We start from the raw sequence: 115,343 nt of genomic DNA on the forward strand, positions 1-115,343 counted from the left end.
ACCGCGCCTATATCGAGGTGATGAGCGCGGGCGATGCACGCGGCCGGGTTTTTACCTTTCCGATTCCCACCTACAACATCACTGCAGATTTTCCCTGGCACAGCGACAACGCAGAGCGCCTGTTTGCCATGACAGCCCGCTATGGCCTGCCCTACTTCCAAAACTTTATCAATTCAGACCTGAGCCCGAATATGGTGCGCTCCATGTGCTGCCGCTTGCAGTTGGATTTGCGCGAATTACTCAAACGCGGTAACGGTCTGTTCGGTTCCGCAGAACAGACGGGCTCTCTCGGCGTAGTAACGATCAATTGTGCACGTCTCGGCTATCTGTACCGCGGCGATTGGGATGCCCTGGTCACCCGCCTGGATCGGCTGCTGGAACTGGCGCGGGATTCACTTGAGGTCAAGCGCAAAATTATCCAGCGGCACATGGATGCAGGACTGTTTCCCTATACCCTCCGCTACCTGGGTACTCTGCGCAATCATTTTTCCACCATCGGGGTAAATGGCATCAACGAGATGCTGCGCAATTTCAGTGGTGACCGCGAGAACATTGCCACTGAAACAGGAACCCATCTGGCCGAAGGACTGCTGGACCATATCCGCACACGCATGACAGAATTCCAGGAACAGACAGGCCATCTCTACAACCTTGAGGCGACGCCAGCCGAGGGCACCACCTATCGATTTGCCCGTGAGGATCGCAAGCGATTCGCAGACATCATCCAGGCCGGCAGTAAAGAAGCGCCCTACTATACCAACTCATCACAACTGCCCGTGGGCTTTACCGACGATCCTTTCGAAGCCCTGGCCCGGCAGGAGTCCCTGCAGTCCCGGTATACGGGCGGTACCGTATTGCACCTGTATCTGGGCGAGCAGTTGCCAGATAGTGACAGTTGCCGCCGGCTGTTACAGCGCGCACTTCAGCACTATCGCCTGCCCTACATCACGGTAACCCCCAGCTTTTCCATCTGCCCGGTGCATGGTTACCTTAGCGGCGAGCACGAATTTTGCCCCCGCTGTGACGAGGCGCTGCTCGCAAATAAGCAACGCTCCTGCAGCAATTCACACTTGACTACCAAGGAGACATGCCATGCATAAACAAGCCCCAGTATTAAAAGAGAAAGACCGCACCCGCTGCGAGGTCTGGAGCCGTGTGATGGGCTATCACCGTCCGGTCTCATTCTGGAACCCCGGCAAACAATCCGAACACCGGGAGCGCCGTTTCTTTGTAGCCAACAGCAAACCGGGCTCGGTGTAAAATCATGAATGCGCACCTGCGAGTCGGCGGCTTTACGCCGTTTACCGCCATCGATTATCCCGGCGAATTGGCTGCAGTGGTCTTTTGCCAGGGCTGCCCCTGGCGCTGCCGCTACTGCCACAACGGCCATCTGCTGCCCGCCCGTGCTCCTAGTACCCACGGCTGGGAACAGGTTGTGAACTTTCTTGCCGACCGTCGCGGGTTACTGGATGCGGTGGTATTTTCCGGCGGCGAGCCCACAGCTCAGGAAGCCCTGGAGGGTGCCGTAACCGAGGTGCGCAAACTGGGATTCAAGGTGGGCCTGCATACCGCCGGTATCTACCCGCGCCGCCTGCGCCGCCTGATCCCCCGATTGGATTGGGTCGGCCTTGATATCAAGGCCCTGCCGGAAAATTACCCGGCTATTTCCGGTGTGGCTCGCAGTGGAGCTGCACCCTGGCAAAGTGCAAAACTCCTGGCAGAGGCCGGCATTCCCCTGCAGGTACGCCTGACCCACCACCCCCGGCTCACAAGCCACAGCGAACTGGACCAGATCCGTCAAAAATTGCGGCTACTCGGGATTCCCCACCTGGAAATACAACCCTGCAACAGCGCACAGGCTTTAGATGAAACGCTTCGATTGTCATTGTAAATTCAGGCAAGGGTTAAGAGATGCACATAATACATGGATACCTATCGCTAACCCAACAACGCACCTCTGCATACGGAGTACTTCTCCCCAGTAGGGTCCGAGCCTACGGCCAGATTAATATCATCACTGATACCAGCCCCGTCACTGTCAACCGTAGCGACCTCTGTACTGGAAACAGAAAAGTTAATATCTGGTATCGACAAGTCCAATGCCCGCTTAATACATTTTGGATAGCCCGCAATTATTGACACCTGACGGCTGGCACCTTTTCCATATAGATTTAAACTCCGCCCAAGGTTAACGTTAACTTGTAGACTAGCAGGCGGCACTCGGTCATCACTCTGGCAAAAATTCCCAGCCGAGATTGTCTCGTTTTCCACCACAGACAAATTATTTGTCTGCGCAGTAACCTTCCTGTCATTTTATTATTTACTGACAATAAAGTGCAAACTCGTGCAAATTGAGTTTGCCTGATTCAAAATATCATCAAGCAAGTTCAGCCAAAGCCAGGCTGCCAAGCCGTGAAGGCAGCGCAAGCAATTATAAAAAATCTCGATATATGCCCCGATAGCTACTTGTCCTTACGCCCAGGCGACAAAGCAACGGGGTAGCACTAATTTATTTTTCAGCGTATCCCCGAAGCCCACGAGAGGCACCTCGCCCAAATTCCCCTTTCGCGACATTAAAGACATCACACCAAATCCTTTTGAAAAATCACGGTAAGATTGCGCAGAATATTGACATTCCCAATCTGTGTGCTGAAGTTGATGAAATTTCCACGGTTTATGGCCAGGCACGCTTGAGGTGGTTTATAATTCCTGCGCCCGATAATTTACTATAATGGGAAATATAAATGATTAGAAAAATGTATCAAATTTCTGCAATTCAAGCAGTACTTTTATTAACATTATCAGGCTGTGGAAGCGATAATAATTCGTCTTCTCCTGCTCCTGGCTCCGTTGTTTTTGATACTCCACCAACTGTGAATAATGTCACTATAGATGGAGCAAAGCAATGGATTCCGATATCTGGAAAACAATTGGGCAGCGATCCAGATGGTGATGCTTTAACGTATAGTTTTTCAGAAAAAAATGAGATTATTAATCCTGTTGATGGCGTTTATACATTTAGTCATGGTCAATTATCATTAATTGGTGATCAATTTGAATATACTTCGATCTCAGGACAAGCCGCCTCTATTGCTTATACTGTAACAGCAAATGATGCTTCAGCTTCTGCAACCATTAAGATCACGAATGTTGCAAATGACCCTTTAGCTTATCAACAATGGAGCCTGCGCAATACAGGCCAAAAAGCTTATGCACTATTTGTAGAGAATGAAACCGAAGAACTTGTTGCTGGCGAAGACATGAATGTTGCAGCTGCTTATGCTCAAGGTGTCACAGGTGCCGGTGTGACAGCGGTTGTTGTAGATTCAGGCTTAGAAATTCGCCATGAAGACTTGATAGGTAATGTATTACCAAATCGCTCTATCAATTTAAACGCATCAGCAATTGACAGAACAGACCCAACGAGCACTTCTAATAGTGGTGATCATGGTACTAGTGTGGCTGGCTTAATCGCAGCTAAAGGCTGGAACAATATAGGTAGCCGTGGTGTAGCCCCAGACACAGGGCTAATCGGTATGAACTATTTAGGTGTAGATAAAATAGCACAAACAGAGCTATTGATTCATGGATTTCCTGGAAGTGGTATTTCTGCAGATGAAGAAATTTCAGCATTTAACCGTAGTTATGGTCATACCACCCCTGCATTTTATACTTACTCAGCTTTAGATGAAGCTATTGAATCTTACCCGAATCTGATGCTTCGAGGTGGCAAAGGTGCCTTGAGCATGAAGTCTAGTGGCAATGCTTTTGGGGGCAGCGGTCGCGACAACCGTGAAGGTTCTTTATGTGCTGATAATGGTGCTAATCAGTTAGGCCTAACATGTTATAACTCAGCGTTCCAGACTAGTCACGCTCACCCATATTACTTGAATGTTGCAGCGGTGAACGCTAACGGTAAACATACAAGTTATTCAACAGCTGGCGCAAGCATAATGGTATCTGCTCCTGCTGGTGAATTTGGTGTTTCTGCTCCTGCCATGGTAACAACTGATCAAATGACTTGTATTAATGGTACTTCTGGCTTTAATAGTAGACAGATAGACATATATGGCGAAGAACTTGCAGCCTTCATATTTTCATTCAACTACCCAGGCCATCCAGAGAATGTGGGTTGTAACTATATTTCAACCTTCAATGGTACGTCTTCTGCTGCGCCGAATGCATCCGGTGTTGTGTCTCTAATCTTATCAGCAAACCCAGAGTTGACCTGGCGTGATGTTCGACACATTTTAGCTTCGACAAGCACTATGAATGACCCTGAAAACGAAAAGGTTGAACTGCCAATTGGAGAGGGCTCTTTTGTTGCTCATGCTGGCTGGATTGAAAACGCAGCTGGTTATCACTTTAATAACCTTTATGGCTTTGGTCGAGTTGATGCAGGTGCAGCTGTTGCCATGGCTTTAAATTACTCAGAGAGCCTTGGCGAGCAAATTATCACCGAATGGCAAGGCCTGGGCTCAACTGCTGGTGAAGCCGCCTTGGAGGCGATTATTCCAGACAATAATGCAACTGGTGTGAGTCAGGAAATCGAAGTTACAGAAGATATTATTATTGAAGCTATGCAGTTCGAGTTTGATATTCGCAATGATCATATGGGCTTCATTTTAAATGACAGTCTATTAACCTCAGCTGGTAACGACTTAGCGCTTGAAGTCATTTCTCCTTCAGGCACCAGAAGTGTTTTACTTTCTTCCAAGCAGGCAGCAATAGCACCTTCTCAAAACTTTACTGATGGACCTAGCCTTGGTTACATCATGGATGGTGTCGTAGTTCTTTCCAATGCATTTTATGGTGAAAATGCTAAAGGATCTTGGACTATCAGAGCATTAGATACTGGTGAAACTAACATCGAATTCTCACGCACGAATAACTTTTCTGGGGCGACAGGCCTGATAAATAATCCTGTAGAGAGTGTTCTGGAAGGTGTATCACTAAGAACATTCGGACGTGCAGCTCAATAAGAAGGGTAATACAATGAAGCTTAATACATTAATGATCTTAACTGCCGCACTGTATTTATCAGGGATGGCGCAGGCTAGTGCTGTTGACAACATGGAAAAGAATGATATAAAGGTCAAGCCGCTAGGAACGATATCCGGCGCAAGAGCGAGCTCTGCTGAGTTTGGTATCTTTAGGGTTGAGCGATCAATGGCCAGTGTCCCATCATCGATTGCTGCACCAGAGCAGGTTGTTGCAATAAAAGGTGAAATGGCCATAGTGAATATCAATGCTGATGCAGCAACAGACATTGTTGCTAAAGGTACAATAGTACGAAATACACTTACCGATGAACTAACAACTTTAACTGGTAATATCACAGTTTTATTAGGTAAAAATGTCAGCGCGTCAGAAGTAGCATCAGTTGCTGGCATGGAAGTATTATCGGAATTTCCCGGCACTGACATTGCCATCTTGAAAGTTAGAGAAAGCAATGACTTGTTAAAAGCTTTGAATGCGATACAACATTCGGGCTTAACGCTTGAAAGTCGAGTTGAAGTTACAGAGACTATGAACAAAGCGCAATAGCTAAAACTTACCTAAATTAGCAAGTTTTATCTGAGACAGACAAAGGGCATCACCTTATAACTGATGCCCTTTTTATGGTAGAGTTCAGAATTCTGAACACTACCAATAGTTTTATCTCACATCATCCATATCACACGCCATTCTTCTTCAGAATATACGTAAGCGCTCAATTAACACCTCCCTTTGATTCACTCGTCAGGTCTGCTTCCATTGTGATCAGTGATCAGCCCCACCAAGGTGGTCCAGTTTAAATGTTAGTGCATAGCGGGCCATGGCTCTTTCTCCACGGTGGTTTCCGGGGCCGGTGGGCGGTAGCCCAAGGCACTGTGTGCCCGCTTGGTATTGTAGTGCTTCCGCCCCCCTCAATAATAAATTCCGCCTCTTGTAATGTATAGAATATTTCACCGTTCAGAAGCTCGTCTCTGAGCCGGGCGTTGAAGCTTTCACAGTACCCATTCTCCCAGGGTGAGCCCCGCTCTATGTAAGCCACCTTTGCGCCAACAGATGTGATCCAGTCCCTGACCGCCTGTGCCATGAATTCCGGGCCAATGTCTGGCCGGATGAAGGCGGGAACACCACGTAAAATGAACAGGTCTGTTAATACATTAATCACTTTGCTCTGAAGATTCCATAGCAACAGAGCTTCAATCTTCCCAACGGTCTGCGCTCACGGTAAGTCGGTGTAAACCCGGAGAGTAGAGAGAATTTGACTGGCCTTGCAGATGGGGTTACTTGATCGCTTACGATGAAAAGGTACTCGCAAGTCATTGATATCCATATGCAACCGGACAATGCGTAGCTGCGAACAGCGCGTTTGCCCCTTTGCTGCCACGCACCTCGCCGTTTGCAGAGCAGAGCACCATGACAGTGTCTCGAGAAGCAACTAAGGTAACCTTATAAGTGGCAGCTGCCTGGAAACCCGAACCCCGGTACTTTGCCCAATGGTATCCCTTGCTGTATGATTTACTGTCAATGAAACACGCCCCATCCAGATTCCGCACCAGACTGGCCTCGCTGGCGACCCTGCTCCTGCTGATGTTACAGGTGCAGGCTGTTTTGGCCTGTGAAATGATGGATCGCCCGGCATCTGGGGCCGTCTGCTGCTGTGATCATACGGCCGCGGACTCCGAGCCCCCGATGGATTGCTGCGAGTATGAAGCTCAGGTTTCCCTCAAGACACCTCTGGATGGTCACCAGGCAGCCCTGACCACAGCGCCCCTGACACCTGAACTGCCGCAGTTTGCGCCGCCGCCAACTTACCAGTGGCCGCAGATTCTTGCCCCACCAGCGCCAACCAGAGCCACCGGCCTCCTCTCTCACCTCCCCTACCCTGGCAACCGCACCTGGCTCGATACCCTGCGCCTGCGTATTTGATCGCTCCCGTTCTCTGACTCCCCCTGTCCGCACCACCGTTTGAGTGTGCGGGCTTTCAGAATCATTGTCCGAGGAGCGAATCTTGACTGCCAATAACCCCATTGCTGCCCTCAGCAGGCAAAAAACCACGATCGTCCGGCACACTGGCGAACGAGCTCTCTCCAGCCAGGGAGGAAAACCATGAATCGCCTTAACCGTATTGGCTACCTGGCCCTGGGACTTATGTTTGCGGCGGCGACAGGGGCTTTTTTCTGGAAAGGCCACTTTCCACAATCGGCAAACAGGGCGGCGGATTTTATTCAAACCGGCCCATTCCAGGTTGCAGTGTCCATCGATCCCCTCAAACCCCGCGCAGGCAGAAACCAACTGCGTGTCGAAGTGCGGGATTCACAGGGCAATCCGGTAGCCGGTGCCCAGGTGCGCGCTGTGGCAGAAATGCCCGCCATGGGCGCCATGCCGGCGATGCGGGCCCAGGCAGCCTTCAGCGAAACAGCCCCTGGTATTTTTCAGGGCGAGATGGAACTGGCGATGGTGGGTTCCTGGCCAATGGTGGTAGATGTGGCTACCGGCCACGATCAGCATGTGGATCTCTCCTTCGACATGAGTACCAACCGCAAGGGGCTGCAACTGAAGTCGGCACCACGGGCTTCCGATGCCGCCTATTACACCTGTGCCATGCACCCTTCGGTCAAATCCGCTGATCCTGGGGCCTGCCCAATTTGCGGTATGGATTTACAGCCGGTGCGTCACGACGAGTTAAACAGCAACAGCCTTGTAGTGGAAAGTGCCAGGCGCCAGGCCATTGGTATCAAAACCGGCATCGTGGAACGCAAACCCTTCTCATTGCCAGTGCATCTGCACGGCCAGGTGACCTATGATGAAACCCGCTTACGCGATATCAGCCTTCGTTTCGATGGCTGGATCGGCGATCTGGATGCGGACTTCGTAGGCAAACAGGTCAACCGCGGTGATGTACTGTTTACTGTATACAGCCCGGAACTGCTGGCAGTGCAGGATGAGTACCTGAAAGCTCGTCGCCGGGGGGACGCCCTCGAACAGGCAGCGCGCAGGCGTCTACTGCTGTGGGGGCTTTCCGCAACACAAATTGACTGGCTGGCAGAACAGCAGAAAGCGCAAGACTATATACCGATCTTTGCCCCCGCCAGCGGGGTGATTATCGAGAAAAATATCGTTGCCGGCTCCTCCTTTGAAAAAGGGAAGAACCTGCTGCGAATTGCCGATTTGAGCCGGATATGGATCGAAGCTCACGCCTATGAAGATCAGCTCCCCCTTCTGCAAGTCGGTATGCCTGCCAGGGTGCGCCTCACCAATGTTCAGCACCGGGACATACCCGCCACACTTACCCAGATAGACCCCTTCCTCAACCACAGCAACCGCAGCGCACGCCTGCGTGTGTCGCTACCCAATACCACTGGCGAGCTGCGCCCCGGTGTGTTTGCAGACATCCTGCTCAGTGCCGAGTTGGGCAACCAACTGGTGGTTCCGCGGGATGCCGTGCTGATATCCGGCAACAAACGCATTGTGTTTCGCGATCTGGGTGAAGGCCGCCTGGAGCCGGTTCAAGTTCGCACAGGTTATGGGGACAGCAACCAGATAGTGATCCGCTCCGGCCTGCTGGCCGGGGACAGGATAATCACTTCCGGCGTTTTTCTGATCGCTGCGGAAAGCCGTCTGAAGTCGGGGGCGCAACAATGGTAACTTCCCAACCGAAAGGACTGATTGCGCGCATTATCAGCCTCTGTGCCAGCAAACCCGGCATTACCCTGGTCCTTGCGGCTATAGCTGCACTGGCAGGCTACCGTGCACTGATAAACGTCCCTCTGGATGCCATCCCAGACTTGTCCGATGCCCAGGTTATCGTGATGACAGAATGGCCCGGTCGCAGCCCTGACCTGGTGGAGGACCAGATCACCTACCCCCTCTCCTCTGCGTTGCTGGGGCTCCCCAAAGTTAAATCTGTGCGAGGCCAGAGCTTCCTCGGACTCAGTTTTGTCTATGCCATTTTTGAAGACGGCACCGATATATACTGGGCTCGGTCGCGGGTTCTGGAGTACCTGAACCAAGCGACAGCTCAATTGCCTGAGAATGTACAACCCACCCTGGGCCCGGATGCCACCGGTGTGGGATGGGTATTCCAATACGCCCTGGTGGATCGCAGCGGCAAGAACGACCTGCAAGAACTGCGCGCCCTGCAGGATTTCAAGCTGCGTTACTGGCTTACCTCGGTTGCTGGGGTTGCCGAAGTGGCCTCCATTGGCGGCTTCGAGAAGGAATACCAGGTGCAAATCGACCCCTACCGCCTGGGGATGTTCAATATTCCCCTGGGTAAAGTGGTCGAAGCCATCCGCCGCAGCAATAACGATACCGGCGGGCGCGTGCTGGAAATTGCCGGCCACGAACACATGGTGCGCGGTCGCGGTTATATCCAAAGCGTCAGGGATCTTGAGCAGGTTGTCATCGGAGTCAATGCGGAAAAGATTCCCGTGACCCTCAACCAAATTGCCGACATCAGCCTGGGGCCGGCCATGCAGCGCGGTATTGCCGAACTGGATGGCGAAGGGCAGACCGTGGGCGGTATTGTCATTATGCGCTACGGAGAAAATGCCCTCAAAGTGATCGAACGGGTCAAACAGCGTATCGAGGAAGTCAGCGCCGGCCTGCCCGAGGGTGTGGAACTGGTCGTGACCTATGATCGCTCAGACCTGATCAACAGCGCCATCGACAACCTCAAACACACCCTGCTGGAGGAAATGCTGGTGGTCGCAGCGGTAATCGCGCTGTTCCTGCTGCATGTGCGCTCCGCACTGGTGGCGGTCATTACCCTACCCATTGCTGTACTGCTGGCTTTTATCCCCCTTTCCATCCAGGGGCTGACTGCCAATATTATGTCCCTGGGCGGTATCGCTGTGGCTATCGGTGCCATGGTGGATGCGGCTGTGGTGATGGTGGATAACATTCACAAACAGCTCGTGGCAAACAGCGGCAAAGCGCTCTCTGCTGGCGAGCGCAGAGACTTGATCATCGGCGCGATGCAGGCAGTGGGTCCGAGCATTTTCTTCTCTCTGGTGATTATCACGGTTTCCTTCCTGCCAGTATTCGCACTGGAAGCCACCGAGGGCCGTTTATTCAAACCCCTCGCCTTCACCAAAACCTATAGCATGGCCTTCGCCGCACTGCTCGCCATCACCCTGATCCCGGCCCTGGCGGTGTTATTGATCCGCGGTAAATTCCGCAGCACAGAAAACCCGGTGACGCGGGTGCTGGTGAAAACCCTGCAACCGGTGGTTCACTATTGTATCCGCCGGCGCAAAGTGGTCTCCGTCTTGTCGCTGCTGGCTCTGGTCTCAATGGCCTACCCCATCAGCAGGCTCGAGAGTGAATTTATGCCGCCATTGAATGAAGGCAGCATTCTCTATATGCCCACAGCCCTGCCCGGCATGTCTGTAACCGAGGCGGGCAAAGTGCTGCAGCAGATGGATACCGAACTGAAGCGGTTCCCCGAAGTGGAGCGAGTATTCGGCAAAATTGGTCGCTCCAACAGTGCAACTGATCCGGCGCCGCTCTCCATGGTGGAAACCGTGATCAGCCTGAAACCAAAGAGCCAATGGCGTCCCGATCTTAGCTGGGACGACCTGCTCGCGGAAATGGATGAAAAACTGCGTTTCCCCGGTATGCCCAATATCTGGTGGATGCCAATCCAAACACGTACGGAAATGCTGGCGACCGGTATTCGCAGCCAACTCGGTATCAAGGTATTCGGCGATAGCCTGGAGGAAATTGAACAGACCACCCTGGCCATTGAGGCCGCCCTGCGCACCGATGATCGCACCGCAAAGGCAACCCGCAGCGTCTTCGCCGAACGGCTTACCGGTGGTTACTTTCTGGACTTTGATATTGATCGCACAAGGGCCTCTCGTCACGGCCTCAATGTCCAGGACATCGAGGATGTCATTTCGGCTGCCGCCGGCGGACTCGCCACTACCCAGACCATTGAAGGGCGCGAACGCTACGATGTCCTGGTGCGCTACGCCCGCGACTACCGGGATACCCCGGAGCAGCTGGAACAGATATTGGTACCAGCATCGGACGGTGCCCAGATACCACTGAATCAATTGGCAAATCTCCACTATCGTACAGGCCCGCCGATGATTCGCAACGAGGATGGACAGCTTGTGGGGTTGGTATTTGTCGATCTGAAAAGCGGGGTCGCTGTTGCTGACTATGTGAGCCGCGCACGGCAAGTGGTTGCGGACCAGATCTCTCTCATACCCGGCCAGCGCATTGCCTGGGCCGGCCAATACCAGTATCTGGAACGTGCGAAATCCCGTCTGCAATGGCTGGTACCACTGACTCTACTAGCCATCTGTTTCCTGCTTTATCTACATCGCGGACGCCTGGCTGACACACTCTTTGTACTTACAGCCATGCCCATGGCCCTGATCGGTGCCTTCTGGCTGTTGTACCTGCTGGAGTACAAACTCAGCGTCGCTGTGTGGGTTGGCATGATTGCCATGGCGGGGCTCGCAGCAGAAATGGGATTGTTGATGTTGCACTACCTGTCTGCCACAAACAGTGTACTGACTGGTCCCGTGCCCGGCCCTGTGGATGCCACAAGACACGTAGCTCAAGCTGCAGCCAGCCGTATCCGACCGATGCTGATGACCAGTCTTACCCTGCTAATTTCTTTGATACCAATCATGATCTCCGATGGTACTGGCGCAGATGTTATGAAACGTATTGCCACACCCATGGTCGGGGGCACGGTAAGCACACTGGTGTTTGTACTGTTGGTGATGCCAGGGGTATTTTTCCAATGGCAGAGTAGAATCCCCCGTCGGTAAGTTAATGATACCCTCTAAAATTTCCCAACTGGATCTGGTTACCTTATGGCTATAGAGTACCCCAAAGGCAAGCATTATATTGATGCCCTTCAATTGAACCGGCAACCCGATAGACTTTTGACTATTCGGCAAATGGCGCTGCGCATTCAGGGGCAAAGCGCGTAGCCACTCCCAGAGCCTGCATCGTCTTGATTGTGATTCACGGATTTCAAGTGGAGTCCAGATACTTCAACTGTGAGCTTTAGATTATCAGTTTTGGCAGCCAGAGAAAGTCTGGGCATGATTCAGGCTACTCATATTGTGGGGGCTACCCGAGCCTATCTACACGCTTATTTAGGATCTTTTAGTAATTTTTATTACGCTTTAATTTGATAACGACTTTTTAAGTGTATTTTTTTATAAATTGAAATTACCTGTTAAAGAATGATTACTCCGACCTTCTGCCCCACCAGAGGGACACTTTTCGGCCCCCTGTGCGCTCCTCTAGCGGTAGCTGACTGTTTGCTGGCAATACGCAAGCACCTGTAAGCTTCCGTGTTGTCCAATCGATAACTTGTTAGATTTCCAGCCAACACATGATGCTTGCTAGGTTACTCACTCTTTCATTGCTACTGATTACACTCTCCCAAAGCACTCTGAGCTATGAGCTGCTGTATACCGTAAGGATTGCGCCCGATACAAAGCTGGCACATGTCAGTATTGAATTAAGCGGCGAACAACTGCCTAGCACACTCACCCTCAACCTGAGTTCGGGTCGCTATAAGAACCTGTCAAGCAGACAACCGTTGGAGATTGAGGAGAACAGGGCTATCTGGCATCCTACCGGACTCAAGGCAACACTCAGCTACAGCTTTATCATCGATAACCAAAGAAACAACGGCAGTTATGACTCGCGGATTACCGAAGACTGGGCAATACTCCGTAGCGACAAGCTGATTCCCCCCATATCAACAAGCGGTAAGGGCCATGCCAACGCCCGATTGCAGCTGCAACTACCCAAGCACTGGTCTGCCGCCCTCCCCTATCCGAAGATTGACAAATACCTGTACCAGCTATCGGACCCAACACGCCGTTTTGTGCGCCCCAAAGGCTGGATGATCGTAGGAAAAATCGCCAGCCGTCAAGACTGGATCGCCGATACCTCCACTTGGGTTTCCGGCCCTTTGGGAGAAAACATTCATCGCCAGGATGCGCTCGCGTTTCTCAATTGGAATCTGCCGGAAATCAAGAAAATCTTTCCTTTATTTCCCGATCGCTTGTTGATCGTAACGGCCCGTGACCCCATGTGGCGTGGAGGGCTTTCCGGCCCTCGCTCCCTGTTTATGCATGCAGACCGACCATTGATCAGTGCAAACCGCACCAGCAGCATGATCCATGAACTGATCCATGTAGCCACAGGTATCCACGGTGACAGCCAGAGTGATTGGATTGTCGAAGGCCTGGCTGAATTTTACTCTCTGGAAATTCTGCGCCGCTCCGGGGGAATCAGTGAAACCCGCTACCAGGAAGCGATGGATAATCTGATGAAATGGGGGGAAAAAGCACCAACCCTGCTGGTGAAACGCTCCTCCGGCCCAGTAACCGCCCGTGCTACGGGAGTAATTATGGCGCTGGATAAAGAAATTTGTGCCGCTAGTGGCGGGAAAGCAAGTATTGATGATGTGGCCCGGGCACTGGCCCGCACCAGGGGAGAAGTAACCCTTGATCGCTTCAGAGCACTGTCGGAAAAAGCAGCTGGACGGCCAGTGGAGACACTGGCAATTGGCAATCTCACCGACAAGGGACCTTGATTCGCTAAAAAACACCAAGAACCCACAAAAAAAAGCCCTGACGACGGGGGGGAGAGCGTCAGGGCCAAGACCATTAGGAGTGAAACTTGGAGGATTTCATCCTTGCTACACATCGGGCAATTACCATATGGTGCGCCCTTCTGACGTTACTAAACACGTTTTGGGGGAGACGTGTTAGCCAGATAAAAACAGTATCGGACACCACTGGAAGATTGCCAGCAAGCTAAACCACAAATCTAGAACAAATAGAAATAGGTTTATTGGCAACATCGCTAAAAGTTATTATGTCAATTAACCTAACGCATTATGGCGATTTTACTGACTTTTACTCAATTTTTTTCAAGTAGATATAAACAAGGCTTGACTAAGCAGGGATAGTCCCTAGAATAGCCTCCCTCATACAGTCACGTGTATGTAACTATAAGAAAACGCTAGGATTTTTCTATTTTATCCGATAAAATCCGGCGCGTTTGGATTCCGTATCTGGCGGAGTAATAGGCTAGGTGGCAGAGTGGTCATGCAGCGGACTGCAACTCCGTGTACGCCGGTTCGATTCCGACCCTAGCCTCCATTTTCATTGAGGTAAACTTTATGGAAAAAGTGCTGAGCGAAAGGCTAAAGCCCCTCGCAGAGTACCTTTTCTCTCGGTTACCAACACCGATGAGTTCGAGTGATTCAGGAATCCACAACCAATCTTTTTGAATCAATGCGTTCAGCTTTCTGTGATAACTTTCGGTACATCCACACACCAGATGACACCTATCTGGCCCGAGTGGTGAAATTGGTATACACAAGGGACTTAAAATCCCTCGGCTGTAATGGCCATGCCGGTTCGACTCCGGCCTCGGGCACCAATAAAATCAAGCACTTAGCGAGAAATTTCTAAACCCTCTCCAATGAGGTGGAGGAAAATCTCGCCAAAGTGTCAACAAAGTGTCAACGCACGCTTCACCCCCCCTGCCCTCTGATCAGTTCTCATACAAAATTGCTCGCACCCGCTGGAAAACCCCGTGGTTACTGGCTTTTAGCCATTTTGACCTGTGAAAAATCTCTTCAATTCTCTTCATTTTTCTTCAATTTGTGAAATCCCGAAAATCGCTACAGCCCACGGCTGGCGGGGGTTTGCGGTGTTTTCCAATTTCACTGGCTAAGGAAAAGCGCAAAACCGGCAGGCGTGGGGAGGAGTGATCGCTGGCCCTTTTATCTGATCAAAAAATATACAAAACAATGCATGCCAGCTGATTAAGTGCCTGAATTATCTTGAGTTTGTCGCTTCCAAGGCAAAATGGGGTAGCACTGTTGGCTTTGCTATGTGATGAAGAGAATTGAAAACCCAGGATGGTAATTTAAGGGCAGGATCTGGCAGCTTTGTGGGCCGAACAATAGCGAGGGTTGTTTTGCGGGTTTCAAGTCAGGAAAGGTCCTGCTGCTCACCAGAGTATTCCGTAGAGGTCGCTCTTACCACCGGCCTCACCGTCAGAGGATGCCCGGCATACTCGATATGCGGGTGCAGGTAGGGCTCAAAGGGGGCAGTGTCCTCTCCTCCACTCAACCAGTTGGCCACAAAATCCTTGTCCGCAGGTGCGATCATGGGAAGGGATTTGTCGTGGTATTGCCTGGTCTTCGGGTGTGCCCCGAGGGTAATAATGGCGCAACTCAGTAGATTGCCCCAGGTCTTGTACAGGCCGCAGAAGAAAAAAGGCTGGCCGTAGCTGAACTCCACCGGGTTCTTACCGTGCTGGCTTTCCACCCAGGCGGTGGCGGGGATCAGGCAGCGGGATTTGCGGTACTCGGGGCGCTTGCCCAGCTTCTGCCAGTTGCTGTTGATCGACCAGTACTTGCGGTGCGGCTTCCAATTGTCGCCGTCACGCTCCAGATACAGGTGCCAGATTGCGGTTTCCACTTCCGGCTCCCCATGCCGGGCGGTGACAATGGAAACCTCCTGGGTGGGCCGTCTGCGGCGGCCATACAGCATGCGCTTCGGATGGTGTACTCCGTACTCCTTCAGGAAGCGCTCCATGCCGGCGTGATTGGCCACGTCGAATACACTACACATCGATATCGCCTCTCCTGTCACTTTCATGGTTTCCGAACTCTTTCGCCAACCGAGTACTTTTCATAACAGCCCTGCGAAGCTCCAATCCCTCCGTGATGGCTGCACGCAGATTGCAGCCTACAGCAGCAGAATAGGTTCCGTGGTAATCCAGGTAATTCAAAAGCCGTATCTGATACATTGGCTGGCAGTCATGAATCGAAGGCTGGCGGCTGATTTCAATCGGCTCACCATCGATGATTATAGTCTTGGGTTGCATACCTATCCCTTACAGCAGACTGTATACTTATACAGTATATGCATGCAGATCAACGCTTTGTCAAGCTGCCTACACCCCCCTGCAATTAGCAATAGCGCACCGTGAATTAGCGGTATGCTTTAATCAAGGTGTAAATAAGTCTCAGGGTATTAAGTAGGGCCGTGACTACCCAATTAAAACTTGCGACAATGGAGTGACAACTACTTGCCTAGTTTTATAGGGCGCTAACAGCAGTGAAGATATAGAAAATTCTCAGCCTGTTGCTGGAAACTGCGTTACACAAAAAAGGACTGCCAAGCATGCAAAGATCGCATCAGCTAGCTGAAGAAAAATATACCAACCTGAGAAAAATTGCTTATGAATTAACGATGGAGGAACTACCGTACCAGGATAGTGATTCTATCAGACTGGCTGAAATTTGTACAAAAGCAATTACTGCTTTTAATGCCTCTCCTGATTACCACCAGAGAATGGTAACTTGGGACTGGAATTTTGGCGTAAGGAGCTATCGCAATCGATACCCCAATCGATTTGAACTTGCGATATGGTTTGAAAAGACACTCTGTGGACTCTCCATAGGGCGCCCAACGTATCATGGTTCAGGTGTCAGGCTGGACTTTATCGAAAGAAATCCAGTGCGGAACAATCCACTTGTGGGTAGAATCACGCCTATCTCAGTTACGGCTTACGAAGTTTATGCAAGGTTGATTGATGCGAAACAGTTAAGAATTATGTTTCCTGAAAAAGAGCTTATCAATTATTACTCATCACTAGATTTTGTGTATATTCCAGGTACTGGAACCACACAAAACCCAAGTTATCTATATAAAGATTTGGTAGGTGACACAGCATGGTAAACAAGGCAAAAATTGATCAGGTCAAGGCTGAACTCAAGAAAAACAAGCTGAAAGATAAAATGTTCATAGAAAATGAACCACAAAAATCTGGCTGTCCAGAAAAAGCCATTAAACCCACTACGAACAAGGAATTAAATAATGGAAAAGGAAAAGGCCAAGGAAAAAGCCAAAGACAAAGTTAAATCTTACTTAAAAAAATCAGCCATAAAAACCAAGCCACACGTAATGCCACCCAACCCTCAGGGTAAAGGACGTAGTTAAAATAACATCCCATTAGCCCATGACTGAGTGGAGTGGTTACGGTGCTTTTCAACTTCACTGGGTAAAGGAAATCCTAAAATCGACAGTTGTGAGGTGGAATAATCAGCAGCCTTTTAATTACACGAAGAATAAACAGTCAGATTTTAATGGAAGCAATAACAACCATTTTTAAAAAGATCTGTCGTAAATATTCATTTTGCATGCCTGTGTGATAGTTCAGAAGTGAAGAATGAAAATGAAGAAATTTTGTACCATTTCAACACTTCCCAAGCATCGAGCTTGCTTATGGATCATCCTATCTATCAGAGTCTGAAAGCAACATTTTTATTCACCAGCAGTCAAAAAAACTAATTAAAATATTTTTAGGGCTCACAGAGTAATCAATCACCGCTAGAATACTCGAAAATTAATCGGTTGCTATATCACCTACTAATTTTTCCGCCAATTGCGGGAAAGCAAGTCATCAACATGATTTTTTCTATAGTTTTGGGCCTAGAATTCTGCGAATATAGAGCAAGATGACATATAGGAATCTCACGTGAATTAACTGTTATTCAAACAAGGAGCAATAACAATTGACAGTAACTGAATTATACTCAAAAAGACAGAAGAGACTTCATGGAGAAGTAGTCGACGTTTATACATATGACAATATTCCCAAATCACTCCGAATACAAATCATTTATATTTGGCGGGATACACTAGGCAAGATAGGTAAATCTTTAGGCCGAAACGAAGACCACGCATACAAGATTATCGTGAGCACACTTTGCAGAGAATTTGGCTTATTTCAACTTTCTCATGTTAACAAATATAAATATCGAGAATATACATCTGAGCTAGAAAATTTTTTCCTAGAAGAAAATAAAACAGATAGGGTGCTAGATGCGATAGAGATTAGTTTCAAAATTATTGACAAAAAAACCAGAGGCTATCAATATCTTGGAAGACGTGATGCATCTGAACGTGCTGACAGGGCAATCAATGAATTAAACTCTAGATTCAAAGAGCATGGAATTGGATTCCAGTTTGAGAATGGAGAAATCATCCGAATTGATTCGGAGCTTATGCATACTGAAGCTGTTAAGCCAGCGATAAGGCTTTTAAATAGCAAACAATACGAAGGTGCTCAGCAAGAATTTCTAAGCGCCTACGATCACTATCGTCACGGGAAACACAAGGAGTCACTTAACGACTGCTTGAAGGCCTTTGAAAGCACAATGAAAGCCATATGTGAAAAACAAAACTGGCCATACCAGAGTAATGATACTGCCAAATCACTTATTAAAATATGTTTTGAGAGAGAGCTGGTGCCTACATTCTGGCAGCAACAGCTTAATTCTCTTCGAAGTATATTAGAAAGCAGTATACCCACTGGCAGAAATAGGCTTAGTGCCCATGGGCAAGGTAGCAATCCAACTTCAATTCCAGATCACTTAGTTGGATATATGCTTCATATGACAGCATCGACTTTAGTTTTCTTAACAAAGGCCGAGCAAGAGCTTGCAAATAAAGCCAACCAGCAGGTCAAAAAATGATCAGGAAATTTACCTTTAGTAATTTTGTACTTAAGTTATCAACAGAAATTTTCGCTTATTTGTACAACAAAATTTATTAGACAGTAACGTATTGTTACTAGAGTTTGAGTTTCAAAGATGTGAAAGTACGGCATGGGCTACAGAACTTAGGAACAACGTGGTGGCTTTTGAAAACTTAATGATCATTAGTATATCGAACCCGCAGAAGTGGCTTAAGTACAAATACATGAAGCAATTGATAGGGTCTGCTCTAACAAGCAAAACAGTAACAACATTCAGTTTGGGTGTGGCAAAACTCGTCCCAATTTATTTGCTTATGCCTTCATCCCATCAAGCTTGTTTTTTATTGTCTCGGTATCCGCACTAGCAGAGTTATAAGTGCCGGCACTTTCCGGGGCCTGGGTCTTGCCACTGCCGGGCGTGACACCCAAGTGGGTATGGGTAGCCAGATCATCGGCCAGGGTTTTGACCACGCCCATCAGGTCGCTCAGCAGCTGCAGCACATTGTCGGCGGTGTTACCCAGCCAGAGGGTGCCACCCGGCTCCACCTTGATCACCTGTTTGAGTTTGGCGATGCGCTCGGCAATATTGCCCACGCGCTCTTTCAGATCCCGCCCCGCAGTCACATTGATATCACTGGCGGTGGTGAGATTGAGATTATCCAGCGCAGACAGATTGGCACTGCCACCAGACAGTAGCCGCAATGCACCCAGGGCTTCAATCAGTTTTATCCCTGCCACCGCTTCCATGGAATGCTGGCGTACCTGGCGGTGTTCATTGTCGCAGTCTGTATGCAGTGCGGCCGCTTCGGTTGTTTTCTGCAGCGCCCGCTCGCGGATCTCGCCGTGGGTTTCCCGGTGCCAGGTTGCCTGGGCATCCACCTTTTGCCGCACGGTGTCGCTCTGCTGCCAGACCAAGTCCTCGCGATCCAGTGCCGGCACACCCAGGCCCCGGCACAGCACCGTGCGGATAAACGGCTGGTCCGGGCGGCCATAGGCAAAGGCCAGCTCCACCAGGGTGCCCGGTTGCGGAAAACCAAAGGTCCCGCGCTCATTGCCGGCAAAGTGCAGCGGCAGCGGCACGCTGCGAAAAACGGGGATCTGCTGGTCCGCCTTGCCTTCGCTGTTCAGCAGTTGCACATCCACCCCGTAGCGTGGCCGAAACGCTTCCGCCAGCTCCGGCTGCTCGGTGGGATCGCTGATGGCCACTATGCGGGCCAGCAGCGGCAGATGCAGGCCGCTTTTCAGTTCCGGGTAGACGCGCTCCATCAGCCGTTTTATCTGTGCTTCCACGGGTCCGCGCTCCAGGTCAGGTTCATAAAATTACCGGCCAGCGCAACCCCGGTGACATAGTGATTATTGAGCAACACTCCGGGGCGCAGCCAGGGGATACAGGCCACACGGGCGCGGTTGGCAATGCCAAAATTTGTGGCGAAGCCCGCGGGCAGTGGCAGTGACCGGCCGGCCCAGTGGCTGTGGCTCCAGCTGCCCACAAACACCTGGCCATCGCCCTGCTGCTGCCATAACAATTGCGGGATGCCAAACACCCGCGCCAACTGATCCATCAGCCAGTAGCCGCTGCCGGCACTGTAAAAGGCCGGGGCCTTGATCTGGGTATAAGCACCGGTGCCGATCACAAAGCGCAGCCCGGTCACCGCAGACACCAGCCCCAGCACGGCGGCCAGGGTGACATAGCGCTGGGCCAGGGGTACCTGTTGCGCCAGCGCGGCGCTCAGCTCGCGGCAGTGCAGTTTCTGGCGGGTGTTGTCCACTCCGGTGCAATGCACCACATAGCCGGTAAAAAACCGCTGCAGGCGTTGGGGGTTGTAGCCCAGGTCCAGCTGCACCAGGCCCTGCAGCGGTCGGCGGCTGCGCACGGTAAAGGCCGCGCGCCCAGGGGTAAACAGATCCAGGCGCACATCGTCGTCCACCAGTGCCAGGGGCTCGCCGCTGACGGTGAGATGTTTATGCAGTCGCACCGCTCGGCTCCCCGCTGTCTGGCTCCGGTGCCAGGGCATCGTCGGCCCATTTCAGCACCTGTTCAAAGCCGGTATAGGTTTCTCCCTCCGCTGGGATTGCTGCACCGGTTGGCGCAACCGGTTCGCCGTCGCTGCTCTGGGGCGCGGCGGTTTGGGTCTGCTGGCGCTGCTCCACTTTTTCCGGCACGGATAAATATTCAGACAGGGTAAAGGTCACCCGCCAGGCGTGTTTGCCGGGTATCTCCCGCGCAGTGAAACTTTCATTGAATTGCACCTGGCGAATATTCATGGCGCGCGCGGTATCGTCCACAATATCGAACACGGTGAGTTTGCCCTTGTCATCCACGGATTCCGCCTGGCGCAGCAGCCCGTTCAGGTCCTCCCTGCGCGCAAAGGCAATCACCAGGGAAACGCTCAGGGATTTGGCCTTGATGCCGTTCTGGGCGCGGTCGGTGCTGCTGGTGTTGCCGCCGAGGGATTCGGTTTCGATACGCAGTACCCCGTTCACCACCAGCTCCGAACCGGGCACGGTAAAGGCGTTGAGTCTCATAATCCGAACAGCTCCTGTAAGGGCGCGAGGGCGCCAACCGGAGCGGCAAACAACAGGGCCGCGCTGAATACATGATCGTGATCGAAGGGATGCGCCGCCTGGATTTGCCCGGCGATCTGGCGGGGACTGCCGCTGGCGTACAGGCAATGGGTCGTGCCGCGCCCATTGAGGTCGGCCACCAGGGTTTCAGTAGCTGCGCGCACCGCGTCCAGGTGCTGTTGTTTTTTCTCGGCCAGGGTGTGCAGCTCTGCCAGCGGGTCGGTATTTTCCAGAGCATAGCCCATGGCACTGGCGATCTCTGCACCGATTACCTGTGCCACGCTGCGGGTGGTATGCAGTTGTGTCAGTCGGCGCGGCTGCCAGTGGCCCCCAGGGGCGCGCCGGGCAGTTGGGACTTTTCCGATTCCAGGCGCAGCAGCTGCTGCGCGCGCCTTTCGGCCTGGCACAATTCCGGCAGGGGCAACCACTGACACAGGGTGTGTAAACCGGTGGCGAAGGTGCCCAGGGTCTGCGCCGCCAACAGCACCGCAACGGCCTCCAACTCGCCGACCGGCTTGTGGCGGTCCCAGGCATCCCCCAGCTTGGCCGCCAGCGCCCGCTGGGCGTTGGGGGCGGACAAATGCCGGCTGTAGCTGTGGCCCTGGCCCACGCCCTCCTGGTAGGGATGCACCACCAGCAGGTGCAGGTCCGCACCGAACAGTGCCCGCAGGGTATTTTCGAGCGCAGCACTGCCCGCCGCCGTTGCCGCGGTGGGGTTTTTGACAAAAGCCGCTTCCACACTGTGCAGCCGCGACCGGGCTTCGTCGATTTCACTTCGCCCCTGTGACAGTGCAGCCGCGACAATCCCGTCGCGCAGGGCTTTGGCCGCGGGGGGAAATTGGATCGCCGGGTGTTGCCAGGGCATGCCGGTTTACCCGGTGGTCTGCTGCCAGGGCGCAGTGCGCTGGAAGCTGGCCACGCGCACACCGAAAATAAAGACATGGGTGCAGCCGCGTATAATGGTGCCCTGTTCCTCGGGGAGGATTTCCACCGTGTGTAAAACATTGGTGGTGGCCACCGGGGTAAACAGGTGGCGCGGCTCAATATGCCAGCGCAAAAACTCCGCGACTTTGTTTTTCATGGCAAATGCCTCCCGCGCCTTACAGCGCTTTCAGTTGCTGAATAAATGGTTTGGCGGTGTCCATATAATTTTCGCCCTCGGCCAGGGCAGCCACGGCGGCAGTGCCGCGCAGGCGCAAATCGCGAATGGCATCCAGCCGCTGTGCCCAGCGTTCGGCGGCGGCCAGAATCTGCTCCGCCGCCTGTTGCGGACTTACCCCATGCACTTCGGCGTGGGTGCGCACCACCTGGGGCACAGCGCCGGAAAACCCCGTCTCCGCGTAGCGCTGCGCCTGGGCCTGCACACGGCTGTATTCGTCTGTCATACCATAACCAATGGTGCTGGCACGCTGGCGCGCCTTGCCGGCGGTGTTGTTAATCACATCGATGGCGAATTGGCGGCTGTGGAAAAACGCCTGCTGTTGCGCTGCCTCCCGCGCCTCCCGGTCCTTTTCCGCGTGCCAGCGCTCAATAATCGGCTGAAAGGGGGTCAGGGTATCGATGGGTTCGTGACTGCCATCGCGGTACTCGATTTCCCCGCTGGCCTGCCCGTCTTGATCCTGCCACTGCACCGCCCAGATACACTCGTCGATCAAACCGGTCAGATCGAAGGCAAAGGAGCGGCCATCGATCACCACCGTATCGTCGCCCGCATCGCCGTTGATAATGGATACACGCATCGGGTTTTCTCCTAGGCCACGCGAATAATCGCCGCCGCGGCAAAGTAACGCTGGCGCACGTCCACCGAGTGGCTGTGGCTGCCGCCTGAATGAATCGACACACTGTGGCTGTGCCCGCCCGCACTCCTGGTGGAAAAATCGTGGCTATGAGTACCGCCGCTACTCACTGTCACGCTGTGCTTGTGATGGCCCACGCCGGCGACACTGACGCTGTGGCTGTGGGCACCGGTGCTACTGCTGCTGGCACTGTGGCTGTGCGCACCACCACCGCCTTCGTTTTTGCCGGTCACGGTTAATCCGTCGCGATCGTTGGGGTCATAGTCCGGTCCGTAGTTGGAAAATTCATAACCGGGAAAACGCAACATCCTGACCCCGTTGATACTGTGCCCGTGGGCCGGAATTCTGGAAGTGGACAGGGTGTGGTTGGCAACGGAAATCGTGTGCGCGTGATTGCCGGCGCTGCTGCTGGAAGCGCTGTGCGAATGGCCGCCCGCATCGGCCGTGGAGGCCCCGTGGGCGTGGCTGCCGGCGCTGTCGGTTTCCCCGCTGTGGGTGTGACTGCCGGCGCTGCCGGTAGAGGCGCCGTGGCTGTGGCTGCCGCTACTGCCGCTGGTCCTGGTGTCGCTGCCACCGGTATCGCCGGGCTGGTATTCCCCGCCCGCACACACAAACACCCGGTCAATGGCATTGGGCCTGCCGTTCTGGCCATCACAGAGCGCCCAGCCCTCGGGAATCCCGGCAAGGGTGCCATGCCAGAAAATCACCGCATTGGGCGGTAACAAATAATTCAGGGCGGCCCATAACTGTTTCGGGGAGACATAGCGGGTGTCATCGGTTTTTGCCAGCACTTCGCTTTGGGTCGCGCGCTCCACAATACCCGCGCGGGTGGTGGTGGCGGTGGTGGTTTTATCCAGCTTGCTGTTTTGCAGCGCGCGGCCCTTAGCTGCACTTAAAGGGCGCCGGGTACTGGTGGAAGTCAGGCTGTCGACCACCGTATCGCCGAGCCCCTTGGGGGTTATTGCGCGGGCGGTATCGGCGGCCGCCTGGGTTTCCGCGCTGGTGGCCAGCTCCACAATGCCCGCACGGGTGGTGGTGGCGGTGGTGGTTTTATCCAGTTTGCTCTGTTGCAGCGCACGGCCCTTGGCCGCACTTAAAGGGCGACGGGTGCTGCTGGAATCCAGGTCGTCAACCACGGTATCGCCGAGTGCCTTGGGCGTGATCGCGCGGGCCGTATCGGAGGCCGACTGGGTTTCCGCACTGGTGGCCAACTCCACAATGCCTTTTTGGGATGGACTGGCCACCTGATCTTGGGGGACGTAAATATTGGTGCGGCTCAATAAATAGTGAACCAGCCCGAGAGCACCCACCTCGTACACGGTGCGCCGGTCCACCGGCGCACCGGTGGATTGGATAGTGGCGATTTCTTCCACATAGTGTTGCACCCCTGCAGTGTCCACATAATCCGCGGGCGCGCCCTGGTAAACTGTCACAACGGCGGACACCTGATCCACCTGCTTTTGCAAAGAAACGTCCAGACAAACTTCCTTGGGCATCGCGCTCGGCTGCGCAACCGTGCGCGGCTGCGCATTCACAATACGGATGCCCTCGACATAACCAATACCTGGCAATAACTGATAACTGCCGGCATCCTCCACCAGTTTCCAGCCATCACCAAAGTAGCTGGCGCGCCCGTAAATATCCCGGTTGCTCTCTCTCTCGCGCACATCCATGGCATTGAGCCAGGCACTCAGATCGATCTGCCAGGTTTCCGCGGGCACCGCAATGCCGGTGGCGGTTTGCGCATCGGCAAACTGCAGAAGGAAATTGCGCGTGATATGGTTGCCCTGTACCCCGTTCGCCGTCGCGGTTTTTCGGGTGCGTGGCAAATAGGCCACCGCCACCAGGGTGCCGTCGCTGGCCAGCAGGCCCAGCCAGTTAAAGTGGAAATCCCCCACGCTGGTATCCATCGCCAGGGAATACACCACTTTGTCCGGTGTCAGGTAGCCTGTCTGGGATGCCACCGCCTCAAACACAATCGCGTTTGCCGCCGGCATGACCTCGGCCAGATCCACCGCCTGGTCGGGGTCCAGGCCGTTGATATCCGCCAGTACAAAGCGGGTAATCTCCACCGCTTCGCTGGCGCCGGTCTTGGCAGCGATATACGCCGCTCCCGAGTTAATAATGGCGGGCATGGTCGTTCCCTACAGTGAAGCCGATAAAAACCCGTTGTCGTGGCCGCAGTGGGCGCTGCGCAGTTGAATGGGCAGCGGTGTTAAAACCTCGAATTCATAGCGGCGACAGATACGGCCGTATTTGCGTAAAATAATCTGCAGCAGTTCCGGGTTATCCGCCATTTGCCGGTCCGACAGGTGCAGTTTGATCACATCCCAGTCCCGCTCCGGCAGCCGCTCTTCAATTTCCACATAACCAATCAGCAGGCGTTCAAAGATGCGCTTTAGTCCGGCCACGCTGCCCGCGTCGCGGGCATTCACAAATGCATAGCGCACCCGCAGGCGGTACAAGCCCATGGACTCGCCATCGAAGCGTTGCACCCCGCGCTGCCAGGCCAGCAAATCCAGCGCGCCGGGGGTGCAGGTCAGCGGGTCCAGCTGGCGCACCGGCCAGTACAGCCAGGTTTCCACCTGTTCCCAGAAGTGCTGGCAGGCGCGGCGCAGTTTCGACAGCTGCGGCCCGGACAGCCAAAACGGCAATTTCAAGCGGATCATGACAGCGTCACCGACAGGCTTTGCAGGCGCGGCAGGTTCATCTCGCTGACAATATATTCCAGGTTGAAATTCACCCCGCGAACCAATTCAAATTGTCTGTGCAGCTCACCGCCGAGCAGGGAAAAGGAAAAGCGGCTCCAGGGTTGCACCAGGGTCGGCTGGTAATCCCGGTTTTCACGGAAGGCGGCGCGGATAAAATGCGCCACGTCCGCCTCTAACTCCGCCCGTGTATCCCCGCTCAGGCCATCGAGGGTGTACACCGTCACGGCAACCGTGTGCTGGGTTTCCGGCATGGGGAAAATTTTCAGGTCGTCGCCGTGGCCGTGATTGCCCTCGTCGGTGATCTTGCGCTGGATACGCTGAATAAATGCCGCGTCCGGATTGCCGATGGCGAACATCACATAGGCGTCGGCGGTGCCGGGGCCGCGCGGGGCATCGCTGTCAAAAAAAATATGCTCATCGTCCACCCCGTCGAAACCGGCAATCAATGCGCGGTAGACCGCGTCCGTATGCCACTGGTTGACCGCCATAAACTGGGTGCGAATGCGCTTGCGCAACGCCTCCGGATCTTCGTCATCGGTGCCCGGATGGGTCAGCCAGTCGGATAAATTGGTCACCGCGATAATGCCCGGCAGCAGCACCGGCAACACCGAGTAGTAACCGGCGGCCAGGTTATAGGCACTGCCCGCCGCTTCCGCCTCTACCGGCGCCAGTACGGTTGCCTGCCCATCGGGGAAAATGGCCTCTGCGGTGGTGCGCAGGGTGTAGACGCGGCCATTGATATTCGCGCTCTGCACCGCGGTATCCACCGCTACCGAAAGCGCACCGGAGCTGTCCGCACGGGTAAACTGCACCAGGCCCTGTGCTTTGGTTTTTACCTTCGGCACCAGGTTGACCCCATCCGCCAACAGGGCGAGGAAAGGTCCGCTGGCGGTTTTCACATACATCTGCGGCATCACCCGGTTGATCAGGGCCTGAATCAGCCAGATCACCGGCTGGGTAATTAATATCGTGACCATGCGCCACCAGGGCGATATCTCCCGTTGATTCGTGAAGGCGACATTTTCCGCCTGCACGGCTTTTTCAAATTCCGCGCGCACGGCCGCCTCGGTGGTGGGCAGCCCGCCTTCTTTTAAAAGATCCGTAAACAACTGCTGCTCGCTCACAGGGTAAACTCCAGGTGTTGGTATTCCAGCGTGGTGGCGCGCACTAAAATTGTTTCCTTGTCCAGGCGCGTCAGCACCGCACTGCCGGGCTCGATGCGGGTGTCGCTCTCCACCAGGTTTTCCAGACGCGACAGGTTGATGGCCCAGGTATCGCGCTGGCGCTCTCCCACCAGGGCCACAAGCAGGCCGCTCTCGCGGATCAGGTGCTGGATATCCTGGGCAATCGATGCGCGGTCACTGATACCCAGGGGCACGCCGACACCATCGAGGGCGATATCGTTGTTGATAATCAGCAAGTCCTGATATTTTTTATGTTGCGGGGATTGCGTCATCAGCCCGCCGCCATTTCCAGTTCATCCACAAAATTAGTGCCGCTCACCGGCTGATACAGATTCACGTTCTCGATATGGGTACCGCTGCGGGAGTGCGTTTGAAAATGCTGGGCAATCCCCCCCGCGGGTACCGCGCTGGGTCGCTGTTGCGGCAGGCCCGGCAGCGGGCCGGGGCGCTCTACCCGGATCTGCTGCAGCTCCGCCATCTTGCGATCCACAACCTCGCCGCCCGGTGTTTGCGGGAGTGTGATATTCGCCCCGTTACGGCCAAAGCCCGGTAAAAAGCGCAGTTTGTTGTGCAGCCAGTCCAGCCCGTCGCCGAAGGCGGAAAAGGGATTCAGTGTTGCCAGCCAGGATTTAAACGCGCTAAACCAGGCCGGTATTTTTTCCAGCTGCCGCAGTAACAGCCCGGCCACATTGACACCCGCCAGCAGTGGCGCGAATAGCAGACGTAGAAAAGCGCTGTCCTCCATGGCACTGCGCAGGGTTGCCCACTTGCCCATCAGCCAGTCCAGTGCCCGCCCTGGCGCGCCGAAAATATCCTGCGTGCCGAGCCAGGCGGAAAACTGCCCGAACCACGTCGGCAACCGCATCAGGCTGCGGATCACCAGGGAGGTCATATCCACACCCGCCAGCAACGGCGCAAACAGCAGGCGCAGAAAGGCGTTGTCCTCGATCACACTGCGCAGCCGGCCCCACTTGTCCATCACCCCCTGGATAAACTGCAGGGCAGCGCTTTTTACCGTATCCCAGTGGCGCACCAGCAGCACCAGGCCGGCGATCAGTGCCACTACCCCCACCACCACCCAGGTAATGGGATTGGCCCAGAGCGCGGCGGAAAACAAGAGTGTGGCTTTGCCGGCGATACGCAGGGCATTGCCGAGAAAACCCAGACTGGCGGCGGCGCCTTTGCTGGCCAAACCCCAGGCCGCCAACAATTGTGGTTTAAAGGCCAGGTGATAGAGCAGCACCGCCACCCGCCCGGCCTTGAGGGCGTTGTTGTAGAGCCACTGGACGCCGGCTGCGGTTTTGGTGACGGCAGTCCACAAAAATTGAACCCCCGTCAGGCCGGCAAGGGTGAGCCGCAGCATGCCCCCCACAGCCGCGAGGGCAAGTAAACTGGCCATCAGCCCCGCAATATAACTAGTCACGGTGCCAATCAGTTTGGTCAGATGCGGGAACCGCTCGCTCCACAGCATCATTTTTTCGTTGGCGGCGCTTAGCGTTGCCACCAATGGGGTGATCACCGGCAGCATGGCCTTGCCCAGCAGGGTCATCAAGGCGCGGCTGCTGGCCTGCCACTGCTGAAACACATCGACGGTTTCCGCCGCCATCCGTTGTGCCACCGCCATACCACGCACCTGGTCGAACTGGTCCAGGTAACCGGGCAGCTTCTCAAGACCGGTACCCATCGCTTCGACAAACCGCACCGCTTCCTGTCCGCCGAAGTTTTTTTCCAGAAAGGCACCGCGCTCCAAAGCGCTCATGCCCAGAGTCAACTTGTTGATCTTCGCCAGCAGTAGGTCCGGTGCCAAAAGTCCCTCGGCAGTCTCGAATTTCACGCCCAGCTTTTCCTGGGCTTTACTCAAACCGGAAATAAACGCCTTTGCGGCAGTGCCGCCTTCCGAAGCGCTCATCTGCCCCTGCAGCATACCGGCCACCGCCATCTGCTCCGCCATGCTCCAGCCCTTGTTGGTGGCGGTGGCCCCCAGGCTTTCGAAAAACCTCGCCATTTTCTGCCCATCGGTGCGAAACACCTTCACCGCCAGGGCCGTCTGCCCTGCCAGTTGCTCCGCCCATGTGTGACGCCCGATATGGTCGGCGGTTTTCTGGAAAATGTTGTACATGCCGCCCATATAGCTGGTGATATCGCTTACATTGGCCTTGGTCCCCCTGGCCAGCACCGCCGCCACTTGGGTAAATTTCGCAATTTCATTGTCCCGCAAAGTGGATATGGCGCTTTTGATGTCGTAGGAGGAGGCCACAAAGGCGGTGGCACTTTCGCCGTAGCGGGCGGAAAACGCCAGCGCGGTCCGTTCCAGATCTTGCAGCGCACTTGCTGCCACGCCCAGGGTACGCACCCCGGCCAGCGCCCGCTCCATTTCAATCGCCGGCCCCAACAAACCGGACATGGCCCGCTGCAGCGCCCAGCCGCCGGCGGCGGCACCTGCCAGCAAGGCGCCACCTGCGGTCGCGTGCCGCGTCACCCTGTGCAACTGCGCATCCAGCTTGCCGAGCGGTCCACTGGCCTTATCGATCAGGCCAATACGAAACATCAGTTTTTCTAGTCTGGTGCTCATCAGTGTCTCCAGGCCCTGCCAATCCCGTTGGCAACAGTCGCTTCAAAATTGTTCCAGTAGTCCCGCTCCAGGAAAAACGCCGTAGCCAGGGTGTCCTCATCCAAAGGCGCCCCCGGCAGCCACTTGTGCGCATAGGCACACAGGCGGCTGTAACCGTTCTGTTCGAGGGCGTCTGCCAGCGCTAGGACTTTTTTACCACCACATCCAGGTCGGGGGTGTACTCCTCCACCAATGCACTACCCAGGGCCACCTCGGCACCGGGTTGCGCCGCCAGCAGGGCCAGCAGTTTGTCCTTGTGGGCCGCCTCCACCGTGGCCACCAGAAAGTTGTGCATGGGGCCGGTCTTGTTGTTGGGATTAAGCCGGTTGATCAGCTTGTTGTAATCCTCCCGGCACACCTGAAAAGTGAATTCATTGTCGCAGGCACTGAGGGTGATGTTTTTCTGGTTGTGGTTGGTTTTTGCAGCCATGGTGTTCTCCTTCCTACAGGGTTGATCCATTGTTTAAGGTTTAACTTTTGATACCGAGGGCCGCTTTAAAGCCGACCCACAACATGCCGGCGATTCCCACCAGGAAAATGCCCAGCAGAATACGCCGGGTCCAGACCGTCACTTGCTCCGACGCCTTGCGCTGTGTTCTCAGGTGGGCGAAGTCTTTCTGTGTCTCATGTACGTCAACCGTATCCACACCCAGCTTTTCCAGCAGGTCTTTCACCGTCTTCCGCTCCGCCTCCTGTGCCGCCTGCCGGGCCGCCTCCTGCGCTGTCTCTCGGGCCACCTTGTGTATCAGCGCTTCCATTTGCTGTTCGCTCAGGTTCATGATGACGGTGGCCTTTTGCCGAACATCCGTTGCCCCGCCCAGGTTTCCACCGCCGTGCGCAACATGCGCCGGAAACCGAAAGTGTCGATATACACCGCCCCCAGGCCCCACCAGTAAAATTCCGGTGTGGCTTTTAAAGCACTAAATCCGGCCTGCACGGCACGCTGTAAATCGCCGCGCTGGTAGTGCGTGGCCATCACCAGTTCAAAAAGCGGTGCGGCAAATAACAGCACCATCGGCAAGGTGGTGAGCAGCAATAAATAATCGTCTTTCCAGCCCCGCTGCCCGGCGCTCTCCAGGTCCATGGCCGCGGCGTGATCGTCGCCACTCTGGGCGCGGGCAATGCGGGCATTGTTGGCGGCTTTTTTTAATGCCAGTTCCCCCCGGCGCTGCTCCGCTTTGACCTCGCGCCGGTGTTTAAAAAAATCCAGCAAACCACCCAGCACAAATTTTCCGGCCGAGGCCAGTACAGTGGCACTCATAGGTCCGACGCCTCCAGTAGCGTGTAGGTAAACTGGCTGCCCCAGTGTGGCGCCGCGCGTTCGCACAGCGCCATCAACAGGGCGAAGTCCAGCGGGTTGGCCAGCACCTGGCAGCCGGCGCTCCAGCGATCCACCTGCTGGCTGGTATGGCTGGCACTGGCGCGGTGACAATTGATTCCGAACAGGCCGCCCTCAATCGACCCGTCAAAATCCAGCACCCGGTCGCGGTTGTTGTCCCGGTACACCCGCGCCGGTGCGCGCTGCACCAGGGCGCGGTACTGGCCGCGGTGCAAACCCAGTTGCCACAGGCCCGCGTACTGCCCCGGCACCAGTATGGCGGTGCCGTTGACCTGCACCGGGTGTTGCCGCCAGTAGCTGCCCGGATCGGTGGTGGCCGCAAACACCAGGCAATGGGGTGCGCCCCCGAAGCGCCAGGCCACCGCCAGGTGATCATTGAATCGATTCGCGCGGGTATCCGCGCTGCGAATGCCGATCAGATTCAGATTGAAATCGCCCTGTTGAAAAAATCGATAGCCTTTGCGATCGATCGCAGTTTGCAGCTGCGCGTAGTTTGGCTGTTTCATCTGCGCTCCCTCATTTCCTGCAAGGACTGGCAGTCAATACAGCGCGTGATACCGCCAAAGGCGCGCCGCGCCGGCGGTATGCGCACCGCGCACTCCTGGCAATACTTCGCACCGGGCACATTGGCATGCCCGCGCGCCTGCTGCGCCGCCAGGGCGCGGTTGCGCTGTTGCTCTTCCAACTGCGAAGCCCGGTCCGTGATATCCGCCATGCTGCACCTCTAGTTCAGCCGCTCGATTTCCCCCTGGCGCAAATAGGGCACGCCGTTGACCTTCACAAACTCGCGCCCGGTCACTTCAAAGGTCACGGTGTGCATCAAACGCTCACTGTTCTGGCCGGCATTGAGCAGATCCGACAGGCGCAGCTTGCAGTCGAAGGCTTCGATATTCAGGGCTTCGTCGCTGGACTCCGCATTGAAAACCAGATCGAAGGTGGGCAGATCGCGGAAGCTGCCGGCCTCTTTGGCCGCGTCCAGAATCGTGGCGAACTCGCCGCTGTTTAATTTGAGTTCCCCCGTGGCCGACACCTCGCCCTCGATAAACCCGTCGGGCACCCCGCGGGTTTTTGTGGCCTCGGTGGCATCCTCTATGGACAGGCTGGCCTCATCGATATTGACGCGGTAACTGCCGATAGTGACATCGATATCGCGGCCGGATAATTTGGACATAACAAACACTCCCTTTAACGTTAATCCTGCGGTTTTGTTGTCATCGCCCCTACAAATTGACGGTACTCAAATCCAGCGCGATATTGGCCTCGATCTCCTTGGGGGCGTTGTAGGGGGTCACGCGCAAATAGATTTCCACCTTGTGCCGGGTCGGCCACACAATTTCGATATCGCCGTCCCTGGGCGCTTTTATTTCACCGGGAAACACGCTGGGACCGATTTTCACGCTGCGGGCCATGGCGCGCAGGGGCCGGGAGAAATAGGTTTTGTTGGAGGCAATGGAAATCGGGGTGCTGTTTAACAGGCGGTCGCCGATCCGGCTGATGGCCAGCAGGCGGATTTGCCGCGCGGCCTTGTCCACCACGCGCAGGTTTTCCATGACGCGGTAATCACCGCCCTCCGCGTCCAGCAAATTGCAGTCGCCCCAAAAGGTGCCGGGGTAATCCGCATAGGTTTGCGGTACAGACAACCGCAGCGCGTCCAGGCTCGCCAACAGGGCGTTGTCCAGGCCCACGCCGGCACTGTCGTTGGGCACCGATCCCAAAGACAGCAGCGGGCCTGTGGCCACGCGCATGGGCGTATCGGCAATACTCACCGCGCGGTTGCACAAGCGCCCCGCCAGCACGCCCAGATTATTGCCGTGCAACAGGGGCACCGCGGACACCCGATAGGCTTTGACGGGCTGCACCATAGCGGCCTGCGCGGCCAGGTAATCGCTCCAGGTCTGCTCGGTATCATCGATACCGGGGGTAGCGCTGAGGACTGCCAGGCGGCGCCCCTGGTCCGTGCGCACGGACTCGGCTTTGGCAAACGCGGTTTCCAGATCACTCGCCGACCCCGCCGGGGTACACAGTGCCACCAGTTCCGGAGACACACTGTGCAGGGCCAGATCCAGCGCATCCCGCCAATCGTCGTCCACCGTCATGGGCAGCGCCCAGGCTTGCCAGTTTTCACCGCCGTTGGCCTGGGCCGCGGCCACCTGGGTTTTCAATTGTGAATCATCACTGTCCAACAGCTGGTCCAGATCGGATTGGCTGTTCAGCGCAATTACCGTGTCCGTAACGTCTTCGGTGTTCGTGTCGCTGCTGACATGACCCACACCCAGAAACAAAGTCTTGCGTTCGATTTCATCAAAACTGCCCTGGCCCAGATTCAGGTTGTTGACGGTCACTTTTCCCAGTGCCATGGCCTTATCCTCGGTCAATGTGTATCGGTGGATTCGTTCTCGCAAGCGCGTATTCCCGTTGCATGCGTCCCAGTGTTTCATCAAAAATCCTATTGGTGAGCGCCTCGATCTCGCGCGCATTAGCGCCGAGAAAACTGCGCTCCGGCAGCGGGATCACCCAGCTTTTTTTCGACTGCCCGCCCTCGCGCATCTGTTTCAAAATCAGGCCCGCCTGGCCCTGGGTCATCTGCTCGGTAATCCAGCGCATGGTGGGCTTTTTCTTTTTGCCGCCTTTACGGCGCACCACAAAGCCCTCCCGCTTCAACGCCCGCGCCTGGCGTCGCGTGGCCGGCGCCTCGTAATCCGGCCTGCCGCGCAGCTTGTGCGCCTTGGCCGCGTTCCAGGTTTCGGGCACCCCGTGCTGGTGGGCATAGGCGATCTTGCCCGTCACGTTGGCGGCGTAACCGATCTCCGCGCCGCGGGTGTCGCTGTGCAGGCCCATGCGCTTGCTCATGCCCCGCAGCAGTTTGCGCTTGCCGCTGCGGGGTTTTGTGCGCGGTGCCCAAGTGCGACCGCGCAAATCTTTCTGTGCCCGCAGCCGCTTGCGGCTGTACACCCGCACCTTGCGTCCCAGGGTCGCCGCCAGTCGCCGGCGCTGGGCCGGCTTCAGCGCCAGCAGTTGCAGCTGCCGGCGCAGGGTCAGGTGTCCGCTGAGATCAAGGGTCGCGCGCATAGGGGGCATCCGTGGGCAGGGCCTTGTTGTCCCCCACCGCCACCTGCTCAGCACTGTCCACCGGCACCGGCGCCACCGCCCAGCGGGTGCCCCGGTAGGCGATGGGGCCGTTGTCGTCCGCCACCAGATCCACGTCCTCGGAAAAGCGGATGGTGATTTCCACATCCGCAGCGCGCTCGTCGATCACATCCACATCCACATCCGGTGCCGGCAGGTTCAACTCAAAGCGCGCGCCGTCCTGTTCCATCAGCCAGGTGGTCACCAGGGCGAACAGCAGCGCCGGATCACCGGCAAAGCGCTCAATCTGGATCACAGCGTCGTAAGACTGCCGGCACACCCGCAGGCCCTGGCCCAGGTGCTTGCTGGCAGGCTCCATCTGGCCGTTTTCCATCCAGCTGTGCAGTTGCTCCGAAGACACCAGATTGGCCGCCAGCAGGTGTGCGGTGATGGCGGTGAGTTTTTCCAAAGCCATCAGAGCAGCTCCGCGGTGATATTGGTGGTGATGCCGCGCAGGCGGCGCAGGGCCTGATCCGATTCCGCCCGGTACAGCTGTTCGGTCTGCAGGCTTTCCTTGGCCTGGTGCTCGCCCACCTCCCGGCGTGTCACCGTCGCGAACTGGCGAAAGGCCATGGCGGTGACCAGGGCGAACACCGCGCGCTGGTACTGCACCAGCAGCGCGCTTTTACCACCGATGATCGGTGCCGGCACTGCCGCCAGGGTGGAAAATCCTGCCCGCTGCCAGGTGTCCTGCTGTTGCGCCAGGCTGTCATTTACATCGATCATGGCCAGGCGCAGCAGGTGCTCCACTTTTGCCTGATCGTATTCCGCCGGTATCCGGTACATGCGCTGCAGATCCCCCAACACCAGATCCGGAAAAAACCCGTTGTTTTCCAGTGTGGTTGCCAAGTAGTGATCGGATTTGCCGGTGAAGCTCACTGTGCGCATACCTGTTTAAAAACGCGGTGCCAAGTGGTTTGCCTGATCGCACCGGGCGACAGACGCCCCACCGGCCCGCGCGGGTGGGGGAGTTGTTACAACGCCAATTGCCTTTTCAATTTTCCCAGCCAGGTTTTTACCCCGGCTTTTTCCGGGTTCACCGCCTGCGCCTTTTCCAGCCACTGCACCGCCGCCTTGGGCGCATCGTTGCGCTCCGCAAACATCGCCGCTAAACGGTACAGTTTGGTGCGCACAATAATGTGCGTGACCGGCCAGAGTTCCTGCTCCACGTTTTCCAGCACCTGCTCGAAATAGGGACTGGCACTGCGCTTGGCCATGTACTGGCGCTCGGCCCAGTCGTGCAGGGTTTCCGCCACAAAGGTGGGCAAATCGCGATTGAAGCGCGCCGGCAATTGTTGCTGCTGGGCAATAGCCAGTGCCGCCAGTTCTAAAGCCTGTTCGATATCCTCCACATCCAGCAGCCACACCAGGCAGTACACCAGCAGCGGGTTCGGATACTGGGCGCCGCTTTCGCGGTAACCTTTTACATGGGGCAGATACTTGGGCAGCAAATGGCGCTTGAGGGCGATTTTTTCCTGCACGTTCGCGCGCTCGGACAACAGTTGCAGATCCGCCTGCAGGGCCGCTGCAATCACGCTGCGATCCGGGCTGTGCGTCACATCGGTCTGCGCGCTCACGGTGGGGGCAGCGGCGCTGGCCTGTGCCGCCGCGCGGGCGCGGGCGCGCTGCTGGTGTTGCAAAGTAATAAACGGCATGGTGCAAACCCGGTTGATTGATCCTGTTAAAAAAAACCGCCGGCGCCTGCAAAAAAACGGCACCGGGGGAACCTGGGTGGCTTACGCCCAACCCCCGGCCCCGTCGGGCAGTCGCACATTGGCGAACTCCACCCCCGCGGCCTTTTCCTCGTCCTCGATCACATAGCCTTCGTTGACCGAGTTGAAATCCTCCACGCGGTTGCGCTTGTGGTTGTCGGCAACCGAGCGGCGCCAGCTGTCGCTCTGGTAATAAATGGAGAGATTGTCGAGGCTGGTAATTAAAATCCCCCGTGCCGGGAAAAAGGGGATATCGGTTTTCAGCGGCAGGCCGGCGTAGACCCGCGTCACCACGGCGGTTTCGATGCGCTCCTTTTCCGTGGGGGTTTGCCCCAGGGCCTTGTACAGGGCCGCTTTTTCCTCCGCCACCAGCTCCTCGCCCACAATCGCCACCAGATCCTGGGCACCGCGGTGCAGGGGATTGATCATCTGTTTTAGCGCATGTACGGCAGCGTCCAGATTCTCGAAATCCCCGCCGTGACCGATACGGATTTCACCTGCTGTGGCGGTGCCGGTGGAACCGTCAAACCACTGGGCACCGCCGTTGTACTCGCGCAGGAGCTGCAGCCAGCCCTTGTTCACATCCTCGCCGTTGGCATTGTCGGCGGGATTGGTCACCGCCGCGGCACTGGTGCCCACCCAGCCCACACGGATGCGCGCCAGGGCAATGGCCTTGCGCACCCATTTTCCGTAGCGCTCCTGAAAATCCGGAAACTTGGCCCAGGCATCGATGGTGCTCCACTTGATATGGGTGTCGAACTCGGTGGAAAAGAGTTCGTAGTCCTTGTTGCCCAGGGACAACACATCGCTGGTCTGGCGATCGTTGTTGTCGGTATCCGTGCGCTTGGGCACCAGGCCGGCAGCGGAGCCGATCACTTTCTGGCCCTTGATCTCATCCACCGGCACCACATTGATTTCCTGCAGGAAGCCGTCACTCTCGACGATCTTGTCCTGCAGTTCCTGGGCAATGGTGGGCACCACACTGAAGGAATCCGCCACCGACTCCACCCCGTAGGTGGCGGCCATGGCGATCAGCATGGCATTGAACAGTTGTTTGGTTTTCGGTTGCATGGCTTGTGTTTCCGTACAATAAAAAAGAGTGTGCGAGTGAAAAAAGGGATAACCGCTTACAGCACCCGCGGATGGCCGCCGTCGCCCGTCCCCTGGGGCACAATGGTGCCGGGGGTTTCGGTGTTGAGGGCCTTGTTGAATTGTTCGCCCAGGGCCTGAATCTGTTGCGACAGGGTTGCGAGTTCGGTCTGGCTTGTCGCTGCGGGATCACCCCCCTTGCCGAACTTTTCCGCCAGCGCGTCCACCCGCGCAAGCAGGGACTGGAATTCCTCTTGACTCACCGGAGCACTGACATCTGCACCGTTTTCGCCGCCTTGACGGTGATCACCGCCACTGGCTTCGGGCTGACCGGCAAAACGGTTTTCCAGCCGGGCAAATTGTTGCTGCAAACTTTCCAGCGCGGTTTTCAGGGTGTTGAATTGTTGCTCGTCCATGGGTTCGGCCTCTTGCGGTTCGGGTTCTGAGGGGGCATCCCTGCCAAACGACTGCAACAGGCGGCTGAGGAGCCCCTGGCTGTCTTCCAGTTCCAGCGCATCCAGCGCGATGGGCCTGGCAAAATAATTGTCCGGCTTCAGTGCGCGCTTGAATTGCAGTTCGGTGGTGCCCAGGCTGGCGGGGGAATCGGTCACGGCCAGGCCGGCCAGATAGGCTTTGCCGGTACCGGCAAACTCCGGCTGAATTTCAATACTGGTAAACAGTTTCTGGCCGTTGTTGTTAAGGAACAGTAATTCATCCGTGGGCGCCAATCGGGCAAACAGACACTGCCGGCCCTTGTCGTCCGCCCTCGCCTTCAGTGCCACCACCTTGCCCAGGTTGCCGAAAATACGGATATGCTCGTACCAGATATTCGCGGTGTATTCCGCGGGGTCATACCCCTCGGCCATATCCACAATATCCTGGGCCGGGATCTCGCGGCCATCCACGGTGGGACCGCTGGTGGCCACCTTGACCCAGTTGGTTGTGAGCTTTCGCGGCATCGAGATTTCCCCGTGTGTGTTGTCTGTTGGAATTCAACCAATGGGCGCGAGACTAAGGGCCGAAAACCGGGGAAACAAACCCTTTGATTTCTATCAATTCCTAAATCGCGAAAATAGAAATTGATAGAAATTTTGCCCCCTCGGCAACGGCGGCGAATTGCGTACACTGCCGCCCATGACCAGTTACCCGCAAGAAATCAAGATCGCCGCCAAGTTGCTCTGGCTGCGCCGACTGTCTGCAAAGGAGATTGCCGAGCAACTGAACCTGAACAATGCGCGGGTGGTGTACCAGTGGGCCGAGAAGGGCCAGTGGGAAGCCCTGCTGCAGCATGAAACCGTGGAGCAGGCCACGGCGCGGCGCCTGATTGCGCTGGCGGAAAAGCCCAACAAATCCGCTGAGGACTACAAAGAAATTGAAAAGCTCGGCAATCTGCTCGACAAACTGGCCGGCATCGACCTGAAAAAAGCGCGCACTGCCAGGGAAAAGGCCGCGGGCAGTCGTGGCGAAAGCGGTGGCAAAAGTAAAAAGCGCAAACCCAAAAACGATATCAGCGAGATCACACCGGAGCAACTGGAGGAAATCCGCAAGGAACTCTTCTTTGAATACCAGCACCGCTGGCACGCCAACAAAAACCAGCGCACCCGCTTTATCCTCAAAAGCCGCCAGATCGGCGCCACCTATTATTTTGCCTGGGAAGCGTTCGAGGACGCCATTGTCAGTGGCGACAACCAAGTATTCCTGTCCGCCAGCCGCAGCCAGGCGGAGATTTTCAAAGCCTATATTCTCCGCTTCGCCAGCCAATACTTCGGGATCGAATTAAAGGGCGCGGACTTTATCGCCCTGTCCAATGGTGCCGAGCTGCGCTTTGTCTCCACCAATGGCCGCACCGCAATGGGCTACCACGGCCATCTCTACGTGGATGAGGTGTTCTGGATTCCCGATTTCGAACGTCTCAACAAACTTGCCAGCGGCATGGCGTCGCAGAAAAAGTGGCGCAAAACCTACTTCTCCACACCGTCCGTAAAGAGCCACGGTGCCTATCCCATGTGGAGCGGCGAGCGCTACAACGAGCGGCGCAAAACCAAAGTGGAATTTGAACTGAGCCGCGAGGCGTTGAACCGCGGACTGCTGGGGCCGGATAAGATCTGGCGCAATATGGTGACCCTGGAGGATGCCGCGGAGCAAGGTTGCGACCTGTTCGATATCGACGAATTGCGCAACGAGTACAGCGAGGCCGAATTTAACAACCTGTTTATGTGCGCCTTCCTGGAAGCGGGACTATCCGTTTTCAACCTCAACGATCTGCTCGCCGCCGCGGTGGACACCAATGTAATCTGGGTGGACTTTCATGCGAAACAGAAACGCCCCTACGGCAACCACCCGGTCTGGATCGGTTACGACCCCTCCCGCAGTGGCGACGGTGCCGCCATTGTGGTGGTGGCGCCACCGCTCAAGGAGGGGGACAAATTCCGGGTATTGGAAAAAATTGTCCTGCGCAACCGCGCCTGGCAGTACCAGGCCAACCGGATACGGGAACTGACGGAAAAATACAATGTGCAGTTTATCGGTATCGACTGCACCGGCCCCGGCCACGGCGTGTTCGAGATGGTGCAGAATTTCTTTCCCCGCGCCACACCCATTCACTACGGCCTGGAAACCAAAACCGCCCTGGTGCTCAAGACCCAGGATGTGGTGGAAAGCCAGCGCATCCAATGGGACGCCGAGCACACGGATATTCCCCAGGCGTTTTTACAGATCCACCAGACCACCACCGGCAAGGACCAGATCACCTATGCCGCCAACCGCACCAGCACCACCGGCCACGCGGATGTGGCCTGGGCGGTGATGCACGCGCTCAGCAACGAACCTTTGAACCGCAACCGGCGCAAGTCCACCTGGGCCTTCGCCGCTTAACCGGACCTCGCCATGAAAAAACGCAAGCGCAGATACCACCGCAAAACAAAGACGTCGCAGCCAGCGGCAGCAAGCGGAAACAGCCCCAGGGTGTTCAGCTTTGGCGATCCGGAACCGGTGCTGGACAACAACCTGGCCGATTACCTGGGCACCTTTCTGGAGCCCCACGGCGACTACTATATCCCGCCGGTGTCCCTGAGGGGGCTGATGAAACTGCTCGGCGCCAGTGCCTACCACGGCACCATCCCCTACTTTAAGCGCAATATGCTGCGCAAATGGTATATTGCCAACGAAGTGCTCCCGCCCGAAGACCTGGCCAATGCCGGCTTTGATCACGCCGTGTTCGGGCACTGTTATTTCCAGAAAATTCTCAACCCCTTTGGCCAGGTACTGCGCCTGCAACACCTGCCCGCCCTGAATATGCGCCGCCGCAAGGAAGCGGACCGCTACTGCCTGCTGCAACCCAACGGCGACAACCCGGTACTGTTCGCCCCCGGCGAGGTGATCCAGCTCAAGGAGTACGACCCCAAGCAACAGATCTACGGCAGGCCCCAGTATCTCGGCGGTGTGCAGGCGGTGTTACTGAACGAAGACAGCACCCTGTTCCGGCGCAAGTATTACCGCAATGGCGCCCATATGGGCTATGTCTTCTATACCGCCGATAAAAACCTGAGCGCGGAAGACGAACAGCTGATCAAGGAACAGGTGCGCCAGAGCAAGGGGGCGGGCAACTTCCGCTCCCTGTTTGTGAATATTCCGGACGGCAAGGAAAAGTCGGTGCAGATTATCCCGGTGGGGGAGATTGCCACCAAAGATGAATTCGAGCGGGTCAAGAATTTAAGCCGCAACGATGTAATCAGTATGTGGCGCATCCAGCCCGTACTGGCGGGTGTGATGCCGGAAAACGTGGGCGGCTTCGGCGATATCGAAAAGATCAGCCGCGTCTACTACGAAAACGAGGTGGTACCGATGCAGGACGTGTTTCTGGCTTTGAATGCCCACCTGCCCCAGGGGCGCAGGATTCAGTTTTCAAAACCGGAATTTCCATCAAACGCATAATATTTACCTCTCAAAAGGTAATCCCGTGGTAAACTTTCTTTATGGGCCTTGGGAGGACGACCAATGCGCGTGAAATGTGAGGCTTGCGGACACAAGGCAATCATTAACAGCAGAAACGAGATTGACCCGAAAGTGATCGATCTCTACTGCACCTGCACCAACCCCCAGTGCGGGCACTATTTCGTGGCAAAGCTCACCTTCAGCCACTCCATTTCCCCCTCCCGCTATCAGGCGCGACTGGCAACGGTGGATTTTCTGCGCTCACTACCGCCCCTGGAACAGCAGGAACTGCTCAAACAGGTGCACAAGACCGGCTAACAACGCGCTGCGATTGCTTCACCCGGTGCGCCGGTATTACTCCCTATCTCTGATCAAACGCCGGAGTTTCCTGCTCACTAATTTCTCAATGGATAAACCCACCAGCAGCATCCCCAAACCCACCAGCAATACATCGGCACTCAGGGCTGGGGACAGCAAAAGGCCACAGAGCACCGCGGCTATACCTGCCAGGAGGGTAAGGATCACCCGTACAAGATTATCTTTTTTCAGGTCCGCAATCAGCGCGGCTTGATGTTGATCCAGCCATCTTTTCTTTGTGTGTGAAAAGCTATCCATTGATTTAACGCTTATAAGACAAAGTAAGCAGTGAGCCTGTTATTGTTGAACGCGACCGGCCCAGGGTTTTCCCTGGGTATTCAAGCGCCCTCGCCTTTTTATTGGCACCCTGTGGTTATCTGCCCCACTTCCTGAACACGGGCGCGAATCAGGTCCATCAATACATAACAGCCCGCCCGCGCATCCGGGTTTAACGTATTGGGGTCCCCCACAAAGGTATACTGCACCAGCGCCAGCAGTTTATCGGTTTCTGATAAACCCTCGCGCAGTGTGAACTCCAGGGGCGCCCGTGCCTCTACGCGGGCATCTATTAGGTTAGAGAGTGATTCCTTAGCGGCGACTTCCTTTTCTATTGCCATAGCTCAACCCTGCCTGTCTTACTGAAACTGTCATTTCCATGATGTGTAACTAACAGAACTATTTAGCAATAAATAATGCACAACGTAAATACCCGAGATGGGGATACGCCCTAACAAGGGTCGAAATATTCGCTGGATTCCCTAATGATCACAATTCGCCTTTTCTTTTACCGTTTTTGCCATAATTCACATGTACTCGGGCCAAGGTGGTATGCACACGTTTTCACCGGCAAGGCATTGACCCACCGCTTACAAGTCCGAAACAATGCGCTCTCGAAAATGGAATTCAGCCACCAGGTAATCCCGGCCGCGTTATTAATGGACTGGTGTAACGCCCTGCAAGTTTCCCTGCAAGCCCTCACGCTCGCAGACGAACGCGATGATCGTGTACAAGTATTGCCTGCCCGCTATGCACAAGGGTACGCCCAACTGGGTATCCCCCAGCGGCGTTGGGTATTGGCGCATCTGGTGCTTGTGGCACAGTGGGAACCAGAAGCGCGACCCGAATAGCGGGTAGTTCGCAAAGGGCGGCCAAAAAATGATCACCTGCTGTTATGCTCTGCTGGTGATGCTTGAGGATTTGAGGCCAGGGTGTGCTGGGAGTTCGATGGGTTGGTGTGTTTTTGCGTCAATTTTTGGTTGGTGAGAAAATACACTCGTGTGTATGCGGACCCGCATATATGGTGGTGTGTGGGGGCGGGTTAGGAATTCAACTTTATCGATTCTGCCATTTCTCTCTCAGAACCAAGTAATGCATACAAGTATTCACTTTTCCACATACCTTTGAAAAATATATTTTTGTGAAAATGAGCCTCTCTTCTGAAGTCTAACTTCTCCAGTAAACGATAAGATGCCACATTTTCAGTATCCAGTATGGCAATGACTCTATGTTTGTTCAGTGCGCTTAAGAAATTTTTTATTCGCGCTTTCGAATTATCTTTTCTACACGAGCGATAGCCATAGATTCTATTTCTTCCAATGGCAATTTCATAAAGTCTACACCCTTTATTTCTACTTCAAATTGTCCATCTACTGTGCCTTCATCAGTATCATTCTTGGTTCCAACAGCAACATACAATACAGGTGATGTCGTTAAGCTTATAACTCGTTTAACACTTGTAATAAAAAGTTTCATAGCTTTAAGCTCTATTTACCGTTAAATTATTTTAATTTGACGATTTGTTCTTTCAAATCAGCAGTGGCTATTTTCGCATCTGCAATCTCAAGACTCAAGTCAGCCAGCACATTTTTTTATTTCTGTTTCATTAATGTTTTTTGATATTTCTCTTAACCGTGTAATCAGAGTAAGAGAATTATTGATTGGTAAAATTATGTCCATGATGCATCCTTTGGTATTTAACGTTCGCATAATAGGCATGAGCTTGAGAGCGTCCTGACTAACGTGCTTGTTAGTGCTTTAATATCGCACATACTAGCTTGTTACCTAAGTAATCTTGGATTGAGTTTGGCGCTGGGTTATCAATATATTCGGTAATTGCAATGGCTTGACCAACTACAACTTCCCAAGGCTTATTACTTTCAATGATTCCCATCAAGTCATTTCTTATTTTCTTTAAATTAAACATCTTACGATCATAGCCTTCATCTCTAAATGTGGCCATAACTTGATGATGGGAATGATGATCATTATTTGAAATCCATACTTCGATTTTTGACTTAAGTGTTTCCCAATCTATTTCTAGCTTTGCTAAAGATTCATCTGCGAGAAGCAAGTTTTCTGCTGCTCTGCATGATAGGCGCATCCTGACAACTGGGGGAGTATCATTTATATCTTCTTCACCATCATCCCTATCCCTTAATGAAAAAGCTTTAGCGGAATCATAAATAGAATTTATTATTCTTGACACTTGGGTTTCGTATTTATTTAATTGGTCGATACTGTCTACTGCACAGGGGTATATCTTGAGAGATCCCTTCGATGTGCGAATTGCCTGCTGCCAAATCCTTTCATCATCTTCCCCTTCAACTAATAGGATAGGTGATTCATTAAATAAATTGGATAACGGATGAGCACCAAAAATCGGAAGTATTCGTCTATATGTCTCTGAAACTACTTTAAAATCAATCTCCGTTTGGTTAGGTAAAATAAACTCTATTGATACTCCCGGATACGATTCAAATGCAGCCAAGAACGATGTGCTATGTGTGGCCATAACAACTTTAAAATTATTTTCCTCTACTAGCTCTCTGAGAAACATTGCGAGACGCACTTGTAAATCAGGATGTAAATGCGCATCTGGTTCATCTAGAAAGAGGATATTTTCCTCTCCGTCAACGCTTTCCTTTGCAAATACCAGACACTCTATGCCTAGGGCGATTAGTTCTGATTCACCACTGCTTATTGCATCTGGCTCAATCTTTGAATTATCAGCTTGATTATAAATATTAAAATCTGATCCTTCACGTCGAATTTCTATGTTATCAAGTAATGTATTAATTGCGTCTACAATTGATTGAAATGTATATTCATGATTATCCCTTATCTTTGGATTTTGTTCAATTTCACGAAGGCTTAAAAGTTCAAGATTTCTGAATTGTAAGACAGTTTGCTGTTTAAACTGGGAAAATTGATTTCTCCTGAGTTCCCCTGACAACCAATAAGGGTTGTTGACTGTATTCTGCTCTATGCTGGGATCATATTTAAGAGCGCCACCTCTTTCAGGAGTGATATATTTTGAATTCTTAACTTCCTCGCCACTTTCTAATGCTTGTTGAACTTTCTTTAGCGCAGTACTTTTACCACAGCCATTTTTCCCAAGAACAACGTTTATCTTATTTAGTTTTTTTAGTGAATACCCATTTTTATTGATCAAATCCATTCGCTAACTTCTCGATTGCATGGTACTTAAACTTATATATTGGTCACCGTGACCACTATTATTCTGATTACTATCTCAGATAGCAATTCTGCACCACTTAGTTAAAATTTATGATAAAAATCAAATAACTAAACAGAAGTGATACAATCGTATAAAATAGAAAACGGCCATCAAGACCACCACCCCCGGAATAGATCAGTATTTGTAACTCTCTATATTTATTTGTTTTACCAGCACAATCCCCACGCACGCAAAAATTAAATTCATCGGTTTGTTCGTTGTGATGCGTATTAAGCCTCATGCTTTGACACTGTCTTAATAATTTCCGGAATCTCATTGTACGTTTCATACCAAATAATTTTTACGCCCAGCTCCTTCATTAACTCTTCATTTAAAGTATGATGACGCTGCAAAAATCTTTCTGCAGACTTTGTATTCTTAATAACCTTTGATTCATTTTCACCAATATTTACATAGCAGAACTCACTTGAAGAAAGCCTTTTAATAAAAGCAAAATGTTTACTTCGTTCAATATTTTTTGAAGATATATCCAGTAATCGCCTTAGATTTGGATCTGTCATTGACAGACCTATCATGAGGCAGTTGCTTTCTCTAAATGAGTTTAGCTGAACAAGATTTGACCAGTGATAAGATTCGGAGTAAATCTGATGATAACCCTCCTCTGAGAAGACCAGTGTGGAGTTATCTAAGTCATCATATGACTTCCTATCTTCCGGCAGGAACCCATGAACATGATAGACAGGAAGCTCATCTGGATCATAATTTTCATTGTTGGTATAAATACATCTATGTAATATAGAATTTTTGATTAGCTGCCTCTCAAGTAAATCATCAAAATTATAGGTGACAACAGACTTAACTTTAGCTCCTGTTCGCCTTGGAAGACACATTGAAGCTATCGATTTTAATAGAGCTGAATCGACAGGAAAATTGACACTTCGTAATTTGTACAGATTTTTAGTAACAGCCTCTATGAACTCCTTTGCTTCGCCATCACTTTTTGACAATCCTTTCCGGAGATATCTCGCAGCCATCAATGCGGAAGGCTCATCAATGCTATTTAGTCTATCAACAAGGTCACCTATATCTTTATCCCCCATCGCAGTATCCCCATCAAATTCTTGCGTAAGATAAGTGACGAACAAAGAATTTAGTAATGTGCTCCAATTCGGCATTCCCGCGCTACTTGAAACTCCTGCACCTAAGAATAAAGAAAACTGACCTTTTTTATAGCAGAACTTTAAATTATCTATTATTTCTTCTCGCTCTTTTTTCCAATCCTTAACTGGATTCGATATAGCGGATGACAACCTCAAAGAAAAAAGATTACCGGAAATTTGATTTACTAATTTTCTGTTCTTTGCCGCCACGCTATTAAGGTCAGCAGGACCCCAGAATACCACCTTGAAAGGCAGTTGATTCCTTTCTGCCCCTTTACGAAAGTTAGATAATAATATTTTTGGGATTGGTTTAGCAGAAATAATTAAAACATTATTGAACTTATTTTTCGAGTACTCATTTTGGATCAGAGGCAGTATAACCTCTTTGAAATTCCGAAACCAAACCCTAGGTAAATTAAATACAATTTCAATTAAAGTAGGTCCATCAAAATCGTCAAATCCATCAGGTGCAAATGCATCTCCAACTCTTCCCAATTTATTTGAAAATGAAAATTTCTTATTATCCTTTTCTATATGCCCCTTTAAAAGATGCCGGACAAAAGTTTCGAAATAGTAATAACTCTTTGGACCACCCTCACCAATTTTATCAATAACGTCATCAACTATCATTTTACTTATCTTCTTATGAAAAATTAACGACCACAACGCTAGAAAATTAAAGTGTAGAAAAAATTTGGGCTGCGTGATTATGATTATTATTCATTTTTTCGAGTAAACTTAGACTCAACATGCTTTATGCTAATCAATTTCATTTTCGTAAATCGCTGGTTCACTGAAATGTTTGACTGCCAGAAAATATTAAAAAATATTTCATGAGTAAACTCATATTTTTCATTATCCCAACCAGACTCACATTCATATTCTTGATGAACTCTTATCTTGGAAAGCCATATAAACGTATGGTCGTTTTCAATTTTTTGAAATTGTGGATTCCCATCTATTCCAAAATATCTTGGTGAAACTGATTTCCAATCGTAATCTGAGTCGAAATCCGCTTCAGAATCCTCCGACATTAAAGTTTGTGGATTTTTAAATTTATTAGCAAACTTATTTTTTATTTGACCACTTAGATCAAGCTTGTATACAAGACTGTTTTTATCTCCAGATTTAAAGAACTTTTTGGCAGCCTTTTTCACTACAGACTTAATAAATGTCTGCTCTAGACTCTCCTTCTCTAATCTTAAATTAGCTTCGAAATCAACAAGTGACTCGAAAGCAATAAATGTTTCATCTTCTTGGAGCCTTTTCTCTGACGCCTCTCTAAGCAAGCCATCATTTGTGATAAATACAATTTTATTCTCCAGATCATTTTCACAATAAGAAACTACCGTTTCCAATATTAGTGCATCCCTAAATCCTTTTTCTAGACTCTCTTTCTTTGGATCATAAGAGAATGGTGGAATTCTCCAAATTGAAGAGTGAACTATATTACTCCAATCAATCTCATTAATCGGTGTTGAAATTTCTTTATAATTTTTAGAATTTGCCCATGAGAGAAAGCGCTTCTTGATCTCCCTTCGCAGCCTGCTTTCGGTAACCCTATGTGAGTAGGATTTCCCAGTATATTTAGAAAGCCGACCAAATGAATCGTTTACTCTAGATAGGGTTTTCAGTGCGGAGGTCGTTTGCTGAAATAATACTTCACCAATAACAACTTCGGGTAACATTAATTTCAAATTGGCTTCTATCGCATGCTCTGACCAAAATTTATCAAAATCTGGATGAACCACGTTGGATTTATCTTGGTCAAACAGAATATTTGTATCGACAATTACAGCACGCGGAGCAATTTTCTCTTTAACTATTGTTGACATGCAGGATATTCATTGTTGTGACTGATATTTATATAGTGGTCTCCGCAACCAATATTATCCTGATTGCTAACTCGGAATCAATTCTGCGTCACCTACTCAAAATTTTTAAATTTACACCAGGCTACTACACAGAGTTGATACAATCGTACAAAGTAGAAAACGGTTATCGAAACCACCATTCCGGAACAGGCCAGTATTTGTCACACCCTATATTTACTCGCTTTACCAGCACAACCTCCACACACGCAAAAAAATACAAAGGGCGGCCACCGCCGCCCTCACTGGTTATCATTAGTGGCGTTTAGCAGTCGTCAACAGCTCGCGAATCTGGCAAATGATCTGGTTGAGCCCCAGTTGTGCCTTGGGGTTCAGCTCCAGGGTGCCATTGCCGGGACTCACCGCAGCGGCAACAAAATACAGCCGCGCGCAGGCGTCCTCCATACGGTCCCGCAGGGCCAGGGTTTCCAGGGAGTTGTCGAAGTTGGTTTCGTGAACAAAGCCCACGGTATTCCCTTTCGGGCCTTGGATAAACAGGCCATCGCCCTCGGTAAAGTGGGCGTACTGGGTGGGGGAAAGCCGCAGCTCATGATCCGCCGGGGCGGATTGGGGTTGACGTTTTGACATGATTGCCTCCGTTGGTTTTAAGGTAGCGCGACCACCAACTGAGAACTGGTGGCCGGGTGTCACTCTCGGCCCAACGGAGCCGCCACGGATATTTCCCTTTCGGGTATTCTATTCCCCGTTGTCCACCCGGCCAAAACCCGACCGTACTGCACAGGACGATACTGCAGGCACAAAAAAACCAGCACTAACGAGGCTGGGGCGGAAACCGCCGTTGGTTTTGAGAGTGCCCACAGTATTTGCCACTGTCATTTCACTTGTCAACCTTTACGGTATTCTGTGGATTTTAGCGCCTTTTCCCTGCGCCGACGTGTCGCTGCAATCATGATCTCCCCTCCCCTTGGTGCGCCACCAAGGCAAAGCCGCGCCCCTTGCGGATTAAATCACCACTGGCCATAAGAAAATCGAACACGGGTTTCACCACCAGATTGCCGCCGCGCACGGCCCGGTTGATCTGGCGCAATACCGGGCGCCGGCCAAACTCACCACGGCGGATACGGGTGGCCAGTTCCGTTTGCTGCGGGTTCAGCTCGGAAGTGCGTTTGGCGTTATTTACAACCGTTTGTTGCGGCTCAACGGTGGGCGCTAAACGTTTAGAAATTGGCGTTGAACGTTTAACGCTCTGGCCTGAACGTTTAGAAATGGAGTCTGAACGTTCAACGTCCTCGGCTAAACGTTTAGAAGTTGGGGCTAAACCTTCAGCGTCCTCCGCTAAACGTTTAGAAGTTGAGGCTAAACGTTCAACGCTCTGGCCTGAACGTTTAGGGGGTGTGGTTGAACGTTCAACGCTGGGAGCTAAACGTTTAGAAGCTGGGGCTGAACGTTCAATCCGGGCGCTGAACGTTCCTGAACCATTAAACGCAAGCAGCGCAACCAGGCCAACCACATCTGTCACAATGGCCAACGCCAGCAGGCCGCCCTGCTGCAGCGCTGCGGGGTTGATATGGATCAGCGCTGCAAGATTGGCAAAGGCGGCCTGGGCGCTGTCTGTGGCCGGCACACGCAGGGTGTTGAGCTGGGCCAGCACCTGATTGCGCTGCTGCTCCAGTGCCGCCAACCGTTCAACCGTTTTCAACGCCCGCTGCCGGTAGCCGTTCTTTGCGTCGGTTTTGATGACACTGTTTAGGCTGGTGATTTGCTGTTCAATACTGGTCAGCTTCTGTGTAAACGTTTGGTATTCCACACTGCCTTGAACGTTCAACTGTTGTTGCTGGGCAGTATGGCCGGCCAGAAACCCCACCGTGGCCGCAATACTGATCACCACCAGCAACGGCCAGAGCAACAGCAGCACATAGCCCAGCGCGCGCCCCTGGGCCCGCAGCCACAATCCAAAAGGCGCGAATGCAAACTTGCACAGCTCCAGCGCACAGGCGGTTAATCCCGCCACCAGCTTTCCAGCCTCCCCGGCGGGAATAGAAATCCACAGGCCCACCGAAAACACCAGCGAGGTACCGCAGAAAATCAGCGCCGCCAGGCCAATCACATAGCGCCAGAACGTCATCACACCGCCTCCCCGTTCAGGGGCCGGTAACGATTACCCGCTTTTACAAACAGGCAAAGGTCATCAAGGCGGTACTGTTCACCATTCCCGCTGACACGATAACTGTCCGTGGTGTCGAGGATTGTCACCGGGAACGGCAGCGCCCGCCGGGGCGGGTTCTGATAGAAGTATCTGGAGTCTTCGCGGATCACCGCATAAAGCTGGGTGCTCATGGCTGTTTTCTCCTTAAACAAACTTGGGGGGCGTATCCCTCTCAAAAACCGGGCACAACGGGCACAAGGCGTCTTTTTCTTTCCTATATCTAGGAACCATGCGGCCTGCAGCCATATTTCCTTGTGCCCACTGTTTGGGCACAGATGGGCACAAGGTTTTTGGGAAATCGCTGCAGCCCCCGTGGTTACTGGCTTTGCGGACAATCCGGCCTGTGCCCACTTTTTGAAAATTTTGGGCACTTGTGCCCTTCTCGCTGTGCCCACCTGTGCCCACTCTGTGCCCATGTTTGTGCCCATCGATATCTCTATGTAACTTATTGATTTAGTGTGTTTTTATTACTATTTTCTAAATCTCTTCCACTTGTGCCCGGTTTTTCAAGGGTACCCGCCCCCTAAAACAACCCGCCTACTTCGGGCAAAAAAAACACAAATCGAATATTCATTGGCCAGTCCCGCCGCTCTTCCGAAATACCCAGCACCTGGGGAATGAACCCTGGTCCCGCCTTGATCTGACCTTTTTGCAATTCTCAAACGGATAACGCTGACTGGTGGGCAGCAGCTGCTTGAGTTCGGCCACCGGCACCAGCTCCTGGCCCCGTTTGCGGCAATGCTCCAGGTACTCATTGAGGTTGATGGCGATTAAGGCGGGGTCGATGCTGTGGTTCAGGCGCTCGATGGGGAGGTCCCGTTCACCGTCCTGATCATCGATGTGCATCACCTGGTCATTGATAAAGTGGTAGGTATCCCAGAACTGCTCCACGATGGGGTGATCATTATTGAGGCGGCGTTGGCGGTCGCGGGCGCGTTCCTGTAAATGCGCTTGTACTGCACGGAGCAGATCGCCACTGCAGGCCGGCAGCAAGACCTGCAGGGCGTCCACCGCGGCCATCAATTGCGCGTGACAGTCGATCACGCGGCCCTGGGTAATGCCGCCGTCAGCACTGAGGGTTTCCCGGTGGCGGTCAAAGGCGGCAAAAAACCGGGCCAGCCAGGCATCCTCGCAGGTCAGCGCGCGGTGCAGGTAGCCGGCCAGGTTTTTTACTGACTCGCGCTTGAGACGATCGGCCAGGGGGCGGTTCTCGGGGCGTTTGTGAGCAGTGGTGCAGTGCAGATGCACAATGCGCGAGAGCATCGCAGCGGAAGCCTGTACCGTGGCGTTCTGGCTGATCACCAGGGTGCCGCGAAACAGGCGGTCGTGGGTTTTGTTGTCATTGGTCTTAACGCCGCGGGAGTCGATCACCCCGTCCAGGTCATAGACCTTTTTGAAAATGTCCCAGTCGAAGGATTTGCCCGGTCTGCCGCCGGTGCTGCCGTTGGTTTCACGGTCGCTTTCAATCACCACCACCGGCAGGTTGCTGACCTTGCCCAGTTGTCGCCCGTAGCTGGAAATGGAAGTGCTGAGCAGATCCACCCCTTCGTAGTTGTCGCGCCCCAACAACTTCCAGAGAAAGCGGAGTAACGTGGACTTGCCCGCGTCCGCTTCCCCGGTGAGTTCCAGGAAATGAAACGCCTGGTGTTGCTCCTTGATCTGGCGGGCAAACAGGCTGGCGGTAAAGTAAGCCAGCGCGGCAATTCCGTTGAAATGAAATACCGTAACGAAATCTGACCACCAACTACTGCTGAATTGGTCGCTGTGGCACACCGGCATATCTTCAAAGGTGGTTTTAATGGCGGTGTCGCCCAACTGCAAAAAACCGTGCGCATTGGCGGGCAAAAATTTTCCCTGACGATAGCCAAAGCCGGGGAAAATATAAGTGCCGGAATCCTCGTCAAAGCCCATATGCGGTAAAGTGGTCACACGGGCCACCTCCCCATCCAGCCAGCGCGCCTTGAGAATTTTTAAATCGCCCGCTCCACCCTCGAAGCTGCCGCCATCGGTATGGGACAACAGCGCGAGGCCAAAGGCGCGGGGGTCGGACAAGGCATTGGGGGAGAAGGCCCCCAGATAATTGCGTTTGCTACCGGCTTTTTGTATCTGGAAAAAGTAACGCCGCTCGCCGGTCAGGCGGTCGATCTCGGTATATTGAAATTCCGGTACACAGTTGGAAATCTGCTCGACTTTGGTGGCCTGGTTGAAGGCATCCCAGGAAAAATCCCAATCGAATGGGTCGTTATCATTGGCCTTGTTAAACTCCTCCAGGGAGAACCTAGCGGCATAGAGCCTGTCGCCGTGGGCAATCACGGTTTTGCCAAAGGGCTTCCAGCCATACAGCGCATAAGCTTTGCGCTTGGGGGATTGCGCAATAAATACCCGTCCCCGCCACTGGCATTCCTCAAGAGTTGAATCGTTGAGCCGCTTTTCCCGGTACAGGTCATCCCAGTCTTTGCGGCTGCCGGTCTGCAGGACTTCGGCCCTTTCATTCCGGTCTTTGAGTTCTCTGTAATACTTGGCAACGTGCTTGCGCGCACCGGGCTCGTCGTCATAGGCCAGACACCAGGTAATCCCCTGGCCTTTATTCTTTTCGATCAGCGCCCGCGGCAGGTTGGAACAGCTGAAGGCCGCCACAGCATTATAGCCAGCCAGAGTCATGGCGATGCAGTGGAAAATGCCTTCAACAATGAATATCTTGTCTTCTGGCTGGATTTCCTGCCCTGGTGGTGCCCAGTGTTTTCCCCTACTGCTACCGCCTTTTTTAAAGTGCGCTTTTTGGCCCGCCTTCTCCACATGGGCTTTATCAATAATCCGTTCCCAGTAGTACTCCTTGCCGCCGTACAGATAGAAGCGCACGGTTTCGGCCCAGGTACTGTCCGGCAATCTGTAAAACCCCTGGTCAAACCAGTCTTCAATATCCGCCGTGGGAAAGCCGCGCTGGATGGACAGATAGGCCCTGGCGGTGGCCTTGGGGTCTTCGTCACTGGAGGGGAAACGCTTGGAGAAGTTTTCAAAGAGATCCGGATAGCGGTCGCGGACCCGCTCCTGGTAGCCGCATTTGTCCTCGCGATCGCAGCGCAACACAATCGGCTTTTCGGCGCTGATCCAGACCGTCTTGCGTTCACACTTGGGGCAGGTTCCTTCCCGGTAGATATTGGACGTGGCCTTGAGGACGAGGCTAAGCGCCCCGTCCCCCTCCAGTGCCGCCACCACATCCCGGTTAATCTGGGTGTAGTCCATGGGAACTCCGATACTGGATGGATTAGTAACAGGAAGTTCCGTTCTGTTGGGCCTGGCACTGACGGACCAGCTCGGCCACATCGACCAAGACAAGGCGGCCAATATATCTGTGCGGCAGGTTGCCCCTGTCCAGCTGTGCCTCCACCTGCTGCTCACGCAATCCCGAAGCCTTGGCAAAAGCGTCTTTCGTCATAATTGGGCTGGGAAACAGATGCAGCTCACGCCAAGTAAGCAGGGCCACATTCACTAAAGCCAGGCGGCCTACATGAAACATCGGCAGATTGCCGCGCTCCAACTGCCCGCGTATCTGGGCTTCCCGTAGGCCGGATGCGGCGGAGAATTTATCGCGGGTCATTACCGGGCTGGCCAGTAATACTGGGGGGGTTTTAACAATATGATTTGAGTTCTTACGCGTAATTGATGGCATCATTTGCTTTGCTCCATGTGAATGTCAATTTATACAAGCCAACAAATACTATTTACACATTAATCTGTATGTCAATACTTTTTACATATTAATATGTATTATTTATTTATGTAATAGCACGTAATACCTTTTTGTATCGTTTACATGTAATTATTAGATTGTTGTGTTGTAACAGTTACTTTCAGGCATGTATAAACAGCCACATCCGTGCATCGGCCAAGAAAGGATGAGCCGGTGCAGTACAGCAGGTTAAAAATGATCAAAAGGTGATGAAAAATGCGGTTAAGGGCTGGAGAGCGATTAAAAGCAATTCGGGAATTGATGGGGCTAACAAGGGAAGAGTTTGCGAATTTGCTGGGCCTGGACATGATAAGGATCTCAAATATAGAGCAGAAAAGAGCCAAGGTGGCAGAAGAGGAATATGAAAAAGTGGGCCAGCGATTTCCTGAGTTAATTCCGTACCTTGCCTATGAGGGAGATATTGTTCTTGCTGACCTAAAGGAGAGCGATGAAAAATTATGCGCCTTAGTGGCCGCAAAAATCGATGCCGGGCAAATTCCACGCGGGTTTCATCTTGAAAAGAACCTGAAGTGATTTGCTATGCCAGGTCAAGGGAGTGGGAATGGCAATTAGAAAAGTTACCAGAGGCTGGCAGGTTGATATACAACCCGAAGGTAGAGGTGGAAGGCGGGTTAGACGCACCTTCCAAACAAAAAGGGCGGCCGAACAGTTCAAAGTTGAGCAGAAGGCTCTGGCAAATACAGGGGAGTGGCGCGCACCTGAGCGCGAACATCGGAGACTGCTGGATCTGGTAGTGGATTGGTTCGATCTATATGGGTTTACGCTTAAAGATGGAGAGAATCGCAAGACAAAACTGATCAGCTTATGTGAACGGTTAGGGAATCCTCGCGCCACAAATATTACTGGTGAGAGCTGGCTGCGCTATAGAAAAAAGCGGCTTGAGCAATATTCTCAACGCGGCAAACCGATCAATCCCAATACCGTGAACCATGAACACGCTTATTTATCCGCGATGTTCGGAACTCTTATAAAGCTGCGCAGCTGGAAGCGCGATAATCCATTGAGGGGTATCCCAAAGATCAAACTGGATGAGCCTGATCTCATCTATCTGGAGTTGGAGGAAATCGTAAGGTTATTGGACGAGTTGGCTGCATCGAGAAACCTTGATGTTCTGGTAATCACCAAACTGTGTCTCGCCACCGGCGCCCGCTGGGGGGAAGCCCAAAGACTTGAGGCGCAACGCTTACGCAATGGACAAGTGCATTTCATCAGAACAAAGAACTCGAAGGCCCGAGCGATTCCTATAGCACCTGAGCTAGAGGCCGAGGTTCGCCAGGGACGCCCCCAGACAGGCCCCCTATTCCGGATCAGCGGCTATGATGCATTCAAGCACGCCGTAAGCCGTGCAAATATATGCCTCCCCGATGGGCAGCTCACCCACGTTCTACGGCATACCTTTGCCAGCCACTTTATGATCAATGATGGGAATATCCTAAAGCTGAAGGATATTCTCGGACATAAGACGCTGGCGATGACTATGCGCTACGCAAAACTGGCTCCACGCCACCTGTCACAAGCCCTGGAGAAGAACCCCCTTCAAACCATACAGTGTCAACAAAGTGTCAACGCTGTTATGAAAAAAGACCCCAAAAAGAACCCAGAGGCTATCGTAACCTTTTGATTATGTTGGAGTTCAAAATTTACCAGCTATTTTTCACAGGACTTAAAATCCCTCGGCTGTAATGGCCATGCCGGTTCGACTCCGGCCTCGGGCACCAATAAAATCAAGCACTTAGCGAGAAATTTCTAAACCCTCTCCAATGAGGTGGAGGAAAATCTCGCCAAAGTGTCAACGCACGCTTCACCCCCCCCTGCCCTCTGATCAGTTCTCATACAAAATTGCTCGCACCCGCTGGAAAACCCCGTGGTTACTGGCTTTTAGCCATTTTGACCTGTGAAAAATCTCTTCAATTCTCTTCATTTTTCTTCAATTTGTGAAATCCCGAAAATCGCTACAGCCCACGGCTGGCGGGGGTTTGCGGTGTTTTCCAATTTCACTGGCTAAGGAAAAGCGCAAAACCGGCAGGCGTGGGGAGGAGTGATTGCTGGCCCTTTTATCTGCTCAAAAAATATACAAAACAATGCATGCCTGCTGATTAAGTGCCTGAATTATCTTGAGTTTGTCGCTGCCAAGGCAAAATGAGGTTGCACTGCTGGCTTTGCTATGTGATGAAGAGAATTGAAAACCCAGGATGGTAATTTAAGGACAGGATCTGGCAGCTTTGTGGGCCGAACAATAGTGAGGGATGTCTTGCGAGGTTCAGGTCAGGAAAGCTCCTGCTGTTCACCAGAGTATTCCGTAGAGGTCGCCCTGACCACCGGCCTCACCGTCAGGGGATGCCCCGCATACTCGATATGCGGGTGCAGGTAGGGCTCAAAGGGGGCAGTGTCCTCACCTCCACTCAACCAGTTGGCCACAAAATCCTTGTCCGCAGGTGCGATCATGGGAAGGGATTTGTCGTGGTATTGCCTGGTCTTCGGGTGTGCCCCGAGGGTAATAATGGCGCAACTCAGTAGATTGCCCCAGGTCTTGTACAGGCCGCAGAAGAAAAAAGGCTGGCCGTAGCTGAACTCCACCGGGTTCTTACCGTGCTGGCTTTCCACCCAGGCGGTGGCGGGGATCAGGCAGCGGGATTTGCGGTACTCGGGGCGCTTGCCCAGTTTCTGCCAGTTACTGTTGATCGACCAGTACTTGCGGTGCGGCTTCCAATTGTCGCCGTCACGCTCCAGATACAGGTGCCAGATTGCGGTTTCCACTTCCGGCTCCCCATGTCGGGCGGTGACAATGGAAACATCCTGGGTGGGCCGCCTGCGGCGGCCATACAGCATGCGCTTCGGATGGTGCACTCCATACTCCTCTAGGAAGCGCTCCATGCCGGCGTGATTGCCCACGTCGAATACGCTACACATCGATATCGCCTCCCCTGTCACTCTCATGGTTTCCGGGCTCTTCCGCCAACCGGATACTTTTCATAACAGCCCGGCGAAGCTCCAACCCCTCCGAGATGGCTGCACGCAGATTGCAGCCTACAGCAGCAGAATAGATTCCGTGGTAATCCAGGTAATTCAAAAGCCGTATCTGGTACATTGGCTGGCAGTCATGAATCGAAGGCTGGCGGCTGATTTCAATCGGCTCACCATCGATGATTATAGTCTTGGGTTGCGGACCTACCCCTTACAGAAGACTGTATATTTATACAGTTTATGCATGCATATCAACGCTTTGTCAAGCTGCCTGCATCCTCCCGCAATTAGCAATTGCGCACCGTGATTTAGTAGTATGGTTTAATCAAGATACAAAAGCCCACGGATTGCGAAGTTTTCCAATTTCATTGGGTAAAAAAGTCCAAAACCGGCAGACGTGAGGAGGAGTGCTCGACAGCCCCTTTCTCCGTTCAAAAAATATGCAGATCAGATGCTTAAAACGGCCAAGGAAGACCAAAAAATCAACTCCTCAAAATGAAGCTGACAACTTTTACAGCAGTATCTCAGCTTCTACGGATGTATATCCCCCTTACTCTACAAGCACTATGTTAACTTGTGCAATGAGGGCATTACACCATCAAACTAGCAGGACTAACGTACCTGTTCGAAACACTCGCTACTATCTAGAGAGTTGTGGTGCTTCACTATGGGAACAATATCAAGGAGATTAGAATTCTTTTTCTGGCATTATTGTACCAATACGATTCCAACAAAAATACTTAAATGCCACCCTCTATTTATTTTGCATCTTTGCTTTTTTTGGCTGCATATTGAGCCAAAGTACTTTTCCATAGATTCTCAAACTCGCCAATGAAGCTTTTAAAGCTTGCTTTCTCGGCATCCATTCTTGCTTCATCTATTGCGTCCGATGAGTTCCATATAGTTGTGCGCTGCTCTTCTCTTTCAGTGGCCTCAGCCACACCATAAACAAAACCCGTGCGGACATCTATCAGAGCACCCGAAGTAGTTGAAGATACAAACGCTTTTTTATTAGGAAGAAATCCTAAAGTTATTGCTGATAAAGGCCCAAGTGGTGTTCCCTCCACATGAAACGCAGTGTCAATGGAGTAAATAAGTATAAGGTCCGTTTTGAGGCGAGCAGCGGACAGCCTGAGATCCCTAATAGAATCTAGTTCTGAAGGAAGAAGTAACCTGCTCAATGGTGCGACACCTCCAACCATTGCTAGACTGGATAATTTCTCAAAGTCAGATTCATCTTCTATGTCGCGGGTTGTAACGACACTGTAGAGACCTGAGCCATAGCCACTATTTGTTCTAGAGATATAGCCAGACGCCTGAACTCTAGCCACAGCAATACGTGCCGGGAATCCGCTAGCGGGTTCAGCTTTCATTAGTGCTGCAATATCGACATCTGTCAAGGATGAGATATTTACACCAGAAGCAGGTGTTGTGTATGTAGCGCAGCCTTGTGTCACTACGATACTTACAGCCATTAGTACCATTAAAATTATTCTGTTCATTCAGGTTAATACTCCAAACTTTTGCTTTGAAACCTAAAATTTATATTGTGGCCACCATTATCCGGATTTCAATCCTGGAAGCAATTCTTAACCAGTTCTCCATAGTTACTATTCAAATCACGCAATTAAATAAATTTTGCATATTGCAGTGAGACGGCTAGTAGCTCCACACAGTAAGCCTAGTGTACTCTCCGAGCTTGGGTGCAAGGTCATCCAGGTGAAGGAATCGGCCGCCATGAGCGCCTTTCTGCTTCACACCGATACCGGTATAGCCTTCCTCTAGCGCGATACCCAGCAGCTCATAGGTACGTCCACCAGCAACCGATACATCAACAGCCTGTCCGGTAGTGTGTGTCATGCTGGAGCCAATACTGGTGCAGTGGGCCGGGCAGCAATAACTGGAGTTGGTCACCACCGGCTTGCTGAACCGCTTCCTCACCCTATCAACCGACGCAGCGTCTCATTCGAGAAGTGGAATTTCCCGCAACAATGGCAGGACAACTCCGTTTCCATGAGGTAATCATTCTTGTACATGGGTTCACCAGATACGAAAAAGCCTGCATAGGGCGGGCCAGGAATTATTTCGTCTATATTAGTGACTGCGGATAAATCAACTTAAAACGGTCTCCGCTCTGGAGAAAACTATGAACAACACCACTCGTGTCAAGTGTCTCCCCATCGCCTTAAATGCTATAGGTCTATTTTTTATCTTTGGTATTTACCCAATGATGCGATGGACATGGCCTTCAGGGTGGAAATGGATAGCCCCATATCAAGAGTACCAACTAATTTTGCTGGCAATATACGCAACGTTGGGTATATGCCTGCTTTTTGCTGCCCGAAACCTTGCTGCAAATATCGGTCTGATTTGGTTCACCATTTGGTTGAACCTAGTATGTGGCACCATCATGCTTTTGATGGTGGTAGGCGATCAAACCGGGAAACAAAACTTGATCGGAAACATCCCCGTACAGTATTTAATTTCCGGAGTTCTCTGGTATCTGTTACCCAGGCATAAAAAGTGCCCCTCTTGACGCCCTAATGAAATAACTCACGACAGGAGATTTAGCGCTAAGTTATTCTGGGCTCATTGGCCCTACTAAAATCCCCAACCAGTCTTGGGGAAACTGATCAGCCCCACCAAGGTGGTCCAGTTTAAATGTTAGTGCATAGCGGGCCGTGGCTCTTTCTCCACGGTGGTTTCCGGGGCCGGTGGGCGGTAGCCCAAGGCACTGTGTGGCCGCTTGGTGTTGTAGTGCTTCCTCCACTCCTCAATAATAATTTCCGCCTCTTGTAACGTATAGAATATTTCACCGTTTAGAAGCTCGTCTCTGAGCCGGGCGTTGAAGCTTTCACAGTACCCATTCTCCCGGGGTGAACCCGGCTCTATGTAAGCCACCTTTGCACCAGCAAATGTGATCCAGTCCCTGACCGCCTGTGCAATAAACTCCGGACCATTATCTGACCGGATGTAGGCGGGAACACCGCGTAAAATGAACAGATCTGTTAATACATTAATCACTTCTGTTGAGTTCAGCTTTCGTTTTACCCGGATTGCCAGGCATTCTCGGGAGTACTCGTCCAGGATGTTCAGCATTCGGAATGCTTTCCCATCGCTAGTCCGATGGTGAACAAAGTCATACGACCAGACATGGTTCGGATACTCCGGACGCAGTCGAACACACGACCCGTCATTTAGCCAGAGCCGTCCCTCCTTTGGTTGTTTCATTGGAACCTTCAGCCCCTCACGCCGCCACAGTCGTTCCACGCGCTTGTTGTTCACTTGCCAGCCCGCATCTCTCAGTAAAGCTGCAATCCGGCGATAGCCGTATCGACCGTACTGTCGCGCAAGCTCAACCATGTCAGCAACCAAACGGTTTTCGTCGGAACGGCCAACAGGCAGGCGCCTTTGCGTGGACCGGTGCTGGCCCAAAACACGGCACGCCCGACGCTCAGAAATGTGAAATCGACTTCGTAGGTGGTTAATACAAGCACGGCGACGTGAAGGGCTCAGAAGTTTCCCTTGGCAGCCTCTGACAGAACCAACTTGTCCAGCGTGAGATCCGATACTGCTCGGCGCAACCGCTCATTCTCCTTTTGTAGTCGCTTGAGTTCCTTCAGTTGGTCGGTTCCCATCCCGCCATACTGCTTACGCCAGCGATAGAACGTCTGCTCAGTTATTTGCATCTGGCGTATCGCATCCAAACGCGACATTCCCTGACCGCAGAGCACCTCAATCTGCCGCAGCTTCGTGACAATTTCTTCCGGCTTATGATGTTTGATTCCCATGTTTAGCCCTCCGTCTCCTAATTATACGGGTGGACCACTTCAAGGGGGGAGGACCAAATGCTTATACAAACATATTTCATACATATAAATGCATCTTAATCGACAAATATAGGGTCTGTGATAGTATTAAGCTTGTAAATGCAACAGTATTGTTGCATTATAAGATTGTGATTAAATCAAGCGAAGAAACAGAGCTTAACAGCTTATTTAAGGCCCTTGGTGACAGTACTAGAAGGCGGATAATCGACGAGTTAATGATTCGTGAAAAGCAGTCATTGTTTGAGATATGCAGCCGCATATCTGCTGTGCATGGAATATCTTCCAGCCGGCAAGCTCTTTCAAGACATTTAGCAGTGCTCGAATCAGCGGGAATAATCACTATTGAATGGAAAGGTACAACTAAGCTTCATACCTTGGACAAGTCCTGTCTTTCAAGTTTAGCGTCCGGCTGGCTATCAACATTTGGAGATTGAATATGAAAATCTATGTAACTAGCGTTTTCGTCGATGATCAAGAAAAAGCCCTCAACTTCTACACTGAAATTCTTGGTTTTGAGAAGAAGCAAGATCTCCCTCTAGGTGAGTATCGATGGCTTACAGTTGTGTCGAAAGATGACCCCAAAGGAACTGAACTATTGCTTGAGCCAAGCGCCCATTCCGCTGTACCTCCCTTCAAGCAGGCTTTACTCGAAGATGGAATTCCCTTCGCTTCTTTTCAAGTTGCAGACCTCGACTCGGAATTCAAGCGTCTAAGCAACTCTGGTGTTACATTTATACAAGAGCCGATGGAAGCAGGAGACGTCAAAATGGCCATTCTCAATGATACATGTGGGAATCTAATACAGCTGGTGGAAATGACGCAGCATTTCAATTAGACACTTTCACACAAAAAAGTGGGTCTTGCTTAGGTCAGTGGCCTTTTCGACCTACACAATTAGAGGAAGACCCAGAAAATATCAGTGAAGATGGGGAACTTGACTGACCTACTAATGATAGTATTGCTTTACAGGTAAGAGAATTAATTCAATGAAATGGACAAGGATTTACATGGTGCTTCTTGGCATGCAAATAGTATTGACCTTATAAAATAGTTACAAGCAGTAGCCAAAGGCATCCCACCTTTGTCTACCGCACTCCCCTGTATCCCACCATACTTTACTCCGCGATATCCTTCGATTGTATAACACCTCAATCTGCGGAAAAGTCGTGACAATCCCTTCCGGTTTGCGGTGTTTGACACTCATGTTTAACCTTGCTTCTGCTTATTATACTGGGAGGACCAATGATATCACTTACAATCTGCCACCCTTTGGCAAATACGAGTTGAAAAAAGCCAACAGTCGCCTCAGGAAATGTTGCATGACCAAAAGAAAGTCTCTCTCGCTCCGAATCGAAACTCAAACATCTCTTTTAGTAACAATGGTTAACCCGTCCCCAACGGGCAAAAGCAGCATATCAACCCGGTTGTCTTTATGAATTTTCTGATTCAGGGCTTTGATGGCCAGGGTATCCGGGTCGTTTTTGTCGTCATCTACAACACTGCCCCCCCAGAGTACGTTGTCGACTAAAATAAGACCACCAGGGCGGATCAATTGTAGGCACTGCTCGTAGTAAGTGTCATAACCAGTTTTATCAGCATCAATAAAGGCCATGTCAAACTGGTTGTGTTGCTTTTGCTCGATCAGCTTTGCCAGAGTCTCTGAAGCAGGGGCAAGATAGAGTTTTATTTTCTGAGAACACCCTGCCTGTGTCCAAAAGGCTCTGGCTGTGTCAGTGTATTCTTTATTGATGTCGCAGGCGATCATTTCCCCGGTTTCCGGCAGGGCCATGGCCACAGACAATGCACTGTAACCGGTGAACACACCTACCTCAATCGCTCTCCTGGCCTTTATCAGTCTTGCCAGCAGCGCCATCAGCTGCCCTTGTTCGGGTGAGATTTGCATCTCAGCCTGGGTATACGTACGGGTGACATTCCTAAGTTCAATCAGTACAGGGTGCTCTCGCATACCGGTGTTAAGGATATATTCCCGTACAGCAGGAGGAAAATCTCGAGTTTGGCTGCTCATAAGATATGCCCATTTCCATTGACTTGTGAGATGATATGACCGCGCAAGACCAGTATGCTTCTCTGTAGCCAATTTGACAATTCGAGCCCTCGCCAGCACCGTATTTGCTCAGCACAAGGCCCTGTGCAGCGGTAATACCATGCCAACCGTTCATTCTTCAACGCTGCGCCCTCTAGACCACCCGACTCAGAAGTTACTCTCTAAGCTGGCTGAATATACTAACAGCAGTTGGTTCAACCTCCTCTATGGTAGCGAACCGACGCTTTCACCACTCCTTCCACTACCAGCTCCTGACCCTCCAAGACAGAGATGGCCGGGTATTTGGAGTTGGCCGACAATAAGCATCCTCGCTTCCTGTCTAGAATTTTGCATGTTAACTGGCCATCCAGAGCCACCACTACAACGTCACCATGTACCGGAGTTAGCGATCGATCGACAATAAGCAAGTCACGATCATGGATGCCCGCCTCCACCATGGAGTCTCCGTTGGCCTGAACCATATAGGTTGCCGCTGGCCTGGAGATTAGATGCGCATCCAGGCTGAGTGCAGATTCCAGGTGATCATCAGCTGGAGAGGGAAAGCCGCAGGCAACGCCGCTACTGTAGAGAGAAGAGAGTTTCATAAGGACACCTGTAGACTGTATATACATACAGATTAATGCTGCGAGTGCCAGGCGGGCAAGAATAATCAGTGACCGAGAGACCTCTAAGCTTCCAGAAGGGCCAGAATCCGGGTTGGCACCCTCCAGGGAATCTCCACCCATACTTTTCGCCTGTCGCCACAAACCGCTGAACAGAGATGGCCAGCACTGGCTCACGGGGTAGCTCCATATTGCAGACTTTTGCCTCCCATGCCTTGAAACCGGCCAGTATTAGCCAGCCCCGGCCCTCTGGGTCTGGGTCTGGGTCTGGGTCTGGACACCGTAAGACCTCAACCAGGCACGCTATCCTGCTATCAATCTATTGACACAATAATTATATTCGAATATTATTCGAACTTTATTCGAGCAGGATGCAGATTCTGACCACAATCGACATACTGGAGAACACTGATGCCGCGATCCCTCACAAAAAGTGCCGGCGAACAGGAAGCTATGATTCTGGAAGCCGCTGTGAAATGCATAGAACAAAGCTCAATTCTCGACTTCACGATGGCAGCGGTTAGCAAGGAAGCTGGTCTGTCGATGGGTTCAATCTACAAGCATGTGCAATCCAAGGAAGATGTTTTGGTCGCACTGTCAACACACGCTTTTAGCTATGAGCGCAATGTGTTTACGGATGTAATGAATCTGCCTCTAAGCACACCGGAACGATTGGTCGCGACCATGCTTGTGCTGTCCGACAAGTTCCATCACTATCCATTTGGGGCACAATTAAAGATGCTTGTCAGCAACCAGGCTGTGCTTCAACGCGCTTCAAGCGGCTGGATCGAGAAACTGAGACATATCAATACCGAAATCGGACAGGTATTTGAGGCTGCCATGGTTCGAGCCTGTAATACCGGTGAACTCATCACCGGTGACAGTGACCGGGAAATAATGCTCGATACCATTTGTGTGAGTCTGTGGTCCATGCATGTAGGGTTTGTACAAGTCGCGTACCAGCGATTTGCGTTTGAACAACACCAGGTCACTGCCAAGTTGCCATTCCCAATCCCAACCAATCATGTGCTATTAAATGGCGCACAACGGTTCATCAACAGCTTTCCCTGGAAAAAACCACTGGATAAACAGGGCATAGAAAAGGCAAGTGCCTTACTAACAGAGCGAGGCTATCGATGATAAATGGGTTGTCGGAGCTATCGCGATGATTTTACGATGGATAGCCATTATCACAGTGGCCGGTGTAATTGTGAGTGGGCTTGGCGTTTATAAATTTTTTGAAATCAAAGCCACCATTGATGCGGTAGAGGAACAGCCCGAATATTTCGAGACTGTTGAAGCAGAACTGGCTAAACCCACCACACATGTTCCCAAGGTTACTGCGCTCGGGGTTGTGGTTGCGCCGCAGCAGGTCACCCTGCGCAATGAACTGCCAGGTTATATTACTGCCGTTAATTTCCAATCCGGGGCCGCCGTCAAAAAGGGCGAAGTCATCCTACAGCTTGATATCAGCGAGCAACTGGCCAACCTCTCCTCCGAAGAAGTACGCGCCAAACTTGCTGAATCTGTCTACAGGCGTGGTGTTGAACTGCGAAAATCCGATGCCGTCAGCGAGGAAACCACTGAGCGGTCTCTTGCAGAGTGGAACGTAATCAAAGCCGATATTGCGGCGACCCGCAGCATTATCAGTCGGCGAACAATTCGTGCACCGTTTGATGGCGTGATTGGCATCCATCAATTTGAAGTTGGCCAATACCTCAACATCAATACCAAAATCACCACCCTGGTTGGCAGCACAAAAGAGAGGTGGGTTGATTTCAGCTTACCGCAGTTTTACGGTGAACTCGCTATGGGCATCATAGTCCGCGCACAGCTGATACGTTCATATGATCAAATCAATAGTGCTTATTTCAATGCAACCATCATTGCCGGTGACTCGGTGATTACGGCTGGCTCACGTAGCCGACTGTATCGTGCGCTGGTGACAGAAGGCGCACAGCAACTCACCCATAATGCATCCGTCAAAGTTGAGGTGCCTGTTGGACAGGCCAGGTTATTGTCGGCACTGCCGGTTCAATCCATTCGCAGTGACAGAGGGGGGCAATTTGTTTTCGCCCTTGATCCGGATCATGAAAAGGCCGGATACTATCGAGCGCGACGTATCCCTGTTTCTGTAGAAAGCGAGCAACAAGAGCGCACACTCGTTGTGGGTGATTTGAACCATGGTGACTTGGTAGCCACAGCAGGCTCTTTCAAGTTGTACCCAGGCATGCTTGCACAAATCAGTGATCGGCCAGTCATCACCACAACAAAGCAAGAGTAACCGGGATGGATATTTTCGTTAAGCGGCCGGTTCTCTCTATCGTTCTCTCAATTGTCTTACTCCTGTCTGGTAGTTTCGCAGCGTTTAAAATCGCTGTTGTACAGTTCCCCCAACTGGAAAGTGCCAATATCCTGATCACCACTGCCTACCCAGGCGCTTCGCCAGATGCAGTCCAGGGTTTTGTCACCGACCCAATCGAGCGGATTGCGATGACCACTCCCGGTGTTGACTATGTCGAATCTACCACCACAGCTGGGCTAAGCAACGTAGCGGTGTGGCTGAAACTGGATGAAAACAGTAGCGAAGCGCTGGCAGAGCTGAACTCTAGAATGAACCAGATCCGTTCTGAATTACCCGGTAACGCACTCGATCCGTCTATTTCTGTACGCCGCTCTGATCAGCCACAAGCATTATTTTATTTAAATGTGAACAGCGAAGGGTGGTCTCGGTCAACTATAACCGATTATTTAGCGCGCCATGTGCAGCCACAACTGGCTTCTATCGGCGGTGTCCAGCGCATTGCCCTGGAAGGGGGTCGCGACCCGGCGATGCGGATTTGGCTTGACCCCATCCGTCTCGCCGCCCTGGGTCTCAGCGCAGATCAAGTGATTCAGGCATTGTCGAACAACAATGTACTCGCGGCAATTGGCAAAACCAAAAATGCTGGGCAACAGATCAGCCTGCAGACCAATGCCACACTGCGCAATGTGGACGATTTTGAACAATTAATTGTCAGCAATCGGGAGGGTGTATTAATACGCCTCATGGACATTGCGCGCGTTGAGCTTGGCGAAGATCGGGGTGATGACCTGTCCCGTGTCGACCAGGCAGAGACCGTCTTTATTTCCGTTTGGAGTCTCCCCGGTGCCAACGCTATTGAGATTGGCGATGAGCTCTACAAGCGCCTAGAGAGAATCAATGCAACGCTGCCCAGCGGATTGGATATTGAGATCGCCTTTGATGCAACCATTTATATGCGTAATGCGCTCAAGGAGATCATGACAACACTCCTCGAAACCGTTTTGCTCGTTGGCCTGGTTGTTTTACTACTGATGGGGTCATTCCGCACATCGCTCGTACCGCTTGTGACTATCCCGATTTCAATCCTGGGCGCCATTGGCCTAATCCATGCAATGGGCTTTACACTCAACCTGTTAACGATACTTGCAATTGTCCTTTCGGTTGGTCTCGTGGTAGATGATGCGATTGTCGTGGTCGAAAATGTCGCACGTCATATGCGCACTGGCAAGTCCCGCCTCGAAGCCGCCCTCACAAGCTCACGAGAGCTTTTTGCGCCAATCGTTGCAATGACACTCACAATGGCTGCGGTCTACATCCCCATCGGATTTGTCAGCGGCTTGACAGGAGCGCTGTTTAGGGAGTTTGCCTTTACGCTGGCGATCGCTGTTCTGATTTCCGGCGTGGTAGCCGTCACGCTATCCCCCATTATGAGCGCCCAGGTATGCGCAGATAAGGGTAAGGAATCTGCGGGTTCACGCTTTATGAACTCCATTTTTGATCGTATACGCAGGGTATACCGAACTCTCCTGACCGGCATACTCGTATGGCGCCCTCAAGTAACCTTTATGGGATTCTTTCTCAGTTTGTTGGTTATCCCGTTTTTCCTGTTTTCTGCCAAGGAACTGGCACCGGTAGAAGACCAGGGCAGCATTCTGGTAATTATCGAATCACCGCCAGAGGCGCATGTTCAATACACTCGCAATTACATGCAGGACGTGGTACAGGTCGCCTCTGAGTTGCCTGGTTTTTCGCAGATGTGGCAAGTCCTGACAGCATCAGGCGGTTTTGCCGGTATTGAGTTTGTTGACTACACCGACCGCGACTTTACTGTTCAGGAAATACGTGATTCTGTATTTCAGAAAATGTCTGGCATCACTGGCCTGCGTGTATTACCCATCATGCCCGGCGCATTGCCAGCTGCCGGGCAGTTTGATGTAGAGATGGTCATTCAAAGCCCGGATACATACGAGGAGATGGCACAGTATATTGCACCTCTGATCGACGCAGCTTATGCAAGTGGTCACTTCACGTTCGTCCAGACCGATTTACATATCGACCAGCACCAAGCTCGCCTGAAGCTCGATCATGATCGCATTGCTGATTTCGGTCTCAATGTGCAACAGGTCAGTGCCCAGTTGGCAGCGCTGATTTCCGATCAGGATGTCAATCGTTTTGACGCAAACGGTAAGTCCTACCGGGTTATCCCAATGGTGGAGGATTTTGCGCGTAATGATCCGCACAGCTTGCTCAACCTCCAGTTGACAACACCGGCAGGCGATCTGGTTCCTGTTCGCATGATCGCCACGCTGGAGCGGGACACTGGCCCGCGTGCACTCGGCAAATTCAACCAACTTCGCTCGTTCAGGATTATGGGTGGTATCCATTCCGGCACTACGACGGATGCGGCCCTATCCGCGTTAGAAGCGGCCGCCAAAGATATTATTCCTAACAACTATACGATTGACTATGCAGGTATATCACGATCATTACGCGCTGAAGGTACAGGTTTTGTCTCGGTACTGTTGATCTCAATGGCGTTGGTCTACCTCTTGTTGGCAATCCAGTTCAACAGCTTCCGTGCTCCCCTTGTTGTGCTTCTAGGTTCCGTGCCGCTGGCACTTTCCGGGGCCATGCTGTTCAGTTTTCTGGGTCTTACAACAATCAACATCTACGCCCAGATTGGTTTTATTACCTTGGTGGGTCTGGTTGCAAAGAACGGTATACTGATTACAGAGTTTGCCAACGAACTGCAGCAGCAAGGCTTGATGAAACTGGAAGCGGTTATTGAAGCTGCTGCGGTGCGGCTACGCCCTATCCTGATGACCACACTCGCAACTGTGGTAGGTCATTTCCCATTAGTATTGGTCACCGGCGCCGGTGCCGAAGCTCGAAACTCAATCGGGATTATTCTCGTCGCCGGTATGGTCATCGGCACCCTATTCACACTTTTTATTCTACCCTGTATCTATATGTTATTCGGCGGTACACTCAAGGCTCACCGAAAGCAGGCAGCGAAGAAAGCCATCATCAAATTCAACCATGAGGGAGTGGTCGCAACCAGTCTTAGCTAATGAGGTAGTGGCACCGTCCCTAGTTTAACTGTATAAAAATCCCTTTATGGATAGCACTCATCCTAACAGCAGGATTATACTTTGTTCAAATAAATTCAGATTTATATTATCTCCTCTATTTAACAATTCTGCACATTGAGATTTTTTCTACGGCAATTTTTTTGGGACCATAACTAAGCCTCAGTGAAAAGCCTCGCACTGTTAGTACGAGATCATTCTCAAGGGGAAGTTAAAAAGTATTTCTTATACCCCTCTCGTTACTCACAGGCTCACTACGCTTTGGACACAATCAATATAGCAAAATTAAAATAATACGATTTTTGCACCTTTCATTTCTAAGGACGTGGTTGTGCAGATGGTCCTTTATAGTCAGCTTCCTGCTTTGCTATGCCAAGGATATGCAAACTGAAATCGTCATCCTCCCCTTCAAGCAACCCTGGTAATTCTGTTCTGAAATCCGATCTTCGACACCACTTACACATATCATCCTCCCAGGATAGCCACCGACGATAGGCGTGTCGCCCCATTTCCTTTTCATAGAGGGCGATATATGCCTGTTCGAAAACAGAAATCAGCATTGCAAATAAAACTTTCTTTCGCTCTTTTTGCTCGCCTGTCAAATCCCCCTGATCACCTTGGGCCTGAAATAATTTCAGGTCTGCATTATCCAGGACTAATGTCAGGAAACTGGTGTAGGCATCATTCAGTCGCTGGTTAAGCGTATCGGCTTCTGCTCTTCTCTCTTTTCTTTTATCTTGTAGAAACACATAAATCGCCAGTGGCAAACCAACTACAGTGACCACATAACTTAACGCTTCAAACCATTGAATCCAATTCATGACTCTCAGCCTGCTTAATATGCACCATTACCAGCAAGACACATATTATAAATGCACCCGCTTTAATACACTAGCCAGGCATTGCTCTAAATATTTACTACAATAAATTCAAAATACTAACGGTAAAAAAGCCAGCAAATCCAGTGCGCTGGCTTTTTATTTTTTATATCAGGCATGACAATAGGTCATTGACCAAATACCTGCACTTCAGCCAATGAAAGTGCTTCGTTATCGCTGGCCAACTGGATACGTACATAGCGCCCCACACCCACATTGATTACATATTTAAGTTGTTCAGCGGGGCCAGGGAGAAAAAATTCTCTCACATTACTCTGTTCCTGAGAATCACTAATACTCTCTCCGGCAAAAGGTAAGTCAGATACAAAAACATGAAAGTCCTGCAGGCGCTCACCACAGCAATCAACACGATTCCATATGGCAATATTTTCAATCTTCTTGATCGAGCCAAGATCCAGTGTCCATGAGGGGTAAGCACTGGCACTAGTATGAGTTATACTACCATCACCCCAATGACCACTAATGTTACCATCAATGGCTCTGCTGGCAGAACCACCATGACTGGTATCAGACTGCGTGGCAATACCCTCCACAGCCAAGTTTCTATATCCGGAACTCGCCGCCGAAACCTCGGTTATTGCCCAGCGCTGATTCATACCGCCATGGAACTCCCACATGCCAACAGTGGCTCCTTTGGTGTTACCGAAGCCATCCAGAACCATACTTTCGTTATTGGCATCGCGTATCACATCACCGTCCAGAATCCAGCGATGGTTAACCGAACAGGCGTAAATAGAAGCCCTTAAACCATTAACTGAAGTTCCATCGGCGTGCGTTAAGCAAAGGTCATCATTCATTCGGTTGCGAATCAAGCCAGTATCCCAATCAATTAACCAGTGCTGGTCAAAATGATTGTGTGTACAAGTTTCCAACTGTACCTTGGCGTAGTTCGCAACACCATTATCAACACCGGGAACATCAAGGCATTGACCGCTGCGTTTATCCCGAATTTGTACGTACTGACTATTGGTTGTAGGGGTAGCACGCTCCCACATCTGTAAATACGCTTCCGCCGAGTTGAAGAATGCCTGCATCGTTTGCGGGGAAGCATTTAAACGCATATCTTCCACCAAATCGGCAAGAAGGCCATAATGTGCCAAGCCTTCGTTATTCAAATCAAAACTACGATTTCCCGTTCTCTGGCGATCAAAGGTAACGCGACCGTCATAGGAGGTAAAGGGGTAAATGACCGGATTCATATCAGAAGTTGAACTGCGCCCTGCCTGAGGTGCCAAACCATTGGTATCTGTACCAATACCCACTCCAGCCAGGTAGGGTGTTGTTGCTAGAGCTGCACGAATCGTATCTATATTGCTGATGTTATAATCGCTTGGGCCATTATAAGGGAACATTACACCACCCACGTTTAATACGCGCTGCTGCAATGGGCTCAAAGCGCCGTTTAGTTTTGGATTGGAGTGACTTGAGATCACACCGGAGTAATTACGACGTTCGACAATTTCCATTGTATCGGCGAAAGCACCAGCCGACATATGGTCTATTTCGATAATCATCTCCTTGTCGATCATACGATTAATCAGGTATTTCCCCATGGTCGTTAAGTGTTTACGATTACAGTGTTGGTCTATACTCTGATCATAATTGGGGCTTGCGCCAAATAGATTGATGATATCTTTAATGAATGGAACATTCCCCAGCAATGGAAAACCACTTGGCAGTTTGCGACCGCTGGGCTCGTTAGGCGGACACGCTTCTATATGATAGAGATGGCCTGTTTGTAGCATATTACCAATGTTGATAATTTCATCTGCCCCCTGCATATGTGGGCCACCAAGGTCATTATCAAACTTGTGGATTGGAAACAAGCTGCGAATACCACGGCTATACAGGTACTGTAGTTTTTGATCGATCCAGGCCTCAGTGCAGCCACTGCCTTCATCACAATCCAGCACACTGGATACTTCAACACCCAACACAACAGCAAGTTTGCCACTGGCAATTACCGAGCGAGCTTCAGCAGCACTGGTAACTATACGAAAAAAGCCCTTGCCAATGCCGCCAGCCTGTGCATCAATATAATCCTGCATTTCATACACCCGCCTCAGCTGCAGATCAATACTCAATGAATCATCACAGGCATTGGGGTTAACCCAGGATACCGGGTTTACAACATTTTGAACCTCGCACAACACTTCGTTTTGTACCATATTGGTTACCATCAGCTTCAAACCAGCCAGGTGCACCCGCTCAATCCATTTGTAATAGGCTTGCTGATGCGATTGTGTGTGATGGTTTGGCCAGTAAGGAAAATTTGGCCAACCGGCAGTCATATGCCGGGCAGCCAAGTCACCGCCATCCTGCAGGTTACCGATAATATCCAGGCCACCATTGGGGCCGTGTATGCCACTACCATCATCCAGTGCATTTTGGATACCATAAGGGTGAAAAGGACGACCGTGTAAAAACTTGCCACCCATAAATTCATTGGAATTCAAATGGGTATGCACATCAGCAAAGCCAATCACTGGTGCATTCACATCACCGGTCGGCGGGATCGCCGGATTGATCGACGCATTCAGTTCAGCCTCTGGAAATGGTGTACAATCCTCCTGTTCCACTAATTCAAAAATGTTTTCACTATTGCGATTCCCCAAATTAAACAAATCAAATAGATAAGTTCCACCGTCGCCCTTGTTATACCGCAAGTCCTTCCAGAATTTTGTGGAGAATAACCTGAAATGACCATTTCCAGCCGGTTCTACTGACCACTGTGCCCATTCTGAAGCGGCAGTATTACGCGCTATATCCAGAGGCCCCCTGGTGGTGAGGAAATTTCCGGTTTTATCACGCAACATATACATACCAAGCCTGGTGGGCTTGAAATAAAAATGGGACGCAGCAGTCACATCAATAGCGTCAAAGCGATAATCGCCACCCCCCGGATGCATATAGCGACCAGTTTGAGGGGCTTTAATCGCGTAACAGCCTTGTGCCAAAGTGTAAGAGGTCTCGATCGTATTGGCAGTCGCGAAAACAGACATACCGGATAATATTATCAGGATTGATACCCAGATTTTTTTTAACGTTGATTTCATTATATTTATCCATTATTGTTAAAATTATGGGAAGGTTATTAGACGTTAGTATGATTAAGGTATCAAAAACTAGTGGACAATATAAGTCGGGATTGTCTAACTATAGTCATTTTTATGAGATGCCTCTTTGACAATTCACTTGCTTACTCTAAAAAAGATGCTTTGACAATGACCTTATCTCCGTCTTCGTACAACTTTTCATAGCATATTCAACCTAAAACAGCCCTGTTCGCAGTGGCTCCTGGCGTCGTATAGATGAGCATACTGTGAAGCTGCTCACAGTTGTAGTGCGACCTCACTGTGTTGATGATTTTTCCAGCTTCATTCAAGCTTCGAAATCAGTGATGTTTTCAACACTCCTGACAGAATCCACCATAGGGTTCTCAGTGCCTGCACCCAGGTTTCGGCTTATCCGACTGGATGAAGAAAAACCTGGTATCAAGGGTCTTTTTCTTAAAGAAAATCGAATTGCCGCTAGACTCAATGCCATTGTCGCGAGTACGCTACACACACTAAAAACTTACCGGCCATAAAGCCTTACCTAACATATGACCAAGCAGTACCGAAAATAGCAGCCATCGATGATCGCACTATTTCCTCCTATCCCACGGCTGATCGCCCCATCGGAGCCCCATCTACACACTCGTTTCTGAAATCGGGGAACGGGGAACGGGGAACGGGGAACGGGGAACGGGGAACGGGGAACGGGAGACTAAAGCATTACAATGCCTTTTGATGAAAACTGCTAGAACTTTTCTTCTCTACACCCCACCCTTCAGCCATTGCGCTTTATTGGCTTCCAGGCCCCACATCTGTTGCACCAATTACAGACGATACGTTGGATATACCAAAAACAGATGTTATCCATTTAGTTACTTAATTCGTGGCCGCTAATAATCCTGATGATTTGTTCTTTAGTATAGCATTTTTTCATATTGAGACCCTCCTGGAAACTAAATTTCAAATATAATAGCAGTAAACTTGTCCATGCAACCTGCACCCAATACATCACTTTGGAAGAATTAGCACCGGCAGACTTTGATAGCGTGCTTTATTAAGGAACCACATTTTACCTGATCACGATACAAATGACTGACGCATTAAAAATAGACAACTCCACTAAAGCCTTGCACCTGACAATAAAAACGCTATTGTTTGACTAGAAAAGAAAGTAAATCAAGACTGGATAACAGAATGCTATGGGTAACAAGAAATCACTTTTGGCTTTAATAGCAACACTGACAATAATCACTCAACCCTCTTTAACCTGGGCTGATGACCTACATGAAAGAGAAGCTACCAAGCGATGCCTGAAAACCTGCAAAGAAATTTATTATAATTGTATTGGCGATAACCAGAAAGTACAAAATATCTGCGTTAGCGGTAAAATAGACTGCGATAATATCTGCCGCGATAATAATAAAGAGGATTTTTATGATAATGAGTACGAGTCAGAATATGATGAGCATGGCATATAAAGATATTATTCGATTGTTATGGGATGGTAGAACCATAAGCACAATATTTTTTAGTAGAAGCCTACTATATATATTGTAAATATACCTCCAGCGAATGCGCGCCCTTCCAATTGCAACTCTAATTCTTGGCACTGTTAATAAACGCGCTGAGTAGTGACCTGATTTCACCAAATCGAAGTGAATCGCCCAGAAAAACATCCAAAAATTATCTTGGATATTTCGTGGACTATAAAGTAATTTAGAAATATTTCCGAGACAATAAAAATTGCTTAACACATATTTTTGCATCTTAAAATTTGACCATTTCCAACACCACTTAATATACTATTATTGAATCATTCAAAATTAATTCAGAAAGAAATTTATAGATTAATTATTTTTCAAGAAATCTATTAAGTATAGCATTACATTAAGCCATAATTCTATACACACTAAATCTTAATTATTAGCAAAACAATTACTTTTCATCTGATAAATAACATTCCTGTCAAACACCATATTTTTATCATATAGGACTTCAGAAGCCGATTCTATATCCTGTCTTTCTATCCCCATTATTTTTTAAACTATGAAGCGATCTCTGACACACAATATTAAGTACAACCCAACACTATATGATTTAACGCTGAAAAAATTGTTGCATTTACATCATACGCCAATTACCGGGGACAGAAAATCCTGGAATTTATTCAAACTAAATAACATTCTCTCTTAGAGAAAACCGCATCGCTATCCCAGCTCGACTAGCCATAAAAAGGCCAGGATGAAAATAGGCTTGGGGACAAACTATAAGCCATGAATGATAGTGCAATTACTGTTTTCACTACCGTTTTTAAAATTTACATCTTGAATACACCCTCTTCGCATTCAATTCCCTAGGAAAGCTCACCCCAAAAGAAATGGTATTTTTAGTTATGAATTTTACCTCTTATTATTTTTGTCACTTAAATATTCTCAATGCTTCATTATACAGATAATTTATCGAATAAAATTATTTCAAATTCCGTATTTTTTGGCACACTCCCTGAAAGTACCAAACTCAAATGGTCCCGGTACGAGCACAGCATTACACTGAACGGCCTTTCCTTTAAACCAGTATGGTGTTCCCGCAACTATTTTTGTATCAACCGATGGCTTAAAACGTGGTGCATTAAAAACGCCAATAGATTCCGGAGGAGGATTTATGGGTAATGAATTGAAGAATACATCAGCATCTCCATCTCGTATTGCCTCATAACACTCCTTGATATCAAATTGACGCTTTGTAATGACAGTATTTTCAGGAAAATACTGGTTAGCCGTTTGAGTTGACAGGTTCCCTGTACAGATTCTTACATCTGGGTGAGCCCGCAAGTCATCGATAGATTCAATTGAAAAAGACGATCCAATAGGTATATGAATAAATTGGCCAGCACTAACAATAGTGCACGTTGCTCGACGCCCCTTGAGTCGGCGCAGGTTCTCAGACTCTCCTCCCTTTGCGTTAAACTGGTCTATAAAATCAACTGTGACACCTGGCTGATTGATAAACTCAAGCATTTCATAGGCTTCGCTAAATGCATTTAGATTAGTCCCAAATATTCCATCCTGTAAGGCCGAAGTTGTATTGAACGGAAATGGAATTTCTACAGAGACAACTTCAATAGTCCCCGTTTCGTAATGTTCGGCAATTATCCTTAGGATTTCTTTGAGAATATCATCAAGTATATTCGATCCAAGCATACCATTATTGAACCAATCAGAGGTACTTGCTCCTGCACTTATAAACCAGGGTGCTCCTGCTACATAACCACGACGTATTTCACCTGATGTCAGTATCTTGGCAAATCTACCTCTCGGCCTGTTAGGAAAAGGGGTTACATCAGGATTTGGAAGACAATCAGACTGATTGACTATGTAATCAGATGCATCCACCACCTCTGAAATAGGCTCAGAGAAGTTCTGGATTATTCTTCTGTATTCACCACTATTAACAATTCTGACCCATGCGGCATCAAAGGCATCAACTAATTGATCATAACCAATGCCAATTCTATCTGGGGTGGCGTGAATTTGGCCCATGGGCAAGAGTAATGTTAAGGAACATAATTTTAATAAAATATATTTACTCATCAGCTCACCTTTTACCGATTTAAATTACTGCGCTTTATATACCGTACCACTCCTTTCAATTTTCCTCTTTCCCAAGTAGATACTTCAAGGGTTACAGCTTGATGCGAGAGGTTGACTCAGTTTTTAGACACCCCCGCTTCTCGTAAAAAGCATGGGCGCTAATTAATAAATAAATGGAGATCACTGGCCATGGAGTATCAGTGCTGACCGGCCATATTCGCTGCTATTGAGGCCCCCAATCTGGCAGAAGCGTATCCTGGCAGGCCAGGTCTTTAACCGCTATAAACGCCACCACTCTCATGGCAGGCTATCCTCCATACTATCAACCAATACCTGGGCGTACATACCCGTATCGAATACGGATTTTTTAAATCAACCTCCGATAGAGTGCGAACCCATGGTATAAGCCGGTCTTGAACCTATATATAGATACCCCCGCCATTACCAATTGGATGGCGACAATCTTCAAAGCTATTTTCGAGCAGGCAATTCTCCTGGACAGCACCGAAAATAACCGCAAAGAGCCTCAAGAGATTTTCAAAGAGGAGGGGGGATAACTGTCTCACCCTATGGCAAGCACGCCCTATCCAGCAATCATTTGAAATGCGTTAAACGGAGCCAAAGTGAAAGCCGCAGAGAAGCTCACCACTATTCACGGGATTAGGGCCGAATCATTAGCGGATGCCAAGCGTGCAGTCACATGGTGTTGGTGCGCAGCAACTTAAAAGGACACATCCGTCCATCTCTAACGGGGTACTACATTCGCCTTCGCGAAACTGATACTGTAGCCGGCCCAAGTCTTAGACACCTGTTAGACAGTAGGCAATAAATTGGAAAAAACTTCAACAAAATCAAAGGGTTTTGAACACACCCCGATGATGCAGCAATACTTGCGCATCAAGGCCCAGCACCCCCAGGAGTTAGTGTTCTACCGTATGGGGGATTTCTACGAGCTGTTTTATGACGATGCCAAAAAGGCGGCGGAACTGTTAGACGTGACCCTCACAGCACGGGGAAAATCCGGCGGACAGCCAATACCAATGGCCGGGGTTCCCTATCATGCGGCAGAGGGGTATCTGGCACGCCTGATCAAGGCTGGTATCTCTGTGGCAATCTGCGAACAAATTGGTGACCCGGCCACCAGCAAGGGGCCGGTTGAGCGGCAGGTAGTACGTATCGTCACACCGGGCACGGTAACCGACGAAGCCCTGCTCAATGACCGCTGTGACAACCTGCTTGCCGCTGTCACGCAACAAGGCAGCCAGTTTGGTCTGGCACTCTTGGACTTGGCCACTGGCCGCTTTGTGGTGCAGGAAACTGACACCCTGGAAGCGCTGGCAGAGCAACTACTTCGCCACAACCCGGCAGAACTGTTGGTACCGGAAAATATGTCTCTGCCTGTAGAGATCGAGCACCGTGCCGGGTTGCGTCGCCGCGGGCACTGGGAGTTTGAACTGGAAACCGCCCAACGCCATCTCAACCAACAATTCGGCACACACAACCTTGAGGCATTCGGCTGTAACTTGATGCACGGCGCTATCGCAGCCGCCGGCTGCCTGCTGCAGTATGCCCGGGATACCCAGCGCACTGAACTGCCCCATATCCGCGCCCTGCTGACAGAGAGCAGTGATGAGACTGTAGCCCTGGATGGCGCCAGTCGCCGCAATCTGGAGATTGATCTGAACCTCACTGGTGGCGATAACAATACGCTGCTGTCGGTATTGGACACCTGTAAGACCGCTATGGGCAGTCGCCTGCTGCGCCGCTGGCTGAACAATCCGCTGCGTCAGCTCACCATCCTGCAGAATCGCCAGGATGCGATCGCCACACTGACGGGAAACTATGGCTTTGAACCACTGCGGGAAGCCCTCAAACCCGTTGGGGATATGGAGCGGATTCTCGGTCGCCTGGCACTGCGGTCCGCACGACCGCGGGACCTGGCAAGACTGGGGCAGTCTCTGCAACAGTTCCCGGAAATTCAGCGCCAATTGGAAGAAACCAATACAACCAGGTTACAAGCATTGTGTGGCCAAATTGGTGAATGGCCGGAGACAGTGGATCTGTTGCAGAAAGCCATAGTGGAAAACCCACCGGTTGTAATTCGCGATGGCGGTGTTATCGCCTCAGGCTACGACGCAGCACTGGATGAACTTCGGGCTATCAGTGAAAACGCCGGTGATTACCTGGTTCAACTGGAGCAGCGTGAAAAAGAGCGCACCGGCATTCCCACCCTGAAAGTGGGTTACAACCGGGTGCACGGCTACTTTATCGAGATCAGCCGTGGGCAAAGTGATAAAGCGCCGACAGAGTATATTCGACGCCAAACCCTTAAAAATGCCGAGCGCTTTATCACCCCGGAACTGAAAGCCTTTGAAGACAAGGCACTCTCCGCCAAAAGCCGTGCCCTAGCGCGGGAAAAAGCGCTGTATGAGGGCTTGATCGACAAACTGAATGAGTCTCTGGCCCAGTTGCAGACTGCTGCTGCCGGAGTCTCGGAGCTGGACGTACTGGCCTGCCTGGCGGAACGCGCTGACAACCTGCGCCTCTGTCGTCCGGAGCTGGGTACCGAACCGGGCCTGCAGGTCAGTGGCGGCCGCCACCCGGTGGTAGAACAGGTGCTTGACGAGCCTTTCGTGGCCAATGATATCGAGCTGCACAATGACCGCCGTATGCTGGTCATTACCGGCCCCAATATGGGCGGTAAATCGACCTATATGCGCCAGACCGCCCTGATTGCGCTACTCGCCCACTGCGGCAGCTATGTGCCTGCAGAAAAGGCCAAAATCGGCTTGCTGGACCGCATCTTTACCCGTATCGGCAGCGCTGATGATTTGGCCGGGGGGCGCTCTACCTTTATGGTGGAGATGATCGAGACCGCCAATATCCTGCGCAATGCCACCGAGCACAGCCTGGTGCTGATGGACGAGATCGGCCGGGGCACTAGTACCTACGACGGCCTCTCCCTGGCCTGGGCCTGTGCCCATTACCTGTCGGCAAAGGTGCGCGCTTTTACCCTGTTCGCCACACATTACTTCGAGCTCACCGATCTGCCCAATCATTGCCCACAAGCAGCCAATATCCACCTGGATGCCACCGAGCACGGCGACGGCATTGTCTTTCTGCACCGTATACAGAAAGGCCCGGCTTCCAAAAGTTACGGCCTGCAGGTGGCCAAGCTGGCGGGTATCCCCGGCGGGGTATTGACAGAGGCGCATACACGCCTGGCTGCGCTGGAGGCGGATGTGCAACCTGCCGCCATCTCTATGGCGCCTTCAGCGACCTCACCCACCCCGTCCGCTTCCCCACAGCAGGTGGATCTGTTCAGCAGTCCCAGCCACCCGGCTTTGGATGCCCTGAAGGCGTTGAGCCCGGACGATATGACCCCGCGCCAGGCCCTGGAAGCCCTCTATGCGCTGCGCAACTTATTGAATTAACAGGTAAGACGGCGGGTTTCGCCCTATGCATCCTGTTATAACCTGTGAACGAAATTGACTGAAAAGCCACTACAATTCGCGCCAGTAATTGATAAAATCCCCAGCTGGAAAGATTCAGTAGCACTATTGAGGCACAAACATGACGTTCGTAATTGGGGAAAACTGTATCAAGTGCAAATACACCGACTGTGTAGAGGTTTGCCCGGTAGACTGTTTTTACGAAGGCCCCAACTTCCTGGTCATACACCCGGATGAGTGTATCGACTGTGCCCTATGTGAGCCGGAGTGCCCCGCCAATGCAATTTTCTCGGAGGACGAGGTACCGGACGATCAGCAGGAGTTTATCGAGCTGAATGCAGAACTTGCGGAAATCTGGCCCAATATCACGGAAAAAAAAGACCCACTGCCCGACGCAGAATCATGGGATGGCAAAAAAGGGAAGCTGGATCAGTTGGAACGATAAGAAATAGCAAATGGCCCTGTGACAACGCCAGTGGTTTATAGCCAGGCAAAGTAAATGAAAATAATTACACTTTCACTTCTATTTTTGGGCCGCCATTGGTGGCCTTTGCAAACACCGCTCAACAAAAACAGATTGCCTTGCTCTTTGGCGAAGGGCCTGTACCGGGCGCAACAGAATCGCTGTTAAAGCAGCTGGATTCTCTACAAATCAAGGCAATTTTCTTCCCTTTGGGGCGGAAAATGTAGAAGCATTCCGAGCAGACCCGCGCCATGATCGCCGCTGGCCACCAGTTGGGGAATCACGACTATTCCCATGTCAACCTGTCCAATCTGCCGCTCAGCAGTGCAAAGGAGGAAATAAAAAAACCTGTGCCCTACTCCAGTACCACGGCTACCAAGAGCGACCTGTGATTCTGCCTCTTTTTGGCAACCTTTCCGAAGAATTGCGCAGCCTACTGGCAGAGCAGAAATTCCAAGTGGCGCAATGGGACCTGGAGCCCCGGCGCCACGCCGATATGAGAGCCTCGCCGACTATGTGGTGGGAAACGCCGAAGCTGGCTCTGTGGTTTTATTCCACCCCACACTTGAACACACAGAACAGATGATCGTCGCACTCCCCTTGATCCACTCCCGGCTCGTGCACAGGGGGTTCCGCTTTGTGACCTTGGCACAGATCACCGAAGAGAAAGTGAAGGAACATTTGTAACCAGTCCCCGACCACACTACCAATAAGGGCACTGGGAGCCCGGCAGGGCCGTCACCTGCCGTCACCTGCCGTCAGCTCCCGCAGCCTGATACCTGGAGCTGATACCATGTTGCGCTGGGCGGTAGCTTTTCTGGTGATTGCGTTGATCGCCGCCTTCTTCGGGTTTAGCGGCATCGCCACCACGGCAGCGGAAATCGCCAGGATTCTCTTCTTTATCTTTATTGTGCTGTTTATTCTGGTACTGATCTTCGGACAACCCCGGCCACCGAAATAGCCGCCCTCACCGGGGCTTGACTCGACACTGCGATCAATTGGCAGGTGGCTATTGCGCCTGCCCCGGCTTTTGCCGATGGGGCGTTCTGTTGGGGTCCAACCCCAGCACCTCAGCTGTGTGATTGAAGCCCAGCACCAGTTCCATCACCCCCAGCGCCTCCAGCAGTTCTTCATCCCTGGCTCCCAGTTTGCGTGCCGTGGCAATAAGATGCTTGCGGTGGTCGCTTGGAGCACTATTGGCATTTCGTGCCAGATCAAACAGTGCCTGTTCCTTCTCTGAAAAATGTACATGTTTTGGGTTTGTGCGAATACGCAGGATTTCTGCAGAGACTACACCCAGCATTTGCAGGGAGGTGCTGTGGTGATAAATGCCGTAATCGCAATGGTTGTCCGAAGATAGCGCAAGGCCGATCGCTTCCTTGAGCTGTGCCGACAGGCAGCCGTGCAACATAATCGCCCTGAACTTGTGCCAGTTGGCTTCCAGAAGCCCCCGGTGGTGGGCATAGACCCGAAACAGGCTGGGAACAGCACCCAATTCATCTTCTATTTCCGCAAAGATGCCGCTCACTGTATCGGAACCGGGGTACTGCACCGGAGAGATACTACACATTATTTCACCACCTATGCTTCCAACTTACCCATCCCTGTAAACACAAAACACTACCTGGCGCAGCAAACACTGTATATAATCCCAGCATGCGAAAGATCATTCACTGTGACTGCGATTGTTTCTATGCTTCGGTTGAAATGCGTGACGATCCCAACCTGCGTGGTCGCCCGTTGGCCGTAGGTGGCAGCAGTGACCGCCGCGGGGTGATCTCAACCTGTAACTATGAAGCACGCCATTATGGTGTACGCTCCGCCATGCCCACTGCCCAGGCCAAGAAACTCTGTCCTGATTTGATTGTAGTACCCGGTAATATGGCTAAATATCGTGAGGTCAGCGGTCAGATTCGAGAGATCCTGCAGGATTACAGCGATAGGATTGAGCCCCTGTCCCTAGATGAGGCTTTCCTGGATGTGAGTAGCAGTACCCGCTGTTGCGGCAGCGCCACCCTGATTGCGGGGGAGATCCGCCAACGGGTGCATGACAGCCTCGGTATCACCATTTCCGCCGGCGTGGCTCCCAACAAGTTCCTGGCCAAAATTGCCAGTGACTGGCGCAAACCCGATGGCCTCACAATCATTACCCCCGATGAGGTGGACGGATTTGTGCTGCGCCTGCCAGTGCACAAAATCCACGGCGTGGGCCGCGTTACTGCAGAGAAATTGCACCGACAGGGCATCCGAACCTGTTTTGATCTGAGGCGTTACTCCCCGATTGAATTGAGCAAGGCCTTCGGAAAATTTGGGCGCCGTCTCTATGAGTTGAGCCGGGGAATCGACGAGCGCCCAGTGAGTGGCGACAATACCCGCAAGAGTGTGAGTGTGGAGCACACCTTTAGTGAAGACCTGTGGGCATTTGATGATTGGCTGGAACAATTGGCCTCTCTGTATGTGCGCCTGCTGGAGCGACTGGAAAAGCTCGGTTCCCGCTATGAGATTAATAGCGCCATCGTCAAGGTGAAATATTCGGACTTCTCTTTGAGCACACACGAGCGCAGCAGCCGTGCAGGACGGATTTCTGAGTTCCGGCAACTGTTGCAGGAGTGCCGGGAGAAGCGCCCGGCCCCGATCCGTCTGCTGGGCATTGGAGTAAAGCTCACGGATCTGCGGGCCGGACAGGGGCCACAACAATTGCCTTTGCCCCTGCCGGCATTAAAATACATTTGATGCCGAATGCTTCAATAAAATAACCACCTCTTCTGCAACTATCAACTTATGGCGCACACCGATACCCGGAAGTTCACCGGGACATTCGGAGCCATCTATACTTGCTGGGCTCTCGGATATACAAACCTCAGTTACGCTTAACCCGGCCGACTAGTGAGCCGAAAAATAAATACCACGCTTAGCCGTACTATAATTTTCTTTACTATTGCCGCTTTCCTTCAGAGTCCTCGGGGAGTTGCCCGGGCCTGAATTGTCCGCGTACGGAGGCGCGACACATTGTCCCGCAAGGCATTCCGACACCTCTCTGACGAGGCGCTTCTCAAGCATTACAGGGAGACGCGAAAGCCCGCCATTTTCCATTTGTTGTACGCGCGTCACAAGGATGCACTCTACCGCTATTGCGTACAATTGGCACCGGCTTCTACTGAGCAATTGCTGGGAGACCTTTGGCAGGACATTCTGGAAAGACCTCCACAACTTGACCGTCAGCTTCTGCGAAACTGGCTGTTTATCCAGGTGAATATATTACTGAGCAAACAGGCCAACAGAAGCTGTGAAGCGCAAACCTACAACAGAAACCATCAGGGTACTGTGCTCAGCACCATACAGAAACTGCCCGCGAAGCAGCGCAATGTGTTGCTGCTGTATGTGGAATGCAGACTGTCTTTGGCAACCATCGCAGATATAGAACGCATTTCCCTGAAAACCTGTCGCGAGTTGTACCACAGTGCCCGGGAAGCGGTCGAAACACAAATCTACGGCACGCACCGAAAGCCCTGGCAAATGCAGACCATTGAAGAGTGATCGAGGGAACAGTATGAGTAACTGGGAGCGTCAATATCACGAAGAGGTATCCGCATTAGCCTCTCCGCAACAGCTCGATGTCCAGATTCTACAGCAGGCGAAACATTACCAGCACAAAAAGGATATCGGCCGTTTGCTTTCAAAAGTTTCTCTCAGCGGCACCGTCACTGCGGCGCTCCTGTTGCTGGTGCACCCGGCTCAACTCCTGGGAGCCTTGGCACCGGGCCGAATACCAGAGGGTGAAGTACAAATATCCAATCCCACAAAACCACAGTGGCAAGCACCCATCTTGCCCACAATCCCGAAGGAAGACCCCTGGGTATCCTTGCACAGCCAGGTTGCCGCTGGAAACTATATTGCTCTTTGTAGCGAGTGGCGCAAACGACGCAAAGCTTCCGCAGACGCCCCATTGCCGCGGGAATTACGCAGAAGAGCACAAAAACACTGCCGCATACTGCCAAAACCTTAGCTCAGAATCCCGGGCACAATCGGTATTCTGTTTGAGTGAGCTAAAGCATAAGGAAGAATTGCTGAAGACTTAACTCTCTATTGGATTACTCAGTAACCGCAACTCAAAAAGCCGATAAACCGCCGTCCACCGCCAATGCCTGCCCGGAAACATAAGTCATCTTGGGCGAAAGTAATAACAACATGGCCGCAACCACTTCCTCTGCTTCTCCCAGGCGTTTCATCGGGCAACCCCCGGCCAGAAATGCCTGCATTGCTTCCGGGTCCGCTTTGGGGGCTTCCATCCTGGCCAACATGGGGGTCTGGCAATAAAAAGGGCAAATGGCATTGACACGAATCCCATACCTGGCATTTTCCAGAGCCGCTGTCTTGGTCAAGCCGATCACACCGTGTTTGGCCGCCGCATAAGCGGCAATTTTGGGTGCACCACCTAAACCAGCCATGGAAGCCACATTGAGCACGGTACCGCCACGCTCCCTCATCAATGGCAACTGTTGCTTGAGACCAAAGAATACCCCTTTCAGATTGACATTGTACTGCAGGTCCATCGTCGCTTCGTTCGTGTCCTCTAAGGCCATCATGGGAGGCGCAATACCGGCGTTGTTAACCGCAATATCCAGCCGACCATACTCAGACTGGGACAACTCGGCCAAAGAAAGACCATCTGCCTCAACGGCAACATCGCAGCCCTGGGCACACACTGCAATACCGCTGCTGGCCAATGTATCCGCAAAGGTCACCAGTTCCGCTGTATTGATATCTCCCAGTACCAGTCTGGCACCGCGAACACCCAGCTCCCGAGCCAAAAGCCTGCCAAAGCCGCTGGCAGCGCCGGTAACCAGGGCGACCTGCCCGCTGAAATCCAGTATGGGGTCCCGCATAGTTAACTCCTTTCACAGGTGCTCTACAAATTATTAAATTCAATAGGTTAAAACTTGTTTGGTACAAGCAGGATCAAGATAAACTGTTCTACAAGAAATCATTTCTTCATGTTCTGAATCACCCCGGGTTTCTCGGAGGCTAACTTTCTTGAGAGAATTAGCCAATGAGCAAACGACCTGGATACTCCCCCGAAGTACGGGAACGCGCAGTTCGCATGGTGTTGACCGGCGAGCACGAGCACCAATCACGCTGGGCAGCGATCACATCTATCGCTTCCAAGATCGGCTGCACACCCGAGACCCTACGATCATGGGTCAACAAGATGGAAGTCGACAATGGTACTAAACCCGGCACCACCAGCAGCGACGCAGCCCGCCTCAAAGAGCTGGAGCGCGAAGTCCGTGAGCTGAAGCGCGCTAACGAGATCTTGCGCAAGGCTGCCGCTTTTTTCGCCCAGGCGGAGCTCGACCGCAAACCGAAGTAATGGTGGCATTCATTGACCAGGAACGTGAGGCGCACGGTGTCGAGTCAATCTGTGAGGTTCTGCCGATTGCACCGTCGACCTTTTACCGCTGCAAGCATCTACAGGCCAATCCAGAGCAACGCTGTGCGCGCGCTCAACGTGACGATGAGCTGAAGCCTGAGATCCAGCGGATCTACGAAGAAAACCACCGCGTCTATGGTGCACGCAAGGTCTGGAAGCAGCTTAACCGTGAAGACGTAAAGGTCGCCCGCTGCACAGTTGAACGGCTGATGAAGGTACTGCAATTGGAAGGTGTTCGAAGAGGCAAACGTTGCGTTACGACTATCCCGGATGAGCTGGTCGATAAGCCGCTGGATCTGGTGAATCGCGAGTTTACGGCAGAGCGCCCCAACCAGCTTTGGGTGGCCGACATAACCTATGTCGCAACTTGGTCTGGTTTTGTTTATGTCGCATTCGTTGTCGACGTATTCTCCCGCCACATTGTTGGCTGGCGCGTATTAAAGAGCCTTCAAACCGACATTGTGCTTGATGCTCTGGAGCAGGCACTCTGGGCGCGAGGTAAGCCCCGTGGCGTTACCCATCACAGTGATCGAGGTAGTCAGTACCTGTCAATTCGATATACCGAGCGGCTTAGTGAGGCGGGTTTTCAGGCGTCAGTCGGCAGTGTCGGCGACTCCTACGACAACGCACTGGCAGAAACCATCAACGGTTTATTCAAGGCGGAGGTCATCCACAGGGCAGGTCCCTGGAAAGGGCTGGATGAGGTTGAACATGCAACCTTGACCTGGGTCGACTGGTTTAACCATCGCCGCATTCTTGGGCCAATTGGCGATATGCCTCCAGCTGAATACGAAAACCTGTATTATCAACAAACCGAGTCTGCCCAAGCGGCATGACTCAAATCAAATTGCCTCCGACAAACTCGGGGTGATTCAAACTGCCCACAGCCTGTCTTGCCATGTTGAAAAATCTAGCCACTGCGCCACTTCTTCATGCAGTCTTCCACTGTCATCTGCACCCACTTGGCAGGCACTAGGTACCAGTACAGTCTTAAAAACACCTCAACATTGGCAATCTTTTCTAACTATCTCTGAAAGAAACTCACTGTACATTATTACAACAGTTGTTGCTCTGGGGTTTGAGTATAGAACCAATCAGTCAACCTGTGTTTCTGTCATGTCAATGATGATATTGATTGGCGCCCTTTGTTACCCGTTGCCTATACTGGAACAAGCGACGTACTTTTTCCGGGACCGGTCGATGCGGTACAAAACTGTTGAGGAAGTGATTCAAGAAGGAAGGGATTTTCACGCCAAATTGGCATTACAATACGAAGAGTACGAGCAGTTGGCCACCAATAAACGGGTTGAATTATTATTGGATCAACTCAGGCGACGGGAAGATTCTATGAAGCATTCGCTGGAAAATTTTCATGCGGATTTACCACCCGGCGCTCTGCATACCTGGGTACAGTTTGCCCCGGAAGGGCGGGAAAAGGAATTTTTGCAGCGGCTGCGCTGCATAGATATTGATAGCCTTGATGATATTGCCAAATTTGCCCTGGATATAGAAATCTACCTAGCAGACCAGTATCGGGATTTGTCTCAGGGCGCAGAAACCCCCTCTGCAAGGGAAGCCTTTGAACGCCTGCGCCAGTTGGAAGAACTTGAAGAGCACACTCTATCAATGAACCTGTTCAATCTGCGCGACTACTGAGTCAATCCACGTCCAACTTCCTTTCAACTGGGACGAAAGCTATCTAACAAAGACGCAGCCTGTAGACACAGAAACCATTTTCTTGACACATCAGCTGCACATCTGAATAGTAGCGCAAGCCTTTTTCCACTAAAGAGATAAACGCATTCACCACAAAAAGCGTTGTTCCGGTTGATTTCAAAAGCCGGGCGCTGTTCTGTAAGAAACGATTAGTCAGCCCTGCCTCCACTTGGAACCCCTGGTGGAATGGGGGGTTACACAGCACCAGATCAGCGATGCCACAATCAAGTTCGGCACCGGCATCAGAGGGTGTGACGACACCGGTCAAACCCCGTGTGCGGAAATTCTGTTTACAAGCGAGCAAAGCGGCAGCATTATTGTCAGTTGCGGTAAAATGGAAGTTACCCCGTGATGCCAATTGAATACTGAGATAACCATACCCACAACCCAGGTCCACAATGCGGGCGCCCTCCCTAGGCAGTTCTGTGGTGAATTGCCGGGCGAGTAACGCACTGCCTTTATCAATCTTGTTCCAGCCAAACAGTCCCGGTTTGCTGTACAGACCGCCAAGCTCAGGCAGGCTGCGCAACCGGGAGTAGTCCAGCTCTCCGATCAATTTCCCGCCATTCGCATGAATAATACGATTGATACTGGAATAGTCATTGCCGTGCTTCTGCAATTGTTTGGCGGTACCAAGGCGCTCAGCTGCTTTTGCCGCGTAGCTTTTAATACCACTTTGTTTTTCTCCCAGCAGTACCAGCTCACCACCCTCACCAAGAAACCGCGGGGCCTGATTGATGATGTGGTGAACAACCGCCTTTTCCTTGGATACCTGATAAACAATGCGGCGATAGCTGCGGCTCAATTCCTCGAAGTGAAAGTCGTTAAAAAAGCTGCGTGCGGCTATACCCTCCGCCAATCCAGCAATATCCCAGCGGTTGGTGAGTAAATCACCATTGAAATGAAATCCCGGCTGCAGGAGAGGCTTACTGTTTTCATCGGCGATCCACAAAGTTTCCCTTGGGGCCTTGAGCAGCTCCTGGAGTAGAAGGGCTGACATGCTAATTACTTTACCGAAGCGATTTCATCTGGGGTAAGAAAGCGGTATTCACCTTCCCCGAGCGTTTCATCCAGGGAGATATCGCCAATTTTTTCCCGATGCAGTGCCAAGACTTTGTTACCCAGGGCCGCAAACATTCGCTTAACCTGATGGTAGCGACCTTCACCGATAGTAACACGGGCTTCATTGGCAAGGAGTATCTGAAGCTTGGCAGGCCTAGTTCTCCTCCTTTCGCTATTCAGCCAAATGCCCTTGGCAAACTTTGCCACCGCCATCGCCTCAATCTTGTCTGCCAACTGGGCGTGATAGGTCTTTGCACAGTGATGGTTAGGTGAGGTCACCTTGTGAGACCACTGGCCATCATCGGTCAGTAGTACCAGTCCGGTGGTATCGATATCCAGGCGCCCGGCGATATGCAGCCTGCCTGTGTTTGGCTCCTCAATTAAATCGAGCACCGTTGGATGTTTGGGATCTTTTGTGGCGCTTACATAACCCATAGGTTTGTTCAGCATAATATAGCGAGGTCCCGGCTTCAGTAAAGGCACGCCATCCAGGCACAAAGAATCGCTTGCCTGCACCTTGACCGTTGGGTCAGTCACCACTTGATCATTCACGCTAATCCGCTGTGCCTTAGCCGCGCGCTTGGCATCGGAGCGGGAGAGACCGGTTACCTGGCTAACTGCCTTGTCCAATCGAATCGGGCTAGCCAATCTTGCGTTCACCAGAGTCAACGGTCTGATAAATAAGAGTATTAATAGTCATAGGACCAACACCACCTGGAACCGGAGTATAAGCGGCTACGCGCTGGGTGAGCGGCCCCAGCTCAATATCACCCACACCACCCGGGTGATAACCGGCATCCACCACAACCGCACCATTCTTGATCCATTCCGCCTTGATGAACTCCGGCTTGCCCACAGCCCCTACCACGATATCTGCACGAAGGATATGCCCGGGCAGATTATGGGTACGGGAATGGCAGATAGTGACTGTAGCATTGGCATTAAGCAGCATAGCCGCCATGGGCTTGCCCAGGATAGGGCTGCGACCGACAACCACAGCATCCTTGCCTTCCAGCGCAATATCGTAGGCCTCCAGCAGGCGCATAATGCCTTTGGGTGTCGCACAGCCATAGGCTTTCTCACCCATCGCCATACGCCCGAAACCCAGGCAGGTCACACCGTCCACATCCTTTTCCAGGCTGATAGCGTCGAAGCAAGCGCGCTCTTCAATCTGCGCCGGCACCGGGTGCTGCAACAGAATGCCATGGACGTTGGGGTTGCTATTGAGTTCTTCGATCTTGGTAAGCAGTTGCTCAGTAGTAGTAGAGGAAGGCAACTCAACCTGCATGGAACCCATGCCAATGCGATGGCAGGCATTGCCCTTCATCTTCACGTAAGTGGCGGAGGCGGGGTCATTGCCAACCAGGATGGTCGCCAGGATAGGCGTTTGGCCACCACTTTTTTCCTTAAGTGCGGCTACTCGAACTGAGAGTGCCTCCTCAGTTTTCTGTGCCAGAGCCTTGCCGTCCAGAATCAGTGCAGACATAGATGCTATCTCAATCATTAACAGGTCATGTGCTATAGACCGGAATCTGCCTCAAAGCCCTCTTACTAGAGGGGACTGACAAAGCGGATTTCAGAGCGGATTGACAAGCTGCCCGGTCAAAATCGCATAATCTGCTATTTTCGCATAGGTTGAAAATAATTTCGTCACTTCCGGGCTTTGATGAGCAATAGAATAAACCTCTTAAAAAATAATAGTTTAGAGGCGTTGACTCCTGAGGAGGTGGGCAGTACTATGCGCGCACTTCGCCGGCAACTCAGTCTGCAAAGCCTCTGTGCAGAGGGTAATATAGATTGAATAGATGCGAAGAGTTGGTATGCGGGGCATAGCGCAGTCTGGTAGCGCGCCTGCTTTGGGAGCAGGATGTCGGGGGTTCGAATCCCTCTGCCCCGACCAATCAGCCGGTTTTACCTTGCGCCCGTAGCTCAGCTGGATAGAGCATCCGCCTTCTAAGCGGATGGTCGCAGGTTCGAGTCCTGCCGGGCGTGCCACCTTCCAGGTGGTTCTGGTTTGGCATAAAGGGCTTGGCCCTCGCCAGTCTGGTGCGAGTTTGACCCGGTATTTCAGTACCGCCACAAAGTACTGAAGCATATCACTGTTATGGTGGCCGTAGCTCAGTTGGTAGAGCACAGGATTGTGGCTCCTGAGGTCGCGGGTTCAATCCCCGTCGGCCACCCCAAATAAGCCTTTAAAATCAGGCAATTAAAAACCCTTCCCTTCGGAGGGTTTTTTCATTTTTGGCACAATGTACGAATGCAGTGTACGAATTTTACCCCCTAATCGACTTTTAGCTGGCCTGAAATAGCAAATAAGCGGGGGGGGACCTCTGATCTTTTATATTTCACTGCCCCAAAATTCACTGCGCCCTAGAGCCTGTTAACACGCCGGAATCCATAGAGAGCCATAATAATTGGCTACTTATGCACTTATTGGAAGCTACTTACTTGCAGAAATTTTTCAACAAAATTTCTTAAGAACCTTTCTTTTTTCTACTTAACCAAAGAGATAAATTTGCCACAAGAAAAGTTGACAAAAACACCCAGCCTGATTCACTTTGTTTGACTACACCAGCCAACATTAAAATTCCTAATGCTACTGCTGATAAAGCTATGGTTAGTGCAGTGGGGTATATCGGTTTTTCTTTCATATTCTCACTCCTTTTTTCATGCTTGAGACGTGGCCTTTAATCAAGGCCACGCCGTAATATCTACTTCATCGCATATTGAATAGCCATGGCTGAAGCGAAAATTGAACCGCCAAGAAGTGCCGCAGTACCCCAAACAGGTGCCGTAACAGTTAGTCCAAGAGCCAATAGACCTCCAGCTACTCCAACAGATGCGCCGTAAGCAGCATCATTACTAACCCCACCACTTACCTGTTCAATTTCATTCATAGTAAGTTCTTTCATTTTATTTTCCTCTAAATTAAGGGTTATGCCAACTTATTGTCAGCTAGATTTATCTGCCTCCCTGCAGACCTAACCGTTTCCGGTCTATGAACAACCAATATTCTGGTAATGGCGAGCTGCTGAATATGCTGGTTAACCAGCGATTCATTCGCCATGTCCAGATGACTGGTTGCTTCGTCCATGAACAGGATGCGAGGCGCGCGCCAGCACAATTCTTTGCTTTTGACCGCCGCTAAGGCTGGTTCCCATATCACCAACAAGGGTATTGTATTCCATGGGCATACGCATAATTTCTTCATGGATACACGCCATATTCGCGCAGTGGACTATACGTTGGAGATCTACCTGAGGCTCGAAACAGGCGATATTGTCACCGACAGTTCCAGCGAGCAATTGATCGTCCTGCATAACACCGGCAATTTGGCTGCGATAATTTGGCAGTTGCTTTAGGGGACGGCCATCAATCAGGATTTCCCCTTCGGTCGGCTCCAGCAAGCCCATCAGACATTTGAGCAGTGTGGTCTTGCCACAGTCACTGGGACCAACTATCGCAACGGTTTCACCAGGCTCAATGGTAAAGTTGACACTTACGCTTTCCTTCCGGGCATAGTGACTGCCAGCAAGCCAGATAATAACGGCAACCACCCAGGCTAAAAGCAATGACAAAATGATAGTGTGTGAAAGACGGGGCAAAAGCAGAATCTCACCGTGCAGTCGGTCTGCTTGTTTTTCCATGACTTGCTGGCGGAACAATCCTGGCACCACAACTTCCTTACTACAGCTTAACTACAGCTTATTTTTATGGCCTACTTTTTTACTTTTTTGTGACAATGTAGTCAATAGGATTGAATTACGAATCATTACAGCGACAGCTCCAAGACCAAGGGATTCAGCTTAATATTCGTCTAGAGAGGCTGCAATCGGTCGCCGGTTTTTTATTCCGTATCACCAAGTGCGTACAGTCGGCCTGCTAAAAAGCCGCCTCGAACCTTTTCGAAGCCTTGGCTGCCACCGCATTGATTTTCTTCTGAATCACATCCAGTTTTAGCTGCTTGGCTTTGGGAGGAATATTCTCAGCAATAATACGCTCGCGCCGCTTGCGCAATTCACTCAAACGGCGGCTGGCTTGGTTCAGTGGACGACGCTGGGCCAGTATGTCGTGGTGCTCAGTGACGAACTCTGCCTTTTCCCGGCCTCTTATATCTCTCAGTTCGGCTGTCAACTGGTTCACTTCTTTCAAGCGTTCATGCAAAAGCCCTTTCACTCCCCAATCACCACCCGCAGATTTACCGTGCGCTGAATGCACTCCATACGCCAGGCTCCTTTATTGACCTCTTCGTTCTCGATACCCTCAGCCACAGCAGAGGCCTGCAGGGTTTCTACCTTGCCGGGGGTTTGCCAGGGTGTGCCGGCGGCATTGTTGCGCACCTGGTTATCTGTGGTGACGAAGGCACCGATCATCTTGTAGGCAAACTGGTCGGGGCTGCCGTCCTGGTCCAGATCGATTGGGTTACGTACCTGCGAGATACGCACAATATCACCGATATAGATGCCAGTGGTCAGCTCATAAAAGTGCTCGTCTTCTCCGACATTGCTGATACCGCTGGCTTGTATGTATTCAATCATGTTGCTTCCTTAATTAGCTATTAGGGCTTGTGGGCTCCGTTGTGGGTAATAACCCGGTGCGCTCTGTCCACACCGGCGGCATAGCTGATATTGCCCACGCTGATCTTGTACACGGTGCGCAGGCCGGCACATTCCACCCGCTCGACGGTTTCCCAGGTAAGCGGTTCCTCTTCATGCAGTACACCCAGTGTTACCCCCCTGGCAATGTTGAGCTTCATATATTTGACCGGTGTTATCGGTCACTGGGGTTTCCCGGCTGCAGATCAACTGGGCACCGCTTGCCATGGTGAGTAGTACACAAGGCACTTCGTCCTGAGGTTTAACTTTGTGAATGGGCGCCAGGTGGGTATCGCTATCGCCAATATCCCAGCAGTCGATCAGATCCCCCGCTTTGCAATGATCCGCCTGTAGTTTTTCCTTAAGCCAGGTGCCGGCCGCCACGCACCAGGGATCTTTCGGTATCGTGCCACCACCGCCATTGGCAGGGGTTGTGATGGTGCCTACCGGGCGGCGCCAGGTGCTGGCTGTGAGCGTGGAGAATCTGGTGGTGGCTTTATAGGTAACAGTGCCGCCCTTGAGGTCGGGGTCATCGCAGTAGACGTAATACTTTGTGCGGAACGACAAACCACTAATACTGCCGGCGTTATAACTCCGGGAGCCAAAACCAAACTGTAGCGTGTGCGCAGCAATGGAGATTCTGGCGGTACTCCCGACATCGGCTGCAGAGAGCACGGCAGAACTGGTAGGCAGACTACCAATGGAAGACTGGATTAACGGCAGGTTGCGCTGGTCCTGCACTTCCACCACGTCGATCTTGACGTAGTCGATCAGGGTTCTGCCGGTGGCTCCGTAGTTGACCAGAATCAGCGGCGAGAAATAACGCACATTGGCGTGCAACCTGGCAGGGCTGCCAATATGGTTGGCCCCCAAGGCGCCGCTGTAGGAGGCGTTACCCGGTGCATTACCTTTAATGTAACCAATATACCTGATCCACGCGTGGGCGGCATTGTGGCCACTGGCAATCATATAATGCTGTGAGGAAGCGGAATTTGCCCCGGTGATACTGCAGTAGTTTCGATTGGAATCAAACCCCATCACACCCAGATACATAATGCGGTTTGGATCGGCATCTGGGTATTTATAGAGGCGTATCTCCAGCCGGTAGAGCTTGTTGGGATCAAACGGGATCAGATCCTTGTGGTGAATGCCTACGGTATCATTGTCTGTATTATTGCCCAATAGGGCGCTCCGACCACCTAAAATCGTCAAGCCACCGCCAACAGCCATCTCACCTGCGCCACCGTAGCGGGTCCAGGCGTTCATCCAGTCAGACGTTTCGAAAGCTTCCAGAAAGGTGTGGCGCGTGGTGCGAAACTGCGCTCGCTCTGCAGCCGTGGCACCCACGGTGGCACCGTCCTCCGGTTTATTGGTTCCGTAGATTTTGTCCCAGTCTGCCTGGGAACCGGCAAGCTGATCGATTTTATTGAGCAGTGCCTGTCGCTGGGTGTACACCCCCTGCCATTTATTATCCCAGGTGCTGCGATTGATGGTGGTAACCGTGCCGGTATTGTCCCAGCCGGTGCCGCCGAGATAATCCGACAGGGCGGTAATGGCACCACTGTAGGCGGTTTTCTCGCTGGTAATACCGTAACGGTTCGCCTGGCTTTCAATACCGGCCTGCTCCGCGAGCAGTTGATGGTACTCGCGGATAACCCGGGGCTTTTCCCCCGGATGCAGCTTGCCGTCTGCGGCAATTGTATTTAAGTCGGCCAGTGCTTCGGTGGCATCGGCCTGGGCATCGCTTGCGGCGGCTTCGGCGGCGGCGGCCCTGGCGTCGGCCACAGAGGCATCCAGCAGTGCCTCCGGGTCGCCACTGCCACCGAGGGTGACCACCAGACCACCGTAGCTGCCGCCATCAGCGAGACTGTCCCACACGGAAAGCTCATTGACGCCCGCCACCAGCGTGATCGGGAAGCTGTACCATTGGGTAACACCATTGTCACCGCGCATCACACCCACTTCGCGGCCGTTAAGACCCACCCGGGCACCGCCCTCGGCATCATTGGCCAGCACATGCAGATAGCCGCGCCCGGCACTGGCGTTAAAGGTGTATTTGGTACCGCCGGCATAGTTTGTACTGGTGGGCCAGCTCAATCCCAGCGGTCTGCGGTCCCATTTAAATTGCAGCGCGGCGCCGAGCATGCCGGCTTCGCGGGCCTGTTGCGCAATGGCGTCCAGCAGGGTGTTGCGGGCATGGTACGCCGCCTGCCAGTTGGCATTCCAAAGCGTGCGGCTGATGGGGGTATCTGCGCTGGTATTGTCCCAGGCAGGTATCAGGCCGCCGAGATAACTGGTGAGCGCGGCCAGGTTGCCACTGTAGTCGGCTTTTTCCGTGGTCAGGCCGGCGCCGTCGGCCTGGTTTTCCAGCCCTGCCTGCTGTGCCAGCAGTTGCGCGTACTCGCGGATAATCTGTAGCTTTTCACTCTGGTGCAGCAAGCCGTCCGCGGCGATATTATCCAGATCCGCCAGTGCTGCAGTGGCATCGGCCTGGGCCTCGGCAGCGGCATCCATGGCCTGTTGCACACCGGGATCCAGGGCCGGGTCCTGGTAGTCGTCGTAGGGGATGCGGGATTTGGGGACGAACAGAAGCCGCGCGGCACTGGTGCCGAGGCAGTGATCCCCCAGCCCGGCACTGCCGGGGGTGTCAGGACTGTGGCCGTAGCAGGCAATGAGTTTATTGTTGCTGAGCACCGGCATGGGATTGCCGGTGCCGTCCACCAGCAGCACCACAGCGCCGGGGGCACCGCCACCGCCGCTGCCACCGGGGATGGGCCTTAGCCCAACACCGCGACCGGGGCCACCATCGCCACCGGAGCTGTCGATTTTGCCGGAGACACCCAACGCGATACCGCGGGCGATCACCGCCAGGCCGGCGCCGCCGCTGCCACCAGGACCGCCGAACCCCGCCGGCTCATAACTTGGATCGTTGCGTAAATAGCGAAAGGAATTGCCACCACGGGCACCGCCAGTGCCGCGCAGATCATGGGGTATGCCCTGCAGTTCCCCGCCCTCGTTGGTGATATTCAGCGGTGGCATCACCTGATTGCGCCCGGTCACTACCCTGCCGCGGCTTTTCTCAAAAATATACCCGGCAATGTGTTTGCCGACCACCCGCCCGAAGCCGCCGCGACAGGAGCCGAGAAAACCCCGCCCGCCATTGCTGGGCGTACCGCGCAGGGTGCCGTCGATCTGCAATACCCCACGCACCCGCAGTTCCACATTATCACTGACACTGAGGGTGCGCCCGGCAGGGATAGTCAGGTCGCCGAGGTGGTAGTAGATCACGCGGCTATTGGGGTTGCCGGCCAGGCTGCCATCCGCAGTTAAAAACCCGCTGCTGTCGATACTGACACCGGCAGCGGTCATGGCGGTGCCTTCGGCGCTATACCAGCTGTCCGGCAGTTCCGCACCGGTGCTGTCAGGCTGATCACCAATCATCGCCGCGGGCTGGTAGCTGCCAAACAGGTCCACCGATACCGCACCGGAAACCTGGTCCACACTGAGGCGCTGGATTTCCATGGCGCGGTCCAGAATACCGTCGGCCACCTCCTGTGAATGATCCCGCAACTGCGGCAGGGTGACCCTGACGATATCCCCCACCTCCAGGTCGTTATTGCTGGGCAGCAGTTGCAGGCGCAGGCTCAACGGCGGGCCGGCAAAGCGATCGCGCAGGGCGTCGAAGGTGTTTTTAATGGTGGTGTAGGTGTGGCGGGTGTTGTGCAGGCCGCGGAATTTCAGGGTGTGGGGTTTGGCTTCGCCGTGTACGGCAATGGAGTCGGCATCAATCAAATTATTCGCACGCAGGAATTTGCCCTCAAAGCCCGGTTGCTCGAACCAGCTCCAGTGAATCGCAAATACATTGCACACGCCGGCCAGGTGGTATTTCAGTTCGCCGACCCGGGTAACCTCGTCCGCGGTAATGGTGGCCACGGTGGCGGCATTGGCCAGTACCCCGGCCATACGGCGCAGGCCCAGCTGCCCGGCGGCATTGACCGGCATAAAGGCACCGAGCAATAAATTAATCTCGGTCTCGATAAACTGTTTACCGTCGGTTTTTTCCAGACCGTCAAATCTGAGTATTTTACCCTTGCTATGATCCCCGGGCTGGTACCAGTCCGCGCCGATATGTTCAAACTCGTCGCGCACCACCAGGGCGGGATCGATACCCAGGTGCCAATTAGCGGGCAAGGTATGATTGGTGCCGAGTACAAGACCTGTGAGCAGGGCATAGGCCAGTTGCGGGCCCGGCCCTTCCAGGTAGATAAATTCCTCCACCGCAATCCCGCGCTCGTCGTCGTTGTCGGTGGGCACCCCATGATCGCGGGCATAGGTGCCGAACAGGCCGCGGGCACAGCCGGTAAAACGGTTGGCGGTTTTGCCACTGGCGCGCACAATTTCAAAGCCGTCCTGGTATTGGATTTTCAGGTAATACACGGATTGGTTAGGGGCATCCCCATAGGCGGCGGTATGGGGATTGGGTTCAAAATGGCTGGTGTCGAACACCCGCAGGGTGCTGGCGGTTTTGGCAAAATCCGCAGCCAGGCGCGTGCTGTTGGGTACAAACAGTTCCCGGCGCATCTCCCGCTGGATGTCCCGGCAGCGCACCCGGTACACCCCTTCGCTATACGCAACGGATTCCTCGGCAATCTGGGTTTGCTCCAGGCGGTAATCCTCCCAATTGAGTCCCGCAAAACCCTGGTACAGGCGTACGGTGCGGCCCTTGATACCGTTGCCCTGTTCCAGTTCGTCGCGCAGTACATAGGAGAGCTGGCCGGCGATATCCACCACCTCAAACTGGATGCTGCCGATCTCCGCCCTGCCCTGCTCCGGCAACAGGCGCTGGCTGGTGGCCGAGCATTTTTTTAAAGCCCCGAGAATGGCATTGGCGGGCAGGCCGGGAATATCCCGGTGCGAGGTAATATACAGCGGCAGGTCGTAGCCGATCTCCACCACCAGGCGCAGCGGGCGCTGGGGGGACTGGTTATGCAGATCAAAAATTTCGGAGTTGTTACGCATCAGGCAATCACTTGAATGGTGGTAAAGCCAAACTCGAACAGTTGGCCGGGCAAACGTTTTTCCTTGAAGGATTTGAATTTCAGCTGCACGGTTTGCGGGTTGTCTGGCGCGGCCTCGGTGCCGAGGGCATCGAAGGTAAAGAATTCACCGAAGGCACAACTGGCCGCGAACTCGCGCCATTGATCCAACTGCGCCCGGGTCAGCCGGACGGGCAGTGTGCGGCATATGGAGTGACGCTCGATACGATAGGCCGTGTGTTCCGTATAACCGGACAGGGCTTTATGTTCCTTGCCCTCGGCTTGATCGTGACTGTCGTATTGCTGCAAACCAATTTCCAGCTTGCCGTCGCCGCCGGTGACCAGGCGGGTGGGGATAAATGTAATCAACATGGCTCACCCCTTCAGTTCCTGGGCTTGACGACTATTGTTGCTAAAAAGCAACAGATCCCCGTTTTCCATCCTGGTTTGGATGTCCTCTATAAATCGTTCGCTGCTATCACCAATGACATCGCCCTGAATAATGATCTGGTTCAGCGACTGTGGCTGCTGGATGTCATTGCTGGCGAACTGGTTGATACCGTCCAGGCTGTTGCCCCGTGACGGCGGTGCAGCGGTCGGGGCACCGCCACCGCTGACGCTGCCCCCACCCCTACTGCCCCCGGAAAAATTCGTGCTTTTGATCTGGGCAATCTGCGCGGCACCCGCTGCGGCCATCGCCGCTGCAGCGGGAATACCCCAGGGATAACCACCGGAGTTATGAAAGGATTCAATCACCGCACTGGGCAGGGTGGCGACGGCTTTGGCCAGGCTCAGGGTTTTCTGGAGTTTGAACAGTTTTTTACTGCCGGTATTGGAAACCCCCAGCATCATATCCATAGCACCGGAAAAGGCTTTCCAGCGGTGCTTGCTGCTGTTGATATTGGCCTCCAGGGAATCCAGTATGGCCGCCATCTCCGCGGCGACCCGGCCAAAGATCAGTGCAGCCGCCTCAGCCGGGATCTGCTCACCCCGTGTGATTGCATTTTTCAGTGCCTGGGCGTCGGCTTTCTCCTTGGCCAGGCGGGCCTGCTCCTGTATTGGATCAAGGTCCTCGCCGCTCAAAGGGTCCGGGTGCTCCTGCTGCTGCCGGTGCAGTGCCGCCTCAATCCGGTTATCCAGCACACTGCGCACGTCATAAAACGATTGGTTGCCGATACGCTCGACCGGCTCTACCCCCCAGCGATCAAACCCCGGCCCACTGATCCCCAGGCTCTCGCACATCTGTCGCCGGTTCAGTAAACAATCCTTGACGGTCGAAGGGGTGCTTTGTTTACCATTCACGCTGTTTTTGACGTTCTCTGAGCGAGCGCTTTTAGTCTGTTTTTTACGAGGTTTTTTCCTATTTTCCATCTGCTCCTATCTCCCAATGATAAACAACAAACCCCCAAAAAAAATTCCTCATAAATACCCAAATCTCGCGAGCTGCGACCCCCGTATAGGCGGGCCTCCGGGAAGGACCCGCAGCGGTTTGTGGTAACGGATATGATCACTGGAGCTTGCGCAGCTCGTTATTGATGGAGCGGGTGAGTTCAACACGGAATCGCTCGCGGGCCTGGCGTTCCATGACCCGCTGCAGGCGCTGACTCTTAAAGGTACCCCGCGGGCTGGGGCCAATCAGCCCCTTGGTTGTGCCGCCTCGTGGTCCGGTCTTATCCTTGCGCGCCAACACCAGGAGCTCACCATTGCTGACACGCTGGATAAATGAGCCGCGGTAGACCTTGGTTTTACCCCAGGCCTTGGCTTTCACCCCCGGCGCCCTGTAACCGCCGCGCTTGTTGCGGGCATTGAAATGGTTGGGCTTGCGCAGGCTGGGGCGCACAGAATGAATCAGGTTGCGGGCACGGGCCTTCTTGGCATCCACCACCCCATGCAGGCGGTTGCGATTGGCCAGCTGCAGCTCGTGGTCCTGCCGGATCTCTTTCTGCTTGATCGTGGTCTCTTCGGACACGGCCCTGATGGCGGCGGTGTTGACTGAGCGCAGGGATTTGTTGATCGCCTGGCTCGCGGCCTTTGGAATCAATCCGCGCTCCATCTTGCCCAGCTTTTTCTCCAGCTGGTCCAGGTCGTGCTTAATTTGCACCCGCCCGCCCCTTGTAGGTAGCCAGGGCTTCGCCGATCTTGGTAGGTGCAAAATAGAAAATCATAATCAACCCTTGCGGGTAAGTGATGCGTGCCAGTGCCTCCTCCGCTGCAGAGGCTGCGGCAACCAATGTGGTGGCACCCTGGTCCGGATCGGTCAGAGCTGCCCATATTGATAAGACGCACACCACCAGTGCCAGCAGCAGATAAACCCCTGTAAACGACAGCGCGATCAATCTGCGGGCGATGTTCTGCCCGCTGGTGGATTTGATCCACTGCAGCAGGAATTCACGCACCCGCACACTGCGCTCGGCACTGTCTGTCGCTTTCTCCTCGGCTGTATAAAACAGGGCATCGCCGGTTTTGATCAGGGCATCCGCCCCTTTCTCCAGCGCTTTCTCACTCCCCCAAAGGCGAGACCATATACCCATAGCATCAGCTCCTAAGCAGAATTGTTGGGTTTACTGTTTCTATTTTGCTGGTGCTGCTCGCGTATAAAGCGGTTGTGCCGATTGCGGGTAACCACTGCGTACACGTTCCACACCAGGCCAAGCATGGCAATAACCACCCCCAGCATCTGCAGTGGAGTGGCTGGGGTTTGTGTCAGGCCCACGCCCGCAACGGTTACTGTGGCACTTCCGGCTTCCTGTCCGTTCATGGGGTCATTTTCTCCAGGCGTAAAAAAACCGGCTCAGTGGCCGGTTGAATCACCCCGGGTTTCTCGGAGGCTAACTTTCTTGAGAGAATTAGCCAATGAGCAAACGACCTGGATACTCCCCCGAAGTACGGGAACGCGCAGTTCGCATGGTGTTGACCGGCGAGCACGAGCACCAATCACGCTGGGCAGCGATCACATCTATCGCTTCCAAGATCGGCTGCACACCCGAGACCCTACGATCATGGGTCAACAAGATGGAAGTCGACAATGGTACTAAACCCGGCACCACCAGCAGCGACGCAGCCCGCCTCAAAGAGCTGGAGCGCGAAGTCCGTGAGCTGAAGCGCGCTAACGAGATCTTGCGCAAGGCTGCCGCTTTTTTCGCCCAGGCGGAGCTCGACCGCAAACCGAAGTAATGGTGGCATTCATTGACCAGGAACGTGAGGCGCACGGTGTCGAGTCAATCTGTGAGGTTCTGCCGATTGCACCGTCGACCTTTTACCGCTGCAAGCATCTACAGGCCAATCCAGAGCAACGCTGTGCGCGCGCTCAACGTGACGATGAGCTGAAGCCTGAGATCCAGCGGATCTACGAAGAAAACCACCGCGTCTATGGTGCACGCAAGGTCTGGAAGCAGCTTAACCGTGAAGACGTAAAGGTCGCCCGCTGCACAGTTGAACGGCTGATGAAGGTACTGCAATTGGAAGGTGTTCGAAGAGGCAAACGTTGCGTTACGACTATCCCGGATGAGCTGGCCGATAAGCCGCTGGATCTGGTGAATCGCGAGTTTACGGCAGAGCGCCCCAACCAGCTTTAGGTGGCCGACATAACCTATGTCGCAACTTGGTCTGGTTTTGTTTATGTCGCATTCGTTGTCGACGTATTCTCCCGCCACATTGTTGGCTGGCGCGTATTAAAGAGCCTTCAAACCGACATTGTGCTTGATGCTCTGGAGCAGGCACTGTGGGTACGAGGTAAGCCCCGTGGCGTTACCCATCACAGTGATCGAGGTAGTCAGTACCTGTCAATTCGATATACCGAGCGGCTTAGTGAGGCGGGTTTTCAGGCGTCAGTCGGCAGTGTCGGCGACTCCTACGACAACGCACTGGCAGAAGCCATCAACGGTTTATTCAAGGCGGAGGTCATCCACAGGGCAGGTCCCTGGAAAGGGCTGGATGAGGTTGAACATGCAACCTTGACCTGGGTCGACTGGTTTAACCATCGCCGCATTCTTGGGCCAATTGGCGATATGCCTCCAGCTGAATACGAAAACCTGTATTATCAACAAACCGAGTCTGCCCAAGCGGCATGACTCAAATCAAATTGCCTCCGACAAACTCGGGGTGATTCAATGCACTCCCGGCTCTGCTTTTGGCAGACCTCTAATCTTAAAATTGAAGCTCGCACAACCGCATTTGCATTTCCACTCAGTAGCCTCAGCCTGCTCTAGTTGCCCAATAAACTGGGCAGCATCTTCATTGCCATGCTCAAGTAGCCACTTAGATAATGCGTATTCTTTTTTTCGTTAGTTTTCTAGTCATTAGGTTATTGATACTTAACACTGTGCACAAAGGCTGCTTAGCTGCTGAACAGCGGCAACTAGAAATTCTTTGGCCACAATTCTACCTCCTGGCGCTCTTCTGATAAGAAGATTGGGCTTTGAACTAACTTCATAGAGTTCAGCATTTTGTTATCCTTAACGATAAAATCAAAGTCTGTCTGCATAGAATTAGCAAGTGTAACTTTTTGTATAAGGGGAATAGGCTTTCCAGCGAAAGACTCGGTCTCGCTTACCCAGACTTTGAATTCACCCACATAAGAAATTTGACCATCTATAACGTCTATCTCTAACGACTCCCAGTTCTTAACAACCCTTTCCCACGTTCCGCTTAGGGGAAGTCCAAACCTATCAATGGCATAACGCCCAGGCTCTAGCGGGACTGCTATAACTGTACTTCTCTTGCTAGAAAAGTCTGATTTGTCTGAGTTATTGTTTCGTGTTCCATAGCTATTGTATCCATAATCATAGCTGGACAATGTTCCGTTATCTAAATGTCCTGATCGGGTTAATCCAGCAATAGGAAACCACCGTTTCTCAGGGCCTTCAGGGTACTCTACTTCAGTTATTGATAGTAAGACCACACCCTCATTCGGTTGCGGTATATATCCAGAACTAAGTTGATTATATGTAGCCGCACAACTTTTAATTAGACACAAACTACTTAGAAGTAAAAGCTTCAAAAGTTTTCGAGTAAAAGTTAATTGCACAATGATTTCTCTTTAAGTTATTAACCTGATGACCATATAGTTCTGAATGATGCAGTACCCTCTGGTATCAAAATACATTTGATGGATGGCTATAAAGCCGCCGAGTTAATAATGTTTATATACTGATCACCATAGCCACTATTATCCTGATTACTGCCCCGGAATCAATTCTACGCCAGATATATAAAATTTCTATTGAGATCAATTAGTTATGCTGGCATGACACAATCGTACAAAATGAAGCCACTTTCTCCAGGCGTAAAAAAACCGGCTCAATGGCCTGTTTGAGTAGTTGGGTGTCTGGTAGAGACAAGAATCGCAAGGTAGCTGATTTATACCCCCTAAACGCAAAAGTGCCAAAACGGTGTCAGCCAAAAGTGGTGATGGGTTAAAGCTTGGATTGTCCAGTTTTTATGAATAGTCGCCCTCAATTTGAGGAGTGGTTGCCGACTCTGTATCAGAATGATCTATCCGACACACAAATTACCCGCCCCAATAGCAAGCATATAGCCCACTGTAAACCTCCCTTAAACTAGGGGCATCCACATTTAGAGTTCTCCGGCGTAAACTACGCTCACACGGAGAGCTAATAATGAAAAAATCGCGCTACACGGAAACGCAGATAGTAAAGATCCTGAAGGAAGTAGAAGGCGGCAGACTGGTCAAAGAAGTCTGTCGGGAGTACGGGATATCCGACGCTACCTACTACAACTGGAAATCCAAATACGGCGGTATGGAGGCGTCCGATATCAAACGGCTCAAGGAACTGGAGGAAGAGAATCGTCGTTTGAAGGCGATGTTCGCTGACCTCAGTCTGGAACATAAGATCCTCAAAGATATCGTTGAAAAAAGCTGTAAAGCCAGCGATTAGGCGAGAGCTGGTCGACTATGCCCGACAAGAGCATAGTGCCAGCCTTCGCATGGCCTGTCGCGCAGTTGGCATAAGCGATTCAGTGTATCGGTATCGGCCCATTCCCAACCGGAATGATGAGGTGATCGCCAAGCTCCAAGAGGCAGTGGAACGCTACCCAGCTTACGGGTTCGACAAGTTGTTCAAAATTCTGCGTCGCTGGGGGCATGCCTGGAATCACAAAAGAGTTCACCGCCTGTACTGCGAGTTAAACCTGAATAAGCGTCGTAGAGGCAAGAAACGGCTACCCAGCCGCAACCCGGAGCCGTTGTCGGTTCCAGCTGAGGTGAACCACTGCTGGTCGATGGACTTTATGAGCGATAGCTTGTTCTGTGGTCGCCGCTTCCGGACCTTCAATCTGGTAGATGACTTCAATCGGGAAGCACTGGCCATCGAGATCGACCTGAACCTGCCGGCACCACGGGTGATCAGGGTGCTTGAGCGGGCCGTGGCCTGGCAGGGCTATCCCAACAAGCTGCGAATGGATAATGGCCCGGAGTTCATCTCCACCGCACTGGCTGAGTGGGCGGAGGAGCACAGCATCGAATTGGAATTTATTAAACCAGGCAAGCCGACACAGAACTCGTACGTTGAACGGTTCAACCGCACCTATCGTGACGAGATCTTAAACATGTATGTGTTCCGCACGCTGAACGAGGTGCGGGAACTGACCGAAAACTGGATCAGGGAATACAACGAAGAGCGGCCACATGACTCACTGGGAGATCTCACTCCCTGGGAGTATCTGGCCAAACATGAAGGGCTAGAAAACTCTAATTTAGGGTGTCACTAATTAGGGAGGTTTACAATGGACTCCCGAGGCACTAAATATCCAGCCACAGCCAATCGCGAACGAACTTTTCTGGGGCTCATCATGAAATGGGGGAAAGCCCGTGGTTTCGTGACGATTGAAGACCCCACTAAAGCAGTACGGCCTTTTTTGGAATCACCTGGCGGTCGCTATGTGCAAGATGAGGAATACAAAGCTTTTTGGAACTGGCTGGGGCAAAGGGGTCATCTGATGCACCAATGCGCAATGGAAATAGCATATCTGTGCGCTGCACGCCAACAAGACGTTCTCGCACTTACCCGGCATAATATTCAGGAAGACGGCCTATTGATTGCCCAAGCTAAGACAGGAAAACAACAGCTCAAGCTCTGGAATACGCCTCTGCGAAAGGCAGTGGATTCGGCCCTCGCAGGAAATACTAAAGCCAAAGTCCAGTCCGCACACATCATCAGGGGGCGCACTGGCCAGGGGTACACTCGTACTGGTTTCAATGCAGTCTGGCAGCGTGAGCAACGTGCTGCTCTGGCTGCTGGCATCATTAAAGAGCGCTTCCGCTTCCATGATTTAAAGATCAAGGCGGCAAGTGATTTTGAAGGGGATGTGAAGCATTTTACTGGTCACAAAACAACCTCCATGGCAGAGCGATATAACCGTACTCCAGACCGAGCATTTCCCTTGAGCAGGGGGATTGACAACGATGAGGAAAAAGATAAAGAATAGAGCTTTGTGGGCTGAGGTTATCGGAAAAAGCGTGTACGAAAAATCATCATGTTGTCTAAAACTGCTGTAAAACCTACTGGTTATATATACAGCTATTTGTACATGAATTCACATAACAAGTTGTTTTATAAGAGGAAAATACATCCTTGTGGCTCCTGAGGTCGCGGGTTCAATTCCCGTCGGCCACCCCAAATAAGCCTTTAAAATCAGGCAATTAAAGACCCTCTTCTCTGGAGGGTTTTTTATTTTTAGTGCTGGTGTGGTAATTCAGTGTGGTAATTTCGTACACAATCGATTTTTCCCGAAGCCCATGACGGGTGCTCTGAAAGTCACCATCGATGTCAGACCAGCGGGTGAGGCATTCATTGCGGTCGTAGTTTCAGTGATCCTTGGCCTCAACTACGAGACAGTCAGCCAGGGCAGCACATAGGATGATAAGCAAAATCAAGCATCTGATAAACTCCTCTTTTAGGAGGTTGTACAAAAAGCTTTTGCCTTCGCCTCCAGAAAATATAAATAATTATTTGAAGGTCCGACGTCAATTTATCACAGGAGGAACAGTCAAGATAATAATAGCTATCACGATCACCACTTAGATTTAATCCCAATCCGAATCTTAGAACTTATGTTTAAATTTATTTTGAGAAAAATATCTGCTGTAGTCATTATATTCTGCAGCATGGAAGCAATAGCTGCTGAAACCATCACCGGAGAAATTAAAAGACTCTACCCAGACAGAGGTAAAATATTTTTCCGGTTAAAAAACGATACCTGTATTGCGGGCAACCAATATTACTATTTCGAAATGAATGAGGAGGATGCCAGAGGTAAATATGCAGCAAAAAACTGGTATTCCATGCTTCTTGCAAACGGTATGGCAGGAAAGAAGGTAACAGTAAGTGTTCCTGAATGTCCACCGTCTGGCAACATAGAGATACTGTATCTCTTCCAAGAGTACTAATCACAATAAGGAGGGCCTCTAGCCCTCCTTCACTCCCCAATCGCTACCCGCAGATTCACCGTACGCTAGATGTACACTATGCGCCAAACTCTTTTGTTTGCTTTCCCGTTAATTGTTTAGAGCCGTCTGGAACTGAACTGATTCCTCTTCAGTTAAAGTCAATCCATACTTCTCAACAATTGCCATAAACCGCTTAATATAAATTGCCTGCACTGGCTCATACAGAACCAGAGACATCAATGCCAATAAGAACAGCTTACTAAAGCTGCTCTACGTCGGTATACTGAAAGCTTCCAAGCGCCGGGCGCATCCAGTCCAGAACTGGAACTTGACACCCTCGCCACATGACTTCGTCTCAAGTTACTTCAAAACCTCTTACAGCAAACCCCCATGATTCCACGTTTCAACAGTACTACCTCCATATATACCACATGTACCCAACCCATAAGCCTGGACGGTTGACCCTGAAAGCTTTGCTGCTATAACCATGCTTAATACCGCTTTCCCACCATCAGTTCTTGCATCCACTGCCAATGCATTGCCATAGAATTTGTTCGAGCACCCTGCTGGCTCTCCACCTAGGGGTTTATCAAAAATTACCATAGCCGTCCCATTTCCATCGACTCGAACTCGCTCTACTTTTCCAGTGACTGAACCAGCAGAATAAGCATTTGCCGCAAATAATGCTACAATAGCTAGAATCAATAACTTCTTCATTTTAAGCACCTTAATAAAATTGATTTAGCGAATACATTGTTTGACTCTCATCCGAAGATTTAATAGTCAAATCGAATAAAATCTTTCTATTCTACACCATGACAAAAGCCTAAAAAAGTTTCAAAAATAAGCCTCCCGATTAGAGGCATCAAGTGGAGAGGTAGCGGCTGTTTTAAAGCCCGATATTTGGCAGTGTTCAGGATTCTGTGTCACTTGGGCAAGGCATTTTTGAAAGTCTCATTTTCAGCGTAATTAGAACAGGCACATAATTGAGAAAAGGGGAACTCTAGCCTCCCCCCGTTACTCCCCAATCACCACCCGCAGATTCACTGTGCGCTGTATGCACTCCATACGCCACACCGCTTTGTTTACTGCCTCGTCTTCGGTACCCTCTGCAACAGCGGGGGCCTGCAGGGTTTCCACCTTGCCCGGCGTCTGCCAGGGCGTGCCGGCAGCATTGTTGCGCACCTGGTTATCCGTAGTAACAAAGGCACCGATCATCTTGTAGGCAAACTGGTCGGGGCTGCCGTCCTGGTCCAGATCGATTGGGTTGCGTACCTGTGCGATGCGCACAATATCACCGGTATAGATGCCGGTGGTCAGTTCGTAAAAGTGCTCGTCTTCTCCGGCATTGCTGATACCGCTGGCCTGTATGTATTCAACCATCCCATGCTCCTGTTGTTAGGGTTTATGCACTCCGTTGTGCGTAATAATCCGGTGCCGGGAATCCAAACCGGCGGCATAGCTGATATTGCCCACACTGATCTTGTACACCGTGCGCAGGCCGGCACATTGCACCCGCTCGACAGTTTCCCAGGTGAGCGGTTCCTCTTCATGCAGTACACCCAGTTGTACCCCCTGACAATGCTGGGCTTCGTATACTGTGCCTTGCGAGTCTGTCACCGGGGTTTCACGGCTGCAGATCACCTGGGCACCGCTTGCCATGGTGAGTAATACACAGAGCACTTCGTCCTGGGGTTTTACTTCGTGAATGGGTGCCAAGTGGGTATCCCTGTCACCCACATCCCAGCAGTCGATCAGATCCCCCGCTTTGCAGTGATCCGCCTGTAGCTTTTCTGTCAGCCAGATGCCGGCCGCTACGCACCAGGGATCATCCGGTATGGTGCCGCCACCGCCATTGGCAGGGGTTCTGATGGTGCCTATCTGCCGACGCCAGGTACCACCGGCGAGTTTGGAGTAGTTGGTGGTGGCCTTATAGGTGACGGCACCCCTTTGGGGCCGGGGTCATCGCAGTACACATAATATTTTCTGCTGAACGACAACCCGCTGATACTGCCGCTGTTGTAACTGATGGTGCCGAAGCCGAACTGCACGTTATGGGCGGCAATGTTGATTCTGGCAGTACTGCCGGCATCCACAGCGGAGAGTGCGGAGCTGGTGGGCAGGCTGGCAATAACGGACTGGATCAACGGCAGGTTGCGCTGGTCCTGCACTTCCACCACGTCGATCTTGACGTAGTCGATCAGCATCGAGCCCACTTTGTTGGAATAATTGGCGTAAAAAAAGCGGGGTGATAAAACGCACATTGGCCTGCATTTGGTCCTCCCCCCTTGAAGTGGTCCACCCGTATAATTAGGAGACGGAGGGGTAAACATGGGAATCAAACATCATAAGCCGGAAGAAATTGTCACGAAGCTGCGGCAGATTGAGGTGCTCTGCGGTCAGGGAATATCGCGTTTGGATGCGATACGCCAGATGCAAATAACTGAGCAGACGTTCTATCGCTGGCGTAAGCAGTATGGCGGGATGGGAGCCGACCAACTGAAGGAACTCAAGCGACTACAAAAGGAGAATGAGCGGTTGCGCCGAGCAGTATCGGATCTCACGCTGGACAAGTTGGTTCTGTCAGAGGCTGCCAAGGGAAACTTCTGAGCCCTTCACGTCGCCGTGCTTGTATTGCCCGCCTACGAAGTCGATTTCACATTTCTGAGCGTCGGGCGTGCCGTGTTTTGGGCCAGTATCGATCCACACAAAGGCGCCTGCCTGTTGGTCGTTACGACGAAAACCGTTTGGTTGCTGACATGGTCGAGCTTGCGCGACAGTATGGTCGATACGGCTATCGCCGGATTGCAGTTTTACTGAGAGATGTAGGCTGGCAAGTGAACAACAAGCGCGTGGAACGACTGTGGCGGCGTGAGGGGCTGAAGGTTCCAATGAAACAACCAAAGAAGGGATGGCTCTGGCTAAATGATGGGTCGTGTGTTCGACTGCGTCCGGAGTATCCGAACCATGTCTGGTCGTATGACTTTGTTCACCATCGGACTAACGATGGGAAAGCATTCCGAAGGGGCTGATCAAGACTCTGCGCAAGGCCTTCACGCACTACTCTTTAGCGCATCACAGTATACGGCGGCCTTGGAGGAAATCAACGCCTCTCCCCCAATTACATTACGAATAGTCCATGCCCAAATTACAGCCATAGAAAAGCCCCGCCGGCTTAACCAGACGGGGCTTTCAAAGGGGGGTATGGTCCCGCTGCGCATACTTCGCGACAGCTTAGCTGAATATAGTATCTTCACGCCTAGGCTGTCAATACATACAGGTTGTATTTAAATACAGTTATGCGGCATTATCCGCCAAATAAAGCGCTTCTATCACTCCTTGGATTAAGTTGCACATATTCTCCACCCATGCCTTGGTGGGTTGTAAGGTTATGTATTCAAAACCAATAAAGGATATCGGCATGAGAGGCTAATTGGTTGACAAAGTGTTCTAAACACCTTCGCATTAGTAATTTTATTGCTTCAAGATTTGGATATAAGTAGCCGAACAAGAGGCGCCGGAGCCGTCCACACTTATTCTTATGACTTTTCCTGTCGCGTATGCCATCAAAGCGGTTGATAGCATTGAATCCGCAACCGGATCACCAAGGAGAACTTTATTAATATCATAATCCCAGGCACTTCCGGCTGGATTTGGATCTCGTGGGTTTGCAGCAATTATCTCAGCCCTCTCAGTATTCTAAACTAGCACTTGTTCAATATCTACTGTCCATAACCCAGCAAAAACATTGCTAGAAAAGCTAAGCAATATGGCTGCAATACCAAAAATACATTTTTGACTATTCATACTTACTCATTAAAAAATCGGAAATAAAAAGCCACTTCGCGGTCTACAAAAGACCCGACGCAAATCAATACCCTACCTAGTAGTATCACGAAATACTGGGCCGAATCCCAGACAAGAAAAACCCGCCATTAAGCGGGTTCTTTTCTTACGGGCGCAAAAAGCACAACCTACAGGAAATCAAGATAACTGATTACGATATGAACAGTCAAGCTATTTTTCAAAAGCTGGGCCAAAAGTAAGAGTTCAGTTCCCGACTCAACCCGACGCCAGCAATATTGCGCACTTCATTCAGCAGCAGCCGACCAGTGTTCACCAGCAGATATAGAGCTTTGTACTCCTGCGCAGTCTCAGCGATTTCGTGCCCATCTGCCCTGAGTTCAACCAGCAGTTGCTCCAAAGGCCGATTGTAGCCTTCATCTAGCATCGCATCATGGGTCAGCCAAGCTTGGTACTCAAGTGGCATAATGCGCGGTTTCGCAGTTTCCAGAGGGTAATGGTATTTACCCTGGGAGTAGTAGCCGGTCTTGCGGATAGCAGGCAAGACCTCCTCGAACACCCAATCTGCAAATTTCTCTGCACTTTTCAGCTTGGATCGAAACACAAGCCGATAAAGATCCGACTCAGGAATCAGGGTCAGGAAACCACCCCCCTGTTTCGGGGTAGTGGTTTGGTGCTTGCAGTGACGCTTGATTGCGTTCTCTGGTTTACTGTATCTGGTCCCCTGAACAAACTTTATACAATTCAGGAAAGCAACTAGTAGCTCCAGATTGTAGAAATGTGGTGAGCACAGAAGCTGAACATCCGCTACCAGGTAAAACTCCTTTCCCATTACGACAAAATGTAATAAGCAAAAAATGTAAAAATAACTTTACATTTACATAACAAAATGTAAAGATTTATTTACTTTATGTCATGAGGAAACGACAATGCACACTCAACAGCCCATAACCTATGAGAAAAAACGCATAAAAAACTCAGCGTATATATTTTTTTGGACTATAAGCTGGGGGGCGACTTTTGTTGTCGCGTCGGCTGCAGTTAATGTTTGGTGGCCGGAAAACATCGCCGTGCTCATTGCAGCCTTAGCTACCAATATTTCACTTATGATCTGCGTTATAATTGCTCACTGGAAATGGCTTAAAGATTTGGATGATTTACAGAGGCAAATTCAGCTTTACTCAATGGCATTTACTCTCAGTGTTACTTGGTTAATTACAACCCTATTGATATTACTTGAGGGAGTAGAAAACCTTCCTATCGGAAGATGGCATTCAGAAATATTAGTTGTCGTAATGAGTCTTTCATTGGTTCTTGGAAATATCATTGGGATGCGAAAAGCGGCATGAAAAATAAGCTAAAAGTGCTAAGAGCAGAACGTGATTGGACGCAAGCCGATTTAGCTGAACGACTAGATGTTTCGCGCCAAACAATAAATGCAATTGAGAAAGATAAATATGATCCAAGGCTATCGTTAGCTTATAAAATTTCTAGCTTATTTGAGTTAAAAGTTGAAGAAATATTTTTGAGATAGAAAGCAAATTACACATAGCATTTATGTAGTGGTCATCGTGGCCACTATATATCCAGGTTTCTACTCCAGAAGCAATTCTGTATCAATTCTCCAAAGTTACTATTCAAGTCAAGGAAGATGTTGATCTGAGCTTTATCCAGCCAGGAAAGCCAACGCAGAATGTATTTGTGGAAAGCCTTAACGTCAAGTTTAGGAATGTGTGTTTGAATCGCCACTGGTTCAGAACATTGGAAGAAGCACGCTGGGAAATCGATCAGTGGCGAGAACACTACAACACCATCAGGCCGCATAGCTCACTCGGCTATATACCGCCCAGTTGAGATTGCTCAAAAGGTGGCGTAATTTACAGGAATCTCATCCTGCGAATGCTACTAATGCAGGGGGAAAGGTCACACTCATATCGTATTTCCAAGAATGCTATGACCTTAGGGTTTCCTCTTCGGCCTATTTGGCAATACCCGAAATTTAACTGTTAATTTGGCGCGACATCTCACACATAATTTTCTACAAATAGAATACGAGAAAACTCTAATTACTGACCAAATGAATTGGAGTCAATTACATCTTGACACCTATTCCCAGGATTGTTTTTAAGCATAAAACCATCGCTGGGGTAACGTAAACTTACCCAGAAAAATGGATTTTATCGTTCCAGACTATTGTGTTTTGGAACCTTCAGAGTATTAAAAAGAAAATTGTGATTTTTAATGATTACCAAATAAAACATAAAGATTACGGCGCCAGTTAAATTAAAATCCATTTTGCCGAGTTGTAAATCCAAATAGTAATACTATATTATTCACCCGCACAGAAACTAGTGCAAAAAGGATTGGTCGTGCCAAAACCATATAAAAATTAACTGTGAGGAATTGGATATGAATCAGACTCATATTTTTCTTTCACTGGCAGTACTCTCAGGGGCATCACATGCAGGCTCCCTTTACAATTTTGTTGAGATAGACCAAACTGCGAGCTTCATAAGCGGACATAATGTTGCAAAACAACCAGTAGTCGACGAAGTCTCTAGTAAGAAAGAGTATACTTTAACTGAGCGCGCCTCATCTTTAAGTGCCATAGCTGTCACTCCAGACGGTAAGCAATATATAGCAAAAGTAGACGGGATGGAACTTGCACTGTTGGAGCAAGCGATCGCAATCATTGAATCACAGGGCTTAGATGCAAGTATCTTTTCATCAAAATCTCAGTTACCCACAATCACATATGATAATACGAGATTATTTCCCTCTGTTGTTATAGGTACTGACGATAGAATACAAATTACCAATACCGTACAAGATCCTCATTGGTTTAACGGCCGCATTGATGTGGGATGTACTGGCACATTGATTACCGAAAAGCATGTCCTAACAGCAGGGCATTGCGTTTCCGATGGTGCAGGTAACTGGTACAGTTCACTTGATTTCACCGTAGCCCAAAACGGGAGTTTCGAACCATGGGGTAGTGAAACCTGGACAAATGCTGTCACCACCACCGCCTGGCACAATAATGCAGATACCAACCGGGACTACGCAATCATTGTATTAGCTGAAGCGCCTCACGGTGGGCATTCCGGATGGGGAACCTATTCGGGAGGTACGCACAGCGTTACCGGATACCCGGGAGATAAGCCATTTGGTACAATGTGGACAGACTCAGGCAATACATCCTCAACCACCTTCAGGGTGTGTTATACACTAGACACAGCAGGTGGCCAAAGTGGCAGCGGAATTAAAGACACTGGTAACACTGTCCGTGGCATCCATACTACAGGATCACCCACGCAAAACTGTGGAACCCGCTTAACCAGCACAGTGTATACTACTTTACAAGATTGGATTACAACTTATCCATAAAGCAGATAACTGGCTTCAGGTACCGGCAAAGGCGCCTTTTGGCGCCTTTTTAAATTGTGATATGAAAAAACTACTACTTTTGATCAGTTTTCTTAGTGCATGTGGAATAATGGCAAGTGAAGAGTCAGAATGGCAGCGTATCATGGTAAGAGGTAGTTTGATGACTCCTGACCCCGTTTTGCTCGAAGTACAACGCCTTGAACAATTAGGACAGGTAAAAGACGTGGTTATTCTTGAATCCTACCCTTTACAAATATGGCTTAGTGCTAATCCAGTAACGGTTAAAAAATTGCAATCATTGTCAGAAAAGAATAGATCGACACGTTAATTCAATTTGAAAAAAGATACCGTTATAATATTTTTTACGTGTACCAGTTCAGACAACCAGGAATGAAAAACCTGTATTAGGCAGTCTGGTATTTTCTCAATTTAAATCGATCAAAGATCGTTATTAATAAACTGCCAATGTAATTTAGGTTGTTTTTGCAGGCAGACTGTTTTGGCTTTCCGAGGTATTTGATTAGTTAGCGTAAAATCTCAATTACCCGCTCACCCGGTAAGCAAAATCCACTCTGGCAACCAGCTCATCTCGATTGAAATCGTTAATCATCTTCTGATGCTATCTGTGATTATCCTAGAGGGGATGTTGTGATTCAGCCTGGCCCAACCAGCCATCACTCTCACTCTGGAGACACTACTCGGCGTATAACTCTTTAAAGTGACGATTTTTGCTCTCCAGTACCATTTAACAGATCATTATGGATGGCATATATATCGTCATATTTGGGGCACCACTTACAACAGGCAACAGAACCTATACCGCATTTTAGACATAGCTTGGGCTCTAGGTGTCGGTTTATCACTGCCTAAGCATTGTGATAGTTTGACTATCCAAGAACTTCAATTTTCTACACCGATTTTGACGTAGATTACCTTTCGGGGAAATACCTTCGGGCTATCCTCTTATCACATCAATCGTATTATTGAATTGAATTTACTAATTCTGTATTTAGATTCTGGAATAGTGAATAGAGGATGGGAAAAAGTGTGATGAGAAAGGTTAATATATTAAATGATATAAAGAAGAATATTAGCTGTCTGGTACTATCAAGCTTGACTGTCGTTGTAAACATCGCCGCAACCTCTGCCGAAGCATGCACCCGCATTCTCTATGAAACCGGCGTGGGAACTTATATCACTGGACGATCCATGGATTGGAGTGATACTGCAGCTGCAATGGATTTCTGGATATTTCCCCGGGGCATGCGGCGTAACGGTGGCGTTGGTAAAGGTTCAATCACCTGGGACTCCAAGTATGGATCTGTCATTATCAGTATTTATGACGCAGCGACCTCGGATGGGATAAATGAAGCCGGCTTGGTAGGAAACCTTCTCTATCTTGCAGAAACCAATTACGGGGATGCTGATACTCGAGGAAAGCCTACAATTTCAGTTGGAGCCTGGCTACAATATTTTCTTGATAATTATGCAACTGTTTCTGAAGCTGTTCAGGTGATGAAAGCAGACCCTATCACGGTCATTTCTGCTAATCTGCCAAACGGTAAGCCAGCTGATGCGCATATTGCAATTTCTGACCCCACCGGCGATTCTGCCATCTTTGAATATATTGATGGTGACCTCAGAATCCATCATGGCAAAGAATACACGGTGATGACAAACTCACCTGTTTATGGACAGCAACTAGCCCTCAACACATACTGGAGCCTTATAGGAGGTAATAACTTCTTACCAGGAACCATTAGCGCAGCTGATCGTTTTGTTCGCGCCAGCTATGCTCTCAAGTCTTCACCTAAATTCAAACAACGCCGCGATGCAATCGCTTCAGTATTCTCCCAGATACGCGCTATCAGTGTGCCCCTGGGAATGAGCAATCCCAGTAAGCCAAACATTGCTTCAACACTGTGGCGATCAGTTATTGAACAAGATACCAAGCGCTATTACTTCGAATCAGTCATTAACCCTTCGATTGTCTGGGTGGATCTTGACAAAATAGATCTGAATTCTGGTGCTAAAGTCATGACCCTGAAATTAGATATACCGGAGAATCTACAGGGAGATATAGCATCAGCTTTTAAGCCATCTGCACCATTTAAGTTTATTGCACCCAATTAGATTTTCACATGGAACTTTGGCATTTTGCAAAAAAACGAGTCAGAGCTGTAACGCAAACATGCCA

At 51.4% G+C, this 115,343-nt stretch carries 115 protein-coding genes, 5 tRNA genes, 4 pseudogenes and 2 other annotated features (2 of these 126 only partly in view); of the genes and pseudogenes, 51 read left to right on the plus strand and 73 right to left on the minus strand.

Translation table 11 applies throughout. The annotated features are described in order from the left end of the window. From M8T91_RS10230 to M8T91_RS10250, 5 genes are all read left to right on the plus strand, one after another. Positions 1-1,100 carry the 3' portion of a ribonucleoside triphosphate reductase gene (locus M8T91_RS10230; protein ID WP_301414025.1) on the plus strand. Its footprint begins 1,000 nt before the window's first position, so the window shows 1,100 of its 2,100 coding nt (coding positions 1,001-2,100); the start codon falls outside the window, past its left edge; the stop codon is at positions 1,098-1,100. Next, on the plus strand, positions 1,093-1,260 hold the full coding sequence (gene nrdD / locus M8T91_RS10235) for an anaerobic ribonucleoside-triphosphate reductase (protein ID WP_301414026.1): 168 nt from the start codon (positions 1,093-1,095) through the stop codon (positions 1,258-1,260). The genes M8T91_RS10230 and nrdD overlap by 8 nt, the downstream gene beginning before the upstream one ends. 4 nt (positions 1,261-1,264) lie before the next feature. Then, positions 1,265-1,891 (plus strand): anaerobic ribonucleoside-triphosphate reductase activating protein, encoded by a 627-nt coding sequence (locus M8T91_RS10240; protein ID WP_301414028.1) that lies wholly within the window; start codon positions 1,265-1,267, stop codon positions 1,889-1,891. An 853-nt stretch (positions 1,892-2,744) separates the two neighbouring features. Beyond that, entirely contained in the window at positions 2,745-4,982 is a 2,238-nt protein-coding gene (locus tag M8T91_RS10245; protein ID WP_301414029.1) for a S8 family serine peptidase, read from the plus strand. Between the two features lie 13 nt (positions 4,983-4,995). Further along, positions 4,996-5,547, plus strand: coding sequence for a serine protease external chaperone (locus tag M8T91_RS10250; RefSeq protein WP_301414031.1), 552 nt, complete (start codon positions 4,996-4,998; stop codon positions 5,545-5,547). A gap of 254 nt (positions 5,548-5,801) precedes the next feature. On the opposite strand, the pseudogene M8T91_RS10255 reads toward M8T91_RS10250, so the two are convergent. Then, a pseudogene (locus M8T91_RS10255) lies at positions 5,802-6,160 on the minus strand (integrase core domain-containing protein); the annotation flags it as partial. Positions 6,161-6,519: 359 nt separating this feature from the next. Between M8T91_RS10255 and M8T91_RS10260 the strand changes: the two are divergent. From M8T91_RS10260 to M8T91_RS10285, 6 genes are all read left to right on the plus strand, one after another. After that, positions 6,520-6,921, plus strand: a complete 402-nt coding sequence (locus M8T91_RS10260) for a hypothetical protein (RefSeq protein ID WP_301414032.1) — start codon at positions 6,520-6,522, stop codon at positions 6,919-6,921. Positions 6,922-7,101: 180 nt separating this feature from the next. Then, on the plus strand, positions 7,102-8,640 hold the full coding sequence (locus tag M8T91_RS10265; protein ID WP_301414034.1) for an efflux RND transporter periplasmic adaptor subunit: 1,539 nt from the start codon (positions 7,102-7,104) through the stop codon (positions 8,638-8,640). After that, entirely contained in the window at positions 8,634-11,783 is a 3,150-nt protein-coding gene (locus tag M8T91_RS10270; RefSeq protein ID WP_301414036.1) for an efflux RND transporter permease subunit, read from the plus strand. The genes M8T91_RS10265 and M8T91_RS10270 overlap by 7 nt, the downstream gene beginning before the upstream one ends. A gap of 605 nt (positions 11,784-12,388) precedes the next feature. Then, positions 12,389-13,573, plus strand: coding sequence for a hypothetical protein (locus tag M8T91_RS10275; protein WP_301414038.1), 1,185 nt, complete (start codon positions 12,389-12,391; stop codon positions 13,571-13,573). 497 nt (positions 13,574-14,070) lie between these two features. Then, positions 14,071-14,144, plus strand: a tRNA-Cys gene (locus M8T91_RS10280). A gap of 195 nt (positions 14,145-14,339) precedes the next feature. Continuing rightward, positions 14,340-14,427: transfer RNA gene (locus tag M8T91_RS10285), tRNA-Leu, on the plus strand. A 557-nt stretch (positions 14,428-14,984) separates the two neighbouring features. On the opposite strand, the gene M8T91_RS10290 is transcribed toward M8T91_RS10285, so the two are convergent. Both M8T91_RS10290 and M8T91_RS10295 read right to left on the minus strand, forming a co-directional pair. Continuing rightward, a complete protein-coding gene (locus tag M8T91_RS10290; RefSeq protein ID WP_301414039.1) occupies positions 14,985-15,629 on the minus strand; it encodes an SOS response-associated peptidase family protein in 645 nt (214 codons plus the stop codon). Continuing rightward, positions 15,622-15,885 (minus strand): hypothetical protein, encoded by a 264-nt coding sequence (locus M8T91_RS10295; protein WP_301414040.1) that lies wholly within the window; start codon positions 15,883-15,885, stop codon positions 15,622-15,624. The genes M8T91_RS10290 and M8T91_RS10295 overlap by 8 nt, the downstream gene beginning before the upstream one ends. A 299-nt stretch (positions 15,886-16,184) precedes the next feature. On the opposite strand from M8T91_RS10295, the gene M8T91_RS10300 reads away from it, so the two are divergent. The 3 genes from M8T91_RS10300 to M8T91_RS10310 all read left to right on the plus strand — a co-directional run bounded on the left by M8T91_RS10300 (position 16,185) and on the right by M8T91_RS10310 (position 18,541). Continuing rightward, positions 16,185-16,742 carry a hypothetical protein gene (locus tag M8T91_RS10300; RefSeq protein WP_301414042.1) on the plus strand — a complete coding sequence of 186 codons (558 nt, stop codon included), beginning with the start codon at positions 16,185-16,187 and terminating at the stop codon, positions 16,740-16,742. Beyond that, positions 16,736-16,924: a hypothetical protein gene (locus M8T91_RS10305; RefSeq protein WP_301414044.1), complete on the plus strand. Its 189-nt coding sequence runs from the start codon at positions 16,736-16,738 to the stop codon at positions 16,922-16,924. Before M8T91_RS10300 ends, M8T91_RS10305 begins: the two co-directional genes overlap by 7 nt. A 654-nt stretch (positions 16,925-17,578) precedes the next feature. Continuing rightward, complete coding sequence (locus M8T91_RS10310) at positions 17,579-18,541, plus strand: abortive infection family protein (RefSeq protein WP_301414045.1); 963 nt, start codon at positions 17,579-17,581, stop codon at positions 18,539-18,541. Positions 18,542-18,855: 314 nt separating this feature from the next. On the opposite strand, the gene M8T91_RS10315 is transcribed toward M8T91_RS10310, so the two are convergent. The 26 genes from M8T91_RS10315 to M8T91_RS10435 all read right to left on the minus strand — a co-directional run bounded on the left by M8T91_RS10315 (position 18,856) and on the right by M8T91_RS10435 (position 37,635). Then, the gene (locus M8T91_RS10315) at positions 18,856-19,833 is read right to left on the minus strand and encodes a hypothetical protein (RefSeq protein ID WP_301414046.1); all 978 of its coding nucleotides are present in this window, start codon (positions 19,831-19,833) and stop codon (positions 18,856-18,858) included. Then, positions 19,818-20,519 carry a hypothetical protein gene (locus tag M8T91_RS10320; RefSeq protein ID WP_301414047.1) on the minus strand — a complete coding sequence of 234 codons (702 nt, stop codon included), beginning with the start codon at positions 20,517-20,519 and terminating at the stop codon, positions 19,818-19,820. The genes M8T91_RS10315 and M8T91_RS10320 overlap by 16 nt, the downstream gene beginning before the upstream one ends. Then, positions 20,506-21,069: a baseplate complex protein gene (locus tag M8T91_RS10325; protein ID WP_301414048.1), complete on the minus strand. Its 564-nt coding sequence runs from the start codon at positions 21,067-21,069 to the stop codon at positions 20,506-20,508. Before M8T91_RS10325 ends, M8T91_RS10320 begins: the two co-directional genes overlap by 14 nt. Further along, on the minus strand, positions 21,066-21,389 hold the full coding sequence (locus M8T91_RS10330) for a hypothetical protein (protein WP_301414049.1): 324 nt from the start codon (positions 21,387-21,389) through the stop codon (positions 21,066-21,068). Before M8T91_RS10330 ends, M8T91_RS10325 begins: the two co-directional genes overlap by 4 nt. A gap of 23 nt (positions 21,390-21,412) precedes the next feature. Beyond that, a complete protein-coding gene (locus M8T91_RS10335) occupies positions 21,413-21,973 on the minus strand; it encodes a hypothetical protein (protein ID WP_301414050.1) in 561 nt (186 codons plus the stop codon). Between the two features lie 6 nt (positions 21,974-21,979). Then, positions 21,980-22,189, minus strand: coding sequence for a hypothetical protein (locus M8T91_RS10340; RefSeq protein WP_301414051.1), 210 nt, complete (start codon positions 22,187-22,189; stop codon positions 21,980-21,982). Between the two features lie 19 nt (positions 22,190-22,208). Further along, entirely contained in the window at positions 22,209-22,847 is a 639-nt protein-coding gene (locus M8T91_RS10345) for a hypothetical protein (protein ID WP_301414052.1), read from the minus strand. 11 nt (positions 22,848-22,858) lie between these two features. After that, a complete protein-coding gene (locus M8T91_RS10350) occupies positions 22,859-25,039 on the minus strand; it encodes a phage tail-collar fiber domain-containing protein (protein ID WP_301414054.1) in 2,181 nt (726 codons plus the stop codon). Positions 25,040-25,048: 9 nt separating this feature from the next. Next, positions 25,049-25,573 (minus strand): phage tail protein, encoded by a 525-nt coding sequence (locus M8T91_RS10355; RefSeq protein WP_301414056.1) that lies wholly within the window; start codon positions 25,571-25,573, stop codon positions 25,049-25,051. Next, positions 25,570-26,739: a baseplate J/gp47 family protein gene (locus M8T91_RS10360; RefSeq protein ID WP_301414058.1), complete on the minus strand. Its 1,170-nt coding sequence runs from the start codon at positions 26,737-26,739 to the stop codon at positions 25,570-25,572. Before M8T91_RS10360 ends, M8T91_RS10355 begins: the two co-directional genes overlap by 4 nt. Continuing rightward, positions 26,736-27,071 carry a DUF2590 family protein gene (locus M8T91_RS10365; RefSeq protein ID WP_301414059.1) on the minus strand — a complete coding sequence of 112 codons (336 nt, stop codon included), beginning with the start codon at positions 27,069-27,071 and terminating at the stop codon, positions 26,736-26,738. Before M8T91_RS10365 ends, M8T91_RS10360 begins: the two co-directional genes overlap by 4 nt. Then, complete coding sequence (locus M8T91_RS10370; RefSeq protein ID WP_301414060.1) at positions 27,071-29,371, minus strand: phage tail tape measure protein; 2,301 nt, start codon at positions 29,369-29,371, stop codon at positions 27,071-27,073. Before M8T91_RS10370 ends, M8T91_RS10365 begins: the two co-directional genes overlap by 1 nt. Then, the gene (locus M8T91_RS19020) at positions 29,371-29,475 is read right to left on the minus strand and encodes a DUF6890 family protein (protein ID WP_436970299.1); all 105 of its coding nucleotides are present in this window, start codon (positions 29,473-29,475) and stop codon (positions 29,371-29,373) included. Before M8T91_RS19020 ends, M8T91_RS10370 begins: the two co-directional genes overlap by 1 nt. A gap of 77 nt (positions 29,476-29,552) precedes the next feature. Beyond that, entirely contained in the window at positions 29,553-29,840 is a 288-nt protein-coding gene (locus tag M8T91_RS10375) for a putative phage tail assembly chaperone (RefSeq protein WP_301414062.1), read from the minus strand. A gap of 40 nt (positions 29,841-29,880) precedes the next feature. Continuing rightward, entirely contained in the window at positions 29,881-30,189 is a 309-nt protein-coding gene (locus tag M8T91_RS10380) for a hypothetical protein (RefSeq protein WP_301414064.1), read from the minus strand. After that, on the minus strand, positions 30,186-30,671 hold the full coding sequence (locus M8T91_RS10385; protein WP_301414065.1) for a hypothetical protein: 486 nt from the start codon (positions 30,669-30,671) through the stop codon (positions 30,186-30,188). Before M8T91_RS10385 ends, M8T91_RS10380 begins: the two co-directional genes overlap by 4 nt. Further along, positions 30,668-31,255, minus strand: coding sequence for a hypothetical protein (locus M8T91_RS10390; RefSeq protein ID WP_301414067.1), 588 nt, complete (start codon positions 31,253-31,255; stop codon positions 30,668-30,670). Before M8T91_RS10390 ends, M8T91_RS10385 begins: the two co-directional genes overlap by 4 nt. Then, entirely contained in the window at positions 31,252-31,464 is a 213-nt protein-coding gene (locus M8T91_RS10395; protein WP_301414068.1) for a TraR/DksA C4-type zinc finger protein, read from the minus strand. Before M8T91_RS10395 ends, M8T91_RS10390 begins: the two co-directional genes overlap by 4 nt. A gap of 9 nt (positions 31,465-31,473) precedes the next feature. Next, entirely contained in the window at positions 31,474-31,920 is a 447-nt protein-coding gene (locus M8T91_RS10400) for a phage protein (protein ID WP_301414070.1), read from the minus strand. 49 nt (positions 31,921-31,969) lie between these two features. Beyond that, positions 31,970-33,151: a DUF2586 domain-containing protein gene (locus M8T91_RS10405; protein ID WP_301414072.1), complete on the minus strand. Its 1,182-nt coding sequence runs from the start codon at positions 33,149-33,151 to the stop codon at positions 31,970-31,972. Next, positions 33,111-33,818, minus strand: a complete 708-nt coding sequence (locus M8T91_RS10410) for a phage virion morphogenesis protein (protein WP_301414074.1) — start codon at positions 33,816-33,818, stop codon at positions 33,111-33,113. Before M8T91_RS10410 ends, M8T91_RS10405 begins: the two co-directional genes overlap by 41 nt. Continuing rightward, a complete protein-coding gene (locus M8T91_RS10415; protein WP_301414076.1) occupies positions 33,802-34,290 on the minus strand; it encodes a phage tail protein in 489 nt (162 codons plus the stop codon). Before M8T91_RS10415 ends, M8T91_RS10410 begins: the two co-directional genes overlap by 17 nt. After that, positions 34,290-34,763, minus strand: a complete 474-nt coding sequence (locus tag M8T91_RS10420) for a head completion/stabilization protein (RefSeq protein WP_301414077.1) — start codon at positions 34,761-34,763, stop codon at positions 34,290-34,292. The genes M8T91_RS10415 and M8T91_RS10420 overlap by 1 nt, the downstream gene beginning before the upstream one ends. Positions 34,764-34,849: 86 nt before the next feature. Next, a complete protein-coding gene (gene gpM / locus M8T91_RS10425) occupies positions 34,850-35,530 on the minus strand; it encodes a phage terminase small subunit (protein ID WP_301414079.1) in 681 nt (226 codons plus the stop codon). Positions 35,531-35,611: 81 nt separating this feature from the next. Continuing rightward, positions 35,612-36,658 (minus strand): phage major capsid protein, P2 family, encoded by a 1,047-nt coding sequence (locus tag M8T91_RS10430; RefSeq protein ID WP_301414081.1) that lies wholly within the window; start codon positions 36,656-36,658, stop codon positions 35,612-35,614. Between the two features lie 56 nt (positions 36,659-36,714). Beyond that, on the minus strand, positions 36,715-37,635 hold the full coding sequence (locus M8T91_RS10435; protein ID WP_301414083.1) for a GPO family capsid scaffolding protein: 921 nt from the start codon (positions 37,633-37,635) through the stop codon (positions 36,715-36,717). Positions 37,636-37,792: 157 nt separating this feature from the next. Between M8T91_RS10435 and M8T91_RS10440 the strand changes: the two genes are divergently transcribed. The 3 genes from M8T91_RS10440 to M8T91_RS10450 all read left to right on the plus strand — a co-directional run bounded on the left by M8T91_RS10440 (position 37,793) and on the right by M8T91_RS10450 (position 40,927). Next, positions 37,793-39,550 carry a terminase large subunit domain-containing protein gene (locus M8T91_RS10440; protein ID WP_301414085.1) on the plus strand — a complete coding sequence of 586 codons (1,758 nt, stop codon included), beginning with the start codon at positions 37,793-37,795 and terminating at the stop codon, positions 39,548-39,550. Between the two features lie 12 nt (positions 39,551-39,562). Further along, on the plus strand, positions 39,563-40,609 hold the full coding sequence (locus M8T91_RS10445; RefSeq protein WP_301414086.1) for a phage portal protein: 1,047 nt from the start codon (positions 39,563-39,565) through the stop codon (positions 40,607-40,609). Between the two features lie 63 nt (positions 40,610-40,672). Continuing rightward, on the plus strand, positions 40,673-40,927 hold the full coding sequence (locus tag M8T91_RS10450; protein WP_301414088.1) for an Ogr/Delta-like zinc finger protein: 255 nt from the start codon (positions 40,673-40,675) through the stop codon (positions 40,925-40,927). 36 nt (positions 40,928-40,963) lie between these two features. On the opposite strand, the gene M8T91_RS10455 is transcribed toward M8T91_RS10450, so the two are convergent. Both M8T91_RS10455 and M8T91_RS10460 read right to left on the minus strand, forming a co-directional pair. Continuing rightward, a complete protein-coding gene (locus M8T91_RS10455) occupies positions 40,964-41,224 on the minus strand; it encodes a hypothetical protein (RefSeq protein WP_301414090.1) in 261 nt (86 codons plus the stop codon). Positions 41,225-41,322: 98 nt separating this feature from the next. Further along, positions 41,323-41,583, minus strand: a complete 261-nt coding sequence (locus tag M8T91_RS10460; RefSeq protein WP_301414091.1) for a hypothetical protein — start codon at positions 41,581-41,583, stop codon at positions 41,323-41,325. Positions 41,584-41,727: 144 nt separating this feature from the next. Here M8T91_RS10460 and M8T91_RS10465 point away from each other — a divergent pair, with 144 nt between their 5' ends. After that, positions 41,728-42,093, plus strand: coding sequence for a hypothetical protein (locus M8T91_RS10465; RefSeq protein ID WP_301414093.1), 366 nt, complete (start codon positions 41,728-41,730; stop codon positions 42,091-42,093). 406 nt (positions 42,094-42,499) lie between these two features. Here M8T91_RS10465 and M8T91_RS10470 read toward each other — a convergent pair whose 3' ends face one another. The 9 genes from M8T91_RS10470 to M8T91_RS10510 all read right to left on the minus strand — a co-directional run bounded on the left by M8T91_RS10470 (position 42,500) and on the right by M8T91_RS10510 (position 53,315). Then, positions 42,500-42,718: a hypothetical protein gene (locus M8T91_RS10470; RefSeq protein WP_301414095.1), complete on the minus strand. Its 219-nt coding sequence runs from the start codon at positions 42,716-42,718 to the stop codon at positions 42,500-42,502. A 274-nt stretch (positions 42,719-42,992) separates the two neighbouring features. Next, positions 42,993-44,423 (minus strand): ATP-dependent nuclease, encoded by a 1,431-nt coding sequence (locus tag M8T91_RS10475; protein ID WP_301414097.1) that lies wholly within the window; start codon positions 44,421-44,423, stop codon positions 42,993-42,995. Positions 44,424-44,713: 290 nt separating this feature from the next. Continuing rightward, positions 44,714-46,234 (minus strand): SIR2 family protein, encoded by a 1,521-nt coding sequence (locus tag M8T91_RS10480; protein WP_301414098.1) that lies wholly within the window; start codon positions 46,232-46,234, stop codon positions 44,714-44,716. Between the two features lie 86 nt (positions 46,235-46,320). Continuing rightward, complete coding sequence (locus M8T91_RS10485; RefSeq protein WP_301414099.1) at positions 46,321-47,439, minus strand: PIN domain-containing protein; 1,119 nt, start codon at positions 47,437-47,439, stop codon at positions 46,321-46,323. 291 nt (positions 47,440-47,730) lie between these two features. Further along, the gene (locus tag M8T91_RS10490; RefSeq protein ID WP_301414101.1) at positions 47,731-48,063 is read right to left on the minus strand and encodes a hypothetical protein; all 333 of its coding nucleotides are present in this window, start codon (positions 48,061-48,063) and stop codon (positions 47,731-47,733) included. A 319-nt stretch (positions 48,064-48,382) separates the two neighbouring features. Continuing rightward, positions 48,383-49,561, minus strand: coding sequence for a hypothetical protein (locus M8T91_RS10495; RefSeq protein ID WP_301414103.1), 1,179 nt, complete (start codon positions 49,559-49,561; stop codon positions 48,383-48,385). Then, complete coding sequence (locus tag M8T91_RS10500; RefSeq protein ID WP_301414105.1) at positions 49,561-49,773, minus strand: hypothetical protein; 213 nt, start codon at positions 49,771-49,773, stop codon at positions 49,561-49,563. The genes M8T91_RS10495 and M8T91_RS10500 overlap by 1 nt, the downstream gene beginning before the upstream one ends. Positions 49,774-50,212: 439 nt before the next feature. Further along, positions 50,213-52,885: a hypothetical protein gene (locus M8T91_RS10505; RefSeq protein WP_301414107.1), complete on the minus strand. Its 2,673-nt coding sequence runs from the start codon at positions 52,883-52,885 to the stop codon at positions 50,213-50,215. 22 nt (positions 52,886-52,907) lie between these two features. Beyond that, complete coding sequence (locus M8T91_RS10510) at positions 52,908-53,315, minus strand: hypothetical protein (protein WP_301414108.1); 408 nt, start codon at positions 53,313-53,315, stop codon at positions 52,908-52,910. 273 nt (positions 53,316-53,588) lie between these two features. Here M8T91_RS10510 and M8T91_RS10515 point away from each other — a divergent pair, with 273 nt between their 5' ends. Further along, the gene (locus tag M8T91_RS10515; protein ID WP_301414110.1) at positions 53,589-53,906 is read left to right on the plus strand and encodes a helix-turn-helix domain-containing protein; all 318 of its coding nucleotides are present in this window, start codon (positions 53,589-53,591) and stop codon (positions 53,904-53,906) included. Positions 53,907-53,934: 28 nt separating this feature from the next. Beyond that, complete coding sequence (locus M8T91_RS10520; RefSeq protein ID WP_301414111.1) at positions 53,935-55,014, plus strand: phage integrase; 1,080 nt, start codon at positions 53,935-53,937, stop codon at positions 55,012-55,014. Positions 55,015-55,658: 644 nt separating this feature from the next. On the opposite strand, the gene M8T91_RS10525 is transcribed toward M8T91_RS10520, so the two are convergent. The 3 genes from M8T91_RS10525 to M8T91_RS10535 form a co-directional block, all read right to left on the minus strand. Beyond that, positions 55,659-56,303, minus strand: a complete 645-nt coding sequence (locus tag M8T91_RS10525) for an SOS response-associated peptidase family protein (protein ID WP_301414112.1) — start codon at positions 56,301-56,303, stop codon at positions 55,659-55,661. A gap of 812 nt (positions 56,304-57,115) precedes the next feature. Further along, on the minus strand, positions 57,116-57,859 hold the full coding sequence (locus tag M8T91_RS10530; RefSeq protein ID WP_301414113.1) for a hypothetical protein: 744 nt from the start codon (positions 57,857-57,859) through the stop codon (positions 57,116-57,118). 157 nt (positions 57,860-58,016) lie between these two features. Beyond that, entirely contained in the window at positions 58,017-58,298 is a 282-nt protein-coding gene (locus M8T91_RS10535) for a D-Ala-D-Ala carboxypeptidase family metallohydrolase (RefSeq protein WP_301414114.1), read from the minus strand. A 205-nt stretch (positions 58,299-58,503) separates the two neighbouring features. Between M8T91_RS10535 and M8T91_RS10540 the strand changes: the two genes are divergently transcribed. Further along, entirely contained in the window at positions 58,504-58,893 is a 390-nt protein-coding gene (locus tag M8T91_RS10540; protein ID WP_301414115.1) for a DUF6632 domain-containing protein, read from the plus strand. A gap of 128 nt (positions 58,894-59,021) precedes the next feature. Here M8T91_RS10540 and M8T91_RS10545 read toward each other — a convergent pair. Then, a protein-coding gene (locus M8T91_RS10545; protein ID WP_301414116.1) for an IS3 family transposase occupies positions 59,022-60,148 on the minus strand; the annotation gives its coding sequence in 2 pieces (ribosomal slippage) (positions 59,022-59,884 and positions 59,884-60,148; 1,128 coding nt in all). Positions 60,149-60,402: 254 nt separating this feature from the next. Between M8T91_RS10545 and M8T91_RS18915 the strand changes: the two genes are divergently transcribed. Together M8T91_RS18915 and M8T91_RS10550 are read left to right on the plus strand one after the other, a co-directional pair. Next, the gene (locus M8T91_RS18915; RefSeq protein ID WP_367317764.1) at positions 60,403-60,621 is read left to right on the plus strand and encodes a hypothetical protein; all 219 of its coding nucleotides are present in this window, start codon (positions 60,403-60,405) and stop codon (positions 60,619-60,621) included. A gap of 2 nt (positions 60,622-60,623) precedes the next feature. Further along, positions 60,624-61,022, plus strand: a complete 399-nt coding sequence (locus M8T91_RS10550) for a VOC family protein (protein WP_301414118.1) — start codon at positions 60,624-60,626, stop codon at positions 61,020-61,022. 522 nt (positions 61,023-61,544) lie between these two features. On the opposite strand, the gene M8T91_RS10555 is transcribed toward M8T91_RS10550, so the two are convergent. Both M8T91_RS10555 and M8T91_RS10560 read right to left on the minus strand, forming a co-directional pair. Further along, the gene (locus M8T91_RS10555; RefSeq protein ID WP_367317765.1) at positions 61,545-62,213 is read right to left on the minus strand and encodes an O-methyltransferase; all 669 of its coding nucleotides are present in this window, start codon (positions 62,211-62,213) and stop codon (positions 61,545-61,547) included. A gap of 233 nt (positions 62,214-62,446) precedes the next feature. Then, positions 62,447-62,836, minus strand: coding sequence for a LexA family protein (locus M8T91_RS10560; RefSeq protein WP_301414120.1), 390 nt, complete (start codon positions 62,834-62,836; stop codon positions 62,447-62,449). A 429-nt stretch (positions 62,837-63,265) separates the two neighbouring features. Here M8T91_RS10560 and M8T91_RS10565 point away from each other — a divergent pair, with 429 nt between their 5' ends. Genes M8T91_RS10565 through M8T91_RS10575 form a run of 3 tightly spaced genes read left to right on the plus strand, consistent with a single transcriptional unit; the run spans position 63,266 to position 68,230 of the window. Next, on the plus strand, positions 63,266-63,994 hold the full coding sequence (locus M8T91_RS10565; RefSeq protein ID WP_301414121.1) for a TetR/AcrR family transcriptional regulator: 729 nt from the start codon (positions 63,266-63,268) through the stop codon (positions 63,992-63,994). Positions 63,995-64,019: 25 nt separating this feature from the next. After that, entirely contained in the window at positions 64,020-65,138 is a 1,119-nt protein-coding gene (locus tag M8T91_RS10570) for an efflux RND transporter periplasmic adaptor subunit (protein ID WP_301414123.1), read from the plus strand. A 5-nt stretch (positions 65,139-65,143) separates the two neighbouring features. After that, positions 65,144-68,230: an efflux RND transporter permease subunit gene (locus M8T91_RS10575; RefSeq protein WP_301414125.1), complete on the plus strand. Its 3,087-nt coding sequence runs from the start codon at positions 65,144-65,146 to the stop codon at positions 68,228-68,230. A 335-nt stretch (positions 68,231-68,565) separates the two neighbouring features. On the opposite strand, the gene M8T91_RS10580 is transcribed toward M8T91_RS10575, so the two are convergent. Beyond that, complete coding sequence (locus M8T91_RS10580) at positions 68,566-69,069, minus strand: hypothetical protein (protein WP_301414126.1); 504 nt, start codon at positions 69,067-69,069, stop codon at positions 68,566-68,568. A gap of 185 nt (positions 69,070-69,254) precedes the next feature. Further along, a complete protein-coding gene (locus M8T91_RS10585) occupies positions 69,255-72,203 on the minus strand; it encodes a ricin-type beta-trefoil lectin domain protein (RefSeq protein ID WP_301414128.1) in 2,949 nt (982 codons plus the stop codon). A gap of 1,199 nt (positions 72,204-73,402) precedes the next feature. On the opposite strand from M8T91_RS10585, the gene M8T91_RS10590 reads away from it, so the two are divergent. After that, positions 73,403-73,681, plus strand: coding sequence for a hypothetical protein (locus M8T91_RS10590; RefSeq protein WP_301414129.1), 279 nt, complete (start codon positions 73,403-73,405; stop codon positions 73,679-73,681). 996 nt (positions 73,682-74,677) lie between these two features. Here M8T91_RS10590 and M8T91_RS10595 read toward each other — a convergent pair. After that, entirely contained in the window at positions 74,678-75,793 is a 1,116-nt protein-coding gene (locus M8T91_RS10595) for a hypothetical protein (protein ID WP_301414130.1), read from the minus strand. Positions 75,794-76,668: 875 nt separating this feature from the next. Here M8T91_RS10595 and mutS point away from each other — a divergent pair. From mutS to M8T91_RS10620, 5 genes are all read left to right on the plus strand, one after another. Beyond that, complete coding sequence (mutS, locus tag M8T91_RS10600) at positions 76,669-79,227, plus strand: DNA mismatch repair protein MutS (protein WP_301414131.1); 2,559 nt, start codon at positions 76,669-76,671, stop codon at positions 79,225-79,227. Positions 79,228-79,366: 139 nt separating this feature from the next. Next, entirely contained in the window at positions 79,367-79,690 is a 324-nt protein-coding gene (gene fdxA, locus M8T91_RS10605; RefSeq protein WP_301414132.1) for a ferredoxin FdxA, read from the plus strand. A 269-nt stretch (positions 79,691-79,959) separates the two neighbouring features. Then, a complete protein-coding gene (locus tag M8T91_RS10610) occupies positions 79,960-80,100 on the plus strand; it encodes a hypothetical protein (RefSeq protein WP_301414133.1) in 141 nt (46 codons plus the stop codon). A 73-nt stretch (positions 80,101-80,173) separates the two neighbouring features. After that, positions 80,174-80,395 (plus strand): polysaccharide deacetylase family protein, encoded by a 222-nt coding sequence (locus tag M8T91_RS10615; protein WP_301414134.1) that lies wholly within the window; start codon positions 80,174-80,176, stop codon positions 80,393-80,395. 106 nt (positions 80,396-80,501) lie between these two features. Further along, complete coding sequence (locus tag M8T91_RS10620; RefSeq protein ID WP_301414135.1) at positions 80,502-80,669, plus strand: DUF1328 domain-containing protein; 168 nt, start codon at positions 80,502-80,504, stop codon at positions 80,667-80,669. Positions 80,670-80,717: 48 nt separating this feature from the next. On the opposite strand, the gene M8T91_RS10625 is transcribed toward M8T91_RS10620, so the two are convergent. After that, the gene (locus M8T91_RS10625) at positions 80,718-81,278 is read right to left on the minus strand and encodes a carboxymuconolactone decarboxylase family protein (RefSeq protein ID WP_301414136.1); all 561 of its coding nucleotides are present in this window, start codon (positions 81,276-81,278) and stop codon (positions 80,718-80,720) included. Between the two features lie 86 nt (positions 81,279-81,364). On the opposite strand from M8T91_RS10625, the gene dinB reads away from it, so the two are divergent. The 3 genes from dinB (at position 81,365) to M8T91_RS10640 (ending at position 83,714) form a co-directional block, all read left to right on the plus strand. Then, positions 81,365-82,441 carry a DNA polymerase IV gene (gene dinB / locus M8T91_RS10630; RefSeq protein ID WP_301414137.1) on the plus strand — a complete coding sequence of 359 codons (1,077 nt, stop codon included), beginning with the start codon at positions 81,365-81,367 and terminating at the stop codon, positions 82,439-82,441. Between the two features lie 276 nt (positions 82,442-82,717). Continuing rightward, on the plus strand, positions 82,718-83,245 hold the full coding sequence (locus M8T91_RS10635; RefSeq protein ID WP_301414138.1) for an RNA polymerase sigma factor: 528 nt from the start codon (positions 82,718-82,720) through the stop codon (positions 83,243-83,245). Between the two features lie 13 nt (positions 83,246-83,258). Further along, positions 83,259-83,714: a hypothetical protein gene (locus M8T91_RS10640; RefSeq protein WP_301414140.1), complete on the plus strand. Its 456-nt coding sequence runs from the start codon at positions 83,259-83,261 to the stop codon at positions 83,712-83,714. A 103-nt stretch (positions 83,715-83,817) separates the two neighbouring features. Here M8T91_RS10640 and M8T91_RS10645 read toward each other — a convergent pair whose 3' ends face one another. Continuing rightward, positions 83,818-84,594 carry an SDR family NAD(P)-dependent oxidoreductase gene (locus M8T91_RS10645; RefSeq protein ID WP_301414141.1) on the minus strand — a complete coding sequence of 259 codons (777 nt, stop codon included), beginning with the start codon at positions 84,592-84,594 and terminating at the stop codon, positions 83,818-83,820. A gap of 164 nt (positions 84,595-84,758) precedes the next feature. Here M8T91_RS10645 and M8T91_RS10650 point away from each other — a divergent pair. Together M8T91_RS10650 and M8T91_RS10655 are read left to right on the plus strand one after the other, a co-directional pair. After that, positions 84,759-85,975, plus strand: a protein-coding gene (locus M8T91_RS10650; RefSeq protein WP_301413860.1) for an IS3 family transposase whose coding sequence is annotated in 2 segments (ribosomal slippage) — positions 84,759-85,047 and positions 85,047-85,975 — 1,218 coding nt in all. Because the reading frame shifts where the segments join, the coding sequence is not laid out codon by codon here. Further along, positions 85,037-85,153: a sequence feature (AL1L pseudoknot), on the plus strand. Its footprint overlaps the gene before it by 117 nt. A 364-nt stretch (positions 85,976-86,339) precedes the next feature. Continuing rightward, the gene (locus M8T91_RS10655) at positions 86,340-86,795 is read left to right on the plus strand and encodes a hypothetical protein (protein ID WP_301414142.1); all 456 of its coding nucleotides are present in this window, start codon (positions 86,340-86,342) and stop codon (positions 86,793-86,795) included. Between the two features lie 43 nt (positions 86,796-86,838). Here the strand turns inward: M8T91_RS10655 and M8T91_RS10660 are convergent, their stop codons facing one another. Genes M8T91_RS10660 through folD form a run of 3 tightly spaced genes read right to left on the minus strand, consistent with a single transcriptional unit; the run spans position 86,839 to position 89,403 of the window. Then, positions 86,839-87,855, minus strand: coding sequence for a class I SAM-dependent methyltransferase (locus M8T91_RS10660; RefSeq protein WP_301414143.1), 1,017 nt, complete (start codon positions 87,853-87,855; stop codon positions 86,839-86,841). Positions 87,856-87,860: 5 nt separating this feature from the next. After that, entirely contained in the window at positions 87,861-88,565 is a 705-nt protein-coding gene (gene rsuA / locus M8T91_RS10665; RefSeq protein WP_301414144.1) for a 16S rRNA pseudouridine(516) synthase RsuA, read from the minus strand. Next, positions 88,558-89,403, minus strand: a complete 846-nt coding sequence (gene folD / locus M8T91_RS10670) for a bifunctional methylenetetrahydrofolate dehydrogenase/methenyltetrahydrofolate cyclohydrolase FolD (RefSeq protein WP_301414145.1) — start codon at positions 89,401-89,403, stop codon at positions 88,558-88,560. Before folD ends, rsuA begins: the two co-directional genes overlap by 8 nt. Before the next feature lie 337 nt (positions 89,404-89,740). Here folD and M8T91_RS10675 point away from each other — a divergent pair. The 3 genes from M8T91_RS10675 (at position 89,741) to M8T91_RS10685 (ending at position 90,100) form a co-directional block, all read left to right on the plus strand. Next, positions 89,741-89,817, plus strand: a tRNA-Pro gene (locus tag M8T91_RS10675). An 18-nt stretch (positions 89,818-89,835) separates the two neighbouring features. Further along, positions 89,836-89,912, plus strand: a tRNA-Arg gene (locus M8T91_RS10680). A gap of 112 nt (positions 89,913-90,024) precedes the next feature. Next, positions 90,025-90,100: transfer RNA gene (locus M8T91_RS10685), tRNA-His, on the plus strand. 291 nt (positions 90,101-90,391) lie between these two features. Here M8T91_RS10685 and M8T91_RS10690 read toward each other — a convergent pair. The 12 genes from M8T91_RS10690 to M8T91_RS10745 all read right to left on the minus strand — a co-directional run bounded on the left by M8T91_RS10690 (position 90,392) and on the right by M8T91_RS10745 (position 100,306). After that, the gene (locus M8T91_RS10690) at positions 90,392-90,568 is read right to left on the minus strand and encodes a hypothetical protein (RefSeq protein ID WP_301414146.1); all 177 of its coding nucleotides are present in this window, start codon (positions 90,566-90,568) and stop codon (positions 90,392-90,394) included. Positions 90,569-90,628: 60 nt separating this feature from the next. After that, positions 90,629-90,829, minus strand: coding sequence for a hypothetical protein (locus M8T91_RS10695; RefSeq protein ID WP_301414147.1), 201 nt, complete (start codon positions 90,827-90,829; stop codon positions 90,629-90,631). A gap of 144 nt (positions 90,830-90,973) precedes the next feature. Continuing rightward, positions 90,974-91,591 carry an ATP-binding cassette domain-containing protein gene (locus M8T91_RS10700; RefSeq protein ID WP_301414148.1) on the minus strand — a complete coding sequence of 206 codons (618 nt, stop codon included), beginning with the start codon at positions 91,589-91,591 and terminating at the stop codon, positions 90,974-90,976. 208 nt (positions 91,592-91,799) lie between these two features. Continuing rightward, positions 91,800-92,093: a hypothetical protein gene (locus M8T91_RS10705; RefSeq protein ID WP_301414149.1), complete on the minus strand. Its 294-nt coding sequence runs from the start codon at positions 92,091-92,093 to the stop codon at positions 91,800-91,802. Continuing rightward, positions 92,090-92,455: a hypothetical protein gene (locus tag M8T91_RS10710; protein WP_301414150.1), complete on the minus strand. Its 366-nt coding sequence runs from the start codon at positions 92,453-92,455 to the stop codon at positions 92,090-92,092. Before M8T91_RS10710 ends, M8T91_RS10705 begins: the two co-directional genes overlap by 4 nt. A gap of 20 nt (positions 92,456-92,475) precedes the next feature. After that, on the minus strand, positions 92,476-92,673 hold the full coding sequence (locus M8T91_RS10715; RefSeq protein WP_301414151.1) for a hypothetical protein: 198 nt from the start codon (positions 92,671-92,673) through the stop codon (positions 92,476-92,478). Continuing rightward, positions 92,627-97,531: a hypothetical protein gene (locus M8T91_RS10720; RefSeq protein WP_301414152.1), complete on the minus strand. Its 4,905-nt coding sequence runs from the start codon at positions 97,529-97,531 to the stop codon at positions 92,627-92,629. The genes M8T91_RS10715 and M8T91_RS10720 overlap by 47 nt, the downstream gene beginning before the upstream one ends. Then, positions 97,531-97,920, minus strand: a complete 390-nt coding sequence (locus M8T91_RS10725; RefSeq protein WP_301414153.1) for a hypothetical protein — start codon at positions 97,918-97,920, stop codon at positions 97,531-97,533. Before M8T91_RS10725 ends, M8T91_RS10720 begins: the two co-directional genes overlap by 1 nt. A 3-nt stretch (positions 97,921-97,923) precedes the next feature. Beyond that, positions 97,924-98,919: a terminase small subunit gene (locus M8T91_RS10730; protein ID WP_301414154.1), complete on the minus strand. Its 996-nt coding sequence runs from the start codon at positions 98,917-98,919 to the stop codon at positions 97,924-97,926. A gap of 136 nt (positions 98,920-99,055) precedes the next feature. Next, the gene (locus M8T91_RS10735) at positions 99,056-99,649 is read right to left on the minus strand and encodes a phage tail protein (protein WP_301414155.1); all 594 of its coding nucleotides are present in this window, start codon (positions 99,647-99,649) and stop codon (positions 99,056-99,058) included. Beyond that, complete coding sequence (locus M8T91_RS10740) at positions 99,639-100,079, minus strand: hypothetical protein (RefSeq protein WP_301414156.1); 441 nt, start codon at positions 100,077-100,079, stop codon at positions 99,639-99,641. Before M8T91_RS10740 ends, M8T91_RS10735 begins: the two co-directional genes overlap by 11 nt. A gap of 11 nt (positions 100,080-100,090) precedes the next feature. Continuing rightward, on the minus strand, positions 100,091-100,306 hold the full coding sequence (locus M8T91_RS10745; RefSeq protein WP_301414157.1) for a hypothetical protein: 216 nt from the start codon (positions 100,304-100,306) through the stop codon (positions 100,091-100,093). A gap of 95 nt (positions 100,307-100,401) precedes the next feature. Here M8T91_RS10745 and M8T91_RS10750 point away from each other — a divergent pair. Further along, a pseudogene (locus M8T91_RS10750) lies at positions 100,402-101,618 on the plus strand (IS3 family transposase). Then, positions 100,680-100,796 (plus strand) — a sequence feature (AL1L pseudoknot). Its footprint overlaps the pseudogene before it by 117 nt. 287 nt (positions 101,619-101,905) lie before the next feature. On the opposite strand, the gene M8T91_RS10755 reads toward M8T91_RS10750, so the two are convergent. Then, positions 101,906-102,574 carry a hypothetical protein gene (locus M8T91_RS10755; RefSeq protein WP_301414158.1) on the minus strand — a complete coding sequence of 223 codons (669 nt, stop codon included), beginning with the start codon at positions 102,572-102,574 and terminating at the stop codon, positions 101,906-101,908. Positions 102,575-103,166: 592 nt separating this feature from the next. On the opposite strand from M8T91_RS10755, the gene M8T91_RS10760 reads away from it, so the two are divergent. The 3 genes from M8T91_RS10760 (at position 103,167) to M8T91_RS10770 (ending at position 105,955) form a co-directional block, all read left to right on the plus strand. Next, positions 103,167-104,277, plus strand: a protein-coding gene (locus M8T91_RS10760) for an IS3 family transposase (RefSeq protein ID WP_301413887.1) whose coding sequence is annotated in 2 segments (ribosomal slippage) — positions 103,167-103,420 and positions 103,419-104,277 — 1,113 coding nt in all. Because the reading frame shifts where the segments join, the coding sequence is not laid out codon by codon here. An 81-nt stretch (positions 104,278-104,358) separates the two neighbouring features. Further along, positions 104,359-104,994, plus strand: a complete 636-nt coding sequence (locus M8T91_RS10765; RefSeq protein WP_301414159.1) for a tyrosine-type recombinase/integrase — start codon at positions 104,359-104,361, stop codon at positions 104,992-104,994. A gap of 625 nt (positions 104,995-105,619) precedes the next feature. Further along, positions 105,620-105,955, plus strand: a complete 336-nt coding sequence (locus M8T91_RS10770; RefSeq protein ID WP_301414160.1) for a hypothetical protein — start codon at positions 105,620-105,622, stop codon at positions 105,953-105,955. Between the two features lie 375 nt (positions 105,956-106,330). Here the strand turns inward: M8T91_RS10770 and M8T91_RS10775 are convergent, their stop codons facing one another. The 4 genes from M8T91_RS10775 to M8T91_RS10790 all read right to left on the minus strand — a co-directional run bounded on the left by M8T91_RS10775 (position 106,331) and on the right by M8T91_RS10790 (position 108,162). Then, on the minus strand, positions 106,331-106,672 hold the full coding sequence (locus M8T91_RS10775) for a hypothetical protein (RefSeq protein ID WP_301414161.1): 342 nt from the start codon (positions 106,670-106,672) through the stop codon (positions 106,331-106,333). A gap of 300 nt (positions 106,673-106,972) precedes the next feature. After that, entirely contained in the window at positions 106,973-107,338 is a 366-nt protein-coding gene (locus M8T91_RS10780) for a hypothetical protein (protein ID WP_301414162.1), read from the minus strand. Between the two features lie 15 nt (positions 107,339-107,353). Further along, positions 107,354-107,674, minus strand: a complete 321-nt coding sequence (locus M8T91_RS10785; RefSeq protein ID WP_301414163.1) for a hypothetical protein — start codon at positions 107,672-107,674, stop codon at positions 107,354-107,356. Positions 107,675-107,832: 158 nt separating this feature from the next. Continuing rightward, entirely contained in the window at positions 107,833-108,162 is a 330-nt protein-coding gene (locus M8T91_RS10790; protein WP_301414165.1) for a hypothetical protein, read from the minus strand. A gap of 124 nt (positions 108,163-108,286) precedes the next feature. Between M8T91_RS10790 and M8T91_RS10795 the strand changes: the two are divergent. Next, positions 108,287-108,978 (plus strand): annotated as a pseudogene (locus M8T91_RS10795) (IS3 family transposase); the annotation flags it as partial. 1,001 nt (positions 108,979-109,979) lie between these two features. Here the strand turns inward: M8T91_RS10795 and M8T91_RS19025 are convergent. Next, positions 109,980-110,591, minus strand: coding sequence for a BRO-N domain-containing protein (locus M8T91_RS19025; protein WP_301414166.1), 612 nt, complete (start codon positions 110,589-110,591; stop codon positions 109,980-109,982). 97 nt (positions 110,592-110,688) lie between these two features. Between M8T91_RS19025 and M8T91_RS10805 the strand changes: the two genes are divergently transcribed. The 6 genes and pseudogenes from M8T91_RS10805 (at position 110,689) to M8T91_RS10830 (ending at position 115,279) form a co-directional block, all read left to right on the plus strand. After that, positions 110,689-111,108, plus strand: coding sequence for a hypothetical protein (locus M8T91_RS10805; protein WP_301414167.1), 420 nt, complete (start codon positions 110,689-110,691; stop codon positions 111,106-111,108). Next, positions 111,105-111,293, plus strand: coding sequence for a type II toxin-antitoxin system RelB family anti-toxin (locus M8T91_RS10810; protein WP_301414168.1), 189 nt, complete (start codon positions 111,105-111,107; stop codon positions 111,291-111,293). The genes M8T91_RS10805 and M8T91_RS10810 overlap by 4 nt, the downstream gene beginning before the upstream one ends. Before the next feature lie 116 nt (positions 111,294-111,409). Continuing rightward, positions 111,410-111,635, plus strand: a pseudogene (locus M8T91_RS10815) (integrase core domain-containing protein); the annotation flags it as partial. Positions 111,636-112,168: 533 nt separating this feature from the next. Beyond that, a complete protein-coding gene (locus M8T91_RS10820) occupies positions 112,169-113,146 on the plus strand; it encodes a trypsin-like serine peptidase (RefSeq protein WP_301414169.1) in 978 nt (325 codons plus the stop codon). Between the two features lie 61 nt (positions 113,147-113,207). Next, entirely contained in the window at positions 113,208-113,474 is a 267-nt protein-coding gene (locus M8T91_RS10825; protein WP_301414170.1) for a hypothetical protein, read from the plus strand. A 722-nt stretch (positions 113,475-114,196) separates the two neighbouring features. Further along, the gene (locus M8T91_RS10830) at positions 114,197-115,279 is read left to right on the plus strand and encodes a linear amide C-N hydrolase (protein ID WP_301419067.1); all 1,083 of its coding nucleotides are present in this window, start codon (positions 114,197-114,199) and stop codon (positions 115,277-115,279) included. Positions 115,280-115,318: 39 nt separating this feature from the next. Here M8T91_RS10830 and M8T91_RS10835 read toward each other — a convergent pair whose 3' ends face one another. Beyond that, positions 115,319-115,343 carry the 3' portion of a hypothetical protein gene (locus tag M8T91_RS10835; RefSeq protein ID WP_301414171.1) on the minus strand. 191 nt of this gene lie beyond the right edge of the window, so only the last 25 of its 216 coding nucleotides appear in the window; the start codon falls outside the window, past its right edge; its stop codon occupies positions 115,319-115,321.

Origin of the sequence: Microbulbifer sp. MI-G, assembly GCF_030440425.1 — a bacterium.
Taxonomy (GTDB): Bacteria; Pseudomonadota; Gammaproteobacteria; order Pseudomonadales; family Cellvibrionaceae; genus Microbulbifer; species Microbulbifer spongiae.

Coding starts and splice junctions, on each gene's coding strand:
- nrdD (WP_301414026.1), top strand. CDS start 1,093: ATGCATAAACAAGCCCCAGTATTAAAAGAGAAAGACCGCACCCGCTGC.
- M8T91_RS10240 (WP_301414028.1), top strand. CDS start 1,265: ATGAATGCGCACCTGCGAGTCGGCGGCTTTACGCCGTTTACCGCCATC.
- M8T91_RS10245 (WP_301414029.1), top strand. CDS start 2,745: ATGATTAGAAAAATGTATCAAATTTCTGCAATTCAAGCAGTACTTTTA.
- M8T91_RS10250 (WP_301414031.1), top strand. CDS start 4,996: ATGAAGCTTAATACATTAATGATCTTAACTGCCGCACTGTATTTATCA.
- M8T91_RS10260 (WP_301414032.1), top strand. CDS start 6,520: ATGAAACACGCCCCATCCAGATTCCGCACCAGACTGGCCTCGCTGGCG.
- M8T91_RS10265 (WP_301414034.1), top strand. CDS start 7,102: ATGAATCGCCTTAACCGTATTGGCTACCTGGCCCTGGGACTTATGTTT.
- M8T91_RS10270 (WP_301414036.1), top strand. CDS start 8,634: ATGGTAACTTCCCAACCGAAAGGACTGATTGCGCGCATTATCAGCCTC.
- M8T91_RS10290 (WP_301414039.1), bottom strand. CDS start 15,629: ATGTGTAGTGTATTCGACGTGGCCAATCACGCCGGCATGGAGCGCTTC.
- M8T91_RS10295 (WP_301414040.1), bottom strand. CDS start 15,885: ATGCAACCCAAGACTATAATCATCGATGGTGAGCCGATTGAAATCAGC.
- M8T91_RS10300 (WP_301414042.1), top strand. CDS start 16,185: ATGCAAAGATCGCATCAGCTAGCTGAAGAAAAATATACCAACCTGAGA.
- M8T91_RS10305 (WP_301414044.1), top strand. CDS start 16,736: ATGGTAAACAAGGCAAAAATTGATCAGGTCAAGGCTGAACTCAAGAAA.
- M8T91_RS10325 (WP_301414048.1), bottom strand. CDS start 21,069: ATGAGACTCAACGCCTTTACCGTGCCCGGTTCGGAGCTGGTGGTGAAC.
- M8T91_RS10335 (WP_301414050.1), bottom strand. CDS start 21,973: ATGCCCTGGCAACACCCGGCGATCCAATTTCCCCCCGCGGCCAAAGCC.
- M8T91_RS10340 (WP_301414051.1), bottom strand. CDS start 22,189: ATGAAAAACAAAGTCGCGGAGTTTTTGCGCTGGCATATTGAGCCGCGC.
- M8T91_RS10345 (WP_301414052.1), bottom strand. CDS start 22,847: ATGCGTGTATCCATTATCAACGGCGATGCGGGCGACGATACGGTGGTG.
- M8T91_RS10350 (WP_301414054.1), bottom strand. CDS start 25,039: ATGCCCGCCATTATTAACTCGGGAGCGGCGTATATCGCTGCCAAGACC.
- M8T91_RS10355 (WP_301414056.1), bottom strand. CDS start 25,573: ATGATCCGCTTGAAATTGCCGTTTTGGCTGTCCGGGCCGCAGCTGTCG.
- M8T91_RS10365 (WP_301414059.1), bottom strand. CDS start 27,071: ATGACGCAATCCCCGCAACATAAAAAATATCAGGACTTGCTGATTATC.
- M8T91_RS10370 (WP_301414060.1), bottom strand. CDS start 29,371: ATGAGCACCAGACTAGAAAAACTGATGTTTCGTATTGGCCTGATCGAT.
- M8T91_RS10375 (WP_301414062.1), bottom strand. CDS start 29,840: ATGGCTGCAAAAACCAACCACAACCAGAAAAACATCACCCTCAGTGCC.
- M8T91_RS10380 (WP_301414064.1), bottom strand. CDS start 30,189: ATGAACCTGAGCGAACAGCAAATGGAAGCGCTGATACACAAGGTGGCC.
- M8T91_RS10385 (WP_301414065.1), bottom strand. CDS start 30,671: ATGAGTGCCACTGTACTGGCCTCGGCCGGAAAATTTGTGCTGGGTGGT.
- M8T91_RS10390 (WP_301414067.1), bottom strand. CDS start 31,255: ATGAAACAGCCAAACTACGCGCAGCTGCAAACTGCGATCGATCGCAAA.
- M8T91_RS10395 (WP_301414068.1), bottom strand. CDS start 31,464: ATGGCGGATATCACGGACCGGGCTTCGCAGTTGGAAGAGCAACAGCGC.
- M8T91_RS10400 (WP_301414070.1), bottom strand. CDS start 31,920: ATGTCCAAATTATCCGGCCGCGATATCGATGTCACTATCGGCAGTTAC.
- M8T91_RS10410 (WP_301414074.1), bottom strand. CDS start 33,818: ATGCGCGCGACCCTTGATCTCAGCGGACACCTGACCCTGCGCCGGCAG.
- M8T91_RS10415 (WP_301414076.1), bottom strand. CDS start 34,290: ATGGCTTTGGAAAAACTCACCGCCATCACCGCACACCTGCTGGCGGCC.
- M8T91_RS10420 (WP_301414077.1), bottom strand. CDS start 34,763: ATGCGCACAGTGAGCTTCACCGGCAAATCCGATCACTACTTGGCAACC.
- gpM (WP_301414079.1), bottom strand. CDS start 35,530: ATGCCGTTTATTACTTTGCAACACCAGCAGCGCGCCCGCGCCCGCGCG.
- M8T91_RS10430 (WP_301414081.1), bottom strand. CDS start 36,658: ATGCAACCGAAAACCAAACAACTGTTCAATGCCATGCTGATCGCCATG.
- M8T91_RS10435 (WP_301414083.1), bottom strand. CDS start 37,635: ATGCCGCGAAAGCTCACAACCAACTGGGTCAAGGTGGCCACCAGCGGT.
- M8T91_RS10445 (WP_301414086.1), top strand. CDS start 39,563: ATGAAAAAACGCAAGCGCAGATACCACCGCAAAACAAAGACGTCGCAG.
- M8T91_RS10450 (WP_301414088.1), top strand. CDS start 40,673: ATGCGCGTGAAATGTGAGGCTTGCGGACACAAGGCAATCATTAACAGC.
- M8T91_RS10455 (WP_301414090.1), bottom strand. CDS start 41,224: ATGGATAGCTTTTCACACACAAAGAAAAGATGGCTGGATCAACATCAA.
- M8T91_RS10460 (WP_301414091.1), bottom strand. CDS start 41,583: ATGGCAATAGAAAAGGAAGTCGCCGCTAAGGAATCACTCTCTAACCTA.
- M8T91_RS10465 (WP_301414093.1), top strand. CDS start 41,728: ATGATCACAATTCGCCTTTTCTTTTACCGTTTTTGCCATAATTCACAT.
- M8T91_RS10470 (WP_301414095.1), bottom strand. CDS start 42,718: ATGAAACTTTTTATTACAAGTGTTAAACGAGTTATAAGCTTAACGACA.
- M8T91_RS10475 (WP_301414097.1), bottom strand. CDS start 44,423: ATGGATTTGATCAATAAAAATGGGTATTCACTAAAAAAACTAAATAAG.
- M8T91_RS10480 (WP_301414098.1), bottom strand. CDS start 46,234: ATGATAGTTGATGACGTTATTGATAAAATTGGTGAGGGTGGTCCAAAG.
- M8T91_RS10485 (WP_301414099.1), bottom strand. CDS start 47,439: ATGTCAACAATAGTTAAAGAGAAAATTGCTCCGCGTGCTGTAATTGTC.
- M8T91_RS10490 (WP_301414101.1), bottom strand. CDS start 48,063: ATGTCAAAACGTCAACCCCAATCCGCCCCGGCGGATCATGAGCTGCGG.
- M8T91_RS10495 (WP_301414103.1), bottom strand. CDS start 49,561: ATGACGTTCTGGCGCTATGTGATTGGCCTGGCGGCGCTGATTTTCTGC.
- M8T91_RS10500 (WP_301414105.1), bottom strand. CDS start 49,773: ATGAGCACCCAGCTTTATGCGGTGATCCGCGAAGACTCCAGATACTTC.
- M8T91_RS10505 (WP_301414107.1), bottom strand. CDS start 52,885: ATGGACTACACCCAGATTAACCGGGATGTGGTGGCGGCACTGGAGGGG.
- M8T91_RS10510 (WP_301414108.1), bottom strand. CDS start 53,315: ATGATGCCATCAATTACGCGTAAGAACTCAAATCATATTGTTAAAACC.
- M8T91_RS10515 (WP_301414110.1), top strand. CDS start 53,589: ATGCGGTTAAGGGCTGGAGAGCGATTAAAAGCAATTCGGGAATTGATG.
- M8T91_RS10520 (WP_301414111.1), top strand. CDS start 53,935: ATGGCAATTAGAAAAGTTACCAGAGGCTGGCAGGTTGATATACAACCC.
- M8T91_RS10525 (WP_301414112.1), bottom strand. CDS start 56,303: ATGTGTAGCGTATTCGACGTGGGCAATCACGCCGGCATGGAGCGCTTC.
- M8T91_RS10530 (WP_301414113.1), bottom strand. CDS start 57,859: ATGAACAGAATAATTTTAATGGTACTAATGGCTGTAAGTATCGTAGTG.
- M8T91_RS10540 (WP_301414115.1), top strand. CDS start 58,504: ATGAACAACACCACTCGTGTCAAGTGTCTCCCCATCGCCTTAAATGCT.
- M8T91_RS18915 (WP_367317764.1), top strand. CDS start 60,403: ATGATTCGTGAAAAGCAGTCATTGTTTGAGATATGCAGCCGCATATCT.
- M8T91_RS10550 (WP_301414118.1), top strand. CDS start 60,624: ATGAAAATCTATGTAACTAGCGTTTTCGTCGATGATCAAGAAAAAGCC.
- M8T91_RS10555 (WP_367317765.1), bottom strand. CDS start 62,213: ATGAGCAGCCAAACTCGAGATTTTCCTCCTGCTGTACGGGAATATATC.
- M8T91_RS10560 (WP_301414120.1), bottom strand. CDS start 62,836: ATGAAACTCTCTTCTCTCTACAGTAGCGGCGTTGCCTGCGGCTTTCCC.
- M8T91_RS10565 (WP_301414121.1), top strand. CDS start 63,266: ATGCCGCGATCCCTCACAAAAAGTGCCGGCGAACAGGAAGCTATGATT.
- M8T91_RS10570 (WP_301414123.1), top strand. CDS start 64,020: ATGATTTTACGATGGATAGCCATTATCACAGTGGCCGGTGTAATTGTG.
- M8T91_RS10575 (WP_301414125.1), top strand. CDS start 65,144: ATGGATATTTTCGTTAAGCGGCCGGTTCTCTCTATCGTTCTCTCAATT.
- M8T91_RS10580 (WP_301414126.1), bottom strand. CDS start 69,069: ATGAATTGGATTCAATGGTTTGAAGCGTTAAGTTATGTGGTCACTGTA.
- M8T91_RS10585 (WP_301414128.1), bottom strand. CDS start 72,203: ATGAAATCAACGTTAAAAAAAATCTGGGTATCAATCCTGATAATATTA.
- M8T91_RS10590 (WP_301414129.1), top strand. CDS start 73,403: ATGGGTAACAAGAAATCACTTTTGGCTTTAATAGCAACACTGACAATA.
- M8T91_RS10595 (WP_301414130.1), bottom strand. CDS start 75,793: ATGAGTAAATATATTTTATTAAAATTATGTTCCTTAACATTACTCTTG.
- mutS (WP_301414131.1), top strand. CDS start 76,669: ATGATGCAGCAATACTTGCGCATCAAGGCCCAGCACCCCCAGGAGTTA.
- fdxA (WP_301414132.1), top strand. CDS start 79,367: ATGACGTTCGTAATTGGGGAAAACTGTATCAAGTGCAAATACACCGAC.
- M8T91_RS10610 (WP_301414133.1), top strand. CDS start 79,960: ATGATCGCCGCTGGCCACCAGTTGGGGAATCACGACTATTCCCATGTC.
- M8T91_RS10615 (WP_301414134.1), top strand. CDS start 80,174: ATGGGACCTGGAGCCCCGGCGCCACGCCGATATGAGAGCCTCGCCGAC.
- M8T91_RS10620 (WP_301414135.1), top strand. CDS start 80,502: ATGTTGCGCTGGGCGGTAGCTTTTCTGGTGATTGCGTTGATCGCCGCC.
- M8T91_RS10625 (WP_301414136.1), bottom strand. CDS start 81,278: ATGTGTAGTATCTCTCCGGTGCAGTACCCCGGTTCCGATACAGTGAGC.
- dinB (WP_301414137.1), top strand. CDS start 81,365: ATGCGAAAGATCATTCACTGTGACTGCGATTGTTTCTATGCTTCGGTT.
- M8T91_RS10640 (WP_301414140.1), top strand. CDS start 83,259: ATGAGTAACTGGGAGCGTCAATATCACGAAGAGGTATCCGCATTAGCC.
- M8T91_RS10645 (WP_301414141.1), bottom strand. CDS start 84,594: ATGCGGGACCCCATACTGGATTTCAGCGGGCAGGTCGCCCTGGTTACC.
- M8T91_RS10655 (WP_301414142.1), top strand. CDS start 86,340: ATGCGGTACAAAACTGTTGAGGAAGTGATTCAAGAAGGAAGGGATTTT.
- M8T91_RS10660 (WP_301414143.1), bottom strand. CDS start 87,855: ATGTCAGCCCTTCTACTCCAGGAGCTGCTCAAGGCCCCAAGGGAAACT.
- folD (WP_301414145.1), bottom strand. CDS start 89,403: ATGTCTGCACTGATTCTGGACGGCAAGGCTCTGGCACAGAAAACTGAG.
- M8T91_RS10690 (WP_301414146.1), bottom strand. CDS start 90,568: ATGAAAGAAAAACCGATATACCCCACTGCACTAACCATAGCTTTATCA.
- M8T91_RS10695 (WP_301414147.1), bottom strand. CDS start 90,829: ATGAAAGAACTTACTATGAATGAAATTGAACAGGTAAGTGGTGGGGTT.
- M8T91_RS10710 (WP_301414150.1), bottom strand. CDS start 92,455: ATGATTGAATACATACAAGCCAGCGGTATCAGCAATGTCGGAGAAGAC.
- M8T91_RS10715 (WP_301414151.1), bottom strand. CDS start 92,673: ATGAAGCTCAACATTGCCAGGGGGGTAACACTGGGTGTACTGCATGAA.
- M8T91_RS10720 (WP_301414152.1), bottom strand. CDS start 97,531: ATGCGTAACAACTCCGAAATTTTTGATCTGCATAACCAGTCCCCCCAG.
- M8T91_RS10725 (WP_301414153.1), bottom strand. CDS start 97,920: ATGTTGATTACATTTATCCCCACCCGCCTGGTCACCGGCGGCGACGGC.
- M8T91_RS10730 (WP_301414154.1), bottom strand. CDS start 98,919: ATGGAAAATAGGAAAAAACCTCGTAAAAAACAGACTAAAAGCGCTCGC.
- M8T91_RS10740 (WP_301414156.1), bottom strand. CDS start 100,079: ATGGGTATATGGTCTCGCCTTTGGGGGAGTGAGAAAGCGCTGGAGAAA.
- M8T91_RS10745 (WP_301414157.1), bottom strand. CDS start 100,306: ATGAACGGACAGGAAGCCGGAAGTGCCACAGTAACCGTTGCGGGCGTG.
- M8T91_RS10765 (WP_301414159.1), top strand. CDS start 104,359: ATGAAATGGGGGAAAGCCCGTGGTTTCGTGACGATTGAAGACCCCACT.
- M8T91_RS10770 (WP_301414160.1), top strand. CDS start 105,620: ATGTTTAAATTTATTTTGAGAAAAATATCTGCTGTAGTCATTATATTC.
- M8T91_RS10775 (WP_301414161.1), bottom strand. CDS start 106,672: ATGAAGAAGTTATTGATTCTAGCTATTGTAGCATTATTTGCGGCAAAT.
- M8T91_RS10780 (WP_301414162.1), bottom strand. CDS start 107,338: ATGGTTGAATACATACAGGCCAGCGGTATCAGCAATGCCGGAGAAGAC.
- M8T91_RS10790 (WP_301414165.1), bottom strand. CDS start 108,162: ATGCTGATCGACTACGTCAAGATCGACGTGGTGGAAGTGCAGGACCAG.
- M8T91_RS19025 (WP_301414166.1), bottom strand. CDS start 110,591: ATGGGAAAGGAGTTTTACCTGGTAGCGGATGTTCAGCTTCTGTGCTCA.
- M8T91_RS10805 (WP_301414167.1), top strand. CDS start 110,689: ATGCACACTCAACAGCCCATAACCTATGAGAAAAAACGCATAAAAAAC.
- M8T91_RS10810 (WP_301414168.1), top strand. CDS start 111,105: ATGAAAAATAAGCTAAAAGTGCTAAGAGCAGAACGTGATTGGACGCAA.
- M8T91_RS10820 (WP_301414169.1), top strand. CDS start 112,169: ATGAATCAGACTCATATTTTTCTTTCACTGGCAGTACTCTCAGGGGCA.
- M8T91_RS10825 (WP_301414170.1), top strand. CDS start 113,208: ATGAAAAAACTACTACTTTTGATCAGTTTTCTTAGTGCATGTGGAATA.
- M8T91_RS10830 (WP_301419067.1), top strand. CDS start 114,197: ATGAGAAAGGTTAATATATTAAATGATATAAAGAAGAATATTAGCTGT.